Origin of the sequence: Proteus sp. CA142267 (genome assembly GCF_003336825.1) — a bacterium.
Taxonomy (GTDB): domain Bacteria; phylum Pseudomonadota; class Gammaproteobacteria; order Enterobacterales; family Enterobacteriaceae; genus Proteus; species Proteus terrae.
Genome location: NZ_QPMG01000001.1, coordinates 922743 through 1038085, shown reverse-complemented (window position 1 = coordinate 1038085; position 115343 = coordinate 922743). Strand labels below are relative to the sequence as shown.

Annotated in this window: 98 protein-coding genes, 1 tRNA gene, 1 other RNA gene and 1 pseudogene (1 of these 101 only partly in view); 70 read left to right on the top strand and 31 right to left on the bottom strand. The window is 37.6% G+C overall.

Features of this window, described 5'->3' with window-relative positions:
• The 16 genes from mraZ to lpxC all read left to right on the top strand — a co-directional run.
• Positions 1-184 carry the final stretch of a division/cell wall cluster transcriptional repressor MraZ gene (gene mraZ / locus C0T34_RS04835; protein ID WP_075670769.1) on the top strand. 275 nt of this gene lie to the left of the window's left edge, so only the last 184 of its 459 coding nucleotides appear in the window; the start codon falls outside the window, past its left edge; the stop codon is at positions 182-184.
• Positions 185-187: 3 nt separating this feature from the next.
• Entirely contained in the window at positions 188-1135 is a 948-nt protein-coding gene (gene rsmH, locus C0T34_RS04830) for a 16S rRNA (cytosine(1402)-N(4))-methyltransferase RsmH (RefSeq protein ID WP_098942181.1), read from the top strand.
• Positions 1136-1453: a cell division protein FtsL gene (ftsL, locus tag C0T34_RS04825; protein ID WP_023581490.1), complete on the top strand. Its 318-nt coding sequence runs from the start codon at positions 1136-1138 to the stop codon at positions 1451-1453. It abuts the gene before it with no gap.
• An 11-nt stretch (positions 1454-1464) separates the two neighbouring features.
• Positions 1465-3261, top strand: coding sequence for a peptidoglycan glycosyltransferase FtsI (ftsI, locus tag C0T34_RS04820; RefSeq protein ID WP_098942182.1), 1797 nt, complete (start codon positions 1465-1467; stop codon positions 3259-3261).
• Positions 3248-4735 (top strand): UDP-N-acetylmuramoyl-L-alanyl-D-glutamate--2,6-diaminopimelate ligase, encoded by a 1488-nt coding sequence (gene murE / locus C0T34_RS04815; RefSeq protein ID WP_109849768.1) that lies wholly within the window; start codon positions 3248-3250, stop codon positions 4733-4735. The genes ftsI and murE overlap by 14 nt, the downstream gene beginning before the upstream one ends.
• A complete protein-coding gene (murF, locus tag C0T34_RS04810; RefSeq protein ID WP_109849767.1) occupies positions 4732-6114 on the top strand; it encodes a UDP-N-acetylmuramoyl-tripeptide--D-alanyl-D-alanine ligase in 1383 nt (460 codons plus the stop codon). The genes murE and murF overlap by 4 nt, the downstream gene beginning before the upstream one ends.
• A complete protein-coding gene (gene mraY / locus C0T34_RS04805) occupies positions 6108-7190 on the top strand; it encodes a phospho-N-acetylmuramoyl-pentapeptide-transferase (RefSeq protein ID WP_023581493.1) in 1083 nt (360 codons plus the stop codon). Before murF ends, mraY begins: the two co-directional genes overlap by 7 nt.
• 1 nt (position 7191) lies before the next feature.
• Positions 7192-8502 (top strand): UDP-N-acetylmuramoyl-L-alanine--D-glutamate ligase, encoded by a 1311-nt coding sequence (gene murD, locus C0T34_RS04800; protein WP_098942185.1) that lies wholly within the window; start codon positions 7192-7194, stop codon positions 8500-8502.
• Positions 8502-9695, top strand: a complete 1194-nt coding sequence (gene ftsW, locus C0T34_RS04795) for a cell division protein FtsW (RefSeq protein ID WP_098942186.1) — start codon at positions 8502-8504, stop codon at positions 9693-9695. The genes murD and ftsW overlap by 1 nt, the downstream gene beginning before the upstream one ends.
• A complete protein-coding gene (gene murG, locus C0T34_RS04790; protein ID WP_109849766.1) occupies positions 9692-10774 on the top strand; it encodes an undecaprenyldiphospho-muramoylpentapeptide beta-N-acetylglucosaminyltransferase in 1083 nt (360 codons plus the stop codon). Before ftsW ends, murG begins: the two co-directional genes overlap by 4 nt.
• Before the next feature lie 41 nt (positions 10775-10815).
• Positions 10816-12279 carry a UDP-N-acetylmuramate--L-alanine ligase gene (gene murC, locus C0T34_RS04785; protein ID WP_098942188.1) on the top strand — a complete coding sequence of 488 codons (1464 nt, stop codon included), beginning with the start codon at positions 10816-10818 and terminating at the stop codon, positions 12277-12279.
• 5 nt (positions 12280-12284) lie between these two features.
• Positions 12285-12641 carry a hypothetical protein gene (locus tag C0T34_RS04780; RefSeq protein WP_098942189.1) on the top strand — a complete coding sequence of 119 codons (357 nt, stop codon included), beginning with the start codon at positions 12285-12287 and terminating at the stop codon, positions 12639-12641.
• A gap of 1 nt (position 12642) precedes the next feature.
• On the top strand, positions 12643-13428 hold the full coding sequence (gene ftsQ, locus C0T34_RS04775; RefSeq protein ID WP_088494926.1) for a cell division protein FtsQ: 786 nt from the start codon (positions 12643-12645) through the stop codon (positions 13426-13428).
• A 45-nt stretch (positions 13429-13473) separates the two neighbouring features.
• Positions 13474-14730 carry a cell division protein FtsA gene (gene ftsA / locus C0T34_RS04770; protein ID WP_098942190.1) on the top strand — a complete coding sequence of 419 codons (1257 nt, stop codon included), beginning with the start codon at positions 13474-13476 and terminating at the stop codon, positions 14728-14730.
• A gap of 70 nt (positions 14731-14800) precedes the next feature.
• Entirely contained in the window at positions 14801-15967 is a 1167-nt protein-coding gene (gene ftsZ / locus C0T34_RS04765; protein ID WP_023581499.1) for a cell division protein FtsZ, read from the top strand.
• A gap of 98 nt (positions 15968-16065) precedes the next feature.
• Positions 16066-16983, top strand: a complete 918-nt coding sequence (gene lpxC, locus C0T34_RS04760; protein WP_036913397.1) for a UDP-3-O-acyl-N-acetylglucosamine deacetylase — start codon at positions 16066-16068, stop codon at positions 16981-16983.
• Between the two features lie 34 nt (positions 16984-17017).
• Here lpxC and C0T34_RS04755 read toward each other — a convergent pair whose 3' ends face one another.
• Entirely contained in the window at positions 17018-17533 is a 516-nt protein-coding gene (locus C0T34_RS04755) for a DciA family protein (protein WP_098942191.1), read from the bottom strand.
• Between the two features lie 45 nt (positions 17534-17578).
• On the opposite strand from C0T34_RS04755, the gene secM reads away from it, so the two are divergent.
• Both secM and secA read left to right on the top strand, forming a co-directional pair.
• Positions 17579-18106 carry a secA translation cis-regulator SecM gene (gene secM, locus C0T34_RS04750; RefSeq protein ID WP_109849765.1) on the top strand — a complete coding sequence of 176 codons (528 nt, stop codon included), beginning with the start codon at positions 17579-17581 and terminating at the stop codon, positions 18104-18106.
• A gap of 98 nt (positions 18107-18204) precedes the next feature.
• Positions 18205-20913: a preprotein translocase subunit SecA gene (gene secA, locus C0T34_RS04745; RefSeq protein ID WP_088494930.1), complete on the top strand. Its 2709-nt coding sequence runs from the start codon at positions 18205-18207 to the stop codon at positions 20911-20913.
• A gap of 162 nt (positions 20914-21075) precedes the next feature.
• Here the strand turns inward: secA and hpmA are convergent, their stop codons facing one another.
• On the bottom strand, positions 21076-25809 hold the full coding sequence (hpmA, locus tag C0T34_RS04740) for a calcium-independent hemolysin HpmA (protein WP_109849764.1): 4734 nt from the start codon (positions 25807-25809) through the stop codon (positions 21076-21078).
• Positions 25810-25842: 33 nt separating this feature from the next.
• The gene (locus tag C0T34_RS04735; RefSeq protein ID WP_109849763.1) at positions 25843-27528 is read right to left on the bottom strand and encodes a ShlB/FhaC/HecB family hemolysin secretion/activation protein; all 1686 of its coding nucleotides are present in this window, start codon (positions 27526-27528) and stop codon (positions 25843-25845) included.
• A gap of 1047 nt (positions 27529-28575) precedes the next feature.
• Here C0T34_RS04735 and C0T34_RS04725 point away from each other — a divergent pair.
• From C0T34_RS04725 to mutT, 3 genes are all read left to right on the top strand, one after another.
• Complete coding sequence (locus C0T34_RS04725) at positions 28576-29979, top strand: tryptophanase (protein WP_023581506.1); 1404 nt, start codon at positions 28576-28578, stop codon at positions 29977-29979.
• Between the two features lie 72 nt (positions 29980-30051).
• Positions 30052-31302: an aromatic amino acid transporter gene (locus C0T34_RS04720; RefSeq protein WP_098942196.1), complete on the top strand. Its 1251-nt coding sequence runs from the start codon at positions 30052-30054 to the stop codon at positions 31300-31302.
• Between the two features lie 106 nt (positions 31303-31408).
• A complete protein-coding gene (gene mutT, locus C0T34_RS04715) occupies positions 31409-31801 on the top strand; it encodes an 8-oxo-dGTP diphosphatase MutT (protein ID WP_192940920.1) in 393 nt (130 codons plus the stop codon).
• An 86-nt stretch (positions 31802-31887) separates the two neighbouring features.
• Here mutT and yacG read toward each other — a convergent pair whose 3' ends face one another.
• The 6 genes from yacG to ppdD all read right to left on the bottom strand — a co-directional run bounded on the left by yacG (position 31888) and on the right by ppdD (position 36599).
• Positions 31888-32100, bottom strand: coding sequence for a DNA gyrase inhibitor YacG (gene yacG / locus C0T34_RS04710; protein WP_088494938.1), 213 nt, complete (start codon positions 32098-32100; stop codon positions 31888-31890).
• A gap of 54 nt (positions 32101-32154) precedes the next feature.
• Positions 32155-32907, bottom strand: coding sequence for a cell division protein ZapD (gene zapD / locus C0T34_RS04705; RefSeq protein WP_098942198.1), 753 nt, complete (start codon positions 32905-32907; stop codon positions 32155-32157).
• A complete protein-coding gene (gene coaE / locus C0T34_RS04700; RefSeq protein WP_098942199.1) occupies positions 32900-33523 on the bottom strand; it encodes a dephospho-CoA kinase in 624 nt (207 codons plus the stop codon). Before coaE ends, zapD begins: the two co-directional genes overlap by 8 nt.
• A 234-nt stretch (positions 33524-33757) precedes the next feature.
• Complete coding sequence (locus tag C0T34_RS04695) at positions 33758-34957, bottom strand: type II secretion system F family protein (protein ID WP_109849762.1); 1200 nt, start codon at positions 34955-34957, stop codon at positions 33758-33760.
• Positions 34954-36054 (bottom strand): ATPase, T2SS/T4P/T4SS family, encoded by a 1101-nt coding sequence (locus C0T34_RS04690; RefSeq protein WP_098942201.1) that lies wholly within the window; start codon positions 36052-36054, stop codon positions 34954-34956. The genes C0T34_RS04695 and C0T34_RS04690 overlap by 4 nt, the downstream gene beginning before the upstream one ends.
• 101 nt (positions 36055-36155) lie before the next feature.
• Complete coding sequence (gene ppdD, locus C0T34_RS04685; protein ID WP_098942202.1) at positions 36156-36599, bottom strand: prepilin peptidase-dependent pilin; 444 nt, start codon at positions 36597-36599, stop codon at positions 36156-36158.
• 211 nt (positions 36600-36810) lie between these two features.
• On the opposite strand from ppdD, the gene ampD reads away from it, so the two are divergent.
• From ampD to C0T34_RS04630, 11 genes are all read left to right on the top strand, one after another.
• A complete protein-coding gene (gene ampD, locus C0T34_RS04680) occupies positions 36811-37353 on the top strand; it encodes a 1,6-anhydro-N-acetylmuramyl-L-alanine amidase AmpD (RefSeq protein WP_098942203.1) in 543 nt (180 codons plus the stop codon).
• 325 nt (positions 37354-37678) lie between these two features.
• On the top strand, positions 37679-38449 hold the full coding sequence (pdhR, locus tag C0T34_RS04675) for a pyruvate dehydrogenase complex transcriptional repressor PdhR (protein ID WP_098944053.1): 771 nt from the start codon (positions 37679-37681) through the stop codon (positions 38447-38449).
• Between the two features lie 163 nt (positions 38450-38612).
• On the top strand, positions 38613-41279 hold the full coding sequence (aceE, locus tag C0T34_RS04670) for a pyruvate dehydrogenase (acetyl-transferring), homodimeric type (RefSeq protein ID WP_098942204.1): 2667 nt from the start codon (positions 38613-38615) through the stop codon (positions 41277-41279).
• A gap of 12 nt (positions 41280-41291) precedes the next feature.
• Complete coding sequence (aceF, locus tag C0T34_RS04665) at positions 41292-43157, top strand: pyruvate dehydrogenase complex dihydrolipoyllysine-residue acetyltransferase (RefSeq protein ID WP_109849761.1); 1866 nt, start codon at positions 41292-41294, stop codon at positions 43155-43157.
• 200 nt (positions 43158-43357) lie between these two features.
• Complete coding sequence (lpdA, locus tag C0T34_RS04660; RefSeq protein WP_075670832.1) at positions 43358-44785, top strand: dihydrolipoyl dehydrogenase; 1428 nt, start codon at positions 43358-43360, stop codon at positions 44783-44785.
• A 519-nt stretch (positions 44786-45304) separates the two neighbouring features.
• The gene (gene acnB / locus C0T34_RS04655; protein WP_098942206.1) at positions 45305-47902 is read left to right on the top strand and encodes a bifunctional aconitate hydratase 2/2-methylisocitrate dehydratase; all 2598 of its coding nucleotides are present in this window, start codon (positions 45305-45307) and stop codon (positions 47900-47902) included.
• A 137-nt stretch (positions 47903-48039) separates the two neighbouring features.
• Positions 48040-48411: a YacL family protein gene (locus C0T34_RS04650; RefSeq protein WP_098942207.1), complete on the top strand. Its 372-nt coding sequence runs from the start codon at positions 48040-48042 to the stop codon at positions 48409-48411.
• A gap of 92 nt (positions 48412-48503) precedes the next feature.
• Positions 48504-49364: a small-conductance mechanosensitive channel MscS gene (gene mscS / locus C0T34_RS04645; RefSeq protein ID WP_098942208.1), complete on the top strand. Its 861-nt coding sequence runs from the start codon at positions 48504-48506 to the stop codon at positions 49362-49364.
• 111 nt (positions 49365-49475) lie between these two features.
• Positions 49476-49700 carry a hypothetical protein gene (locus C0T34_RS04640; protein WP_098942209.1) on the top strand — a complete coding sequence of 75 codons (225 nt, stop codon included), beginning with the start codon at positions 49476-49478 and terminating at the stop codon, positions 49698-49700.
• A 139-nt stretch (positions 49701-49839) separates the two neighbouring features.
• Positions 49840-50463: an arginine exporter ArgO gene (gene argO, locus C0T34_RS04635; protein WP_098942210.1), complete on the top strand. Its 624-nt coding sequence runs from the start codon at positions 49840-49842 to the stop codon at positions 50461-50463.
• Positions 50464-50548: 85 nt separating this feature from the next.
• Positions 50549-51283 (top strand): oxidative stress defense protein, encoded by a 735-nt coding sequence (locus tag C0T34_RS04630; RefSeq protein WP_098942211.1) that lies wholly within the window; start codon positions 50549-50551, stop codon positions 51281-51283.
• 74 nt (positions 51284-51357) lie between these two features.
• Here C0T34_RS04630 and C0T34_RS04625 read toward each other — a convergent pair whose 3' ends face one another.
• Positions 51358-52257, bottom strand: a complete 900-nt coding sequence (locus C0T34_RS04625) for a LysR family transcriptional regulator ArgP (RefSeq protein ID WP_069367724.1) — start codon at positions 52255-52257, stop codon at positions 51358-51360.
• Positions 52258-52418: 161 nt separating this feature from the next.
• Between C0T34_RS04625 and rpiA the strand changes: the two genes are divergently transcribed.
• Both rpiA and serA read left to right on the top strand, forming a co-directional pair.
• Positions 52419-53075 (top strand): ribose-5-phosphate isomerase RpiA, encoded by a 657-nt coding sequence (rpiA, locus tag C0T34_RS04620; RefSeq protein WP_072069239.1) that lies wholly within the window; start codon positions 52419-52421, stop codon positions 53073-53075.
• A gap of 273 nt (positions 53076-53348) precedes the next feature.
• Complete coding sequence (gene serA, locus C0T34_RS04615) at positions 53349-54599, top strand: phosphoglycerate dehydrogenase (protein ID WP_098942212.1); 1251 nt, start codon at positions 53349-53351, stop codon at positions 54597-54599.
• Between the two features lie 74 nt (positions 54600-54673).
• Here the strand turns inward: serA and C0T34_RS04610 are convergent, their stop codons facing one another.
• From C0T34_RS04610 to zapA, 6 genes are all read right to left on the bottom strand, one after another.
• On the bottom strand, positions 54674-56791 hold the full coding sequence (locus tag C0T34_RS04610; RefSeq protein ID WP_233063799.1) for a type I secretion system permease/ATPase: 2118 nt from the start codon (positions 56789-56791) through the stop codon (positions 54674-54676).
• A gap of 13 nt (positions 56792-56804) precedes the next feature.
• Positions 56805-58166 carry an HlyD family type I secretion periplasmic adaptor subunit gene (locus tag C0T34_RS04605; RefSeq protein ID WP_098942213.1) on the bottom strand — a complete coding sequence of 454 codons (1362 nt, stop codon included), beginning with the start codon at positions 58164-58166 and terminating at the stop codon, positions 56805-56807.
• Positions 58167-58168: 2 nt separating this feature from the next.
• Positions 58169-60220, bottom strand: a complete 2052-nt coding sequence (locus C0T34_RS04600; protein ID WP_109849758.1) for an ABC transporter transmembrane domain-containing protein — start codon at positions 60218-60220, stop codon at positions 58169-58171.
• A 110-nt stretch (positions 60221-60330) separates the two neighbouring features.
• Positions 60331-60924: a 5-formyltetrahydrofolate cyclo-ligase gene (locus tag C0T34_RS04595; RefSeq protein WP_098942215.1), complete on the bottom strand. Its 594-nt coding sequence runs from the start codon at positions 60922-60924 to the stop codon at positions 60331-60333.
• Positions 60925-61095: 171 nt separating this feature from the next.
• Positions 61096-61279: non-coding RNA, 6S RNA (gene ssrS / locus C0T34_RS04590), on the bottom strand.
• A gap of 109 nt (positions 61280-61388) precedes the next feature.
• Positions 61389-61718: a cell division protein ZapA gene (zapA, locus tag C0T34_RS04585; RefSeq protein ID WP_023581530.1), complete on the bottom strand. Its 330-nt coding sequence runs from the start codon at positions 61716-61718 to the stop codon at positions 61389-61391.
• A 176-nt stretch (positions 61719-61894) separates the two neighbouring features.
• On the opposite strand from zapA, the gene C0T34_RS04580 reads away from it, so the two are divergent.
• The 7 genes from C0T34_RS04580 to gcvP all read left to right on the top strand — a co-directional run bounded on the left by C0T34_RS04580 (position 61895) and on the right by gcvP (position 71257).
• The gene (locus tag C0T34_RS04580) at positions 61895-62473 is read left to right on the top strand and encodes a YecA family protein (protein ID WP_109849757.1); all 579 of its coding nucleotides are present in this window, start codon (positions 61895-61897) and stop codon (positions 62471-62473) included.
• Positions 62474-62524: 51 nt separating this feature from the next.
• Entirely contained in the window at positions 62525-63835 is a 1311-nt protein-coding gene (gene pepP, locus C0T34_RS04575) for a Xaa-Pro aminopeptidase (protein ID WP_098942217.1), read from the top strand.
• Positions 63836-63848: 13 nt separating this feature from the next.
• Positions 63849-65021, top strand: a complete 1173-nt coding sequence (gene ubiH, locus C0T34_RS04570) for a 2-octaprenyl-6-methoxyphenyl hydroxylase (RefSeq protein ID WP_109849756.1) — start codon at positions 63849-63851, stop codon at positions 65019-65021.
• 55 nt (positions 65022-65076) lie between these two features.
• Positions 65077-66312: an FAD-dependent 2-octaprenylphenol hydroxylase gene (gene ubiI / locus C0T34_RS04565; protein WP_098942219.1), complete on the top strand. Its 1236-nt coding sequence runs from the start codon at positions 65077-65079 to the stop codon at positions 66310-66312.
• Positions 66313-66725: 413 nt separating this feature from the next.
• Positions 66726-67820, top strand: coding sequence for a glycine cleavage system aminomethyltransferase GcvT (gcvT, locus tag C0T34_RS04560; RefSeq protein WP_109849755.1), 1095 nt, complete (start codon positions 66726-66728; stop codon positions 67818-67820).
• A 34-nt stretch (positions 67821-67854) separates the two neighbouring features.
• Entirely contained in the window at positions 67855-68247 is a 393-nt protein-coding gene (gcvH, locus tag C0T34_RS04555; RefSeq protein ID WP_098942221.1) for a glycine cleavage system protein GcvH, read from the top strand.
• 133 nt (positions 68248-68380) lie between these two features.
• Positions 68381-71257, top strand: coding sequence for an aminomethyl-transferring glycine dehydrogenase (gene gcvP / locus C0T34_RS04550; RefSeq protein WP_109849754.1), 2877 nt, complete (start codon positions 68381-68383; stop codon positions 71255-71257).
• Positions 71258-71346: 89 nt separating this feature from the next.
• Here gcvP and C0T34_RS04545 read toward each other — a convergent pair whose 3' ends face one another.
• Positions 71347-71949, bottom strand: a complete 603-nt coding sequence (locus tag C0T34_RS04545) for an HD domain-containing protein (RefSeq protein WP_098942223.1) — start codon at positions 71947-71949, stop codon at positions 71347-71349.
• 30 nt (positions 71950-71979) lie between these two features.
• Positions 71980-72966 (bottom strand): tRNA-modifying protein YgfZ, encoded by a 987-nt coding sequence (ygfZ, locus tag C0T34_RS04540; RefSeq protein ID WP_109849753.1) that lies wholly within the window; start codon positions 72964-72966, stop codon positions 71980-71982.
• Between the two features lie 264 nt (positions 72967-73230).
• Between ygfZ and sdhE the strand changes: the two genes are divergently transcribed.
• Positions 73231-73506, top strand: coding sequence for an FAD assembly factor SdhE (gene sdhE / locus C0T34_RS04535; protein ID WP_075670946.1), 276 nt, complete (start codon positions 73231-73233; stop codon positions 73504-73506).
• Between the two features lie 479 nt (positions 73507-73985).
• Positions 73986-74393 carry a protein YgfX gene (locus tag C0T34_RS04530; protein WP_109849752.1) on the top strand — a complete coding sequence of 136 codons (408 nt, stop codon included), beginning with the start codon at positions 73986-73988 and terminating at the stop codon, positions 74391-74393.
• A gap of 16 nt (positions 74394-74409) precedes the next feature.
• On the opposite strand, the gene fldB is transcribed toward C0T34_RS04530, so the two are convergent.
• Entirely contained in the window at positions 74410-74928 is a 519-nt protein-coding gene (gene fldB, locus C0T34_RS04525) for a flavodoxin FldB (RefSeq protein WP_098944055.1), read from the bottom strand.
• A 108-nt stretch (positions 74929-75036) separates the two neighbouring features.
• On the opposite strand from fldB, the gene xerD reads away from it, so the two are divergent.
• The 9 genes and pseudogenes from xerD (at position 75037) to C0T34_RS04480 (ending at position 84586) form a co-directional block, all read left to right on the top strand.
• Entirely contained in the window at positions 75037-75975 is a 939-nt protein-coding gene (gene xerD, locus C0T34_RS04520; protein ID WP_098942226.1) for a site-specific tyrosine recombinase XerD, read from the top strand.
• Positions 75976-76007: 32 nt separating this feature from the next.
• Positions 76008-76715: a bifunctional protein-disulfide isomerase/oxidoreductase DsbC gene (dsbC, locus tag C0T34_RS04515; protein ID WP_098942227.1), complete on the top strand. Its 708-nt coding sequence runs from the start codon at positions 76008-76010 to the stop codon at positions 76713-76715.
• A 9-nt stretch (positions 76716-76724) separates the two neighbouring features.
• On the top strand, positions 76725-78458 hold the full coding sequence (gene recJ, locus C0T34_RS04510) for a single-stranded-DNA-specific exonuclease RecJ (RefSeq protein WP_109849751.1): 1734 nt from the start codon (positions 76725-76727) through the stop codon (positions 78456-78458).
• Positions 78459-78628: 170 nt separating this feature from the next.
• Positions 78629-79727, top strand: a protein-coding gene (prfB, locus tag C0T34_RS04505; protein WP_098942229.1) for a peptide chain release factor 2 whose coding sequence is annotated in 2 segments (ribosomal slippage) — positions 78629-78703 and positions 78705-79727 — 1098 coding nt in all. Because the reading frame shifts where the segments join, the coding sequence is not laid out codon by codon here.
• An 8-nt stretch (positions 79728-79735) separates the two neighbouring features.
• Entirely contained in the window at positions 79736-81250 is a 1515-nt protein-coding gene (gene lysS, locus C0T34_RS04500) for a lysine--tRNA ligase (protein ID WP_098942230.1), read from the top strand.
• Positions 81251-81441: 191 nt separating this feature from the next.
• Positions 81442-81515, top strand: a tRNA-Gly gene (locus C0T34_RS04495).
• Positions 81516-81796: 281 nt separating this feature from the next.
• On the top strand, positions 81797-82279 hold the full coding sequence (locus tag C0T34_RS04490) for a GNAT family protein (protein WP_098942231.1): 483 nt from the start codon (positions 81797-81799) through the stop codon (positions 82277-82279).
• Between the two features lie 79 nt (positions 82280-82358).
• Positions 82359-82712 carry an SH3 domain-containing protein gene (locus C0T34_RS04485; protein WP_098942232.1) on the top strand — a complete coding sequence of 118 codons (354 nt, stop codon included), beginning with the start codon at positions 82359-82361 and terminating at the stop codon, positions 82710-82712.
• A 323-nt stretch (positions 82713-83035) separates the two neighbouring features.
• Positions 83036-84586 (top strand): annotated as a pseudogene (locus C0T34_RS04480) (methyl-accepting chemotaxis protein).
• A 404-nt stretch (positions 84587-84990) separates the two neighbouring features.
• On the opposite strand, the gene C0T34_RS04475 reads toward C0T34_RS04480, so the two are convergent.
• The 3 genes from C0T34_RS04475 to C0T34_RS04465 all read right to left on the bottom strand — a co-directional run bounded on the left by C0T34_RS04475 (position 84991) and on the right by C0T34_RS04465 (position 86763).
• Positions 84991-85194 (bottom strand): hypothetical protein, encoded by a 204-nt coding sequence (locus C0T34_RS04475; protein WP_109849750.1) that lies wholly within the window; start codon positions 85192-85194, stop codon positions 84991-84993.
• A gap of 304 nt (positions 85195-85498) precedes the next feature.
• On the bottom strand, positions 85499-85708 hold the full coding sequence (locus C0T34_RS04470; RefSeq protein WP_098942235.1) for a sigma-S stabilization anti-adapter protein IraP: 210 nt from the start codon (positions 85706-85708) through the stop codon (positions 85499-85501).
• Positions 85709-86214: 506 nt separating this feature from the next.
• Positions 86215-86763, bottom strand: a complete 549-nt coding sequence (locus C0T34_RS04465) for an NAD(P)H-dependent oxidoreductase (RefSeq protein WP_098942236.1) — start codon at positions 86761-86763, stop codon at positions 86215-86217.
• 438 nt (positions 86764-87201) lie between these two features.
• On the opposite strand from C0T34_RS04465, the gene C0T34_RS04460 reads away from it, so the two are divergent.
• Positions 87202-87693, top strand: a complete 492-nt coding sequence (locus C0T34_RS04460; RefSeq protein WP_226892273.1) for a hypothetical protein — start codon at positions 87202-87204, stop codon at positions 87691-87693.
• A gap of 5 nt (positions 87694-87698) precedes the next feature.
• Positions 87699-90398 carry a sugar transporter gene (locus C0T34_RS04455; protein WP_098942238.1) on the top strand — a complete coding sequence of 900 codons (2700 nt, stop codon included), beginning with the start codon at positions 87699-87701 and terminating at the stop codon, positions 90396-90398.
• Positions 90399-90463: 65 nt separating this feature from the next.
• Here the strand turns inward: C0T34_RS04455 and C0T34_RS04450 are convergent, their stop codons facing one another.
• Complete coding sequence (locus C0T34_RS04450; protein WP_226892274.1) at positions 90464-91339, bottom strand: T3SS regulon anti-activator ExsD domain-containing protein; 876 nt, start codon at positions 91337-91339, stop codon at positions 90464-90466.
• 84 nt (positions 91340-91423) lie between these two features.
• Entirely contained in the window at positions 91424-92260 is an 837-nt protein-coding gene (locus C0T34_RS04445; protein WP_098942240.1) for an AraC family transcriptional regulator, read from the bottom strand.
• 1188 nt (positions 92261-93448) lie between these two features.
• Between C0T34_RS04445 and C0T34_RS04440 the strand changes: the two genes are divergently transcribed.
• Both C0T34_RS04440 and C0T34_RS04435 read left to right on the top strand, forming a co-directional pair.
• Positions 93449-93964: a polymer-forming cytoskeletal protein gene (locus C0T34_RS04440; RefSeq protein ID WP_226892275.1), complete on the top strand. Its 516-nt coding sequence runs from the start codon at positions 93449-93451 to the stop codon at positions 93962-93964.
• An 81-nt stretch (positions 93965-94045) separates the two neighbouring features.
• The gene (locus C0T34_RS04435; RefSeq protein WP_109849749.1) at positions 94046-94603 is read left to right on the top strand and encodes a GNAT family N-acetyltransferase; all 558 of its coding nucleotides are present in this window, start codon (positions 94046-94048) and stop codon (positions 94601-94603) included.
• On the opposite strand, the gene C0T34_RS04430 is transcribed toward C0T34_RS04435, so the two are convergent.
• Positions 94581-94931 carry a nitrous oxide-stimulated promoter family protein gene (locus C0T34_RS04430; protein WP_098942243.1) on the bottom strand — a complete coding sequence of 117 codons (351 nt, stop codon included), beginning with the start codon at positions 94929-94931 and terminating at the stop codon, positions 94581-94583. The two genes, C0T34_RS04435 and C0T34_RS04430, sit on opposite strands and share 23 nt — an antisense overlap.
• 179 nt (positions 94932-95110) lie before the next feature.
• Between C0T34_RS04430 and C0T34_RS04425 the strand changes: the two genes are divergently transcribed.
• Complete coding sequence (locus tag C0T34_RS04425) at positions 95111-95356, top strand: DinI-like family protein (RefSeq protein WP_036934877.1); 246 nt, start codon at positions 95111-95113, stop codon at positions 95354-95356.
• A gap of 131 nt (positions 95357-95487) precedes the next feature.
• Here the strand turns inward: C0T34_RS04425 and C0T34_RS04420 are convergent, their stop codons facing one another.
• Positions 95488-95727: a YecH family metal-binding protein gene (locus C0T34_RS04420; protein ID WP_023581559.1), complete on the bottom strand. Its 240-nt coding sequence runs from the start codon at positions 95725-95727 to the stop codon at positions 95488-95490.
• A 111-nt stretch (positions 95728-95838) separates the two neighbouring features.
• Positions 95839-96054: a DUF465 domain-containing protein gene (locus C0T34_RS04415; RefSeq protein ID WP_006533649.1), complete on the bottom strand. Its 216-nt coding sequence runs from the start codon at positions 96052-96054 to the stop codon at positions 95839-95841.
• A gap of 264 nt (positions 96055-96318) precedes the next feature.
• Between C0T34_RS04415 and eco the strand changes: the two genes are divergently transcribed.
• A complete protein-coding gene (eco, locus tag C0T34_RS04410) occupies positions 96319-96798 on the top strand; it encodes a serine protease inhibitor ecotin (RefSeq protein ID WP_036912483.1) in 480 nt (159 codons plus the stop codon).
• A 78-nt stretch (positions 96799-96876) separates the two neighbouring features.
• Here eco and C0T34_RS04405 read toward each other — a convergent pair whose 3' ends face one another.
• A complete protein-coding gene (locus tag C0T34_RS04405) occupies positions 96877-97314 on the bottom strand; it encodes a universal stress protein (RefSeq protein ID WP_036934874.1) in 438 nt (145 codons plus the stop codon).
• 536 nt (positions 97315-97850) lie between these two features.
• Between C0T34_RS04405 and C0T34_RS04400 the strand changes: the two genes are divergently transcribed.
• Positions 97851-98765, top strand: a complete 915-nt coding sequence (locus tag C0T34_RS04400; protein WP_098944056.1) for a cation diffusion facilitator family transporter — start codon at positions 97851-97853, stop codon at positions 98763-98765.
• Between the two features lie 82 nt (positions 98766-98847).
• On the opposite strand, the gene ghrB is transcribed toward C0T34_RS04400, so the two are convergent.
• Complete coding sequence (gene ghrB / locus C0T34_RS04395; RefSeq protein WP_109849748.1) at positions 98848-99807, bottom strand: glyoxylate/hydroxypyruvate reductase GhrB; 960 nt, start codon at positions 99805-99807, stop codon at positions 98848-98850.
• A gap of 1 nt (position 99808) precedes the next feature.
• Here ghrB and C0T34_RS18110 point away from each other — a divergent pair, with 1 nt between their 5' ends.
• The 11 genes from C0T34_RS18110 (at position 99809) to C0T34_RS04345 (ending at position 113723) form a co-directional block, all read left to right on the top strand.
• Complete coding sequence (locus tag C0T34_RS18110; protein ID WP_162556814.1) at positions 99809-99958, top strand: hypothetical protein; 150 nt, start codon at positions 99809-99811, stop codon at positions 99956-99958.
• A gap of 496 nt (positions 99959-100454) precedes the next feature.
• Positions 100455-101471: a UDP-glucose 4-epimerase GalE gene (gene galE, locus C0T34_RS04390; RefSeq protein WP_109849747.1), complete on the top strand. Its 1017-nt coding sequence runs from the start codon at positions 100455-100457 to the stop codon at positions 101469-101471.
• A gap of 45 nt (positions 101472-101516) precedes the next feature.
• Entirely contained in the window at positions 101517-102572 is a 1056-nt protein-coding gene (locus tag C0T34_RS04385; RefSeq protein WP_098942246.1) for a UDP-glucose--hexose-1-phosphate uridylyltransferase, read from the top strand.
• Between the two features lie 132 nt (positions 102573-102704).
• Positions 102705-103865 (top strand): galactokinase, encoded by a 1161-nt coding sequence (gene galK, locus C0T34_RS04380; protein WP_109849746.1) that lies wholly within the window; start codon positions 102705-102707, stop codon positions 103863-103865.
• Positions 103865-104935, top strand: coding sequence for a galactose-1-epimerase (gene galM / locus C0T34_RS04375; protein ID WP_098942248.1), 1071 nt, complete (start codon positions 103865-103867; stop codon positions 104933-104935). Before galK ends, galM begins: the two co-directional genes overlap by 1 nt.
• Before the next feature lie 183 nt (positions 104936-105118).
• Positions 105119-106129, top strand: coding sequence for a substrate-binding domain-containing protein (locus tag C0T34_RS04370; RefSeq protein WP_098942249.1), 1011 nt, complete (start codon positions 105119-105121; stop codon positions 106127-106129).
• A gap of 331 nt (positions 106130-106460) precedes the next feature.
• Positions 106461-108095, top strand: a complete 1635-nt coding sequence (locus C0T34_RS04365) for a sodium/sugar symporter (RefSeq protein ID WP_109849745.1) — start codon at positions 106461-106463, stop codon at positions 108093-108095.
• Positions 108096-108352: 257 nt separating this feature from the next.
• A complete protein-coding gene (locus C0T34_RS04360; protein ID WP_098942251.1) occupies positions 108353-110389 on the top strand; it encodes an IreA family TonB-dependent siderophore receptor in 2037 nt (678 codons plus the stop codon).
• A gap of 115 nt (positions 110390-110504) precedes the next feature.
• Positions 110505-111362, top strand: coding sequence for an alpha/beta hydrolase-fold protein (locus C0T34_RS04355; protein ID WP_226892276.1), 858 nt, complete (start codon positions 110505-110507; stop codon positions 111360-111362).
• Between the two features lie 398 nt (positions 111363-111760).
• Positions 111761-112927 (top strand): MFS transporter, encoded by a 1167-nt coding sequence (locus tag C0T34_RS04350; protein ID WP_098942253.1) that lies wholly within the window; start codon positions 111761-111763, stop codon positions 112925-112927.
• A gap of 217 nt (positions 112928-113144) precedes the next feature.
• Positions 113145-113723: a DUF1287 domain-containing protein gene (locus C0T34_RS04345; protein WP_109849744.1), complete on the top strand. Its 579-nt coding sequence runs from the start codon at positions 113145-113147 to the stop codon at positions 113721-113723.
• A gap of 477 nt (positions 113724-114200) precedes the next feature.
• Here C0T34_RS04345 and C0T34_RS04335 read toward each other — a convergent pair whose 3' ends face one another.
• Positions 114201-114584 (bottom strand): YkgJ family cysteine cluster protein, encoded by a 384-nt coding sequence (locus C0T34_RS04335; RefSeq protein WP_098942256.1) that lies wholly within the window; start codon positions 114582-114584, stop codon positions 114201-114203.
• 407 nt (positions 114585-114991) lie between these two features.
• A complete protein-coding gene (locus C0T34_RS04330; RefSeq protein ID WP_098942257.1) occupies positions 114992-115336 on the bottom strand; it encodes a DMT family protein in 345 nt (114 codons plus the stop codon).
• Positions 115337-115343 lie beyond the last annotated feature (7 nt).

The window sequence follows — 115343 nt, the reverse complement described above, 5'->3', positions numbered from 1 at the left end:
TTTGTTAGCTAGCACGCTAAGACAGCATGCAGGGCTAACAAAAGAGGTCATGTTAGTTGGTCAATTCAATAAATTTGAATTGTGGGATGAACAGGTCTGGTACAAACAGATCGAAAAAGACATTGTAGCCGAGCAAACCTCACAGGAACCGTTATCGACACGACTATTGGATTTATCACTTTAAATAATGACAACAAATAATTTTAGTCATACCAGTGTATTACTGGATGAAGCAGTGAATGGCCTGAATATTAAACCTTCAGGTATCTATATCGACGGAACATTTGGTCGCGGAGGTCACTCTCGTCTAATTTTATCGCAATTGGGTGAACAAGGTCGCTTGATAGCGATAGACAGAGATCCGCAAGCCATCGCAGTTGCTAATGAAATTGATGATGCTCGATTTTCTATTGTTCATGGGCCTTTTTCAAATATTGAACAGTATGTTAATGAGCTCGATTTAGCTGGAAAAATTGACGGCGTATTATTGGATTTAGGTGTTTCTTCTCCTCAACTTGATGATCCTGAACGTGGTTTCTCATTTATGCGTGATGGGCCTCTTGATATGCGTATGGACCCAACATCAGGGCAATCAGCTGCACAATGGCTGATGACAGCAGAAGAAGACGATATTACATGGGTATTGAAAACATTTGGTGAAGAACGCTTTGCTAAACGTATTGCTCGCGCCATTGTTGCTCGTAACAAAACAGAAGAGCCTTTGACTCGAACCAAGCAATTGGCGGATTTAATTAGCGATGCAAGCCCAGTAAAAGAGCGACATAAGCACCCAGCAACACGCAGTTTTCAGGCAATTCGCATCTATATCAATAGCGAGTTAGATGAAATTGAAAAAGCACTAAAAGGTGCCGTTTCTGTTTTAGCACCAGAAGGGCGTTTGTCGGTAATTAGTTTCCATTCGTTGGAAGACCGATTAGTGAAGCGTTTTATTAGAGATGAGAGCAAAGGGCCTGTTGTCCCTGCTGGTATTCCTCTCACTGAAGCGCAGATAAAAGAGTTAGGAAGTGCTCGCTTATCGAGTATTCACAAGATGAAACCGACTGGCGTGGAAGTTGAAGAAAATCCACGCGCACGAAGCTCTGTATTGCGTGTAGCACAACGTATTGAGGAATAAATGTCTACTGAACGACACTCACTACCGGGAGTTATAGGGCAGGATTTACTGCGTCACGGCAAATTACCTGTATGTTTACTAATTGCTGTGATTATTTCTGCGGTGTATGTCGTGACGACAGCACATAAGACACGTTTATTGACAGCAGAGAAAGAGCGCTTAGTGCTGGAAAAAAACGTATTGGAGATCGAATGGCGCAATCTCATTCTTGAAGAAAATGCTCTAGCAGACCATAGCCGAGTAGAGCGTTTTTCAAGTGATAGTTTGGGCATGATCCATGTCGACCCAACAAAAGAGAACATCGTGGTTACTAAATAATTAAGGCAAGTATGAAATTTTCACGTTCGGCAAAAGCGAAAGCAAAGACAAAGTCAAATGCCAAACTACGCAAGCCTGAAGAAAAAACAGGATTTGTGAGTTGGCGTTTTGCGTTGCTTTGCGGTGGTATTGGTATCGCTTTAGCCGCGCTATTAATCCGTGTTGCCTATTTACAGGTTATTAATCCCGATCCCCTTATTCGTGAAGGGGATATGCGTTCTCTACGTGTGCAAAAAGTACCAACGGCAAGAGGCATGATCAGCGATAGAATGGGGCGACCTCTTGCTGTCAGTGTGCCTGTTTATGCTATTTGGGCTGATCCTAAAGTTGTATTAGATGCAAATCCTGATATGACGGACTCTCGTTGGTTAGCACTTGCTGATGCACTGAAAATGCCAGTGAATCAAATTGAGCAAAAAATTGTCACAACGCCTTCTGCTCGCTTTATCTATTTGGCTCGCCAAGTGAATCCTGAAATTAGTGATTACATTAGCAAACTAAAAATCACTGGGATTAATATGCGTCAAGAATCAAAACGCTATTATCCGTCAGGTGAAGTCACAGCTCACATCATCGGCGTAACAAATATTGATGGTGATGGCATTGAAGGTGTTGAAAAAAGCTTTAATCAGTGGCTGACAGGTGCTCCCGGTGAGCGTGTTGTTCGCAAAGATGGTTTTAACCGAGTTATCGAGAACATCGCTCAAACAGATAGCCAAGCTGCTCATAATCTGATGTTGAGCATTGATGAACGTTTACAATCTGTGGTTTATCGTGAATTAACTAATGCGGTTATTAAGAATAAAGCAGAGTCAGGAACTGCTGTTTTAGTTGATGTAAATACCGGTGAAGTGTTGGCGATGGCAAACAGCCCATCGTATAACCCAAATAATTTAACAGGTACACCTAAAGACGCGATGCGCAATCGTGCTATCACCGATATTTTTGAACCAGGTTCTACCGTAAAACCAATGGTTGTGATGAGTGCACTTCACAATCATATCATTAAAGAAAATAGTGTTATTAATACTGTTCCTTATCGTATTAGCGGGCATCAAATAAAGGATGTGGCGTTATATCATGAGCTTTCGATAACAGGAATATTACAGAAATCGAGTAACGTTGGTGTTTCAAGACTGGCGTTAGCGATGCCTGCATCTGAACTTGTGGATGTTTATTCACGATTTGGATTCGGGAAGCCAACTAACTTGGGGCTAGTTGGCGAAAGTAGTGGCATATTTCCAATAAAAAAACAACGGTGGTCCGATCTTGAAAGGGCCACCTTCTCATTCGGATATGGGCTAATGGTAACGCCGTTACAGTTAGCGCGTGTCTACGCAACGATTGGTAGTTTTGGTATTTATCGTCCTCTCTCTATTACGAAAGTTGATCCTCCTGTACCAGGAACACGAGTCTTCCCAGAATCTGTGATGAAAACTGTCGTGCATATGATGGAAAGCGTAGCATTGCCCGGTGGCGGTGGTGTGAGTGCGGCAATTAAAGGTTATCGTGTTGCGATTAAAACAGGGACAGCGAAAAAAGTAGGGCCTGACGGAAAATATATCAATCAATATATCTCTTATGCGGCGGGTGTTGCACCTGCAAGTCGTCCTCGCTTTGCGTTGGTTGTGATAATCAATGAACCTAAAGCAGGTAAGTACTATGGGGGCGCAGTATCCGCACCGGTGTTTGGCACAATTATGGGCGCAGTTTTACGCACAATGAACGTAGAACCTGATGCATTGACGCCAGACGATAAAAGTGAATTTGTAATTAAAAAAGAAGAGGATACAAGTGGCCGATCCTAACTTAAGTGACCTATTAGGGGCACTCGGGATACAAGCACCGTCATTGATGCTCAAAGACATGACACTCGACAGCCGAAAAGCGGCGAGCGGTGATCTTTTTATCGCCATTAAAGGTCATGAAACTGATGGTAGACGCTATATTCCTCAAGCAATTGCTCAAGGTGTTTCTGCGGTATTAGCGGAAGCGCAAGATGTTGCAACGCATGGTGAAATCCGTGAAAGTCACGGTATTCCAGTTATTTATATTAATAATCTTAATGCAGAGTTATCAAAATTAGCTGGGCATTTTTATCATCAGCCTGCGGAAAAACTGAAACTGATTGGTGTTACTGGGACTAACGGAAAAACGACAACAACACAATTGTTAGCACAGTGGGCACAAGGTTTGGGTGAAACCAGTGCTGTGATGGGAACAGTAGGTAACGGGCTTTTAGGTCATGTTGTTCCTGCGATGAACACCACAGGATCAGCGGTTGATATTCAATTAGAGTTACAACAATTATTAAATCAAGGCGCGACATTAACGGCTATGGAAGTTTCTTCTCATGGTTTAGTTCAAGGTCGTGTCAGTGCGTTGCCTTTTGTGGCGAGTATATTTACGAATTTAAGCCGAGATCATCTTGATTATCATGGTGATATGGCAAATTACGAAGAAGCAAAATGGTTACTGTTTTCCACGCATCAAAGTGGTGAGAAAATCATCAATGCAGACGATGCTGTTGGTCTAAAATGGCTGTCTCGTTTACCTGATGCTGTTGCATTAACAATGGAAAATAAATTGCCACAAAATTGGCAAGGCCGTTTTGTTAAAACAACCCATATTAATTATCACGACGCAGGCGCAACCATTCACTTTAGTTCTAGCTGGGGTGATGGTGAAATTGAAAGCCCACTAATGGGTGCTTTTAATGTCAGTAACCTCTTGTGTGCTTTAGCGACATTATTGGCATTAGGATACCCATTAAGTGCTGTGATTAATGCTTCATCTGCACTCACACCTGTTTGTGGTCGCATGGAAGTGTTTAGCGCGGATAATCGTCCTACAGTTATTGTCGATTATGCTCATACTCCAGATGCTTTAGAGAAGGCACTTCAAGCTGCTCGTTTACACTGCACAGGTAAACTTTGGTGTGTATTTGGTTGTGGCGGAGATAGAGATAAAGGTAAGCGCCCACTAATGGGTGCGATCGCAGAAGAGCTGGCTGATAAAGTTGTCATCACTGATGACAACCCGCGTAGCGAAGAGCCTCAAGCGATTATCCAAGATATTCTTTCAGGTTTAATGGATCCGGGGCGTGCGATTGCTATTGAAGGCCGTGCTGAAGCAGTCACTAACGTGATTATGCAAGCAGATGCCAATGATATGATTTTAGTCGCAGGTAAAGGGCATGAAGATTATCAGTTGGTTGGCTCTCGTCGCCTTGATTATTCAGATAGATTAACCGTTGCTCGGTTATTGGGGGTGATGGCATGATCCCTCTATCTTTAGAAAATATTGCACAAGTTACCAAAGGCACATTGAGTCATATCGCTCAAAGCCAAGTGGATCAACTTATCATCAAATCGATTTCAACGGATAGCCGTAAAATTGATGGAGATTGTCTGTTTATTGCATTAGCGGGTGAGCGTTTTGATGCTCATGATTTTATTGCTGATGTAAAAGAAAAGGGCGCTGTCGCAGTTTTAGTTAATCGTGAGATTGATGTTGATTGCCCGCAAATCATTGTGAAAGATACCCATCTCGCAATGGGGGAAATAGCAGCACATATTCGCTCGCTAAGTCATGCTAAGATTGTTGCGCTGACAGGCTCTTCTGGAAAAACTTCCGTTAAAGAGATGACCGCTTCTATTTTGCGTCACTGCGGTGAAACCTTATATACGCATGGCAATTTAAATAACGATATTGGCGTACCTTTAACGCTTTTTCGTTTAACACCTGAACACCGTTTTGCAGTTATCGAATTGGGTGCAAACCATATCGGTGAAATCGCCTATACCGTAAATATGGTAAAACCAGATGCTGCATTGGTAAACAACCTCTTTTCTGCACATATTGAAGGTTTCGGCTCACTGGAAGGTATTGCTCAAGCTAAAGGCGAAATCTTTTCGCACTTAAAAGAGCAAGGTACAGCCATTATTAATCTTGATAGTAATGACTTACCTCTGTGGCAACATCATTTAAATGCGCGCCAAACACAATGGTCGTTCTCTTTATCCGCACAAAGCGACGCAGATTTTTATCCGACGGATATCGTTGTTAAGCAATTCATTACAAATTTCACCTTACACACACCAGAAGGTTGTGTTGATGTCACTCTTCCATTGCCGGGACGTCATAATATTGCGAATGCTTTAGCTGCAAGTGCACTTGCACTATCTGCTGGGGCAACGCTTGAAGATATTCGCCTTGGTTTATCGACATTAAAAGCGGTACCGGGAAGACTGTATCCTGTTGAGTTAACTTCAGGAAAGATGGTGTTAGATGACACTTACAATGCGAACGATGGTTCGATGATTGCGGGCTTACAAGTGCTCTCTCAATTACCGGGATATAAAATTTTTGTCGCTGGGGATATGGCTGAATTAGGTAAAGATTCAGAAAAATGCCACCGCGATGTTGGTCGTTTTGCTCACAGTGCTGGTATTGATAGTGTCTTCACTGTTGGGCATTACAGTCATTTTATTAGTGATGAAAATCAAGGTGGTCAGCATTTTGCATTTAAAGCCGACTTACTTGCTCAATTAATTCCATTATTACAGCAGCATGATGTTGTTTCAGTTTTAGTAAAAGGTTCACGAAGCTCCGCGATGGAAGATATCGTGAACGCATTAAAGGAGTGCTTTGAATGTTAGTTTGGCTAGCCGAATATTTGGTTAAATACCATACATTTTTTAATGTGTTTTCTTATCTGACATTCAGGGCGATTGTTGGTTTATTGACGGCATTAATTATTGCTTTGTGGATGGGGCCTCATCTCATCGCATGGTTACAAAAAATGCAAATTGGACAAGTGGTTCGTAGTGAAGGACCTGAGTCGCACTTTAGTAAACGTGGTACACCAACAATGGGCGGGATTATGATCCTGTTCTCTATCTCCATCTCTACACTGTTATGGGCAAGATTAGATAACCCTTACGTTTGGTGTGTATTGCTGGTTTTAATTGGCTACGGCGTAATTGGGTTTGTTGATGATTATCGCAAAGTTGTTCGTAAAGATACCAAAGGCTTAATCGCACGTTGGAAATATTTCTGGCAATCCGTATTAGCACTTGTTGTGGCATTTAGTATGTATGCCATTGGCAAAGATACGCCAGCAACACAGTTAGTCGTTCCATTCTTTAAAGATGTCATGCCTCAATTAGGCATGCTTTATATTTTATTGGCTTATTTCGTCATTGTGGGAACAAGTAACGCCGTTAACTTAACGGATGGTTTAGATGGTTTAGCCATTATGCCAACTGTTTTTGTTGCCGCTGGTTTTGCATTAGTTGCGTGGGCGACAGGTAACGTTAATTTTGCAAGCTACTTAAAAATTCCTTACTTGATGCATGCGGGTGAATTAGTGATTGTCTGTACCGCTATCGTTGGTGCGGGCTTAGGCTTCCTTTGGTTTAATACTTACCCAGCTCAAGTATTTATGGGTGATGTAGGTTCTCTTGCATTAGGTGGTGCATTAGGAACGATTGCGGTGTTATTACGCCAAGAATTCTTATTAGTCATTATGGGGGGGGTGTTTGTAGTTGAAACACTCTCCGTTATTTTACAAGTCGGCTCATTTAAGTTGCGTGGTCAACGTATTTTCCGTATGGCTCCAATTCATCACCATTATGAATTAAAAGGCTGGCCTGAACCTCGTGTTATTGTTCGCTTCTGGATCATCTCACTGATGTTAGTGCTTATTGGTCTGGCGACATTAAAGGTACGTTAAGATGGCAAATTATCAGGGAAAAAAAGTGGTTGTTGTTGGGCTTGGAATTACAGGCCTTTCCTGCGTTGACTTTTTTATCCGCCAAGGTGTTACACCTAAGGTTATTGATACACGCCAAAAACCAGGAGGCTTAGATAAGCTTCCTGCTGACGTCGAATATCATACAGGTAGTTTTCATCAAGCATGGCTCAACGATGCTGATTTAATTATCTCAAGCCCAGGTATTGCACTTTCAACACCTGAGCTTGTTGAAGCGGCAAATCATGGTGTTGAAATTGTTGGTGATATCGAACTGTTTTGCCGTGAAGCCAAAGCACCTATTGTCGCGATTACTGGCTCTAACGGTAAAAGCACTGTGACAACGCTAGTGGGTGAAATGGCAAGCGCGGATGGTATTCGCGTTGGGGTTGGTGGCAATATTGGCGTTCCAGCTCTGACCTTATTAACGGAGCCTCATGATTTATATGTATTAGAACTATCAAGCTTTCAGTTGGAAACGACTTATAGCTTACAAGCCTCGGCTGCAACGGTATTAAATATTAGCGAAGATCATATGAATCGCTATCCGTTGGGATTAGAGCAATACCGTGAAGCAAAACTGCGTATCTACGATAATGCTAAAACCTGCGTTTATAACGAAGATGATGCATTAACGTTACCTTTAGCAGGTAAAGATAATCGTTGTGTTAGTTTTGGTGTTGGGCAAGGTGATTACCAGCTTGATAACACAAATCGCATTTTAAAAGTGAAAGGTGAGAAAGTCCTTTCAATGGCTGAGATGTATCTGTCAGGACAACATAACTATACTAATGCATTAGCGGCATTAGCACTTGCTGACGCAGTGGGTATTTCTCGTAAAGCAGCAACTGAGGTACTGAAAACGTATCACGGTCTTGCTCATCGTTTTCAATTAGTTTATTCACATCAAAATGTACGTTGGATAAATGACTCGAAAGCGACCAATGTGGGAAGCACCGAAGCGGCATTACGAGGGCTTGAAGTTGAAGGTACATTACACCTTTTATTAGGTGGTGACGGGAAATCGGCTGACTTCTCTTCTTTATTGCCTTATATCAGCGGTGACAATATTCGTCTGTACTGTTTTGGACAAGATGGACAAGCATTGGCAAATCTACGACCCGATGTCTCTTTATTAACAGTGACAATGGAAGAAGCCATGCGAGCCTTAGCACCGACTGTAAAATCAGGAGATATGGTGTTGCTCTCTCCTGCATGTGCAAGCTTAGATCAGTTTAAATGTTTTGAGCAGCGTGGTGATGAATTTGCACGTTTAGCAAGGGAGCTTGGCTGATGAGCATATTCGCAATACGAAGATTAAAACAGTGGCTAGTGGGCAGTTATCAAACTGAGAATACGGCATTTGTGCCGTATGATCGCACTTTGCTCTGGTTTACTTTCGGATTAGCGGTTGTCGGCTTTGTTATGGTGACATCGGCTTCAATGCCGGTAGGTCAACGTCTTGCAGAAGATCCTTTCTTATTTGCGAAACGTGATGGTATCTATATCGTTGTCGCATTTTGTATTGCGTTAGTCACCATGCGTATTCCTATGGCAATTTGGCAACGTTATAGCAGCTTAATGCTATTTGGATCGATACTCCTTTTATTGGTGGTATTAGGTGTCGGAAGTTCGGTTAATGGGGCTTCACGCTGGATTGCTGTGGGGCCATTAAATTTCCAGCCTGCTGAATTATCAAAACTTGCACTGTTTTGTTATCTATCGAGTTATTTAGTTCGAAAAGTTGAAGAAGTAAGAAACAACTTTTGGGGTTTCTGTAAGCCGATGGGTGTGATGTTAATACTGGCTGTTTTATTGTTATTACAGCCAGACTTAGGAACGGTTGTGGTTTTATTCGTAACAACATTAGCGTTGTTATTTTTAGCGGGTGCTAAAATTTGGCAATTCTTAGCTATTATCGGCTCAGGAATTGCGGCTGTTGTTATGTTGATTATCGTTGAACCTTACCGTGTTCGACGTATTACTTCTTTCTTAGAGCCTTGGGAAGATCCATTTGGTAGCGGTTATCAACTTACACAATCTCTAATGGCTTTTGGCCGTGGGGATTTACTAGGACAAGGTTTAGGAAATTCAGTACAAAAATTAGAATATTTACCTGAAGCGCATACCGACTTTATTTTCTCTATTCTTGCTGAAGAACTTGGTTATATCGGTGTGGTTTTGGTGCTTTTAATGGTATTCTTCATCGCTTTTCGTGCGATGCAAATTGGGCGACGTGCACTGATCCTCGATCAACGTTTCTCAGGTTTTTTAGCTTGCTCTATCGGGATATGGTTTACATTCCAATCATTGGTCAATGTAGGCGCAGCAGCAGGCATGTTGCCAACAAAGGGATTAACCCTTCCTCTTATTAGTTACGGTGGTTCGAGCTTGATTATTATGTCAACTGCCATCGTGATGTTATTACGAATTGATTATGAAACACGTCTAGCACAAGCTCAGGCGTTTGTAAGGAGCCCGAAATGAGCGAGCGTAGACGCCGTTTAATGGTTATGGCTGGTGGTACTGGGGGGCATGTATTCCCGGGACTGGCTGTTGCTCATTATCTACAATCCCAAGGTTGGGAAATCCGATGGTTAGGAACGGCGGACAGAATGGAAGCCGATTTAGTACCTAAACATGGTATCGAAATTGAATTTATTCGTATTTCAGGCTTACGTGGCAAAGGGATTAAAGCGTTAATCACAGCACCTATTCGTATTATTAAAGCGATTTTCCAAGCTCATGCCATTATGAAGCGCTATCAGCCAGATGCTGTACTTGGTATGGGTGGCTATGTTTCAGGTCCGGGGGGTGTTGCTGCTTGGATGTGTGGGATACCTGTTATTTTGCATGAGCAAAATGGTATCGCTGGATTAACCAATCGTTGGTTATCTAAAATTGCGAAGCGTGTATTGCAGGCTTTTCCGGGGGCATTTCCTAAAGCACCTGTTGTAGGAAATCCTGTTCGTGAAGATGTATTGGCACTTGAAGCACCTTCAGTACGATTAAAAGAGAGAACAGGGCCTGTCCGTGTACTGATTATTGGTGGTAGCCAAGGCGCTAGAATTTTAAATCACACCTTACCTGTAGTTGCAGGTTTGCTAGGTGAACATGTTACAATCTGGCATCAAGCAGGAAAAGGTGGCGAAAGTGATACAAAAACACGCTATCAGAACGAATTAGCAAAAAATTCAGTTAAATCTGAATATAAAGTTACTGAATTTATTGATGATATAGCGCAAGCTTACCAATGGGCCGATGTTGTGGTGTGTCGTTCAGGCGCATTAACAGTCAGTGAAATTGCCGCAGCGGGATTACCCGCTATTTTTGTTCCTTTCCAGCACAAAGATAGACAGCAATATTGGAATGCACTACCGCTAGAAAAAGCGGGTGCCGCGCGAATTATCGAGCAAAATGATTTAACTCCAGAAGTCATTGCACAAACCCTGAAAAATTGGGATAGAGAAACTTTGTTAGCGATGGCAGAGAAAGCAAAAAGTGTTGCGATTACGGATGCCACAGAGCGCGTAGCAAATGTGATAATCGAAGTGGCAAAAAAATAAACGTAACTTGTAACCATTAACTTAGAGTGAAGAAGTAAATAGTGAATACACAACAACTGGCAAAATTAAGATCGTTTGTGCCTGAAATGAGAAAAGTTAAGCATATTCACTTTATCGGCATCGGTGGTGCGGGTATGGGTGGAATTGCTGAAGTGCTGGCTAACGAAGGTTATGAAATCAGCGGTTCTGATTTAGCACCAAATGTAGTCACACAACAGCTCGTTGCCTTAGGCGCAACAGTCTATTTTAATCATCGCCCTGAAAATATTCGTGGCGCAAGTGTTGTTGTGGTTTCGACAGCAATCAGTGCTGAAAATCCTGAGATTATTGCAGCGAGAGAAGCGCGTATTCCTGTTATTCGTCGTGCTGAAATGCTGGCTGAATTAATGCGTTATCGTCATGGTGTTGCGATTGCCGGAACACATGGTAAAACCACGACAACAGCGATGATTTCAAATATTTATGCGCAAGCGGGTTTGGATCCTACGTTTGTTAATGGTGGGCTTGTTAAGTCGGCAGGCACCCATGCTCGTTTAGGGTGCAGTCGTTATTTAATTGCTGAAGCTGATGAAAGTGATGCATCATTTTTACATTTACAACCAATGGTTGCTGTTGTTACGAATATCGAAGCAGACCATATGGACACATATCACGGTAATTTTGACAATCTAAAAGAGACATTTATTACCTTTTTGCACAATTTACCATTCTATGGTCGTGCTGTGATGTGTCTGGATGACGATGTGATCCGTTCGATTATTCCTAAAGTGGGTCGTTACATTACGACTTATGGCTTTAGTGAAGATGCGGATGTTCGTATTACGCATTATGAACAAAAAGGTGCTCAGGGCTTTTTCACTATTTCTCGTGAAGGTATGCCAGATTTACAAGTTGTCTTAAACGCACCTGGTCGCCATAACGCATTGAATGCGACGGCAGCGGTTGCTGTAGCCACAGAAGAAGGTATTGCTGACGAACATATTTTAGCCGCATTACTTAACTTCCAAGGTACTGGACGTCGTTTCGACTTCTTAGGTAACTATGGTCTTGAGCATGTTAATGGCCAAGAAGGTGAAGTCATGCTAGTGGATGATTATGGTCATCATCCAACAGAAGTTGATGCAACGATTAAAGCAGCGAGAGCAGGATGGCCAGACAAACGTCTAGTGATGATTTTCCAACCTCATCGCTATACACGTACTCGTGATTTATATGAAGACTTTGCCACTGTTCTCAATCAAGTTGATATTTTATTATTAACAGATGTTTATTCTGCTGGGGAAGCGCCTATTGCTGGTGCCGACAGTCGCTCACTTTGTCGAACAATTCGCCAACGTGGGAAGCTAGATCCTATCTGGGTTTCTGATGTGGCTAAAATTTCATCAATATTAGCGGGTGTATTAACAGATAATGATCTTGTTTTAGTTCAAGGTGCTGGAAATATTGGTAAAATAGCGCGTCGCTTAGCAGATACGAAATTACAGCCATCATTCAGCGAGGATTAAGGCGGATGTTTGAGCAAGTGAACATCATTTATGGTGAAATAGTTAATAAACTAACTGTAATGATGGGGTGTTATGAAGAAAGTAACACTGAATTGGCGAAAAAAATGATCGAGAATTCGCTTGCTCAAATCTGTGTTGAGAAAAAATTTCAGTTAAAAAGTAAGAAAAATGCAGAAAAATTCGCTATTTCTTCTTTTAAAGTAAATAATTCTCAACAGATTGAACAATTTAGTGATTTAATTATCAAATCTAAAAGTGTTCATAAAGTATATATATGTAGGAAAAGTATTAATCGCTGGAATATCGGACAAAAGGATGGGCGATTCTCTTGTTTAAACGTTGCTCAGGAGTTAGTGGGTTAATATGTCACAAGCAGCGCTAAATATAAAAGAGCATAAAGAGAAGCAACATTCTGACAGACCGAGTAATGGTACTTATTTATCAGGATTAATCTTTTTCTTATGTGTGATTGCCACCATCGTTTGGGGTGGAATACAAGTGGTTAACTGGATGAAAGACGCAAATCGTCTGCCAATCTCAAAACTTGTATTAACAGGCGAGCGGCATTACACAACGAATGATGATGTGCGTCAGGCCATTTTGTCTTTAGGACAGCCAGGTACATTTATGACACAGGATGTGAATATCATTCAGCAACAAATTGAACGTATGCCATGGATTAGGCAAGTCACTGTGCGTAAACAGTGGCCTGATGAACTTAAAATCCATCTGGTAGAGTATGTTCCCTTTACCCGTTGGAATGATACTTACTTTCTTGATAAAGAAGGGCGTGTTTTCAGTCTACCAACGCAGTTGGAAACCAAAGGAAGTTATCCTTTGCTATATGGCCCACAAGGAAGCGAAAAAATGGTGTTGTCAGGTTATGTTGCAATGAGAGATCAGCTTCTTGCAAGTAACCTGAATTTAAAAGCAGCGTCAATGTCTGCCCGTCAAGGATGGCAATTAGTTTTAGACAATGATGTCCGATTGGAGTTAGGTCGTAAGGATAACGAAAAACGGATCGCTCGCTTTATTGAGTTGTATCCGATACTGCAACAACAAACGGATAAACGAGTTGATTACGTGGATCTGCGTTATGACAGTGGTGGTGCAGTCGGATGGGCTCCTTTATTACTTGAGAATGAATAAACAAGACGTGGCAGATGACACGATGAAGGCGAAGGCAGAACAATAATGATCAAAGCGACGGACAGAAAATTAGTAGTTGGTCTTGAGATTGGTACGGCCAAAGTAGCCACCCTTGTCGGTGAGATCCTGCCTGATGGCGTAGTGAATATTATCGGGGTGGGAAGTTGTCCATCTCGGGGCATGGATAAAGGTGGCGTTAACGATCTCGAATCCGTCGTAAAATGTGTACAACGGGCGGTAGATCAGGCTGAATTAATGGCTGACTGTCAAATATCTTCAGTATATTTGGCGTTATCAGGCAAGCATATCAGTTGCCAAAATGAGATTGGTATGGTGCCAATTTCAGAAGAAGAAGTAACTCAAGATGATGTTGATAGCGTGGTACATACCGCGAAATCCGTCAAAGTAAAAGATGAACACCGTGTTTTACACGTTATACCGCAAGAGTATGCCATTGATTATCAAGAAGGGATCAAAAACCCAGTTGGATTATCGGGCGTGCGTATGCAGGCTAAAGTTCATTTAATTACCTGCCATAACGATATGGCAAAGAATATTGTAAAAGCAGTTGAACGCTGTGGGTTAAAAGTGGATCAACTGATTTTTGCGGGACTCGCTTCAAGTTTCGCTGTATTAACAGAAGATGAACGTGAATTAGGTGTGTGTGTTGTTGATATTGGTGGCGGCACAATGGATATCGCTATTTATACCGGTGGAGCATTAAGACATACCCGCGTTATTCCTTATGCAGGCAATGTTGTAACCAGCGATATCGCTTACGCTTTTGGCACACCGCCAAATGATGCAGAAGCTATCAAAGTTCGCCATGGTTGTGCATTAGGTTCTTTAGTTGGTAAAGATGAAAATGTCGAGGTTCCAAGTGTCGGAGGCAGACCACCAAGAAGTCTGCAACGACAAACTCTTGCTGAGGTGATTGAGCCTCGTTATACCGAATTGCTCAATCTTGTTAATGAAGAGATTTTAAAAGTTCAAGAACAGTTACGTCAGCAAGGGATTAAGCATCATTTAGCCGCAGGTATCGTGCTAACAGGTGGTGCTGCACAGATTGATGGACTTGTTGAATGTGCTCAACGTGTTTTCCACACGCAAGTACGGATCGGTAAACCGTTAAATATTACCGGGCTAACAGATTATGCGCAGGACCCCTACTACTCAACAGCGGTTGGGCTCTTGCATTACGGTAAAGAATCTCACTTTGGTGAGGAAACTGAAACCGAGAAACGCTCTGCTGTCGGTGGTTTATTTAAGAAACTCACTGGTTGGCTAAAAAGAGAGTTTTAATAATCAGACAAATTTAAAAAGAGGTCGTTTGAGCAAGCGGCCCTGAGAAGGCACAAAACGGAGAGAAATTATGTTTGAACCTATGGAATTAACCAACGATGCGGTGATCAAAGTCATCGGCGTTGGCGGCGGCGGCGGTAATGCGGTTGAGCACATGGTTCGTGAACGTATTGAAGGCGTAGATTTCTTTGCAGTCAATACGGATGCTCAAGCGCTACGTAAAACAGCGGTCGGACAGACTATCCAGATTGGTAATGCCATTACGAAAGGCTTAGGTGCAGGTGCAAATCCTGAAGTGGGCCGTAATGCTGCTGAGGAAGACCGCGAAGGGTTACGTGCAGCACTTGAAGGTGCCGATATGGTCTTTATCGCAGCAGGTATGGGCGGTGGTACTGGTACTGGTGCTGCGCCTGTTGTTGCAGAAGTGGCTAAAGAATTAGGCATTTTGACCGTTGCTGTAGTAACTAAGCCTTTTAATTTTGAAGGCAAAAAACGTATGGCATTTGCGGAACAAGGTATTACTGAGTTATCAAAACATGTTGACTCATTAATCACGATTCCAAATGACAAATTATTAAAAGTACTTGGTCGTGGAATTTCATTATTAGATGCATTTGGTGCAGCTAATGATGTATTAAAAGGTGCAGTTCAAGGTATCGCTGAGCTAATTACTCGCCCAGGTTTAATGAACGTTGACTTTGCTGACGTAAGAACTGTGATGTCTGAAATGGGTTATGCCATGATGGGATCTGGTGCTGCGAAAGGCGAAGATCGTGCTGAAGAAGCAGCAGAAATGGCGATTTCAAGTCCCTTATTGGAAGACATCGACTTATCTGGCGCTCGTGGTGTGTTAGTCAACATTACAGCAGGCTTTGACTTACGTCTTGATGAATTTGAAACAGTGGGTAATACCATTCGTGCATTTGCATCAGATAATGCGACTGTGGTTATCGGTACATCCCTTGACCCAGAAATGAATGATGAATTACGTGTGACTGTGGTTGCAACAGGTATTGGTATGGACAAACGTCCAGAGATTACGCTGGTAACTAATAAACAGAATCAGCAAAGCGCAATGGAGAATCGTTACCAGCAAATGCAAAATAGCATGTCTTCTTTCTCTGCCGTAGAAGAAAGCAAGCCAGCTGCAAAAGCCGTTAACGAACAATCTACTCAGGCAAACAAAGAACCGGATTATTTAGATATCCCTGCGTTCCTGAGAAAACAGGCTGATTAATCGCCAAAAAGATTGGCATCTCCGCTTTTTGTGCTAAACTGTCCTGCCAATTATAAGTATAATGATTGGTAGGACGGATAACATTGCGAGATAAAATGATGATCAAACAACGGACATTAAAACGAATTGTACAAGCAACTGGTGTGGGACTTCACACGGGTAAAAAAGTTACGCTTACAATGCGTCCGGCGCCAGCAAACACTGGGGTCATCTACCGTCGTACTGACTTAAATCCACCGGTGGATTTTCCAGCAGACGCAAAATCAGTTCGTGACACTATGTTATGTACTTGCTTAGTTAACGAAGACGATGTGCGTATATCAACCGTTGAGCATTTAAACGCAGCACTGGCTGGTTTAGGCATTGATAATATCGTAATTGAAGTGAATGCACCTGAAATTCCAATTATGGATGGAAGTGCAGCACCTTTTGTTTTCTTGTTACTTGATGCAGGCATCGAAGAACTTCGTACTGCGAAGAAATTCATTCGCATCAAAGAAACAGTACGCGTAGAAGATGGCGACAAATGGGCAGAAATGCGTCCATACAACGGGTTTAAATTAGATTTTACTATCGATTTTAATCACCCTGCCATTGATGCAAGTACACAACGTTATAAATTAGATTTCTCCGCTGAGTCTTTTATGAGCCAAATTAGTCGTGCTCGTACTTTCGGATTTATGCGTGATATCGAATACCTGCAATCTAAAGGATTGTGTTTAGGCGGAAGCTTCGATTGTGCAATCGTAGTTGATGACTATCGTGTTCTCAACGACGATGGCCTGCGTTTTGAAGATGAATTCGTTCGTCACAAAATGTTAGATGCAATCGGTGATTTATTTATGTGTGGCTATAACATTATTGGTGAATTCACCGCGTTTAAATCAGGTCACGCACTGAACAATAAATTGCTCCAAGCTGTATTAGCAAAAGAATCTGCGTGGGAATTCGTCACATTTGAAGACGAAGCGCAAATGCCAGTGGCATTCAAAGCTCCCTCAATGGTCTTTGCTTAATTCCTGCGAAGGAAAGCACGTTAATTATCTCTAATTAACGTTCATCTTTGGCTGTACTTGTACTCTCTCCGGCAAGTGCAGCCAACCGTTCTAATCTCTCTTTTAATTTCTTCGGGCTTTTCTCTGCCAAATACTTCAATGATTGTGCGCTTTCTAAACTTAAGTGACGTCTCTTTATAGGCTCTTGCTCTTTTAATGATGATATTAAAGATCTTTTTTCCTGTTTTATTCCCAAAGACGGATTTATTTTGATGTCTATTGAGGATAAGGATGGTAAAATTTCTTGTCTCAATGCAGAAAGTAATGATGGAGTTTCATAACGTAAACGAGTTAACCAACTTGCGTTTGCAACTTCAATAATTAAAATAGCACTGCGATAATTTGCGACACGGCACTTATCTCGTAAAGGAACAGGTAAAAGAGCCATGACGGCGCGATTTAATTTTAGTAAAATCGTTGCACGCTGTTGTATAAGTTGTAATGTACTCTTATTGGAACCTTCAAGTTCAATGAAGATTTTTTCCAATGATTGTGGGTAACTATCCCGCATAGATTTTGACTCCACAAAATAAAGATTAATGAGCAACGAAGGTTAATGAGCATTATAAGTTTTTGGCGACAGTTTGGCAGGCGATATTTTTGGTCGCATCTGCTTTTAGGGGTGGTAGCAGCAGGTATTGGAATACCTTCGCTGTTGTCTGCTCATGCCGAAAACCCACAGCAAACTGATACCCCTTTATCTCAAAACCGCCAAAGTCAGGCACTTATTGCGTTTGATAACTTATTTTTACGTCAAAGTGTACAGAATCCTGCTTCATCCTTCACCTTTAATTACTGGCAACAACACGCAGTAAAAAATGTGATTAAACAGCTCTCTTTTGCATTCACCATTAATTCACCTGAATTGATGGTTAAAGTCAAAGATGAACCGTTACCTGTTTCTAATGTTGCAGAGGTTATGCTTGATACTCTGTATGCCTTATTAACAGAGACTCCATCATCGGTACTAAGCAACTTTCCTCTTTCTGGCTATGTTTTAGTACAGAATACAAACTCCTATCATACCGGATTATGGCTTGCACAAACCCGCGGTATTCGCGCAGGGCCTTACCTAACAGCTTAATGAGTCACTTAATCTAATAAGATTATGATTATCTCTGTTTATTGATAGATACAGAGGCTGTTTTCGGCGTTTGACGCCATAAATGAGAATAAAGATTTATGTTAGGTAAAATTGTAACCAAAATTTTTGGTAGTCGTAATGATCGTTCAATCCGCCGTATGCGCAAAGTTGTTGTTGAAATTAATAAATTAGAACCAGAATTTGAAAAGCTGACTGATGATGAGCTAAAAGCGAAAACAAATGAATTTCGTGAGCGTTTAAAAAATGGTGAAAAAGAAGAGGATATTTTACCTGAAGCGTTTGCAACTGTACGTGAAGCAAGTAAGCGTGTCTTTGGTATGCGTCACTTCGATGTGCAGTTAATCGGTGGTATGGTGCTAAATGAACGTTGTATTGCTGAGATGCGTACAGGTGAAGGTAAAACATTAACTGCAACATTACCGGCATATTTAAATGCGTTATCAGGTAAAGGGGTTCACGTTGTTACCGTCAATGACTATCTTGCACAACGTGACGCCGAAAATAACCGACCTCTGTTTGAATTCTTGGGTTTAAGCGTTGGTATCAACTTGCCAAATATGGCGCCACCAGTAAAACGCGAAGCCTATAATGCTGATATCACTTACGGTACGAACAACGAATTTGGTTTCGACTACCTGCGTGACAACATGGCATTTAGCCCACAAGAACGTGTTCAACGTAAATTACACTATGCATTAGTGGATGAGGTTGACTCAATCTTAATCGATGAAGCGCGTACTCCGCTGATCATCTCAGGTCCAGCAGAAGATAGTTCTGAGCTTTATATTCAAATGAATAAAGTGATCCCTCACTTGATTTCTCAAGAAAAAGAAGACTCAGATACTTTCCAAGGTGAAGGCGATTACTCTGTTGATGAAAAAACGCGTCAAGTGAACATCACAGAACGCGGTTTGGTTAAAATCGAAGGGTTATTAGCAGATGCTGGCATGATGAAAGAAGGAGAGTCTTTATACTCACCTGCTAACATTATGTTAATGCACCATGTAACAGCAGCATTACGTGCTCACGCGCTATTTACCAAAGACGTTGACTACATTGTTAAAGATGGCGAAGTTATCATTGTTGACGAACACACGGGTCGTACAATGCAAGGTCGTCGTTGGTCTGATGGTTTACACCAAGCGGTTGAAGCAAAAGAAGGTGTGAAGATCCAAAATGAGAACCAAACATTAGCGTCAATCACATTCCAAAACTATTTCCGTTTATACGAAAAATTAGCAGGGATGACCGGTACTGCGGATACTGAAGCGTTTGAATTTAACTCTATCTATCGCTTAGAAACCATTGTTATCCCAACTAACCGCCCAATGGTACGTAAAGATCTACCTGACTTAGTCTATATGAATGAGCAAGGTAAATTTGCAGCCATTATTGAAGATATTCGTGAACGTACTCAAAATGGTCAGCCTGTTCTTGTGGGTACCATTTCAATTGAAAAATCAGAAGAAATTTCTAAAGCGCTGACTAAAGCGAATGTTCACCATAACGTGCTGAATGCGAAATTCCACGCAATGGAAGCGGACATCATTGCTAACGCAGGTTTACCTTCAGCGGTAACTATTGCAACTAACATGGCAGGCCGTGGTACTGATATCGTGTTAGGAGGTAGCTGGCAAACTGAAGTGGCTAAACTTGAAGAGCCAACTGAAGAGCAAATCGAAGAAATCAAAGCTAAATGGAAAGAGCGCCATGATGCAGTATTAGCATCAGGCGGTTTACATATCATTGGTACTGAGCGTCACGAATCTCGTCGTATTGATAATCAGTTACGTGGTCGTGCGGGTCGTCAAGGTGATGAAGGTTCTTCTCGTTTCTATTTATCTATGGAAGACTCCTTAATGCGTATTTTTGCTTCAGACAAAGTGTCTGGCATGATGCGTAAATTAGGTATGAATGAAACCGAAGCGATTGAGCACCCTTGGGTAACCAAAGCGATTGCAAACGCACAGCGTAAAGTAGAGAACCGCAACTTTGATATTCGTAAGCAACTGCTTGAATATGATGACGTAGCAAATGACCAACGTCGTGCAATCTATACTCAGCGTAACGAATTACTGGATGTGGCAGACGTAAGCGAAACTATTGATAGTATTCGTCAAGACGTCTTCACTTCAATGATTGATAACTATATTCCACCCCAATCATTGGAAGAAATGTGGGATATTGAAGGTTTAACGGCATGTCTACAAAAAGACTTTGATTTAAATTTACCAATCAAAGAGTGGTTAGATAAAGAGCCTGAATTACACGAAGAAACATTACGTGAGCGTATTTTAGAAAAATCTATCGAAGTCTATAAAGCGAAAGAAGAGATCGTTAGCGCTGAAATGATGCGTAACTTTGAAAAAGGCGTGATGTTACAAACGCTGGATTCACTGTGGAAAGAGCACTTGGCTGCAATGGATTATTTACGTCAAGGTATCCACTTACGTGGTTATGCACAAAAAGATCCAAAACAAGAGTACAAACGTGAATCGTTCGCGATGTTTGCTAATATGTTGGAATCACTGAAATATGAAGTGATCAGCACGCTAAGCAAAGTACAAGTTCGTTTACCAGAAGAAGTTGAAGAGTTAGAACGTCGCCGTCGTGAAGAAGCTGAACGTTTAGCTAAACAACAGCAATTAAGCCATGAAGTGACAAAAGAGTCTCAAATGTCAGCAGTAGATGGTCAAGTTGCTGCAGGTAAAAAAGTGGGTCGTAACGAACCATGCCCTTGTGGATCGGGTAAGAAATTTAAGCATTGCCATGGTCAATTAGGTTAATTAACTATTTGATAATAAGATGTAAATATGAAGCCACTTAGTAATAAGTGGCTTTTTTTGGTATTAAATTGATTAAGCGTTTAAATAAAAAACCCGCTTATTATGATAACAAGCGGGTTTGGCTTACAAAAGAATAGGCATTACTCTTTTATGGGATATCTATTATTTTTCAGAAATAGACGATTTTGTGTTTACTGTTTCATTAACTTTAACAGGTGATTTTAATGATAAGTCACCACCTGCAAGTTGTTTCACTAAATCAACAGCAGATGATTTCAGATCAAGATCTGCACCTGCTTCATATTGATGACCTTCAATATTATTTAATTGAACGTTGCTACCACCTAAATCAACCTGACCTTGCTCACTTTTAATTTCAGCACCTGTAAGCTTAGTTGTACCACTTACATTTAATGAAATATCATTTTTGCTAGTTAAGGTTGTAGTTTGAGTCACCGCATCATTATCAATATGAGAAACTTTGATATCCGCATTGGCTGTATGACCTTCAGCACCGGTTACAATATTTTTGATACCGTTACCCACTGTGCCAACGCCTTTATCAATTTTGGCTTTTGTTTCGCCACTGATACCCGCTTTATCTGCGATAGTTGAAGAGAGTGAATTATATTTATCAGAGATAACATCTGTTGCAGATTTAATACCTGAATCAATGGTCTCTTTGATAGTGTCTTCTAATAGTGATCCACCTGCTTTAGCCGTTTTATCAACTTGGCTAGATTTAGGATCATTGTTGTGGTTATAACCGACATTTACATCAACATTAACGTGACGATCGCTATCTTTTTGGCTAGTCACTGTAAAGTCACCGCCCACATTACCCGTTACATTATCTGCAGAAATATTTGCACCAGAAAGAGTGAGGTTTTTGTCACTATTTATAGTTAATGTGCCTGTTTCTACTGAGGCATTTTGGTGTGTGGACTTTTGTTGATCTTCAACATTCACTAAAACTTTGCCACCAATATCATGGATAGAGGTGGCTGGGTTTTCTTCAGTCACTTCTTTTGGCGTTGTATTGGTTTGCTTGCCATTTAAAGAGATATCAGTACCCCAGTTATTTTTGTAATCAGTTGATTGTGCTGATGTCAGCGTGGTATCACCAGATTGAGAAGTTAATTGTGTATCTTTGCTATTAATTTTAGTACCTTGAAGATTAACAGAGCTACCATTAACGGTTAAATTACCTTGGTTAGCAATGGTTCCACCTTCACGAGAAACACTCTTCTCATCTTGCTTACCAATAGCAAATTCAGCACCGCCTAAGCCATTGACAGAAGATGATTTATCACCTGTTTTTTGACCGAAGCCCGCTTGTAATCCACCCGATAAGTTCTTACCTGTTTCAGTACGTTGAGATTCTGTTGCTTGGAAATCAACTTTGTTAGTTGCAGTCAGAGCAACATCATTTTCGCTGGTTAAATGAGTGCCTTGTAAAGTCAGATTATGGCCTGAGTTTAACTCAATACCTTGAGAGCCATTCACTGAACCCGCTTTTGCTGTTGTCTGATCTTTTTGATGATTTGCACCACCTGCGTTAAAGCCACCACCGTAATCTTTACTATCTGGTGTTGTACCGACTTTCAGGTTTGCACTGCCATTCACGTTATGTTGGCTTTCAGTGTGGGTATCTGCTGCTTGTGCAAGTGTTAAATCACCGCCAGCATTAATGACAGTTTTTCCATCTTGAGCATCAAATTTAGCGCCTTCATAATGTGCGTCTTCACGTACATTAATATTGATATTACTGGCTGAATTAAACTGGCTACCTTCAGCTTTGGTTGTGGTTAGGTTTGTGTCAGTGGTTTTACCTTCACCTTTAATCGCTACGGTAATATCACTACCTGTTTTGGTGCTGACACCTACTTGACCGCCACCTGTTGTTTCATGGAAGGACTCTTGGTGTTTGTTTTGAGTCGCTTCACTGGTATGAGTGTTAGCTGTTAGCGCAATATCACCTTGGGTAGATTGATAATGAGTACCTTGGTCATGTAGCGTTTTATTGCTGTCAGTATTAATTTTACCCGCAGTAATTGATGTTGAAACCGCTTGGCTATCACTTTGTGATTTCTGGCTACCGCCACCTTTAATACCAACTTCAACACCCACATTAGGTGCTTCTAAATTACTTAAGTTAGCAAGATTGCTAATAGCATCTTTAAAGGTAACCTTCTTATCCATATCGGTATTGTTACCCGGTTTTGTGGTATCAATTCCGTCTTCTACTGCTTTTTTAATCGGTTTAGTCACACCGCTATAATCAAGATTAACACCCACATCGACACCGATATTTAAGGTATCTGTTTTCGATGTTGCACTGTCATTTGCCGCAAGGTGATTGATATTTTCACCTGATTCTTTATACGCACCATCAACTTTGTGTGATGCACCTTGATGCGTCACATCATTGTTTGCCGTAATGGTTAAATCACCTGCAACTTGAGTTTCGCTACCTTTATTTTTGGTGAGTTCAGTTGTTGTATGCTGTTTGTCATATTGGAAATCAGCTTTACTACCAATCTTATCAACACCACCGGTATAGCTAAAGCCACCTGAAATAGTTCTATCTGTACTGTCAGTCTCTTTTTTGTTTTCTGTTGAAACAAAAGCAACATTGTCACCAGAAACAGTGGCATTACCTGCGGTTGTTTTTAAATCAGAGCCAGCAAAAGTGACATCTTTATCCGCTTGAACTTTAACACTGCCACCACTGAGAGTAGATCCTACTTGTTCCGTTTCAGTGCTATTGTTTTTGTTGGATGTATGAGTGATATGAAAACCGGCGCTATATTGCTTGTCTTCAACTTCTTTGGCATGACCGGTGATCTCTAATGATGTTTTTTCATCATTGATTTTCGTGGTTTGCTGTGCAGATCTAACGTTGATATCACCTAAAGATCTAATGCCTAACTCATCAGCGCTTTTAATTAAGCTACCAATTACATTGACATCTTTGCCACTGACTACAGTTAACTCTGCATCAGAAACTAATTCACTACCCGTTGAATGCTGTTGGTTAGTTTCATTCTTGTGGGAGTTTTTAGTAATGTTAAATGCAGTACCTGTACGTTCATCTGTTTTAGTGATGGTTTCACTAATCGCATTATCAATAACAACGTCACCTTGAGTCGTTTTAACAAAGGTGCCTTGATTGCCTTTGACTTGACTACCTGTGATTTTGACACTGTTATCTGCTGCAAGTAACAGTTGTCCGTCAGCCGTTAATTGTGTTGAATGGCTGACTTCTTGTTTATTGTTATTGTTCTTATTATTACCACCGCCGATACCACCCCAAACGACATGATTGTCAGTTACTGTTTTATCATTGTTGGTATTTTGAACATTAAGATTGATGTTCTCTTTAGCATTAACAATAACATTCTCATTAGAATGTAATTTTGCACCTTGAGCAGTAACAGAGCCTTCAGCATTTAAACCTAGTGTTTTACCCGCAGTCAACTCACTGCCTTTTAAGGTTTCTGTTTGATGGCTATTGCTCCAGCTACCGGTTTCTAAGCGGGAAGTATGGTTACGCTTGTAGCCATTTTCACTGCGATTTTCTTTCTCAACTAATCCGTTGATATTAATATCTTGATTAGCATTAATTGCCAGTGTGTTACCCGCATTAATTTTGGCACCTTCAAGTGTTACATCACCTTTAGTTGCTGTTAATGTCGCACTGTTTTTGGCATCAATATGGCTACCAACTTGCTGTACTAGCTCTTTTTCTTTAGTCACATCATATTGCCAAGAATAGAACCAACGATTGTCAGTATCGGTATCTTTTTGCTGTAACTGTTTGCCATCAACTGTTAAATGAGCGCCTTGTAATAAAATATCATCACCTATTAAATCAGAGGCTTTGATTTGGTTTTTATTATCAGCAACTAATGTGATGTTTTTACCTTTTAACTCTGTTTTTGTCAGAGTCTGGCTTGAACCACTGTTATTAACAGCAATACCGCCACGGTAATTTTGATAGTTTTCACTACCCTCTTTATCGTAGCTGTCATAGCGAACTTGGCTATCCGTTTGAATATTGTCCGCTCTAACACTTAATTCGTTATCAGCAACAAATTTACCTGTTAATTTAACACCACTACCTTCTGCAGTATTAATAATACGGATACGACCAGATTGCATACTACCAAAGAAATAGCTATCTAAGGCAGAAGCGGGTTTTTGTGATGAAAGAATATCAAAGCGTTGAGAGAACGTATTTTGACCTGTTAATGCAGAAATTTCTGCTGCAGTTATTTTGCCTCGGCTATCAATACGAGGTGCAATTAAATCTAAAAGGCCGGGAGCGTGTAATCCGTTTTTACCAATAGAAAGTAAATTCGTATTGTTAAGCGTGCTATAACCTTTTAACTCACCATTTTCAAATAGTGGGTTACCGACAACCAGAGAAGAGCGGCTGGTATTGATAAAACCGCATCCATCACAGGTAATACCATTTGGGTTAGAAAGTACATATTCCGCAGCGATACCAAAAACTTCTTGCTGACCTAATAAGAACGAAGGATTTCGGCTAACAACTTCATTTAAAATTAAAGAAGCCGCTTGTCCATTTAAATTGCTGTTGGCATTTAATTGTCCTGCAAGTTGTGATTGTCCCGCCTCTAAGGAGTTGTTAAAAACAGCGCCTGGTTTACCTACATTAAAATCTTGATATTGGTTATGAGAGATACCTTCGTTATTTGGTGTAACGATATTAATGACTTGAGTGCCACCATTGACTGATGAAACATTCGGTCCTTGATTGCCCGCATCAGGAACAATACCGCCAGCATATGCATTTAGTGATACGAAAATAATCGCTAAAGATGCAGCAAGCCTACCCGAAGGAGAGAGCTTGAAGTTTTTTGATTTCATAGAGTTTTCTCCGTTTATTGCTATGAGTGTGAATCAAAATAAATATGAAAATCTAACTAACACTTGAGTAGGGTCTTTGGTTTTATTGGAATTCGTTTGGTTGTAAAGCAAATACCCCTTGGCGACTTCAATATCGAATTGTGTTTTTTGATATTGGAGATTTAAGCCTGAACTTAGCCCATAGCCACTACGCCATCCTTCATAGTTACCATGTTGTTGAACTCGGCCAGCATCGAGGCCAATTCGAGGGGTGAGTGAAAATGTGTTTATCCGATAAGGATAAGAAAGCGTATTACGTAAATAGCCGCCGTTATCACCAGAAAGTGTACTTTGGTCAAAACCACGGATTGCGTTTTTATCCGTTAAACTAAGCCATTCCACACCCGGTAAGGTGTCAGGGCTATATTGACCAAAGAAGGCGCTATTGAATAAAAATGTAGAGTTCGATAAGGCAAAACGATGTTGCCAATTGGCAAAAAGCTTAACTTTTGTAAAGCGATAGTCATTACCATTATCATTAGCAACACGAGGTGATTCATCTGCACCAAACCAACTAATGGCTTTCTCTGCACTTAAATTAACGCTGATGACACCATTTGGAACAATATGTAAATGGTTGATACCTAACTCTACCGTTGTAAGTGCAGGGCTACTGAGATCAAGGCGGATTTGGCTGAAATAGTTACGTATTCGCTTATGTGTTATCTGCATGTTTAAGGTATCAATCTGTTTTTGACTACGATAAAAAGCGTAATCTCCCCTTAAACCAACTTGTGTCGTATCGCCAGATAAACGTACGGTACGTGTTTGTAATGCTTGATGAAATTCATACTCTGAATAGCTACCAAAAGTACTGAATGTCAATGCCCCATAAGGCAAAGAATAGAGTAGAGTGTAAGCACGATTAAAGCGTGTATTAGGATTATCAGTGGTAATACTGGCATTTAAGCTGACAAAGTCAGATAGCCCTAATGGACTGTCTAAGCTTGCATTGGTTCGAACTAACCAGCGCCCTGAGTTTTTTTGTCCATAGTTATCACTTGAAATATTTAGATGCCACGGTGCTTGTTGCTGATTGGTAAGCTGAATAATCGAGCCACCTAATTGCGTACCAGGCAATATATCGAGTTTAACTTTATTCGACTGTAAGCGGTTTGCTTGATCAAGCCCTTGATCCAGTTTTGAAAGCTTAAGAGGTTCTCCTTCAACATGAGGGAAAAGTAGTGCTGTGTTAACGCCTCGATCACCGCCTTCAATTTTTTCAATAAAGCCTTCAATAACATACAACCCAAGTTGTTGCTCTTGATTTGGGCGTAAAAATTGAACCCTGGCAGTGATATAACCATGTTGAAGATAGCGTTGGGTTAACTCTTTGACTAAACGGTTAACGTCAGCACTTTTTATACATTGCTCTGGTAATGGTGTTAAGGAATCAAGATCTTTTTCATTAAGTAAAGTAATTCCTTGAACATATACACCATTAATAGGCAAACAATGTTCTGATTCAGTAATAAGTGCGGGGGTAGGTGAAACCTCTAATGCATTTTCTTGAAGTTGTTGATAGCGATTTTGTTCAATAAGTTGGTTTATTTCACGTTGGCTATCTTGTAATGCGCGCCGCGATTCTCCCATCGAGCCTAAATAGCTGGCGTCATTTGCTGTTAATCCACAGGTTGAAAATCCACTTAATAGTGTTAATAAAATAACTTTTTTTCTCATTTTACCTCAATATAAAGGTATTAATTCAAATATAAATAATATTGCTTAAATATATAAAGATAATAATTAATGTTTTTATATTATCGTTAATTTTAGAATAATAAATACCGGGTACTCTCAATATGAAAAGAAATTAAAAATCGATGAAATAAAGATAAATTTCCATCTCTTTCGATATTAAATAGCGACATAACTAAAATGATTGATATCTCAAATAGCATTATTTAAACAAATGATTCATTTAAGTGGATTGTATTGTGTTGATTTTCATGGTTATAATCTTCCGCGTTATTTTTTTCTTGCTTAAATTACCATCGATTCCGCTATGTTAATTGAAACTTTTTCATTTTTTATAAAGAGAAGATAAATAATGAGAAGGGATTCGAAGATATGAAAAAGAAGCAGGTTAATTAACTTTTCATTTGTTATTTATAAGTTTATTAATGTTGTGTTCTGGAATAAATATTTCATGAATTATTATTTCATTTTAATGAATAAAACGATCGGTAGAAAAGTAAAGAGATTAGGGGGTTGTTGTTAAATTATTATTCATGGTAAAAAGTAGGGTTATTTAAATACAGCTTTCATTTTGTGAAAATGCAATATAAATACATGTATTACCACTTAGTGTTATCAATAAAAATTTAAATTATAAAAAATATTTAATTAAAAATTAAAGTAAGTGATAATGATCACGTTAATATATTATTTATTATAAATAGTGTGATTTTTGTCCAAAATATACTATTGTTATATTACTAATCGTGTTTAACTGTTATATAAATTAGCATGTAAATTGTACTATTTCCTGACTATAAGGGTTAAAGTATGTTCTCATCATTTAATGTTTTGATAATATTAAGAGGTTTCTTCAGATTGAAGAAATGGTTTAATATTGATTCTGAACTCGCCTTCTACTTTCCTGAAAAATAATCCTTTTTTATATCCATTCAAAATAATTTAATACTCTTTTTCCGTTTAATTTAAATGGGAAGATTATTTTATTTATTCTAATTTTATTATTTAATTTATATTAAAGGTATTATCATGGCTAAAAGAATCGTAGAACCATTCCGTATTAAAATGGTAGAAAAAATCCGTGTTCCTTCAAGAGAAGAACGTGAAGCTGCATTAAAAGAAGCAGGATATAACCCATTCCTATTACCAAGTCATGCTGTTTATATTGATTTATTAACAGACTCTGGTACTAACGCAATGAGTGATCACCAGTGGGCAGCAATGATAACTGGTGATGAAGCTTATGCTGGTTCAAGAAACTATTATGATTTAAAAGATAAAGCCAAAGAGTTATTTAACTACGATTATATTATTCCTGCTCACCAAGGTCGTGGTGCTGAAAATATTCTTTTCCCAGTATTATTAAAATATAAACAAAAAGATGGAAAAGCGAAAAATCCTGTATTTATTTCTAACTTCCATTTCGATACAACAGCAGCACACGTTGAATTAAATGGCTGTAAAGCAATTAATATTGTTACTGAGAAAGCGTTTGATTCAGAAACCTATGATGATTGGAAGGGCAATTTTGATATTGCTAAATTAAAAGAAAATATTGCCAAACATGGTGCTGATAATGTTGTTGCCATTGTTTCAACAGTGACCTGTAATAGTGCTGGTGGTCAGCCTGTTTCAATGGACAATTTAAGAGAAGTTTACGAAATCGCAAAACAACACGGTATTTTTGTTGTTATGGACTCAGCGCGTTATTGTGAAAATGCGTATTTCATTAAACAACGTGATCCTAAATATAAAAATGCGACCATTAAAGAAATTATTTTAGATATGTATAAATATGCTGACGCATTAACAATGTCAGCGAAAAAAGATCCACTGTTAAATATTGGTGGTTTAGTCTCAATTCGTGATAATGAAGAAGTATTCACACTAGCAAGACAACGCTGTGTACCAATGGAGGGTTTTGTTACCTATGGTGGCTTAGCTGGCCGTGATATGGCTGCAATGGTACAAGGTTTAGAAGAAGGTACTGAGGAAGAATACCTGCACTATCGTATTGGTCAGGTTCAATATCTGGGTGACCGTTTACGTGAAGCGGGCATTCCGATTCAATATCCTACTGGCGGACATGCTGTTTTTGTTGACTGTAAAAAACTGGTACCACATATCCCGGGCGATCAATTCCCAGCGCAAGCTGTCATTAACGCACTTTACTTAGAGTCTGGTGTTCGTGCTGTTGAAATCGGTTCGTTCTTATTAGGTCGTGATCCTGCAACAGGCGAGCAAAAACATGCAGATATGGAATTTATGCGTTTAACCATTGCACGTCGTGTCTACACCAACGACCATATGGATTATATTGCTGACGCACTTATCGGCTTAAAAGATAAGTTTAAAACGCTTAAAGGTCTTGAGTTCGAATATGAACCGCCTGTATTAAGACACTTTACTGCTAGATTAAAACCTATCAAATAAATAATACTCCACAATAATAATGGCTCTCGTGCAATGCGAGAGCCCTATCCTTATTTCAGTAAGGACTAAAAAATGGAAAATAAGTCGGTAAATAAAGAACCCTCAATTATTGTAGGGGGATTTGTGTTGGGTGGCGCCATGATCGGTGCGGGAATGTTTAGCCTACCAACAATAATGTCAGGTGCTTGGTTTATTAACTCACTCTTTATATTATTTATTGTCTGTTTCTTTATGTTTCATTCTGGAATTTATATTCTTGAATGTATATCTAAATATGGCGCAGGAACTAACTACTTTCATATATCGAAAGAGTTATTACCTAAATGGGCGTGTTATCTTGCGAATGCGTCTTTGATATTTGTATTGTATATATTAATTTATGCTTATATCTCTGCTGCAGGTTCGGTCATTTATGAAGCTTCGTCTTTATATGGTCTTAATTTAAACCTTAGAGTGATATTCTTTGTATTTACTATAGTGCTCGGAGCAACAATATGGTGGGGAGGCGCTTGCGCCAGCCGTTTAACCTCAATATTTTTATTTATTAAGATTGTTCTATTCGTGTTGGCATTCTCGGGATTATTCTTTAAAGCGAGAGGTGATTTATTATTTACTGCAACCTTTGAAGGTAAAAGCCAATTATATCTTTATCCTTTTATTTTTATCATTATTCCTTATGCTATCACCTCTTTTGGTTATCATGGTAATGTTTGTAGCCTTTATAAGCTCTATCATGAAAATGAAAAAAAGGTTGTAAAAAGTTGTGTTATTGGTTGTGTTTTAGCTCTGGTAATTTATTTACTTTGGATGATTGGCACGATGGGAAATTTACCTCGTGAGCAATTTATTACAATTATCCAAAAGGGTGGTAACTTAGATGCCTTTATTGATTCTTTATATACTGTATTAAATAGTAAATATATTGAAGGATTTTTATTATGGTTTTCTATTAGTGCCGTATTCTGTTCATTTTTAGGGGTAGCGATTGGTCTGTTCGACTATATTTTAGCATCACTAAAATTTGAAGATAACAAAACAGGGCGCTTAAAATCTGGCGTTTTATGTTTTACGCCGCCGTTACTATTATGTTTACTTTTCCCTAATGGATTCTTAATTGCGATTGCTTATGCAGGAACCGCCGCGTGTGTATGGGCAATTATTTGTCCTGCGGTTATGGCACTGAAAGCACGCGAGAAATTTCCAAACTCAGGTTTCAAAGTGTGGGGTGGCAAAGGGTTAATTTATGCTGTTATCACTTTTGGTGCAGTAGGGATTATTTGCCAAACATTAGCACAGTTCGGTTTCTTACCTATTTATCGTTAATTAATCGAGATAGTCAGGGAAAGAAAACCAGAGTAGCGCCGTTGGATATACGTTATAATATCGTTAAGTTGTTATAATAACGTGACTATTCAATAGGTTGTCTATGATGGATAAAAAGAAGCTACATATTGCTGCGGGTATTATTTGTGATCAACACAATAATGTCTTTATCACCCAACGCCCTTTAAAATCGCATATGGGGGGGTTTTGGGAATTTCCGGGAGGGAAATTAGAAGATAAAGAGACTCCAGAGCAGGCGCTAGTACGAGAGTTACAAGAAGAAATCGGTATTGATGTAACGCAATGCTCACTTTTTGAAACAGTAGAGCATGATTTTCCAGATAGACACATTACCTTATCCTTTTTCTTAGTCACACAATGGGATAGTGAGCCCTATGGTAAAGAGGGACAAGAATTCAAGTGGACATCGATTGGATCGTTAAATGCTGATGATTTCCCGCCTGCTAACCGTACTATTGTGGCGTTATTGCAAAAGTAAGCAAAAGTAGAATAGTGCTAAATAAGCACCTATAAATAAAATAGCCACTCAGTCGAGTGGCTATTTTTATGTTCAGGATTAGCACATTAAAAGTCTTTAGGCTCTTGCTGTGGCGCTTCACTCCAATCATCGCTGTCATTAATATCGCTTTGGCTTGGAATGCGTTTTGATTCATCAGCCCATTCGCCTAAATCAATAAGTTGGCAACGCTTACTACAAAAAGGGCGATAAGGGCTACTTTCATTCCAAACAACTTCTGTTTGACAGGTTGGACATTTTACAATTAATTCTTCGCTCATTATCTCTCCTAGATCTTATGGGTGCTATTTATGCTCATATCTATAAACATAATGTTAGCAACAAGCGATCTCAAAAGGTAGCTCTAGAGGTACGGTTCCATTTTCACTATCAAGTGGTAAAAAGCGGATCGCATAGCGATTTTTATGCCCTGAAACTTGAGGATAGATTTGGTGATCAATGGCTATCTTAAGACGTAGCAATTCACCTTCTTCAGCGCTGTCTTGGTAAAAACCACGGTGACTAAGAGCGGGCTTAAATGTATCCGATTGGCGAATAAGCATGAGCAAACTATTTAATGCATTTTGTAATGGCAATAAACCTGCCAGCCAGCTGTGTAATCTTTCATCACGAGTTGCTTGAGGTAAACTTAACCATAGATGTAATGCTGGTACATCAAAATTACAGCATCCACCAGGAATACTTAGACGTTGCTTGACTAAACTAATGACTTTATCTTGTTTCAAATGCTGACCTATTCGAGGGGCTTTACTTAATACGGCTGCATTCTCAGCTAATTCATCAATAATCTGAGTGACAATCGCTTTATCAACATTAGGAAATGAAAGCCATTGCTGTAATTTTTTTTGTCTTTTTTCTAATTCTTTAAGTAATTCAGCACGGATTTCACCACGATCAAGGACTTCAATAAATTCTGATATCGCACGAAAAAACGAGAGTGCTGTGGGTAATGAATCAATTGCACGAAAACTGTTAATTTGAATCAATGAGTTTTCAATTCTAAGCCATGAACGCATTTTTTCATTAAGGGGATGTTCGAAGATGATTGTTGTGATGTCATCACTCATGGCAATTGTCCTGTAACGCTTGTTGAGCTAATTCTAAGTAATGCTGATGGAGTTGCTTAACTTTTTCAATCATATTTTGGCTATTATCGTGATTTTCAATAATATCATCAGCGACGGCTAATCGTTCCTGTCTTTGAGCTTGAGCTTTTAAAATATTGAGAACTTGCTCTCGACTTACGCCATCTCGTTTTATGGTTCTTTCTATTTGCTCTTCTTGTGTGACATCGACAACAAGAACACGAGAGGCGAGATGCGTTAATTTATTTTCGACTAATAATGGAACAACCCAAATAAAGTAGGGTGCTTTAATTTGCTGTATTTGTCTTTGAGTCTCTTGTTGTATCAATGGGTGAAGAAGATTGTTAACCCAAGTTTTTTCTTCATTATTTTCAAAAATAATCTGGCGCAGCTGTGTTCGGTTTAATGAACCATCGGGTAGCAAAATGCAGTCACCAAAATGCTGATGTAATGCATTTAATCCTAAAGATTGAGGCTCTACCACTAATCGAGCAATAACATCAGCATCGACAAGTGGTACACCTAATGAGGCAAAAGCATTAGCAACGGTAGTTTTACCACTGCCTATTCCGCCTGTAAGAGCAACCGTATAAGCCATTTGTATTTATCTGTTTTTAATGAATTAAAATTTACTATTAGTCTAGACATTCTAAAGCCTAATTTTGTTTTTATCACAAGATAATAACCGCAATATTTGGGTTTTATTCGGTTATTATGATAGATGATTTTCTGCTACCCTGACATCCTACCTCATAATGCGTAATAGAATTACCATCAATCAATAAGTTAGTGCTACACATAGTAACAGCATGTTACTCATAAAATTTGTGATTTACTGTATAGTATCACCTAACTGTAATATAGGAAGATACATAGCAATGATTAATGTGCCAATAATCAAGGCTATGACCGTCATCAGTATTGGCTCTAACCAAGCACTAATGGTATTTAATTGCTCATCGAGTTGATGATAAAACCAATCACTTAATTGCTGACAAAAATAGAGCAACTGCCCCGAGTTTTCTGCACAACTGATAAATTGATAACAAATAGGCGTAAAAAGAGGTTCATTTTTCATAAATAAGCTCAACGATTTACCTTGCATAATGTGATCGCTCATTTGAGAAATTACTTGCTTATAAATAGGGTGTGTAAGTTGTTCTATTCCTATTTTTAAACCTTGTAATAAAGGCAATCCAGCTTGTTGTGTAATACTTATTATCTGAAAAATAAGGTGTAATTGCTGATACTTCAAAAGCTTACCTACATAAGGAATATGAAGAAATAAAGTTTGTTCAACAAAATGAAATAGTGAAAAAGAGTATCGAATTAAGCGATAAGCAACTATTAATCCTATAAGGATAAACACTATTATACTGATATAATCAGTAAGCCATTGCGAAAAAGTAATTAAGGCGAGTGTTAAAATAGGAAGTTCTGTATTAAAGGCACTGTATAAAGACTGATATTCAGGTAAAACATAGAGCAACATAATACTGGTAATAAAAGTTAATACAGTGAGTAAAAAGGTTGGGTATTTAAAGGCTTTTTTGATTTTTTTAACAATTTCTCGATGTTTCTTTAATTGTATTATTTGAAGCGTAATAACTTCATCTAACTTTCCACTTTCTTCACCAATAAAAATAAAGCGACTCAGTGCAATTGGGAAATAAAGTGGATAACGAGTTAATTGTTTAGAAAAAGAACCTCCTTGCATTAAGTTGAAAATGATATCTTCTAATACGCATTGCCAATGTGAGTAACGGCATTCGTCTTTTAATAGTGTTAATGCAGGAAGAAGCGCTAAACCTGAATGAAGTAATAGAGCTAATTGTTCGAATAATTGAATTCGATATTGCTGATCAGTATCTTGAAATAAAATAATTTTGAATAAACGTATTTTTATGGGGAGTTTTTGTTGTTGTGTTAGTTTAATAAATGCCTCGTTATTAGAGGATGCCAGTATATTTCCAGTACACCATTCTCCTTGATAAGTTAATGCATCATAGCGATAAATTAGCTGTAATCTCATTCAATATCTCCTAGTGTTTGATAAACCTCCTCAAGTGTCGTTATTCCTTGTTTAATTAATGAAATGCCGGAATAGAGTAAGTGATAAGGGGATGAGTGTGTTTGTTTTAAGGGGACAAAGCAGTCATAAATAGCCGTTCTTCCGTTATAGCCTGAATAGCATTGCTGGCAACCAATAGCTTGCCAATTAGGTAGTTCGACTATTTCTTTGTTTATATTTATATGCTGTTTATTGGGTAGGCATATTTTGCAGTGTGGACATAAACAACGAACTAATCGTTGTGAAATAATTAAGCTAACACAGGAGTGAATAAGATCTTTTTCAATTCCTAAGTTATATAGACGCATTAATGTGGATGAAGCTGAATTAGTATGTAAGGTTGATAATACAAGATGCCCTGTTTGTGCTGCTTTTATTGCCATTTCAGCAGTCGATTGATCACGTATCTCACCTACCATAATAATGTCAGGATCTTGGCGTAGTAGTGCCCGTAATATTGTTGTGAATGAGATCCCTGATTTTTCGGAAATTTGGATCTGATTAATACCCTTTAGAGGTAATTCAACCGGATCTTCAACACTATTTATATTTAGGTTTTCTTTATTTAAATAACGTAAACAACTATATAGTGTGAGCGTTTTTCCGCTTCCCGTAGGCCCTGTAACTAAAATCATTCCTTGCGGTAAATTTAAATATTTCTTTAATAGCGTTAAATGTGAGGGTTGAAAGCCTAGGTGATTTAATTCCGGTTGTTGTAAATTATTGATAAGCCGTAAAACTACTTTTTCGCCATATAATGTGGGAAGTGTCGCAATTCGTATTGAATAGTTTTTTTCATGATAAGACCAATTAAACTGCCCATCTTGAGGTAACCGCTTTTCTGCAATATTTAAGTTAGCGAGTACCTTTAAGCGAGTCACTATTTCTTCAGAAAATTCATTTGGAGGTGGCGAAAATAGATATAAATGATTATCTATTCTGGCTCGGATTCTTACACTGATTTGCTGTGGCTCTATATGTAAATCAGAGACACGCTTTAAAATACTTGTACGCAATAGATGCTCAATAAATTCTGTTGCAGAGTGTGTGATATCCATTCTTCACCTCTTTAATACTTTTTGACTTATCTGTGTTGTCTTCAATGTTTAAAGTGCACAATAGGAACACTCGATACGAGTGCTCCCTTTATATAAGAGCATTAATATGATTTTAAAATCTCACTACACTGTTTTTGCAACGTAAGATTTGTTGTAGAACATTGTGTTTTCCATATCGGAACGAGATCGTTAACTCCTTTCTCTGACGACATTGTGATTGTCAGACCATCAAGCTGAGTTTTTCCTGTTGCACTAATCACACCGTGTAACACATTTATATCGGATAAATATCGACTACGAAATTGTTGCGGCATAAAAGAGGAATCAGAATTACAGTGTTGAGGTTCATTTTCATAACGGCATAATTCTACCGCAGAACGATAGGGAGACAGTGTTTGTAAGACATCGGTTAATGCGGCTTTTTGGATATAACCTTGATAGGCGGGAATAGCCACTGAGCTTAAAATTGAAATGATAGCAATCACAATCATAAGCTCCATAAGGGTAAAACCATTTTCATTAGAGTGATAATTAAGTACATTCATCTAGCGTCCTCCTTGAGTAATAGACACTAGAAGTATGAAAAAAAAAGACTTTATTAGCGAATAGATAAGATAAAGTTTGAGTAAAATATCGAAAAGAAAAAGGAGATATACATATTTAACTTTTATTATTGAGGGAAAGTTCGCATTTATTGATGAGTATGAGTTAATAAAGTTATTGATAATGACTAAAACAAAATAAAAGAGGGTTGATGTGAAAATTAAACAAGGTTGGCTAATCGATGCTAGACAGGTTCCTTCACCTAATCATGATAAGAGACCTGAAGGTGAGATCCCTTCTTTATTAATTGTTCATAATATCAGTTTACCTCCTGGTGAATTTGGTGGGCCTTATATTGACCAACTTTTCACCAATACATTATCAGAGCAAGATCATCCTTTTTTTAGTGAGATTGTTAGCTTAAGAGTATCGGCTCATTGTTTGATTCGGCGTGATGGAGAAATTGTGCAATATGTGCCTTTTACTGAAAGAGCATGGCATGCTGGCGTTTCTTTATATAAAGGCAGAGAAAAATGTAATGATTTTTCAATCGGTATTGAGCTTGAAGGCACTGATGAGTGCGATTTTACCCAGCAGCAATATCAACAATTAGTGAAGATAACTCAATCTCTTATTGTTCTTTATCCAGCCATTAAAGAGAACATTACTGGGCATAGTGATGTTGCACCAAATAGAAAGACCGATCCGGGGCCTCACTTTGATTGGGCCTATTACCGCAATTTGTTAACAAAATAACCACTAAAATTGTATTTTAATTCACTTAATTAGAATTTAAATTCAAAATAGCATTGCTGTCACGCTTCAGTTTGACTGTTTATGTGTTTAAAAAACGTTAAAAAATTTATTTTTAACGTTTCTAGATAATGCGATCTAGTTATCACTTTTGATGAATTTTTAAAATAATTTGTTAAAATTTGCAGGTTTTTATGATTTCGCTCAACAACTGTATGGACAGTTAGTGAATACTTTGTTACTTTATTATCCGTTATATTAAATTGGTATTACCAATTGACAACTCAATCACTAAGGTAATAGTTATCCAATAATGGTTTCCAGCAATATGGCTTATACAAAAATCCGCCAACCTAAGCTTTCTGATGTTATTGAGCAACAGCTTGAGCATCTGATTTTAGAAGGTACTCTGCGTCCGGGAGAAAAACTCTTACCTGAGCGTGAGCTGGCGAAGCAATTTGATGTATCTCGTCCTTCATTGCGTGAAGCTATCCAAAAATTAGAAGCTAAAGGCTTTTTACTCCGTCGCCAAGGCGGTGGTACTTTTGTTCAGCACAATCTCTGGCAAAGTTTTAGCGATCCTTTAGCTCAACTGCTTAGCGGACATCCCGAATCTCAATTTGATCTTTTAGAAACTCGTCATGCACTTGAAGGTATTGCCGCATATTACGCTGCATTACGTGGTACTGATGAAGATCTTGAACGTATCAAAGCTAGCCATGATTGCATTTTGAAAGCCCATGAAAAGGGTGATTTAGCCGCTGAGTCTGAAGCTGTATTGCAATATCAATTAATTGTCACGGAAGCTGCTCATAATGTCGTTTTATTGCATCTATTACGATGCATGGTGCCAATGCTTGAGCAAAATATCCGCCAGAATTTTGAGTTTCTTTACACTCGTAAAGAGATGTTAACTGCAGTAAGTGAGCATCGTCGTCAGATTTATCAGGCTATTATTAATAGAGAGCCAGAAGCTGCGCGTGAAGCATCACATCGCCATTTGGCCTTTATTGAAGATGTTTTGTTGGATATGAGTCGTGAACATACTCGCCGTGAGCGCTCTCTGCGCCGGCTACAACAACATCCTGATTTATTTTAGTAGCACAGATCCTGACCGCTGAGTCTGTACTACCTATCGCCCTGTGATTTTCAGGGGAAGCGGTAATAACAGCAGGGCCTATCTTCCCGTCATATCAGATGGGTATAACGGGAAGATAGGCTCCCATAACCATTAAAAACAGATAACAGATAAGGAATACACCATGTCAGATATGCTGAAAAATGACGTGGATCCGATCGAAACTCGCGACTGGTTACAAGCGATCGACTCGGTCATCCGTGAAGAAGGTGTTGAGCGTGCACAGTTCCTGATTGATCAGGTATTAAAACAAGCCCGTAATGGTGGTCTTAATATCGCTTTAGGCGGTTCTGTACACAGTGATTATATCAATACCATTCCTGCTGAAGATGAACCCGCTTACCCTGGCAATCTGGAATTAGAGCGTCGTATTCGTTCTGCTATTCGCTGGAACGCAGTAATGATGGTTCTGCGTGCATCCAAAAAAGATTTGGAACTCGGCGGACACATGGCGTCATTCCAATCTTCTGCAACTTTATATGAAGTGTGCTTTAACCACTTCTTCCGTGCGCAAAATGAAACTGATGGCGGTGACTTAGTTTACTTCCAAGGCCATATCTCCCCAGGTATCTACGCTCGTGCATTCTTAGAAGGTCGTTTAACTGAAGATCAATTAAATAACTTCCGTCAAGAGATTGGTGGTAAAGGTTTATCTTCTTATCCGCACCCTAAATTAATGCCTGAATTCTGGCAGTTCCCAACAGTTTCTATGGGTCTGGGACCACTATCTGCAATTTACCAAGCTAAATTCCTGAAATATTTGAATCACCGTGGCTTAAAAGATACGACTAAACAAACTGTTTATGCGTTCTTAGGCGATGGCGAGATGGACGAGCCAGAATCTAAAGGTGCTATCACCATCGCAGTTCGCGAAAAATTAGACAACCTGTGCTTCGTGATTAACTGTAACTTACAGCGTCTTGATGGCCCAGTTACAGGTAACGGCAAAATTGTTAACGAATTAGAAGGTATCTTCGCGGGTGCTGGCTGGAACGTTATCAAAGTAATGTGGGGCGATCGTTGGGATGAGCTTCTGCGTAAAGACACTTCAGGTAAACTCATTCAATTAATGAATGAAACTCTGGATGGTGACTACCAGACATTTAAATCTCGTGACGGCGCTTATGTTCGTGAGCACTTCTTCAATCGTTACCCAGAAACAGCTGCATTAGTTAAAGATATGACTGATGATGAAATCTGGGCATTAAACCGTGGTGGTCACGATCCGAAGAAAGTCTTTGCTGCATTCCAAAAAGCAAAAGACACTCAAAATCAACCAACTGTTATTTTAGCTCAAACCATCAAAGGTTATGGTATGGGTGAAACGGCAGAAGGTAAAAACATTGCTCACCAAGTTAAGAAAATGAACATGGATGGCGTTCACCATTTCCGTGATCGTTTCAATATTCCGATTGCTGATGAGCAAATCAAAGACCTGCCTTATATTACTTTTGATAAAGACTCAGAAGAATACAAATATCTGCATGCACGTCGTCAGGATTTAGGTGGTTATCTGCCAGCTCGTCGTCCACGTTTTGAAGAAAAACTGGATATCCCAGCACTGGAAGATTTCAGCCAATTACTGGAAGAACAATCTAAAGAGATTTCAACAACTATCGCATTCGTTCGTGCTCTGAACGTAATGTTGAAAAACAAATCTATCAAAGATCGTTTAGTTCCAATTATTGCGGACGAAGCACGTACTTTCGGTATGGAAGGTCTGTTCCGTCAAATCGGTATTTATAGCCCGAATGGCCAACAATATACGCCTCAAGACCGTGAGCAAGTTGCTTACTATAAAGAAGACGTTAAAGGTCAAATTCTACAAGAAGGTATCAACGAACTGGGTGCTGGCGCATCTTGGTTAGCAGCTGCAACATCTTACAGCACTAACAATCTGCCAATGATCCCATTCTATATCTACTACTCAATGTTTGGTTTCCAACGTATTGGCGACTTATGCTGGGCTGCAGGCGACCAACAAGCTCGTGGTTTCTTAGTAGGTGGTACTTCAGGTCGTACAACACTTAACGGTGAAGGTTTACAGCACGAAGATGGTCATAGCCATATTCAATCACTGACTATTCCTAACTGTATCTCTTATGATCCAGCATTCGCTTATGAAGTAGCTGTTATCATGCAAGACGGTTTAGAGCGTATGTATGGTGATAAACAAGAAAACGTTTATTACTACATCACTACACTGAACGAAAACTACCATATGCCAGCAATGCCAGCCGGTGTTGAAGAAGGTATCCGTAAAGGTATCTACAAACTGGAATCACTGGAAGGCGCGAAAGGTAAAGTTCAGTTACTGGGTTCTGGTTCTATTCTACGTCACGTTCGTGAAGCAGCACAAATCCTGTCTGCTGAATACGGCATTGGTTCTGATGTTTATAGCGTAACTTCATTCACTGAATTGGCTCGTGATGGTCAAGATTGTGAACGTTGGAATATGCTACATCCATCTGAAGCACCGCGTGTACCTTACATCGCTCAAATTATGAATGATGCACCAGCTGTTGCCTCTACTGACTACATGAAACTGTTCGCTGAACAAGTTCGTACTTATGTACCGGCAGATGATTACCGCGTGTTAGGTACAGATGGTTTCGGGCGTTCTGATAGCCGTGAAAACCTGCGTCACCACTTCGAAGTTGATACTTCTTATGTGATTGTTGCTGCATTAGGTGAATTAGCTAAACGTGGTGAGATTGATGTGAAGGTTGTTGAAGAAGCAATCAAAAAATACAACATCAACCCTGAAAAAGTAAACCCACGTCTGGCGTAAGAGGTAAAGTGAATGTCTATTGAAATTAAAGTCCCAGATATCGGTGCTGATGAAGTTGAAGTCACCGAAGTGATGGTGAAAGTGGGCGACCGCATTGAGGAAGAACAATCCTTAATCACCGTAGAAGGCGATAAAGCTTCTATGGAAGTTCCATCACCACAAGCGGGTGTGGTTAAAGAGATCAAAATTGCCGTGGGCGACAAAGTCCAAACAGGTTCTCTTATCATGATTTTTGAAGCAGAAGGTGCCGCGCAAGCAGCACCAGCTCAAGCCGCAGCACCTGCACCAGTAGCAGCGCCTGCAACAGCTGCATTGAAAGAAGTTCACGTTCCAGATATCGGCGGTGACGAAGTTGAAGTTACTGAAGTAATGGTAAAAGTGGGCGATAGCGTTGCTGAAGAACAATCACTGATTACTGTTGAAGGCGATAAAGCTTCAATGGAAGTTCCAGCACCATTTGCTGGCGTAGTGAAAGAAATTAAAATTGCAACCGGTGATAAAGTGAGCACAGGCTCTCTGATCATGGTATTTGAAGTTGCAGGTAGCGCACCTGTTGCTCAAGCAGCACCAGCACCAGTTGCATCTGCACCTGCAGCATCTGCTGTGAAAGAAGTGAATGTTCCTGATATCGGTGGTGACGAAGTTGAAGTTACTGAAGTGATGGTGAAAGTAGGTGATTCCATCTCTGAAGAACAATCACTGATCACTGTTGAAGGTGACAAAGCTTCTATGGAAGTTCCAGCTCCATTTGCTGGTGTGGTTAAAGAGATCAAAATTGCAGTGGGCGACAAAGTGAAAACGGGCTCACTGATCATGACTTTCGAAGTTGCCGGTGCAGCACCTGTTGCTCAAGCACCAGTGGCAGCAACGCCAGCGCCAGCAAGTTCTGCTCCGGTAGCACCTGCTAAAGCACAAGCGACTGCGCCAACAGCGAAAGAAGAGTTTGTTGAAAATGACGCTTACGTTCATGCAACACCCGTTATTCGTCGCTTAGCGCGCGAATTCGGTGTGAATTTAGCGAAAGTGAAAGGTACTGGTCGTAAAGGTCGTATCTTACGTGAAGACGTTCAGTCTTACGTGAAAGAGTTAATTAAACGTGCTGAATCTGCACCAGCAAATGCAGGTGGTGGATTACCAGGCATGTTACCTTGGCCAAAAGTTGACTTCAGCAAGTTTGGTGAAATTGAAGAAGTTGAATTAAGCCGTATCCAGAAAATATCTGGTGCTAACTTAAGCCGTAACTGGGTGATGATCCCTCACGTAAATCTGTTTGATGAAGCAGATATCACTGAGGTTGAAGAATTCCGTAAACAGCAAAATAAAGAAGCAGAGAAGAAAAAACTGGATGTTAAGATCACTCCGTTAGTCTTCGTAATGAAAGCAGCAGCGAAAGCACTGGCAGATATGCCACGCTTTAACAGCTCTATCTCTGAAGATGGACAGAAACTGATCCTGAAAAAATACATCAATATCGGTATTGCTGTAGATACACCGAACGGTCTTGTTGTTCCTGTTTTCAAAGATGTTAACAAAAAAGGCATTATCGAACTGTCTTATGAGTTAGCTGAAGTTTCTAAGAAAGCACGTGCAGGTAAACTGACAGCAGCAGATATGCAAGGCGGATGCTTCACTATTTCTAGCCTTGGTGGTATCGGTACTACCGGTTTTGCACCAATCGTTAACGCACCAGAAGTTGCGATTATGGGACTTTCCCGTTCTTCTATGAAACCAGTATGGAACGGCAAAGAATTCGTACCACGCTTGATTTTACCAATGTCATTATCTTTCGATCACCGTGTGATCGATGGTGCTGATGGTGCTCGATTCATCACTCTGATTAATCAGTACATGAGTGATTTACGTCGTTTGGTAATGTAATTTTAAAACCGGTGCTTAGCGCCGGTTTCTCTGATTACAGTGATGGATTTTACAGTCATACATCTTAGGTTGTGAGATCCGTCATGTTAGAGCGCTTTTCAGTTTATTAACATTTCTGTAAACTGCATGCGGTATGTAAGTCTCGGTGTTAAATATGGATTATCGTCTGACTCGCCGGACAAATAAATAATGAGGTCACGATGAGTACTGAAATTAAAGCACAGGTAGTGGTTCTCGGTGCAGGCCCTGCGGGTTATTCCGCGGCGTTCCGTTGCGCTGACTTAGGTTTAGAAACAGTTTTAGTAGAACGTCACTCTACTTTAGGTGGTGTTTGTCTGAACGTGGGTTGTATCCCTTCTAAAGCGTTACTCCACGTTGCTAAAGTTATCGAAGAAGCGAAAGCATTATCTGAACACGGTGTTGTATTTGACGCACCAAAAACAGATATCGACAAAATTCGCATCTGGAAAGATAAAGTTATTTCTCAGTTAACGGGTGGCTTAGCTGGCATGGCTAAAGGCCGTAAAGTTACTGTCGTTAATGGCGAAGCACGATTCACAGGTTCTCATACATTGTCTGTTGAAGGTGCTGAAGGTACAACTACCATCACTTTTGATAATGCAATCGTTGCTGCCGGCTCACGTCCAATCGAATTACCATTCATTCCACATGAAGACCCACGTGTATGGGACTCAACAGATGCGTTGCAACTGAAAACTGTACCAGAGCGTTTACTGGTTATGGGTGGCGGTATCATCGGTCTGGAAATGGGTACGGTTTATCACTCTCTGGGTTCTCAGATTGACGTAGTTGAAATGTTTGATCAGGTTATTCCTGCTGCTGATAAAGACGTGGTTAAAGTATTTACCAAACGTATCAGCAAGAAATTTAACCTGATGCTAGAAACCAAAGTAACTGCAGTTGAAGCAAAAGAAGATGGCATCTACGTAACAATGGAAGGCAAAAAAGCCCCAGCAGAACCACAACGTTACGATGCAGTATTAGTTGCTATCGGTCGTGTACCTAACGGTAAACTATTAGACGCAGGTAAAGCAGGTATCGAAGTTGATGATCGTGGCTTTATCCATGTTGATAAACAAATGCGTACTAATGTACCTCACATCTTTGCTATCGGTGACATCGTTGGTCAACCAATGCTGGCTCACAAAGGTGTGCACGAAGGTCACGTTGCAGCAGAAGTTATTTCTGGTAAGAAACATTACTTCGATCCTAAAGTTATTCCATCAATCGCTTATACTGAACCAGAAGTTGCATGGGTTGGTATGACTGAAAAAGAAGCGAAAGAGAAAGGCGTTAGCTATGAAGTGGCTTCTTTCCCTTGGGCAGCATCAGGCCGTGCAATCGCATCAGATTGTGCAGATGGTATGACTAAACTGATTTTCGACAAAGAAACTAACCGTGTTATCGGTGGTGCAATTGTTGGTTCTAACGGTGGTGAACTGTTAGGTGAAATCGGTCTGGCAATTGAAATGGGTTGTGATGCTGAAGATATCGCATTAACTATCCACGCTCACCCAACGTTATACGAGTCAATCGGTATGGCTGCGGAAGTATTTGAAGGTAGTATCACTGACCTGCCAAATCCAAAAGCGAAAAAGAAAAAATAAGCAACTTGTTTACTGAAAACAGCTTTACTGAAAATAGTTTTGCTGAAAACAGTTTGCTAAAGTAGTTTAAATGATAAGGGCTAAGTTCTTTATAGAACTTGGCTCTTTTTTTATGTCTTTTTGTTGAAGCTAGCGTTGCTTAATGAAGAGGAATATTAGCGATTAGGCATTTTTGTCGTTTATTTAACCGCTAATTTGGCTTTAGTTCTAATTTGAGGATGAAAAAAACTATAAAAAGTGTGGTTATTAACCAAAATCTTGGTTAAAAGTCCCTGTTATATATTTTGTTTAAGTGTTTTAATCTGAATAAGTGGATATTTGAATCTGATTAATGTTACTTTTATGTGAACGAATTAACATCGTGTTGAAGATTTGCTATGCTGATAGCCCTTAGCTGGGCATAATTTTACAACCTCTTATGTTTTATGCGAGCAAAAGATCCTCTGACCTGGCATCCTTCAACAGACAGGGTGCAGACAGCCGGGTTATACAAAATGACAAAGAAGCGAGGAGACAGTCGTGCTAGAAGAATACCGTAAGCACGTAGCAGAGCGTGCAGCTGAAGGTGTCGTTCCAAAACCTCTCGATGCCACACAAACAGCCGCACTTGTTGAGCTATTAAAAAATCCCCCTAAAGGTGAAGAAGAATTTCTTCTTGATTTAATTGTTAACCGCGTTCCACCCGGAGTTGATGAAGCTGCCTATGTTAAGGCGGGTTTTTTAACTGCCCTCGCGAAAGGCGAAACCACATCACCTCTTATCACACCAGAAAAAGCAGTCGAATTATTAGGCACCATGCAAGGTGGCTATAATATCCATGCTTTAATTGACGCTCTGGACAACGATAAATTAGCTCCAATTGCAGCTAAAGCGCTTTCTCACACATTACTGATGTTTGATAACTTCTATGATGTTGAAGAAAAAGCGAAAGCAGGCAACGTCTATGCTAAGCAAATCATGCAATCTTGGGCTGATGCACAGTGGTTTACTGAGCGCCCTGAATTAGCAGAAAAAATTACTGTTACCGTATTTAAAGTCACTGGTGAAACCAATACCGATGACTTATCTCCAGCACCTGATGCTTGGTCTCGTCCTGATATCCCATTGCATGCTTTAGCAATGCTGAAAAATGCGCGTGAAGGCATTGAACCAGATCAACCAGGTAGTGTAGGCCCTATCAAACAAATCGAAGCGTTAAATAAAAAAGGCTTCCCTTTGGCTTATGTTGGTGACGTTGTAGGTACTGGCTCATCACGTAAATCAGCAACTAACTCTGTGCTTTGGTTTATGGGAGACGATATTCCTTTCGTTCCTAATAAACGCGGTGGTGGTGTTGTTCTTGGTGGCAAAATCGCGCCTATCTTCTTTAATACTATGGAAGATGCAGGTGCACTACCTATCGAAGTTGATGTTTCTAAATTAAATATGGGTGATGTCATTGATATTTACCCATACAAAGGTGAAATTCGTAACCATGAAACGAATGAGTTACTGGAAACCTTTGAACTGAAAACTGAAGTATTAATTGATGAAGTTCGTGCAGGTGGTCGTATTCCATTGATTATTGGTCGTGGATTAACGTCGAAAGCGCGTGAATCACTAGGTTTACCTGTTAGCACACTGTTCCGTCACGCTAAACCTGTTGCAGAAAGCAATCGTGGTTTCTCGCTAGCTCAGAAAATGGTAGGTCGTGCTTGTGGCCGTACAGGTATTCGCCCAGGCGAATATTGCGAGCCAAAAATGACTTCAGTAGGTTCACAAGATACAACAGGCCCAATGACTCGTGATGAGCTAAAAGACTTAGCGTGCCTTGGTTTCTCTGCTGATTTAGTAATGCAATCATTTTGTCATACCGCGGCTTATCCAAAACCGGTAGACGTTACAACTCATCACACTTTGCCTGACTTTATTATGAACCGTGGTGGTGTTTCACTGCGTCCGGGCGATGGTATTATCCACTCATGGTTAAACCGTATGTTACTACCTGATACTGTCGGTACAGGTGGTGACTCGCATACTCGTTTCCCTATTGGTATCTCATTCCCTGCCGGTTCAGGCCTGGTGGCTTTTGCTGCGGCAACTGGGGTAATGCCATTAGATATGCCAGAATCTGTTCTGGTACGTTTTAAAGGCGAAATGCAACCGGGTGTGACGCTGCGTGATTTAGTTCATGCTATTCCCTATTATGCAATTCAAGATGGTTTACTGACAGTTGAGAAAAAAGGTAAGAAGAATATTTTCTCTGGTCGTATTCTTGAAATTGAAGGCTTACCAGAACTGAAAGTAGAACAAGCATTTGAGCTTGCCGATGCATCAGCAGAACGTTCAGCGGCGGGTTGTACTATTAAATTGGATAAAGCACCAATTATTGAGTATCTGCAATCTAATATCATCTTGCTGAAATGGATGATTGCTGAAGGTTATGGCGATCGTCGTACTATTGAACGTCGTATCACTTCAATGGAAAATTGGTTGAAAGATCCGCAATTACTTGAAGCTGATGCAGATGCAGAATATGCAGCAGTGATCGAAATTGATTTAAATGAGATCAAAGAGCCAATTCTATGTGCGCCTAACGATCCAGATGATGCTCGCTTATTATCCGAAGTGGCAAACAGCAAAATTGATGAAGTGTTCATTGGTTCTTGTATGACCAATATTGGTCACTTCCGTGCTGCAGGTAAACTGCTTGATCAACACAAAGGTCAATTACCAACACGTTTATGGGTTGCTCCACCAACAAAAATGGATGCGGCGCAATTAACGGAAGAGGGCTATTATAGCGTCTTTGGTAAGAGCGGAGCTCGTATCGAAGTGCCGGGTTGTTCACTATGTATGGGTAACCAAGCGCGTGTTGCTGATGGCGCAACAGTCGTTTCAACCTCGACACGTAACTTTCCTAACCGTTTAGGTACAGGTGCTAATGTGTATCTTGCTTCTGCGGAACTTGCAGCAGTCGCTTCATTACTAGGTCGTTTACCAGAGCCTCAAGAGTATCTGGATTTCATGAATAAAGTGGATGAAACCGCAGAAGATACTTATCGCTATCTAAACTTTGACCAACTAGAGCAATATACCGATAAAGCAGACCAAGTTATTTTCCAAACAACGGTATAACAGTTAATTTATTGCTTTAAAGTATTTAATATGAACAAACGGGAGGCAAATGCCTCCCGTTTTTTGTTATTTTTGTCATAATAAGAATAAGATATTTTTTTATTAAAAAAGCAAGAGCTTTATAAGGGGCGTACACCATGGATTATGAATTTCAGCGAGATCTCACTGGCGGTATACTAGCCCGTTTTTCGATGGATCATGAAGCAATAGGCTATTGGCTGAATGATGAAATTCAGGGCGACATTAGTCTTATCGATCAAATTCTTGAAGAAATGGAAGGTATTAAAGGTAGTGAAAGACAGTGGGAACTTATCGGTAAAGAATACAGTCTTTCTATTGATGATGAAGAAGTGATGGTAAGAGCTAATACCTTGCATTTTGAAACAGATGAAATGGAAGAAGGGATGAGCTATTACGATAACGAAAGCATCTCTTTTTGTGGTTTAGATGATTTTGCTACCATGTTACAAAAATATCGGTTATTTATTCTGGAAAATAGAGGAAATTAACAATTCCTATATATTTTTTGAATAAATCTGCCACAATATACTATTGAATTACTATTCTTTTCATTACGTTTTTAAGTTTAAAAGGTGGTCTAATGAATGAATTACCCGCTAGTTTAGATGAAGCAACAGGTTGGTTTGTGGCAAATCAGGATCTCTTTATTCAATATGCTGTGAATATTGTAGCTGCATTCTTGATCCTGTTTATTGGTCTTTTTGTCGCAAAAATGATTGGTAAAGGTGTCGCAAGAGTTCTTACATTGCGCCATATTGATGCTACGGTTGTGACATTTTTATCTGTTTTAGTTCGTTACACTGTTGTTGCTTTTACCTTAATTGCGGTATTAGGACGATTAGGGGTTCAAACAGCATCTGTTATTGCGGTATTAGGTGCTGCCGGTTTAGCTGTTGGCTTGGCCTTACAAGGATCACTGTCTAACTTTGCTGCGGGTGTATTAATTGTTATCTTCCGTCCGATCCGTACAGATGAATATGTGATGATTGGCTCTGTAGAAGGTACGGTAAAAGATGTACAGATTTTCTCTACAACATTACGCTCAGCCGATGACAGAATTATCGTTATTCCAAATAGTAAAATTATCAGCAGTGAAGTGATAAACTTAAGTCGTGAGCCTAATCGCCGTACACAAATTATTGTTGGTGTGGCTTATGATGCTGATATTGATAAAGTTAAACAAGTCTTAGGTGATGTTGTTGCGAAAGACAAACGCATTCAACACGATAAAGGCGTAACTATCCGTTTACATGAAATGGCACCGTCTTCATTAAACTTTGTGGTGCGTGTTTGGACAACTAATGGCGATGCATGGCCTGTTTATTGGGATTTAATGGAAGATTTTAAACGCGCATTAGATGCGAATAATATCGGTATTCCATTCCCACAAATGGATGTTTATATGCATCAAACACCAAGTGCGGCAGCGAAAGCAGAATAGTCTCACAAGAATAGATGACATAAAGCCACGTTAATAACGTGGCTTTTTTGTATGATAAGACAAGAGAAATAATAAGATAACACAGACTATAAAAGGGATTGGATACTAAAGATGGAGATAATATTAAGGAGTTTCTTTTTTGTTTTGCATTACGTTGATAGTTATATTGTGTTTGTTTTGGCGCTCTTATTATTGTGGTATTTCCATAAAGCAGAGAAAAAACGAGCACGTATTATCTTATTTATTACTGCACTAATTGTGGTAACACCTCATGTCACAATTTGGTCTAATTTTATTTTTATGCTATTAGTGAGTATGGCTATTTCATCCTATTAATCTTATTAGCACTTCATTTTTTCCTATTTTATCACTATTAGTTTTTCTTATTCTCAATAAGAATGATTCATTTCCTCTAATATCAAAATCCCTCTATTATTCATCTAAGATAAAATGAATAACTATTAAGGTATTTTGCATGTTCACAACTTTTTTTCAGGGGTTCTTATTAAGTGCAGCAATGATCCTACCAATTGGTGCGCAGAATGCCTTTGTTTTACAGCAAGGAAGTAAAAAGCAGTTTCACTTAATGAGTGCATTTTTATGCGCTTTAAGTGATGTTATTTTAATTACGGCGGGTGTCTTTGGTGGAAGTGCTCTACTCAGTCAATCAGAAATACTTTTATTATTGATCACATGGGGAGGTGTGGCGTTTTTACTATGGTATGGCTGGAATGCATTTAGAACTGCGTTTTCAAAAGATATTGAATTATCACAAAGTGAAAATCAGGTAAAAAGCCGTTGGCGCGTGATTGTGACATTAGTTGCCGTGACTTGGCTTAATCCTCATGTTTACTTAGATACATTTGTTGTGATAGGTAGCATTGGCGGGCAATTAACATCAGAATTACGCCCTTGGTTTACATTTGGTGCGGTATTTGCCTCTATAAGCTGGTTTTTTGCGTTATCACTACTTGCGGCTTGGTTTTCTCCAATATTAAGCAAAGCGCACTCTCAACGTATTATTAATCTATTTGTAGGATGTGTAATGTGGTTTATTGCTGTTCAATTAGCAGCACAAGGATGGAAAACTCTCTTTTAATCTTAAAGAACTTTACATCAGATATGCTAAGGTTCTTCTTAGCTATAAAAAGATGGTCTTAAAATTTATTATGTCGGGGGTTTTTGTGAAATTAAAAGCAATTGTATTAGCATCCGTGTTTACGCTGGGATTACCTTCATTTGCATTAGCTGCTTCTGAGCCAGAAGGACCACATATTACAACATCGGGTAATGCGACAATTAAAGCCGCTCCTGATATGGCGACATTATATATTCAGGTTAGTGAAAGAGCGAAAGATGCCGCTCTTGCTAAGAAGCAAGCCGATGAACGAGTCGCAAAATATTTTGCTTTCTTAAAAGAAAATGGTGTTGTGAAAGAAGATATTGATGCTGCTAATATCCGTACTCAACCAAACTATGAGTATGATAAAAAAGCAGAGCGTTCAGTAATTAATGGTTATACTGCAACACGAACTGTGAATGTCAAAATTAAGAAACTAGAGCAGCTTAATACACTACTTGATGGTGCATTGGCGGCTGGTTTGAATGAGATTAATAACGTTGAGTTTGGCGTAAATAATCCAGAACAATACAAATCAAAAGCACGAGAAGTTGCGATTAAAAATGCCATTGATCAAGCAACGTCAGTCGCAAAAGGTTTTGGTGCTGATTTAGGTGCTGTTTATAGTGTGAGCTATCGTGCTCCAGAAGCCACACCTTATACTATTGGGCAAGTTCGTATGGATTCAATGGCATTAAAAGCGCAAGCACCTGCTGCTGTGCAAGAAACCTATGAACAGCAAAGTATCGAGTTTAAAGATTATGTTGATGTGGTTTTTGAATTAAAACGCACTAAATAATCATGCTGTGATGAAATTAAAATAGGCTTCAATATGAAGCCTATTTTTTTGAGTTAATAAGATGAAAGAGCATATTACTCTTCATCCTGTTTTAAAACTTTACGACCAAAATCAATGAGTGCGTCTGTCACTTTTCTCATGGTTCTACTTTCTGGCGCAAATCGGTGCCAATAAAGCATACGTCGTTGGCAAAGCCCCGGTGTCAAATCAACCAATTCTCCACTTTTTAGTTCATTAGCAATTTGCAGATGAGGGATCATACAACAGGTTGAACCTTGTTTAGCTAATTGCACAAAGGCTTCAGAGGAGTTCACGATATGGCACGGTACACTGCCCGGAGATAAACCGAAGTTTTGTTGTAAAAATGCCTGATGCATATCATCAAGATGGTCGAATGCCACTGCCGGTGCTTTTAATAATGAAGATTTTGTTACGCCGTTTGCAAAGTAGCGTTGAGCAAAATCAGGAGAAGCAACAAATAGATAATCGAGAGCACCTAATTGATCGACAAGACAACTTGGTAGTGCTTGTGGCTGAATACTGATTGCACCAACGACTTCACCTCGTCTTAATCGTTCTTGAGTGCGAGTTTCATCTTCAACTTGAATATTGAGACGAATAGGCAGTTGCGTTAATACAGGATGTAACGCGGGCAATAGCCATGTTGCTAAACTGTCCGCATTCACTGCCAAAGAGAGTAAAAGGGGGGTGGAACCGCTGTTTTCATCACCCAACCATTGTTCTTCAAGTAATTCTACTTGATGCAATAGTGCTAATAATTTTTGCCCTTGTTCTGTAGGTTGAGGCGGAACAGTTCTGACTAATAGCGGTTGTCCAAATAAATTTTCTAACTGTTTGATACGCTGAGAAACGGCAGATTGTGTAATACATAACTTTTGCGCAGCTCGTTCAAAGCCACGTTCTCGAATGACGGCATCAAGGGCTTGTAATGCTCGATAATCAGGGCGTTTCATTAACAGACTCTCTTTGATTTTATATTCTATTGCTTACTATGCCATATTTTTCGTTGTAATGAGTTAAAATGTTGCTTCTCAGTTTTTGATGTGTCTCGTGCTAGTTTTGAATGCAATATGCTATTCTTAGTCCATTAACGTAATAAATAAGGTTTTTTTAAATGACTCAGGATGAATTGAAAAAAGCAGTAGGTTGGGCAGCGCTTGAATATGTAAAACCAGGCACGATTGTTGGTGTCGGTACTGGCTCTACGGCTTCTCACTTTATTGATGCATTAGCAACAATGAAAGGTCAAATCGAAGGCACAGTTTCAAGTTCAGAAGCATCCACAGCAAAATTAAAGAGTTACGGTATTCCTGTTTTCGACTGTAACGAAGTTGATTCTTTAGATATCTATGTTGATGGTGCTGATGAAATTAACCATCAAATGCAAATGATCAAAGGTGGTGGTGCTGCATTAACGCGTGAAAAAATCATTGCAGGTGTAGCGAAAACATTTATCTGTATCGTTGATGAATCTAAACAAGTCGATGTGCTAGGTAAATTTCCATTACCAGTAGAAGTTATTCCAATGGCGCGCTCTTATGTTGCACGTGAACTCGTTAAACTGGGTGGTTTACCAGAATATCGTGAAAATGTGGTAACTGATAACGGTAATGTTATTTTAGACGTTCATAATTTAACAATTCTTAATCCTATTGAGCTGGAAAACAAAATTAACAGTATTCCGGGTGTTGTAACTGTAGGATTATTTGCTAACCGTGGCGCGAATGTTGTTTTAATGGGCACCTCTGAAGGTGTGAAAACCATTAAATAATTCTTTTTAAGATAGGTAGCTATGGCTACCTATTTTTTTAAATTATTTTAGAAACTGCAAATTCAGTGATATATATCACACGATAGTTATATTTCTCTTTAAAATCCTGCCATTTTCAAAGTCAAAATCATTTTACTCGGTAGAAAATCACTTTATTTACCGCTTATTCTGTCATCACTGCAATCGGTTGTATTGCCACAAAATCTATTTTTGTTATGTTGATGAGACAGGATTTTGTTTTTCATTAAATGTAATAACGATAGGGCAGGGTAAATGGTCAAAGTATCTTTGGAAAAAGAAAAGATAAAGTTTCTACTCCTTGAAGGTGTGCACCAAAGTGCAGTAGAAAATTTAAGAGCGGCGGGTTATACCAATATTGAATATCACAAAGGCGCATTATCGGACGAAGAATTAAAAGAAGCTATCCGTGATGCACGTTTTGTTGGTCTTCGTTCTCGCACTCACTTAACAGAAGAAATTTTTGCAGCCGCTGAAAAATTAGTTGCTGTGGGATGCTTCTGTATCGGCACTAATCAGGTTGATTTAGATGCCGCTGCTCGTCGCGGTATTCCTGTATTTAACGCTCCTTTCTCAAACACCCGTTCCGTGGCAGAGATGGTGCTTGGTGAATTACTGTTATTACTGCGTCGTATTCCTGAAGCAAATGCGAAAGCGCATCGTGGGATTTGGGATAAACAAGCTAAAGGCTGTTTTGAAGCGCGTGGTAAAAAACTGGGTATTATTGGTTATGGTCACATTGGTACACAGTTAGGTATTTTGGCAGAAAGCGTGGGTTTAGATGTCTATTTTTACGATATTGAAAACAAACTGCCATTAGGTAATGCAACACAAATTCGTCATCTTTCTGAACTGTTGAATATGTGTGACATTGTCAGCTTACATGTGCCAGAAACACCATCAACCAAGAATATGATTGGGCATGAAGAAATTCAGCGCATGAAACCTGGCTCAATTCTTATCAATGCTTCTCGTGGTACTGTGGTTGATATTCCTGCGTTATCACAAGCACTAGAATCTAAGCATTTGTCAGGTGCAGCAGTTGACGTATTCCCATCAGAGCCAGGTGCGAATAACGATCCTAACGATCCGTTTATTTCTGAACTTATCAAGTTTGACAATGTGATATTAACACCGCATATCGGTGGTTCAACCCAAGAAGCACAAGAAAACATCGGTTATGAAGTTGCGGGCAAGTTAGCGAAATATTCAGATAACGGCTCTACATTATCTGCTGTTAACTTCCCAGAAGTATCACTGCCAAGCCACGGTGATGATGTAAACCGTTTACTGCATATTCATGAAAACCGTCCAGGTATGATGAACAGCATCAACAAAGTGTTTACTGAAGAAAACATCAACGTAGCCGCACAGTATTTACGTACATCAGGTAACGTAGGTTATGTTGTGATTGATATTACAACACAAACGAAAGCTCAAGCTGAATTAGTGTTACAAAAAATCAAAGCATTACCGGGAACAATCCGTGCTCGTATGCTTTACTAATTATTGATACATTATCGGTAATATATTGAAGGCTCGAAATATCGAGCCTTTTTTTTGTATTTATCAAATTTTAATTATTGAATTTGTTGCTTCCATAATTGGTAATAGAGTGCTCGATTTTCTATTAAATGAGCATGTGTTCCTTCTTCTAATACCCTACCTTTATCTATTACATAGATATAATCTGAATGTACTAATGTATTTAGACGATGTGCAATGCTAATTACAGTTCTGTTTTTACAAATCTGAGGCAAATTCGCTAAAATTTGTGCTTCTGATCTGTAATCTAATGCTGAAGTTGCTTCATCTAAAATAAGAATACGCGGATCAGTTAATAAAGCTCTAGCAAGCGCAATACGTTGACGTTGTCCTCCAGATAAATTGCGACCTCTTTCTCCAACTTGGGTATTAAAACCTAAAGGAAGTTGCTCAATAAAATCTAAAGCCCCTGCAAGTTGAGAAGCTTCTATTATCTCTCTTTCACTCGCGTTGGGTTTTGATAAACGAATATTTTCAAGGATCGAGCCACTAAATAAAAAACTCTCTTGTAAAACAAGACTAATACTTTGGCGTAAAGAGAGTGGATCGGCGATAGCGAGATCCATTCCATCAATATAAATTTGCCCTTGTTGAGGCGTATAAAGACGTTGGATCAAACGTGTAAGAGTACTCTTTCCTGAACCAGAACGCCCCGTAATACCGATAAACTTACCAGCAGGAATAGATAATGAGAGAGCTTCAATGACATCTGGTGTGTTATTAGCGTAACGGAAATAGACATTTGAAAAAATAATGCTCCCTGTGATTTTAGGAACGGTTGCAGTTCCATAAGGATGATGTTCGGTAGGGGTATTTAAAATATCGCCAATACGACGCAAAGAAATGGTTGCTTGCTGAAAATCTTGCCAGCATTGCGCTAAGCGTAAAATAGGTTGTGTAATATGCGCAGCAAAAAGATTAAAAGCAATAAGCTCACCCACACTCATTTGTGCCTTGATAATTAAATTAACACCTTGCCATAAAATAATGGCTGTCGCGATTTTATGAATGATAGAGATAAGTTGTTGTGCAAATAACGCTTTTTTAGCTCCAGAAAATCGTTTGTTAATATGATCTGTAAGTTTGTATTGCCAGCTTTCTATAAATTTATTTTCTGTTGCTGTGATTTTTATTGTTTCGATACCATTTATTGCTTCTGTTAGTAGACTGGTATTATCCGCATTGGCCTGATATTCCTGCTCAACCCAATAACGAATAAAAGGGCCACAAATAAGCCAAAGTAGAAAGTAGAGTGTTAATGCACCTAAGGTTATCCATGTTAAAAGTGACGAATACATGAACATGACAGAGATAAATACGATGATAAAAACCAGATCTAGTATTCGCATAAAAGCAGAGTTAGTAATAAATTGCCGAATATGTGAAAGCTCTTGAATACGGGTAATAATCTGCCCTGATTGGCGTTGATTAAAAAAATGGCTAGGTAAGCCGATAAGATGTTGAAATACCTTTCCTGAAAATTCAGCGCCTAACTGACAAGAAATAAAAATATATAACTTATCGCGCAAATAAAGATAGAGGGGTTCTGTGACAGCAATCAGTATCAATAAATAACCAAAAAGGTGTAGGTTAGATAAATTTCTTCCTGTTAGTACTTTATCAATCATAATTTCGAAAATTAAAGGACCGACTAACGCAAACAGTTGACAGCAACAAGCCAAAATAAAGATAAAAAGTAATGCATTTTTTTGTCTTAACAGGGAAGGAATAAACCAGCGAAAATCAAATTTAGCTGATAATGGTGAAGGCTCTTTAGTAATAAGTAATAGTGTATTGAGCTTCTTTTTTTTATCAATAATAAACTCACTTTTAATACTATTTCTAGGTTCTAAAATAGTAAGCTTTTCCTTTTTTATATCTTTTAAAATATACCAATGCTTATCTATTTCAATAAGGGTATTAATTATAGTTTTTTTCTCTTTATCATAATCAAAGGTATCAAATTGACATTTTAAATTTAGTAATTGAGCGGTTTCAAAAATATTCCATTTGTTAAGATGATTATCACAACCAAGAAAATGAATGATCTGTTCTTTTTTTATATTTCCTCTGCCTTTTTTAGAAAAATAAAGTAATCCATCAATAATAGAGTGGTGATATTGGTTTTCTTCCATGTTAATTATATTATCCATAATATGAGGGATCTTATTTTTCAGTAAGTGCGTTATGGCGATAAGCTTCTATTGGACTTAAAATATAATCAATGACACGACGTTGTTCAGTGATTATTTCGGCAGTTAAAGACATACCAGGGATAAGACGATATTCTCGTTGGTTATTTTTAATTGTTTGTCTGTTTAATTTAATAATTATTGGATAAATTGAGCCTAATTGATCGTGCTGAACCGCATCTTTAGCAATATTAATAATTTCGCCTTCCATGGTGCCATAGAGTGTATAAGGAAAAGCATCTATTTTTATCATTGCTTTTTGCCCTAAATGAACAAAACCAATATCTTTATTGAGCAAATTAACTTCAGCAATGTTCTCTTGGTTATCAGGTACTATGACCATCACACCTTGTGATGGTTGTAATATACTGCCTAGTGTATGAGTTGAAATTTGTTGAACTGTACCTGTTATTGGAGAACGTACTTTTTTCAGTTGCTGTTTTTTTTGAATATGGTTAAGGTTTTGATTGTAAATGATCAATTCGCTTTCATACTGTTTATATTTATCATGCCATTCTAGATGCTTTTGTTTTTCTAATTGATTTAGATTTTGCTTTTTCTGTTCTTTTTGGCTTTTTAGTAGGTTATATTCTGAATCTTTCGTTTTTATCAGTCTGTTTATTTCTAGTAACTCTTTTTTATTTTCCAGATATTCTATCTTACTAATAAATTTTTTTATATACAGTGTTTGTTTTAATGTAAATCGTTGCTCAATGTTTTCTTTTAATTCTTTTAATGATAATAAATCATTGTAAGTCATTAATTGATTTTTATTATTTACTTCAATCTCTTTCTCGATTACTTTTATATTACTATCAAATTCTTCCTTTTCTTTTTTATAGCTAGTTAAAATATTTCTTTTTGCTTTTTTATCTAACGTATTAAAATGGTAAAGATTTTGAGGGGATATATCTTGGCTTAATGCTTGATAGCGTATTTTAAGCTGTAAGATATTATCTATCTTCTTTTTTATTCCTATTATTTCTTCATCAATACCTAATATATCAAGTGTTAATAATATATCGCCTTGATTGACTTTTTGTCCTTCCTTTACATGAAGTGTTGCTAATCGACTATGTTCATATATTTGAACAAGTTGAGAATGCCCAATAGCAATAAGTTTACCTGTTGCAGGGGATTGTATATTTAATTTACCGAAATAAGCCCATAGAAGAAAGGCAATAACATGTAATGAAATAAGTATCGCAATATAACGACTATAAGGAGTGATGGGTTTTTCGATAAGAGCAATATGGTTAGGGTAAAAATCGTAATTGTTTGCTTTATTTTTACGCTGAAAAAGAGTGAGAAAAATAGAGGATATATTTAGTTTCATTCTTAACATCCTTGTTGAAGTTGCCAAAGTTTTTTGTAGTAGCCACTGTTTGCAATTAATTCTTCATGGTTTCCATCTTCAATAATTTGCCCTTTATTTAACACAATAATACGAGAACAATTTCGAATAGTTGAAAGGCGATGAGCAATGATAATAACGGTTTTATCTTTAGCAATAAGAGGGAGGTTGTTTTGAATTATGGCTTGGGAGTTATCATCTAAAGCGCTGGTGGCTTCATCGAAAATTAAAATTTTGGGTGAGGGTAATAAGGCTCTGGCAATCGCAATACGTTGGCGTTGACCTCCTGATAATGATGTTCCTCCTTCTGTAATAAGTGTGTCATATCCTAAGGGAAGTTTTAAAATAAACTCATGAGCACCCGCCATTTTTGCAACGTGAATAACTTCCTCTAAAGAAGCATGTTGATGAGTTAATCGAATATTATCAAAGACACTTAAATGAAATAAAAAATTCTCTTGTAACACAAAACCGATTTGCTGGCGTAGATTAGTTAAATTAAATTGTGTAAGTGAAATATTGTCAATTTTTATACAGCCTGATTGTGGAATATAAAGACCTAAAATCATTCTCACTAAGGTACTTTTACCCGATCCTGAAGTACCAACAATACCAATAACTTCATGTTTTTTAATATGTAATGAAATATTATTTAAAATAGCAGGAGTATTGTTTTGATAATAAAAACTCACCTTATTAAAGACAATTTCACCTTTGATATTGGATTGTCGTGTTGCAGTATCCTGCTCTTTAGGAAGATTAAGAATATCTTGTAAGTTATAGATAGCCGTTTTTGTTCTGATATATTTACCCCAAACATCGATTGCCGTCGCAAAGGGTTGTAAACAGAATCTAAGGAGTATCATGAACGCAACAAGTTGACCTATTGTCATCGAGAGAGAAATGACTTCATAGGCACCTCGCCATAACAGTAATGCTATTGTTGTTTTATTAAGAAATAACACAATAAAGCGCGAGAAATTATCAATATTTTGAAGTGCTAAGCTTTTAGAGGTGACCTGATGAATTTGTGTATACCACTGTTGTGTAAATCGAGGTTCAAGCGAAAGGCTTTTAATTGTTTCAATCCCCCCTAAACTTTCGGTAAGAAATCCAGTATTAATTGCCGCTTTTTGATAAAGCTGTTGAACAGAAAGCTCTATTTTAGGTGCGAGAAATTTAGCTAAAATAAAATAAAAAGGGATCGTGGTAATGAAAAACAAAGTTAGCTTTAACGAAAACATTACCATTGCAAAGATAAATATAAAGATAAAAGAAAAATCGACAATTAACATTAATAACGTATTAGTAATAAATTCTCTAATAATGTCTAATTCTTTTACTCGAGTGACAATGGCACCAGTTTGTCGAGATTTAAAATAACTAATCGGTAATCTAAACAAGTGTTCAGTAAGTTTTAAGCTTAAGGCGATATCGATTTTATTTGCTGTATGGTGATAGATGTACTCTCTAATCCCTTTTAGTACTCCTTCATAAATAGCAATAAAAGCCAAAGTAATAACTAATACATCAAGTGTTAATTGTGCTTGATGAACAATGACTTTATCCATAATAATCTGTGTAACTAAAGGCGTTGCCAATAGTAATAATTGCAAAACTAATGAATAAAATAAGATACTATAAAAAGTAGTTTTATATTTTTTAAATACAGGAAAAAACCAAGCAATACTGAATTCATCATTTGATTTAAAATCAAGATAATAGGCGGATTTTATTTTAAATAAGTCATCTCTACTGATAGTTTCTGTTTTATTTTTTTGAGTGTTGTAAATAAGAACATTGTTGTTATTGTTTTTTAGTAAAATAAATAAATTGTCATTATTATCTATAAGAATTAATTTATGATTAATTTGTTTTTTTAATAAGCTGTATGCTTTTATTTTCTTTAATTTAAAACCATGCTCTTTTTCTAATGAATTTACAGTGTGATTGTGTTCTGTTTTTACTTCTTTATTTTTAATTAGGTTGATAATAATGTTAATGCATTTAATTAAATGAATATCTTTTTCATTCATTAGGATAAATACCTTTTGAGTAGGGAAATGTAAAAGGTATTTAAGAATGTTTTTTTTATAAAAAATATAAAAAAACACAGATAATTATTGATGCTAAAAAATAGAATAGTTTAAAAATGCCACTTTTTTTCAGGAGTAATAATTTCAGGTAATGGAACATCCCAATTAGTGGTAGGAAGATAATCAACTTGTTGGCAAGTATGAGCAAGACCCATTGGGTAAAATGATTTTTGTTGCCAGTTTTCTAACGTTCTATCGTAAAAACCACCTCCCATACCTAATCGTTGGCCTTGTGCATCAAAAGCCACTAAGGGTGTAAAAATAATATCAATATCAGCGATGGGAATAACCATGTTCACATTTAAAGGAGGTTCAGAAATATTAAAACGATTTTTTACTAACACTGTAGAAGGTGTGTAACGTAAGAAAAGGAGATGATGGCGATGAAATGGGTGTAATACAGGTAAACAAACTTGTTTATCTAATGCCCATAACTGGGAGATCAGCGGTGATGTATCAATTTCACCGTCAAAAGAAAGAAATAGTGCAATAGTTTGTGCTTGTTTGATTTTAGGATGAGTAAGAACTTGTTCACATAATTTATCAGCTGCTTGTTGTTGTTCTTCTAATGTGAGTAAACGACGTTTTTGGCGAATAGCTTTGCGGATCTCATCTCTTTGTTGAAAAAGTGAAGTGTATGTCATTCATCAATCCATCAATAAGCGGTTGGTATTAAGTGTAAACCATCATTTTAATCAATTTATCACATTTTAGAGGTAAGAAAGCGAAGAAGTTGAAGATATGAGAATGAAGGCATAAAAAAAGTTCTAAACATTAAGTAGTTATAAAATACTTAGTGTTTAGAACTTTAGTAGGAGGTCTCCAAGATGCCGCCGCAAGCTGTAACCCTTGAACCCATGGTCCAAGGTGAACATAGTGTTGCTACCATTAGGCTGCCTGAACGAATCAGGTATGCTCACAAGCAACAGATCACCACGTTCTATGTGTTTCGAATATCGGCTCAGGGGACTGGCCCGCTGGCAAACATCTCAGAGAAATTTGGTGGGTGCGCTAAGCACCTTATCTATGAACTATTGTATTATTTTAATTGTAGAAAGCAACCTATTATCTGTGAATTTCGTGGTGTACGCATGCTTTCTGAACAAATCTACTTCGCAGTTGAAAAAGTGCGATCATGGTGCTTGCCTTGATCGTGTAAAGCTTGTTCAATGGATTGTTGTAGCATTTTTATTTTCTCTTCCATGTTGTAGGCATAGTCTCTGGTTTTTAACTTTTCTTCTGCCAACTCATGACTCATATTTAATGCCACGATAAAAATTAAGTGCTCTGTATTGGAAACACCACTGCGCTCTTTGAGATCCTGTAATCGTTGTTCCAGTTCAGCAGCAGAAGCCAGTAAAGCATCTCTTTGTTCTGGTGGGCAATTGACACGTAATGAGCGCCCAAAAATTTGAAGATCAACGGGTTGTGCGGACATGATTCCTTCCTGACATAAAATCTGTGCTACGTGTTTAGTAGTGTATACGGTTATAACGCTGTATTAAACGCTATTACTGCAAAAATTCCAATGATTAACATGGCTTAACTGGTACAGCGACTTCTATTGATGGTAGCATATCTTGAACTATTCCCCTAAATGCGACGTTTATTCTTATGTCAAAACAGAACACATTACCGAATTATCAAACTATTGATGCATTATTACAGCAACATACAGTACCTTTAACCGCGGCTGAAATGCATGGTTTGATCACGGGATTTATTTGCGGTGCAGTGCGTGATAGCAGTTGGAAAACCTTATTACACGATCTGACCAATGAAGGCTTAGCTTTTCCTAAAACGCTATCAGAGCCACTTGAAGAGCTTTATCACATCACCTTCGAACAACTCGATGACAGTGTGTTCAATTTTTCGATGTTAGTACCTGACGAATCTGAATCCGTTTTTCCAAGAGCCGATGCCCTTGCAGGTTGGGTTAATCATTTTCTTTTAGGTCTGGGGGTTGCTCAACCTAAGTTGTCTGATCATAAAGAATTGACCGAAGTGATTACTGATTTACGTAATATTGGTGCGCTAGGTTATGAAGAAGACGAAAACCAAGAAGAACTTGAAGATGCACTTGAAGAAGTCAGTGAATATGTAAAAGTATCCGTTCAACTTTGTTATATCACTTTTGTCGCACCAAAAGACAAAAGAAATGACGAACAAAATGAGCAACGTATACTACATTAATTGCATCATTAATTAGATAACCATAAAGATAAATGAAAGACAGGAGTGGGTATGAATAAGCAAGAATTTTTATCCCGTCGTCAGGCATTATTAGCACAAATGAAGCCTGCGAGTGCAGCTATCTTTTTTGCCGCACCACCAGCGCAACGTAATGCCGATAGTGAGTATCCTTATCGCCAACATAGTGATTTCCTTTATCTAACTGGTTTCAGCGAGCCTGAAGCTATTCTTGTGCTGATTAAAAGTGATGAGACACATAACCATAGTGTACTTTTTAATCGCGTTAGAGATTTAACTGCTGAAATTTGGTTTGGTCGTCGCCTTGGACAAGAAGCTGCACCTGAAAAACTAGGGGTTGATAAGGCGCTACCTTATGAAGATGTGGGTGAACAACTTTACCAATTATTAAACGGGTTAGATGTTGTTTATCATGCTCAAGGTGAATACACGTTTGCTGATGAGATAGTCTTTAGTGCATTAGAAACTTTAAGAAAAGGCTCTCGCCGTAACTTAAAAGCACCACAAACTATTATTGATTGGCGTCCAATGGTTCATGAGCAACGTCTATTTAAATCTGATTTTGAACTTGAATTGCTGCGTAAAGCCGGAAAAATTACAGCATTAGCACATACGCGTGCGATGCAAAAATGTCAGCCAGGTATGTACGAATATCAACTTCAAGGTGAGATTGAACATGAGTTTGTTTCTCATGGTGCACGTTTCCCTTCTTATAACAGTATTGTCGGCAGTGGTGAAAATGGTTGTATTCTTCATTACACCGAAAATGAAACCAAAATGCGCGATGGAGATTTAGTTCTCATTGATGCAGGCTGTGAATATGAAGGTTATGCTGGTGATATCACCCGTACTTTTCCTGTTAATGGCAAATTTAGCCGTCAACAACGCGAAATTTATGACATCGTCTTAAAATCCATCAATGTTTCTTTGGAATTGTACAAACCTGGTACAAGTATCAAAGAAGTCACAGAGCATGTCGTGTATATCATGGTCGAAGGGCTGGTTAAACTGGGCATTATGCACGGTGAAATCGATCATCTTATTGAAACAAAAGCCTATCAGCGTTTCTTTATGCATAGCTTAAGCCACTGGTTAGGTCTTGATGTTCATGATGTTGGACATTATGGCACTGAGCGTGACCGTATTTTAGAACCGGGTATGGTACTGACCATTGAACCGGGACTTTACATTGCACCAGATGCAGATGTGCCACAAGAGTATCGCGGTATCGGTATTCGTATTGAGGATGACATTGTTATCACGGAAACAGGCAATGAGAATTTAACGGCATCTGTCGTTAAAGATCCTGATGAAATTGAAGCTCTGATGGCAGGAAAAATTTAAGGCTAAAATCAGCATGAATGTGATTATTGTGGGTGGTGGGATGGCAGGTGCGACATTAGCACTTGCACTTTCTGCATTAAATAAAGGTAAGATTTCAATATCGTTAATTGAAGCAAGAGAGCCTGACAATGGGCATCCTGGGTTTGATGCAAGAGCGATTGCATTAGCACATGGAACAGCGAAACGGTTAGAGCAAATCGGGCTTTGGTCAATATTAAAACCTTTTGTTACCCCTATTAATCACGTTCATGTCTCTGATAGAGGGCATTGTGGTTTTGTTAATATTCATGCACAAGACTATGATATCTCAGCACTGGGTTACGTTATTGAATTGCATGATTCCGGACGTCAGCTTTTTGCAAAGTTGAAAAAACAATCTAATATCACGCTTCATTGCCCTGCTAAAGTTGAACAAGTTCAGCGTAATATCGATTCTGTTGAGGTAACACTTGATGATGGTACGCAATTATCGGGTGACTTACTGATTGCCGCTGATGGTACGAATTCACATATTGGCCACCAATGCCATATTCAATGGCAACGAGAGCCTTATAACCAAGTGGCTGTGATCGCTAATGTTAAAACGCAAATCGATCCTCAAGGTAAAGCTTTTGAGCGCTTTACAGAATTTGGTCCATTAGCCATGTTACCGATGAGTGAAGGGCGTAGCTCATTAGTGTGGTGTCATCCTATTGAAAAGCTGGATGAAGTTTCACAGTGGGATGATGAAACTACTATTGCACATTTACAACGTGATTTTGGCTGGCGTTTAGGAAAGATAGAGCATATTGGTAAGCGAAATTGTTACCCTTTAGCACTACAAAAAGCCAATCAAATTATTGGTCATCGTTTAGCGTTAGTTGGAAATGCCTCGCAAACACTTCATCCTATTGCAGGACAAGGTTTTAACCTCGGTTTACGTGATGTTATGGCGCTCGCTAATACGGTCACTCAAGCGATTAATGCCAATGCGGATATTGGTAGTTATCGAGTACTCTCTCAATATCAACAACTTCGCCAGCAAGATAGAGAAAAAACAATCTCTATTACTGATGGGTTGGTGAAAGTGTTTGCAAATCGTTGTGTGCCGCTGATTGTTTCTCGCAATTTAGGGTTAATGACGATGGAATTGTTCCCAATGATGAGAGATAAATTGGCGTATCAAACATTGGGCTGGACAGACTAGACAAGCAGAAAGAACAGTGCGCTCTAAAATAGTCGCTTTTTAGGATACTTTTATTATGAAATCATTTGATGTTGTTATTGCTGGTGGTGGAATGGTTGGGCTTGCATTAGCCAGCGGATTACACGGGTGTGGATTACGTATAGCGATAATAGAAAATCACCCAGTAACGAAGCTTTTTCACCCACAGGATGATTTTTCATTACGGGTATCTGCTATTAATACAGCCAGTGAGATGTTGCTGAAAAAATTAGGTGTTTGGGAAAACTTACAAGCACTACGAACCGCACCTTATCAAGGCATGGACGTTTGGGATCAAGATAGTTTTGGTCGTATTGAGTTTTCAGCACAAAAAGAAGGGTTCAGCCACTTAGGCTCTATTATCGAAAATAACCTTATTCGTGAAGTTCTTTGGCAAAAATGTGAAAGCCACAGTGATATTACCTTCTATTCATCAACGCAGATTGAGCGTGTGGCGTGGGGGGAGAATGATGCATTTATAACTCTGAATGATGGTGAGATGTTGACGGCAAGATTAGTTGTCGGAGCTGATGGCGCTAATTCGTGGTTACGTAAACACGCAGATATTCCCCTGACTTTTTGGGATTATGAACATCATGCCTTAGTTGCTACTATTCGTACTGAACAGCCTCATGATAATGTTGCGCGTCAAGTATTTCATGGTGAAGGTATTTTGGCATTTCTACCTCTTTCTGATCCTCATACTTGTTCTATTGTTTGGTCTTTACCAAGTAACCTCGCTGAAAGTTATAAAAACGCAGAAAAAAACTTATTTGAACGCACATTAGGTGTGACCTTTGATATGCGTTTAGGTAAATGTGAATTGATGAGTGATCGCATGACCATACCATTAACAGGTCGTTATGCTCGCCAATTTGCCGCTCCTCGTTTAGCACTATTAGGTGATGCTGCACATACAATCCATCCTTTAGCTGGACAAGGCGTTAACCTCGGTTTTATGGATGTTGCAGAGTTAATCGGTGAGATCCGTCGCTTAAAAGCAGAAGGTAAAGATTTTGGTGAATATCTCTATTTGAGACGATTCGAGCGTCGTCGCAAACATGCAGCAGCCGTAATGCTGGCAAGTATGCAAGGATTCCGTGAACTTTTTGCTGGCAACAATCCAGTTAAAAAGCTGGTTCGAGATATCGGTCTTTCGTTAGCAGATAGTTTACCGGGGGTAAAACCTAAGTTACTTGAGCAAGCAATGGGGCTTTCTGATTTACCTGAATGGTTAAGTGATAAAAATTTCACTTCAGTTGAAAAAATCTAATTCCTCGCTTATTTCACATTACTTTTATTTATATTTGACTGAAGAAATAGAACTAAAAAAATCTATTTTTTCAGTCTATTCTTTGTACTAATTCCTTTTTTTCAGTAATTCCTCGCTAAAAATGAGCGCTGATACGCATAATTGCAATCATTAGTTCTGCATACCCATATGTCTACATTATGATTAAGAGACGCTATACCCTATTTTAACTTATGGTTTATTTTTTCTCACAATGCTAAGTTCAAGGGGATGGTATCGTTTGCGTTGTACGTTAATTGCTCGTATTTGTTAAATCTATGTTTAAAAATAAACTTAAACTTGAGATTAACACTATGATTTTAAATCAAATTTAATTTTATATTTAACAAATGCGTTCTCTGAATAATCTAAAGTAAAAGTAGAAAGAGGGAAGAATGGCAAAACAGACTCCGTTGTATGATGAGCATGTAGCCTGCGGTGCTCGTATGGTCGATTTTCATGGTTGGATGATGCCTTTGCACTATGGCTCCCAAATAGATGAACATCATATTGTACGTCGTGATGCAGGTATGTTTGATGTTTCTCATATGACCATTGTTGACTTACATGGCTCACAAGTTAAAGATTTTCTACGTTATTTATTAGCGAATGATATCGCTAAACTCACCGAAAAAGGTAAGGCGCTTTATACCGGTATGCTAAACGCATCAGCTGGTGTAATTGATGATCTTATCGTCTATTACTTTGATGACTCTTTCTATCGTCTCGTTGTGAACTCCGCTACTCGTGAGAAAGATCTGGCATGGATTGAACAACATGCTTCAGATTATGTTGTGGATATCACTGTTCGTGACGATTTGGCATTAATCGCTGTTCAAGGTCCTCATGCACAAGAGAAAGTACAACGCTTATTAACTGAAGCGCAACGCCAAGTTGTTTCTGCTATGAAGCCTTTCTATGGTGTAGAACTTGGAGACCTATTTGTTGCAACAACAGGCTATACCGGTGAAGCCGGTTATGAAATCGCAATGCCAAAAGAGCAAGCTGTCGATTTTTGGAAAAAATTATTAGCTGTAGGTGTTAAACCTGCAGGATTAGGTGCGAGAGACACATTACGTTTAGAAGCCGGAATGAACCTCTATAGCCAAGAGATGGATGAAACTATTAATCCACTTGAAGCGAATATGGGATGGACGATTGCATGGGCACCGGAAGATCGTCAATTTATTGGTCGAGAAGCATTAGAAAAATTACGCGCAACAGGCACAGATAAACTTGTTGGTCTTGTAATGCGAGAGAAAGGTGTGTTGCGTGCAGGTACTGCCGTACACTTTACTGATGATGTAGGTGAATTAAGAGAAGGTATTATTACAAGTGGTACTTTTTCGCCTACATTAGGCTTTAGTATTGCATTAGCAAGAGTTCCCGCAGGTATAAAAGATAGCGCAATTGTATTAATGCGTAATCGTGAGATGCCAGTAGAAGTGGTAAAACCTGGTTTTGTTCGTTCAGGTAAAGCATTGGTATAACACGCACAATTATTTTAAATGGAGAGTAAGGTCAATGAGTCAAATACCTAGTGAATTAAAATACGCACAATCTCATGAGTGGATACGTTCAGAAGGCAATGGTGAATACACTATTGGTATTACTGAACATGCACAGGAATTATTAGGTGATATGGTGTTTGTTGATCTACCAGAAGTAGGTAGAGAAGTCGCAATCGGTGATGATTGTGCCGTAGCGGAATCAGTAAAAGCTGCATCAGATATTTACGCACCATTATCGGGTGAAATTATCGCAGTAAATGAAGGGTTAAATGACTCTCCAGAGCTTGTGAACAGTGCACCTTACGGAGAAGGTTGGTTATTTCGCATTAAAGCAAATAATGAAAGCGAATTAGATGACTTACTTGATGCCGCAGGTTATCAAGAACTGGTAGATAGCGAAGAGTAAAACGAAGCGCCCCGTCAAATCAATGCCGGGGCGTTTTTATTTGTTAGCTTGTTATCGTAATGCTATCTCAACGCGCTTTAAGCCGTGTGCTATTTACCTATCCATTCATAGTGAATTCAGGAAATTACTTGCAATGACACAGACTTTAAATCAGTTAGAGTATCGTGATGAATTTATTCGTCGCCATATTGGTTCATCACCAGAACAGATTAAAGAGATGCTCAGTGCTGTTGGCGTCTCCTCATTAAATGAATTAACTCAAAAAATTGTTCCAGATAATATTCAATTAGAGACACCACCGAATGTGGGTGCAGGAGCAACAGAGCAAGAAGCCTTGGCTGAACTAAAAGCGATTGCTAGCCAAAATAAACGTTTTACTTCTTACATTGGAATGGGGTACGCGCCTTCTGTATTACCTCCTGTGATTTTGCGTAATTTATTAGAAAATCCGGGTTGGTATACTGCTTATACACCGTATCAACCAGAAGTTTCTCAAGGTCGTCTAGAATCACTACTGAATTTCCAACAGGTTACAATTGATTACACAGGAATGGATCTCGCCTCTGCATCGCTGCTAGATGAAGCAACGGCAGCAGCTGAAGCAATGGCAATGGCAAAACGTGTAAGCAAATTAAAAAATGCGGATCGTTTCTTTGTTGCTGATGATATTCACCCTCAAACTTTAGATGTTGTCAGAACTCGCGCTGATACCTTTGGTTTTGAAGTGATTGTTGATAAGGCTGAAAAAGTATTAGAGCTTGAAGGTGTCTTTGGTGTGCTATTACAACAAGTCGGCACAACGGGTGAAGTTCATGATCACAGTAAGTTATTAGCAGCACTAAAAGAACGCAAAATTATTACCAGTGTTGCCGCTGATTTAATGGCGCTGGTGGTACTCACAGCACCAGGTCATCAAGGTGCTGATATCGTATTAGGCTCAGCGCAACGTTTTGGTGTTCCAATGGGTTACGGTGGACCACATGCGGCATTCTTTGCTTGTCGTGATGAATATAAACGTGCGATGCCGGGACGTATTATTGGTGTTTCTCGTGATGCTGCGGGTAATCGTGCATTACGTATGGCGATGCAAACGCGTGAGCAACATATTCGTCGTGAAAAAGCGAACTCCAATATTTGTACATCCCAAGTTTTACTTGCCAATATTGCGGCGATGTATGCGGTTTATCATGGGCCTGAAGGATTAAAAACTATCGCTCAACGTATTCATCGTTTAACGGATATTTTAGCCGCAGGTTTACAACAAAACGGTATGGTATTACGCCATAAAACTTGGTTTGATACCTTAACGATTGATACCGCAGATAAAGCGACTGTATTACAACGTGCTAAAGATGCTGAAATTAACTTACGTACTGATATTGTGGGGGCCGTGGGTGTAACGCTAAGCGAAATTACAACACGTGAAGATGTATTAAAGCTTGTTGAAATTATCAGTGGTAAAGCATTTTCCGGTGATATTGATGCACTCGATAAACAAGTGGCATCTGAATCAGCATCAATCCCTGCTTCTATGCAACGTAAAGACACTGTGCTGACGCATGAAAACTTTCATCATTATCACAGTGAAACAGAAATGATGCGCTATATGCATCGTTTAGAAAATAAAGACTTAGCATTGAATCAAGCGATGATCCCATTAGGCTCATGCACAATGAAACTTAATGCTGCCGCTGAAATGATCCCGATCACATGGCCTGAATTTACAGAGCTACATCCATTCTGCCCAGCTTATCAAGCGAAGGGCTATCAAATGATGATTGGGCAACTCTCCAGTTGGCTTGCTGCATTAACAGGTTATGATGCGATGTGTATGCAACCAAACTCGGGTGCCCAAGGTGAATATGCTGGTTTATTAGCTATTCGTCGTTATCACCAAAGTCGTGGAGAAGGTGCACGACATATCTGCTTGATCCCAAGTTCAGCACACGGTACTAACCCAGCGTCTGCCCATATGGCAGGAATGACAGTGGTTGTTGTCGGTTGTGATGATAACGGTAATATCGATATTGCGGACTTAAAAGCCAAAGCAGAAAAACATCAAGCTGAACTCTCTTGTGTGATGGTGACATATCCATCAACGCATGGTGTTTATGAAGAAGGTATTCGTGAAGTTTGTGAAATCATTCATCAATATGGCGGACAAGTTTATCTTGATGGTGCCAATATGAATGCGCAAGTGGGGATCACCACACCGGGCTTTATTGGCTCTGATGTTTCGCACTTAAACTTACATAAAACCTTCTGTATTCCTCATGGCGGTGGTGGCCCAGGTATGGGACCTATTGGTGTGAAATCACACTTAGCACCATTTGTACCGGGACATTCTGTTGTTGAAATGGAGAATGTCACTACACAAGGCGCGGTTTCTGCGGCTCAATTTGGTAGCGCTTCAATACTACCAATTAGTTGGATGTATATTCGTATGATGGGCGCACAAGGGCTTAAACAAGCCAGCCAAGTGGCGATCTTAAATGCGAACTATATCGCACAACGTCTGAAAAATGACTATGACATTCTTTATGCTGGCGCTGATGGTTATGTCGCACATGAATGTATTATCGATATTCGCCCATTAAAAGCGAATTACGGTATCAGTGAAATGGATGTAGCTAAGCGTCTAATTGACTATGGATTCCATGCTCCAACCATGTCATTCCCTGTTGCAGGTACATTAATGATTGAGCCTACAGAATCCGAAAGTAAAGTTGAAATTGATCGCTTTATTGAGGCTCTGCTGTCTATTCGTGCTGAAATTGCACAGGTAGATAAAGGCGTATGGCCAATTGACGATAACCCATTAGTTAATGCGCCTCATACACAATATGAATTAGTGCAAGAGTGGCCACATAGTTATAGCCGTGAATGTGCGGTGTTCCCAAGTGAAGCAACGAAACAAAACAAATATTGGCCAGCGGTTAAACGTCTTGATGATGTATATGGCGACCGCCATTTACATTGTTCATGCGCACCAATTAGTGATTATGAATAAGCTTTAATCTAGCAATATTCCTAAATAAAATACCGATGGTTAAGTTAGCCATCGGTATTTTTTTATTAATAAATTCAGCATTGAATATATTACTTCAGCCAGCCTTTTTTCTGCGCCTCTAATAATTGAGGGTAGAGATATTGCCAAAATTCCGGCCACTGTTTTTCAATAAACAGATTACGCGCCAATACTTGCTCTAAGCGGATATTATTCTCAACCCAACTTTGGCCTTCATTATGCAAATTCATCAGCATTGGCATGGTACGATCAAGAATATTGGCAAACTGAGATTCTGGTGTTTCAGCCGCATCATATTCCAACCATAAATTGAGAAAATATTCGCTTTGTGGAGAAGGTAATAAAGCAAAAATACGTTTTGCGGCTTTTTGCTCGTGCTCTTTAATCGCTTCACGAGCGGCAACATCATAAACCATCACATCGCCAGCATCTATTTCAACGATATCGTGAACAAGCGCTAACTGAATAGCGCGCCCCATATCAATATCACCCGCGTAGGGCTGAAAACTCATTGCCGCAACGGCAAAGTGCCAGCTATGTTCTGCAGTATTTTCAGAACGACTATTATCTAATACATTATTTTTACGATAAACACGTTTTAGTTTATCTAACTCCATAATAAAGTTAATCGTATCAGAGAAGGGGCCAAATACCCCTTTAGGTAATTGTGTCATAAAAATCCGTATTTGTATGATAAATAAAAATTACTCTTCTTCTAAAGAATAAGGCAGTGGTTTAATGGATAGACGGCTGATGTTATCGCCTTGAACTCTAAATACACTATCGAGTTCCATATCGTTATTCATAACAACTTCAGCCAAAATAGTATTATCAGCCATACGTACAGTACTTAATACTGTTCCTGTTTTACGCCATTTATCTTCGCCTAATTGCCATTCAACGCTACCGCCAATCTCAGGTAATTCAGTACCACCACCTGATAATAGGTACATTGCACGTTTGTTGGCACCCCTGAATTTTGCGCGAGATACCATTTCTTGTCCGGTATAACAGCCTTTTTTAAAGCAGATGCTCAGTGGTAATGCTTGCAGATTTGTTGCTTGAGGTAAGAATTGCTCAATATTTGGAGTATCAATAATAGGATATCCAGCCTCGATATCTAAGGCTAACCATTGCTCGCTATTACTGGTTTCTGCTTGTAATGTTGTTGCAAGATTTTTTGCTGTTTCTTCATCTGTTACGATTAAAAAGCGTTCAGTAGGTAAAGGTAGCTGAAGAATATAAGTATTATGGTGATTAACAACTTCATTTGCTTTACGAGGGATATTTGGAAAGTAATCGGCCAATGCAAGAGCAGCACCTTGACCGGCTAACCCTAATAAAACGCTATTTGTATTTTCAGCTAAAGTTACTTTTGAAAATACGGCATATTTTTTTAATTCAGCAAGTTGTTTTTGCGCGACATTTTTACGCAGAATATAAGCAAAACCTTCTTGCTGGTGGAATAAGCGAAGCGTACTCCACATTTTACCTTTTGCTTCACAGTGTGCAGACAATGTATGTGTCGTTGTTGGAAGGGCTGCAATATCCGTAGTTAGTTGACCTTGTAGATATTTTTCACTGTCAGCACCTGTTGCTGTTATCAGTGACCATTCATCTAAAGAAACCAGTGTTAATGGCAAATTGATTGCTGCATGAGGGCGTTTAGCCTGAGTAGAATTTTGAGTCATGATGTCACCAGCTATTAAATTAATCAGATACATCAGTTATGGTAAAAGAGTGACAAGACAATGCAAGTCATTATTATTTTTAACGCACAGAAAATGAACCTGATAAATAACAAATGAAAGCGTGTTCAATAGGTTGTCTATGAGACTAAACCTGCAAACTGTGATCATTTTGATGTTAAAAATTTTGCGATAAGACTATCATCAGGGCTAGGAAGAAATAGTGGTATTTCTTGATTTGAACAATGTAAAGAGCAGAGTATGACTATCGATATAGAGAATAAAGCACGAATTAACTGGGCATGTCGTCGTGGAATGCGTGAACTAGATATTTCTATCATGCCTTTTTTCGAGAATGAGTACGATACGCTATCTGATAACGATAAAGCGCTTTTTGTTCGTTTACTAGAGTGTGCAGATCCTGATTTATTTAACTGGTTAATGAATCATGGACGCCCTGATGATGATGCGCTCTATTATATGGTGAAATTAATCCAAGAGCGTAATAAAGCGAGAATGGCGGAGATCGTTGATAAATATTAATAAAATAGATTATCAAATCAGCGATAGATCAAATAGTAATTAAGATTGATTAAAAATGACGCTTTTATTTTCTCATCAAATAAAGGCGTTTTTATTTTTTTATAAAAATTTAATAATACTAATAACACTCTAAAATTTACTGAACTAACAAATGTAGTTACGTTAAATTTGCGCACTATCTCTAAAAATGATGGCTTAAATCGCCTTTTTTCAATGTTTTTCGTTTTATACTGAATAAATCAGGTATGCTGAATTTATTAAAACAACGATTAAAAAAGAATATGAATTATGTATTTATTATTAAGTTATATTTTTTGAACACATATTAAATAGAAAGGGTAGCCATAAATAATTGAGCTAAAATGTAAGATAAATTATTTGCAAGGTTAAGAAAGAAGTTACATTATAAATAGGTTGGTCTTTATTATCTTTAACTTATTTATATCCGTATAGAATTACAGCTGGAGTTAATATAACTCGTGATTTTATGGAAATCGCACCTCACAGTATCATGGTTCACTCAACTCTTCTCAACGGTTGCTTATGTTGCCTTTGTGATAGGCTTACTGTTGTATCCGTGGCCTCTTGATTTTATTTATGTTTGGGTGCCATTGTTACTTTTCCTGATCGGCAGTTGGTATTTCACACAAAAGAATATTAGTCGTATCAAAGGAGATTTTGTTTTACTGAATGGTAATCGAATTCAATGGAAACAGCATGAGTGGCAAATAACAAAACATCCTTGGATTAGCCGTTTTGGTACTCGAATAACGTTGACTTCTATTCTAAATAAAAAGCAAATCACGTTATGGGTCGCTTTTGATAGTATGACTGAAAATGAGTGGCGTAACTTCTCTCAGCTATTAATGCAATATCCAGATATTTAATACCTGGATATTAAATTTATAAGTTTTCTTCTATTTCACGTAGAATTTGCATACACCATTGTGATAAACGTTCATCAGTTTCTTCAAACTGGTTAACGTCATCTAATGCAAGACCAACAAAATGCTTACCATCATCCGATAAAGGTTTTGGGCTGACAAATTCATACCCATCAACAGGCCAGAATCCAATAAACTTAACACCACTTGGTAATAAATGATGGTAGAGCATACCCAGCGCATCAAGAAACCATTCGCTGTAATCAACTTGATCGCCCATTCCATACATTGCAATAAGTTTATTTTTTAAATTTAATGTCGGCAATGTATCCCAAATATTGAGCCAATCTTCTTGGATCTCACCAAAATCCCAAGTTGGAATACCTAAAATAAGGATGTCATATTGCTCCATAAGCGTGATATCACACTCTTGAACATTATGAAGATCAACAAACTCTTCACCGAGAATATCGCGAATTTTTTCTGCTGCCATTTCGGTGTAACAGGTGCTAGAACCGTAAAATAGACCAATTTTCATAAAGGTTTTTAGGATATTTTTGCCAATAAAGGTCACTATTGTACCAGAAAATTTTTTTTATAAGGCATAATGTAAAGCCGATAAGCTAAAGAGAGGGAGAGTAAGACCGTGTCACAAACCAAATTATCGACAAAAAAGACAACTCATACCAATGAAGATACTGATATTATCATTGAACAATTTCTCGACAATATTTGGTTAGAGCAAGGCTTATCCGCTAATACACTTAGCTCTTATCGTTTAGATTTACAAGCACTAGGGCAATGGCTTGCACATCACCAATTAGATTGGTTATCAGCCACTACTTTGGATTTGCAATCTTTTCTCGCGACACGTTTAGATGAAGGCTATAAAGCCAGCAGTGCCGCTCGATTGCTGAGTACAATGCGTCGATTATTCCAATATTTATATCGTGAAAAATTACGTTTAGATGATCCTAGTGCATTACTTTCAACCCCTAAGCTTCCCCAACGTTTACCAAAAGATTTAAGTGAGCGACAAGTTGATGATTTACTCAATGCACCTTGTATTGATGAGCCACTTGAATTGCGCGATAAAGCAATGCTTGAAGTTCTTTATGCGTGTGGACTTCGTGTTTCTGAATTAGTGGGATTATCCCTCTCTGATATCAGCTTACGACAAGGCGTGCTACGTGTTATTGGTAAAGGTGATAAAGAACGATTAGTTCCTTTAGGTGAAGAAGCTATTTACTGGCTAGAGCAATATCTGCAATATGGAAGACCCACTTTAATGCAAGGGAAAACGGACGATATTGTTTTTCCTAGTTTAAGAGGGCAAAAAATGACACGACAAACGTTCTGGCATCGGATAAAACATTATGCCGTGATAGCAGGGATCGATACTGAAAAACTATCACCCCATGTGTTGCGTCATGCATTTGCGACACATCTCTTAAATCATGGAGCAGACTTGCGTGTTGTACAGATGTTATTGGGGCACAGTGACCTCTCTACAACACAGATTTATACCCATGTTGCAACAGAGCGCTTGAAGGCGCTTCATCAGCAACATCATCCAAGGGGATAGCCACTAATAGCTGGCGTTAAATAGGAATTCAAATGAAAAAGAAATTATTCTGGTTGCCAATATTATTAAGTATGGTGTCAATGCCAGTGCTTGCTGACAATACTTCTATTGAAGCGCAATTGGCTAAAATGCAAATTAAAGCAGAGAGTATTCAACCAACCCCGATTGTTGGATTAAATGCAGTGTTATCAGATAAAGGCATTTTTTATATTACAGATGATGGTAAATATCTGACTGCAGGGCCTATTTATAATATTAGTAGTGGTGAGCCAGTTAGTATTGCTAATCAAGTTATCATGAAAAAAATAGACTCACTTAAAAATGAAATGATTGTTTATAAAGCGCGTAACGAGCGCCATATGATCACCATTTTTACTGATATCAGTTGCCCTTATTGCCAAAAACTTCATCAAGAAGTGCCTGAACTGAATAAACAGGGTGTAACAGTGCGTTATTTGGCATTTCCTCGTAACGGTGTTGGCAATAATATTGTGAGTAAAGAAATGAATGCCGTGTGGTGTAGTGGTTTTCCTAATAAATCATTAGATAGTGCATTTAAAGGTGACAAAATTATCCCTATTGATGAATGTGCAAAAATCAATATCAATGAACACTTTAAATTAGGCACCATGATGGGTATTCAAGGCACTCCCGCTATTGTATTACCTAATGCCAGTATTTATGGTGGATATATTTCTGCTCAAAACCTTGTTGAATTATTAGATAAAAAAGAGAAGTAATTACGTTTTATGGTCACTATTGAACCGACACTGCGTCGTCGAATTGCACAGGCAACTCAATTACCGGATAACTTAGATCCCTTATTACGACAAATTTATGCTAATCGTGGAATAACATCTGAAGTTCAACTAGAACGATCGTTAAAAGGCTTACTTCATTATCAAGCATTAACAGGAATAGAAACAGCAATTTCATTACTGATTGAGGCGTTAAAGCAACAATCTCATATTGTTATTGTCGGCGATTTTGATGCTGATGGCGCAACAAGCACTGCACTTGCGATTAAAGCATTACGCCAAATGGGATTTAAGCAAGTTAGCTATCATATTCCTAATCGTTTTGATGATGGCTATGGTTTAAGCCCTCAAGTAGTTCATGACGTTGCTAAAAAGGGGGGGGATCTCATTATCACCGTTGATAATGGGATCTCATCTTTTGAAGGTGTGGATACAGCTCATGAATATGGTATTCGTGTCCTCGTTACCGATCACCATTTACCTGGACAAACCTTACCCGCTGCTGACGCGATTATTAATCCTAACCTGACAGATTGTTCTTTTTTATCTAAATCATTAGCTGGTGTTGGCGTTACTTTTTATTTAATGACGGCATTAAGAGCTGAATTAGAAAAACAAGGTTGGTTTGAGCAACAAAACTTAGCTCGCCCCAATATGGCGGATTTTCTTGATTTAGTTGCATTAGGCACAGTGGCAGACGTTGTTCCTCTTGATGAAAATAATCGTATTTTTGTTTATGAAGGATTACGCCGAATTAGAGCTGGTCGTTGTTGTGTAGGAATAAAAGCGCTAACAGAAGTCTCTCGAAAAGAACTCGCTCAACTAGTCAGTAGCGATTTGGGTTTCTCTTTAGGGCCTCGCTTAAACGCAGCCGGGCGTCTTGATGATATGTCTGTGGGGGTTGCTTTACTTTTAACCGACAATATTGGTTCTGCGCGTGAAATTGCTAATGAACTTGATGGATTAAATCAAACTCGGCGTGAAATTGAAGCGAGTATGCAAGAAGAAGCTTCAACCATTTTCCGTCAATTTATGGGAACACAACATGATTTACCAAATGGTTTAGCGATCTATCATCCTGAGTGGCATCAAGGTGTGGTGGGTATTTTAGCTTCTCGTATTAAAGAAAAATTGCATCGCCCTGTTATTGCTTTTGCCCCTAGCGGTGATGGCCTGTTAAAAGGCTCTGGTCGTTCAATAAGTGGTGTACATCTTCGAGATGCATTAGAACGATTAAATACGTTAAATCCGGGTTTGATGGTGAAATTCGGTGGCCATGCAATGGCCGCTGGGCTTTCACTTGAAGAAGATAAATTCCCACTGTTTCAGCGTCATTTTTCGTCTTTGATGGCTGAGTTGGTTTCCGATGAACAGTTACAAGGCGTAATTTTATCGGATGGTGAACTAACCGATAATCAACTTTCATTGCCTATCGCCGAAATGCTAAGAGAAGCTGGGCCTTGGGGACAGGCTTTTCCTGAACCTCTATTTGACGGTAAATTTACGCTGTTACAACAACGGATTGTAGGTAGTAAGCATTTAAAAATGATGCTTCAGCCAGTAAATAGCCATCTAATGATTGATGCAATTGCATTCAATGTTGATATCAATATGTGGCCGGATAACAGCATTAAAACGGTAGAGTTAGCCTATCGATTAGATGTAAATGAGTTTAGAGGACAACGTAGTGCACAACTGCTTGTTGAGCACATTTGGCCTTGTTAACGCGAATAATTAAACAATTTATCGTGATATAAAAGATAACGCTGTTATGGTAACAACTATCTGGAAGACAATTGTATATAAATGCTATAAACCCGCTGATATATCCGTTACAATATGCGGTTCAAAATTTATTCCAATTGTTTTTGAAAACAACATAAAGACGAAAAAGTATGTTTGAAATCAACCCCGTAAAACACCAAATAGAAGAAGTCTCTGAAAGAACAAATGTTCTCAGGGGGTATCTTTGACTATGATGCCAAGAAAGAGCGTTTAGAAGAAGTTAACGCTGAATTAGAACAACCTGATGTATGGAATGAGCCAGAAAGGGCTCAAGCATTAGGCAAAGAGCGTTCATCTCTTGAGGCTATCGTAGAAACAATCGACCAGTTAGATCAAGGACTAGAAGATGTTTCTGGTTTACTTGAATTAGCAGTTGAAGCTGATGACGAAGAAACATTTAACGAAGCTATTGCTGAATTAGATGGGTTAAATAAAAAGCTTGAGCAATTAGAATTCCGTCGCATGTTCTCTGGCGAATATGACAGCGCGGATTGCTACCTTGATTTACAAGCAGGCTCTGGTGGTACAGAAGCGCAAGATTGGGCAAGTATGCTGATGCGCATGTACTTACGTTGGGCTGAATCAAGAGGCTTTAAAACAGAAATTATTGAAGAATCTGACGGTGATGTTGCAGGATTAAAATCAGCGACTATCAAAATTATTGGTGAGTACGCTTATGGTTGGTTACGTACAGAAACAGGTGTTCATCGCTTAGTTCGTAAAAGTCCATTTGACTCAGGTGGCCGTCGCCATACCTCATTTAGCTCTGCCTTTATTTACCCTGAAGTTGATGACAATATTGATATTGAAATCAACCCAGCTGATTTACGTATTGATGTTTATCGTGCTTCAGGTGCGGGTGGACAGCACGTTAACAAAACAGAATCTGCGGTGCGTATTACCCACGTTCCAACAGGTCTTGTTACTCAATGCCAAAATGATCGCTCTCAGCATAAGAACAAAGATCAGGCAATGAAGCAGATGAAAGCGAAATTATACGAGCTGGAAATGCAGAAGAAAAATGCAGACAAGCAAGTAATGGAAGATAACAAGTCCGATATTGGCTGGGGTAGTCAAATTCGTTCTTATGTTCTTGATGATTCACGTATTAAAGATTTACGTACTGGTGTGGAAACACGTAATACGCAAGCAGTATTAGACGGTGATCTTGATAAATTTATTGAAGCTAGCTTAAAAGCGGGCCTGTGAGGAAAAACATGTCGCAACAGCAACAAGGTGCGGAGCAGGCACCTGATTTAAATAACGAACTGCAAACACGCCGCGAAAAATTATCCGCTTTACGCGATAATGGTAACGCATTCCCAAATGATTTCCGCAGAGACGCTCTGTCTGATGAATTACATCAAAAGTATGATGCAATGAGTGCAGAAGAGTTAGAAGCAGCGAATGTGGAAGTTTCTATTGCAGGTCGTATGATGACTCGCCGTATTATGGGCAAGGCATCTTTCGCTACATTGCAAGACATGGGGGGCCGTATTCAGCTTTATGTTTCTCGTGATGATTTACCAGAAGGTATTTATAACGAGCAATTTAAAAAATGGGATCTGGGCGATATTTTAGGTGCTCGCGGCCGTGTTTTCAAAACGAAAACGGGTGAATTAAGTGTTCACTGTACAGAAGTGCGTTTATTAACTAAAGCACTGCGCCCGTTACCGGATAAATTCCACGGTTTAGCTGACCAAGAAATGCGTTATCGTCAGCGTTATCTAGATCTGATTTCTAACGAAGAATCGCGCAAAACTTTCCAAATTCGTTCACAAGTTATGGCGGGTATCCGTCAATTTATGGTGAACAAAGGCTTTATGGAAGTTGAAACGCCGATGATGCAAACTATCCCTGGCGGAGCAAGTGCGCGTCCGTTTATTACTCACCATAATGCGTTAGATATCGATATGTATCTGCGTATTGCGCCTGAGTTATATTTAAAACGTTTAGTTGTCGGTGGCTTTGATCGCGTATTCGAAATCAACCGTAACTTCCGTAACGAAGGTGTATCACCACGTCATAATCCTGAGTTCACCATGATGGAACTCTATATGGCGTATGCAGATTATCGTGACCTGATTGAATTAACTGAGGAGTTATTCCGTACATTAACTGAAAATGTACTGGGTTCTTCATTAGTGAAATATGGTGATCAAGAGTTTGATTTTGGTAAACCATTTGCCAAATTAACCATGAAAGAAGCTATCTGCAAATATCGTCCAGAAACCATAATGGCTGATCTTGATGATATGGATAAAGCGGTTGCTATTGCTCAGTCTATCGGTATTAAGATTGAGAAAAGCTGGGGCTTAGGTCGTGTTCAATGTGAAATTTTTGAAGAAGTTGCAGAAAGCCACTTAATTCAGCCAACGTTCATCATTGAATATCCAGCAGAAGTTTCTCCACTGGCTCGTCGTAACGATGATAATCCATTTATCACTGATCGCTTTGAATTCTTTATTGGCGGTCGTGAAATTGGTAATGGCTTCTCAGAGCTTAATGATGCTCAAGACCAAGCAGAGCGTTTTGAAGATCAAGTTCGCCAAAAAGAAGCGGGTGATGCAGAAGCGATGTTCTTTGACCATGACTACATCACGGCATTAGAACACGGTTTACCACCAACAGCTGGTTTAGGTATTGGTATTGACCGTATGGTGATGTTATTTACTGACAGCCATACCATTCGTGATGTTATTTTATTCCCGGCAATGCGCCCTAATAAATAATTGTTATTTTAAATAAATCCTTAATTTAACAATAGCATTAACGAAGAACAATCTAGTTATAAGGCCACCGAAAGGTGGCTTTTTTGTTTTTAAAAACAGTTGGTTATCTTTTTTGCGATGATTAAATAATCATTTGAATAAGAAGGGGATTGTCGTTCAATTAGGGAAGCGTATAATCAGGAAAATCAATTGCGGGCGTAGTTCAATGGTAGAACGAGAGCTTCCCAAGCTCTATACGAGGGTTCGATTCCCTTCGCCCGCTCCAAACAAACCTCAAACTCATCTCTAATCTCTCAACTTCTTGTAAATCAACTAGTTTATTAACTCATCATCTTCAAAATTTGTGACTGCTTTGGAAATTTATATAATTCACTACTTAGTATTTTTTATGCCATTTAGTCTATACAATAAATTGATTTACATGGATTTATTTTTAGAAGTAGGATTGAAAATATAATAAGATGATATGATTTAGTGAGTTTTAATAAGTATTACCTTAGAGTATTGATATTCACACTTAACATATTATGTAATTTAGGAAATTATATGCATTTAGAGTTCAAAAAACTCTCACAGATAGATCCTTTACATATTGTAGAACTTAACAATCATCCTGCGGTTTTACGACAAATGCCTTTGGGCAGTCCTGATTTCGATATCGAAAAAAGTATTTTATGGGCAAAAGATAAAGACTCTCAATGGGATGACAATGGGTATGGTCCTTGGGCATTTGTTATTGATGGTGTGTTTGCTGGATGGGGCGGACTTCAAAAAGAAGGGGATGATGCAGATCTTGCATTAGTTCTTCATCCCAATTATTGGGGAGTAGGTAAAGTAATTTATGCTGAGATTATTCGTAGAGCATTTGATGAAATGAATATTGAAAGCATCACAATTTTACTTCCTCACTCAAGGAAGGTAACAAAAACAGTTTCTCGTTATGGATTTAAACCTGATGGGGAAGTTTGTTTTGACAATATTAGTTTTCAGCGATTCAGATTATTTGCAGATAAAAATAGAACCATTTAATTGGTTAATATCAATAGGTGAGTCAGATGATGGCAGATCCTTATATCAAAACTTATTTTGTAAATGGTCCTTATAACCGATGAAATTGAGAGTCATAAAACAACATAGAACAGAGTATCCCAATCCCATTACCTTTACGAAAGGCACACGGCTCACTGTCGGTGAAAAATATAAAGGGGAAGAAGATTGGGATAACTGGTTTTTTTGTACCACACTTTCTCATTCCGGTGGTTGGGTACCTATGCAGTGTATTCAGTTAGATATGAATTCCAATCAAGGAATTGCGATAAAAGACTACACGGCAAGAGAGCTGAATGTTGATATTGGCAATGAGCTTTTGGGTACAGAAGTGTTAAATGGTTGGGTTTGGTGCATCAGAATAGCAGATAATCAAAGTGGTTGGGTGCCATTGAGTCATCTATCACGAGTCTAAATACCTCGCTTTAAAAGATTAAGAACACCTTAAAATCTATTTTCTCTTTAAATATTCTTTCTTTAACTATCCTTATTTATTTTTATCGCAATCATTATGTCAATATTATGATTTTAAATGGCTTTTTGTTTTTTATTTAAGATTATAAAAAATGATATATAAGTAACATTTTTGCTTATTTCATCTAACTCTTTTTATGTATAGAAAATTAAAAACCAATTTATAAAAAACTTTAGTAAAAAATTAAAATAAATTGAAAAAGTGTCGATAAGAGTACATTACGCCCTATTGGGCTTACTTTATCTTGTTAGTTGAGAAATTCGATGCAGAAACTTCGTAACATTACTATTCGTCTGATGATGATAATCATTCTGGGGACATTATGTGTGTTATTTGGCAGTGTTAGTCTTTATAGCGCATGGTCACTATCACAAATATCTGAAGGCAATCAATCTGATAATCAAATAATAAAGCAAATGGCTGCACTCAGTCAGGGAAATGATCAGTATTTTCGATTCACTTCTCGATTAAATCGTCTCGTTGAGGAGAAGGCTGAAGGCAAAGAAGTCGATTTTACACAAGCACAACTGGCGATGGAAAATATGGAAAAACAGATTACGTATATGAAATCTGTTTCTCCAGGGCCGATGGATGCAAAAGTATCAAAAGAGTTAATGGATGTATGGCAAGCTCTTTTTGAGCAAGGAGTAAAAAAGCAGATGGAATTAGCGCTCAATGGCACCATTGAGCAATATGAACATCACGCAAAAAATGTAACACCTGCGTTGAGTCGTGAATTAGGCAATGTAAGTGAAAACTTTAATAATGCTGCAAATATAAAAATTGATAGCACTATTGAAGAAGTGGATGAGCTTATTGAAGTGACACAAATTGTTATTATTATTAGTGCTATTTTAGGGGGGGTTATTCTGATCCTCACTGACCGTTATTTAGTGGCAATGTTACAAAAGCCACTTGAAAGTATTCGCCAACATTTTGTAAAAATTACAGAAGGTGATCTGAGTCAGTCCCTCGAGCCTTTTGGTAATAATTGTGCTGGGCGGTTAATACCGTTATGAAATGATATGCAAAACAGTTTGCATGAAGCGGTAAGCACTATCCGTACGGGAAGTGAAAGCATCTATCGCGGTGCATCTGAAATTGCCAAAGGGAATAACGATTTGGCTTCTCGTACAGAAGAGCAAGCCACGGCATTAGAGCAAACAGCTGCAAGTATGGAAGAGATAACTGCTGCTGTTAACCAGAACATGGAACATGCTTATCAGGCGAGAGAATTAGCTGAAGTTGCATCAGTGACTGTTGAAAAAGGCAATGAATTAGCTGAATCTGTTGTTACAACAATGGATGGGATCTCTGATAGCTCAAGTAAAATTGCAGATATCATCAATGTCATTAATAACATTGCGTTTCAAACGAATATACTTGCTTTAAATGCATCAGTGGAAGCAGCAAGGGCTGGATCTTATGGGCGAGGATTTATGGTCGTCGCTAATGAAGTGCGTAATTTAGCAGGAGATAGTGCCAAAGCCGCTAAAGAGATTGAAGTGCTTATTGCTGACTCCACTACGAGAGTAAGAAAAGGTGCAAGCTTAGTCAGTGATATGGAAAAAACGATGGAAGACATTTTGACGGGAGTTAAACAGGTAACGTCAATAATGAAAGAAATCACTATTGCATCTGAAGAGCAAAGTAAAGGTATTGGTCAAGTGAGTGTGGCTATTACTCAAATGGATGGGGTAACGCAACAGAATTCCTCTTTAGTTGAACAAGTTTCAGCAGCAGCCATTTCATTAGAAAGACAAACCGAGGAATTACAGCTATCGGTACAAAAATTCAATCTAGCTCATCGTTGATATAGAAAAATTTATAAAGTATGTGTCTAATGTGGTAAGTTTTTACTCGTTAGACGCAAAAATATAATAAATCTAAAGGTTAAATTTTTATTATTCTTGTTGTTATTTAACAGTATAAATGAGTTTAACTTGCTCATTGATTGAGTATTAAAGTGATCATGATTTATGATTTTTATCATGTAAAATAGAAAATTATCATCCAAATTAAACGATCTATAAATAACAATGTTATTTTATTTATACTCAATCAATTAAAAAGTACTTTCCATTTTAATTTTCATAATCAATCAATCAGTGATTATGTTAAAACTTGAAGCGATTTAATTTTTTAAAGATGTAGATATAAATCCTCTCTAATATAAATAATAATAAAGAGAGGGTGATGAAGAATAGTGCCTCAATGCTTAGAGCATTTTTTTTATATATTGTTCTGTCTTGCTTATAACATCTTGGTATTGAGGATGATCGATATAAGCATCATTGATGGTCTTATTTACATCCTGGATCACTATTTCTTTTTGTTTATCTGTCAAAGTCAATAACAAGGCTTTCAAAACTACTTTTACTGCCGCAATTTCATACTCTATATTGACAACTTTTTTTTCCATAAGATCCTCAAAAGAACGACAATTTATTGCTGTGTGATAAATTATTTTTCATATTAATTAATTGTTTAATTAAATCCAAGAAAAAATTAAATTGATAAAAGAATATACGATTTTATCGTGTTTTTTCATGAAAAAAGTAAATGTGAGGATATTTTAGATGTGGGAAATAGACACTCAGTAAATTTAACTTAGTGTTGTATTAATGAAAGAAAAATCACGGTATATCCTATATAAAATAATCAATAGGATGCTATTAGCACCCTATAAAATTAGGGTTTAAGCTTAATTGCAAATGTCGTTTTCGTTAGGCTTGAGTAAGTTTCTTCACATATTGCTCAGTTAAGTTAATAACTTCATTGAGCTGAGGGTATTTGTTTGATGTGTCCTCAAGCACTATAGATATATTGCCCAACATATCCCTTCGTTGTTTATCACTTAGCGTGGAAAGTAAAGATTTGATAACAATTTTTAGAGCAGCAATTTCGCATTCAATTTCTTTTAAATTTTTATCCATGATTTACCTGCCAGTATTTAATGGATGAGTAATATAGGTAATTTTTTTGTTTATCACAATTATAGAAGCATATTATTTAGATATGTATCGCACATTATGGCTAATGTTTTAGTCTAATATAAAATATTAAAAATATTTATCAAATTGTAAATTTCATATGTGCAGTAAGTTGAAGTCTTATTGATATTCTCTAACTTTAGGGCTAATAAGATAAATGATTAAAATTGATCTCAGATCTGGTTCTATTTAAATTTCTTTATTTTTGATTATATAACAAACAATCTTAATGGTGATAATAAGAAACATATCTTTTAAAGATAATCTATTTTTGTCTTGTGTTATTTAATAGCGAAGTGAACAAGAATATTGTTACTTTTTATCTATGAAATACTAAAATTTTTATTTGTCAGTAGAGATATTATAACCAAATAAATTACATTAACTTTGATGATAAAAAAGAAAAAGAGCTTATGTTTTTTACATGAAGCTCTTTTTAGCGTGTTTGATTATTGATTATTTTGCTTCACAAAAGCAACGTAGGCATCAACCCAGTTTTGCATAAAAGTTGCTGTTTTCTCTGAAAACTGCCCATTTTCAACCATTCCGTCATACCATTTTAGATAACATTCTGGTTGATTTAGGGTTGGCATATTCAAGAAGGCTAACGAATTACGTAAATGCTGTTGAGCTATTGCTGTACTAATATTACCCGTTGAAACCCCAATAATACCTGCTGGAATTTTATCCCAAGCATTTGTTCCATAAGGGCGAGAGGCTTGGTCAATAGCATTTTTAAGCACCCCAGGTATTGAACGGTTATATTCAGGGGTGATAAAGATAATGCCTTGACATGCTTTTATTTGTTGTTTGAAATCGACAACAGAAGAGGGGGTATGACTGTCATCGTCTTGGTTATAGAGAGGGAGAGTACTAATATCGATAAACTGACAGGTAAATTCTTGAGGAAATAACTTAATTAAGGCATGTGCTGTTTGTTTATTAAACGAATCTTTTCTTAAACTACCGACAACGATACCAATTTTAAAATGACTCATCTTAGTTCTCCTATTTTGAAGGATAAAATGAATATCAAAGCCTATATTAGATATTCACTTTTTGATTTTATCTCGGTATTAAAAAACAGCAACAAAATATAAGAGTATTTTGTACACGTAAATTACGTAAATAAATGATAAAATTAGTATTATTATTTTTATTATTATCTGGTATTATTCCATCAATATAAAAAACGATCAGTTTATATGACAACATTTTTACTAAATAAATCCGATATTCAAGATTTGATGCATTTAGTGTGATGTAAGTAGTATTTTAAGAAAAAATAAATGAAATGATAGGAACACTCATTGCAACCAAGGGTGTTAGCCTATTTATTTAGTATGCAGTAGGTAATAGAAAATTATAATAAAATGGCTTAAAATGCGACAACTCATATGCTCTTATTTAAGTCTGATCGGAATTAAGGAAAAATGATGTCCTTATTACAAAATAAAAAGAATGTCCTCGCTGTATTTATGGCAACCAGCGTCCTCGCCCTATCAGGGTGTGCGTGGACTGATCACTCTCGTCCAATTGAAACGCCAGCGCCAGCACAAACCACACAGCCTGTAGCAACTACTCAACCAGTGGCTGTTGCGCAACCACTTTCTATGGCACCAGCTACAGAGCCTGCTGATAGTGGCGTAGATGCAAGAAAATTGGGACTGGCACCGCAAAGTGCTTGTATCAAACAACTTGATTCTTTGAAAACTTTTTCTCCATCTGATTATCAATCCATGATGAGCTCATTTAAAGAAATTAGCGAAATCAATGCGATGTACCGTAGTGTTCAAGGTACAGCAAGTAAAGATAGTTTAGATTTATTAAAAATGAGTATTGAATCAAAAACAGAAGTTTTATGTGCAAAAGTTCGCTATTTGTCGATTATGTCAGTTAATTCGACATTAAAAAAATTAGGTGAATAATTACTATGAAATTAAAGCAGAGTGTTTGTCTCGCTTTTATGCTGTTTCCAACACTATCGTTTGCCAATAATGAGTTTAATTCTGTTATTGAAGATTTTGACCGTTATTTTGAAACACAAAAGCCAATTAAAATTGAGCCTAAAACATCTGCTACAATTTCATCGTCAACGAGAACCGACCAGGCTAATCGTGGAGTAAACCGCACCACAGCGACTCAACAAACAAAACCAGAGCAACGAGTTAAACTTTCTACGCCAGCTAAAACAGATAATCAGGCAGTCGAACCTGTTAAAACTCCTGATATCACGCTGGCAGAAAATTGCCCTGTGTTACCTGCTGATTATTCAAAATTAAAGAGTGACTATACTCGTTATTTAACACCGTTGCTTTCATTTATTCCGGTTAAACCGCAATTTACACCAGAGGATCTTAATCGTTATAGCTACAGAAATAATGCAACGGTTTATAACCCATTAGCTCTGTATTCAAAAGAGAGTTATGCTAGGCCTCAACGTAATGACAATTTCTTGTTAGATATTATTCCAGGAACATTTTATTCTGTTACGGCCATTCCTTTCCACTTTGTATATCAGTTCAATCGCTCTGTGCTCGATCATAAACAACCTCTTTTTAATAAAGAGCTATTAAATCGTTTAGCAGATACGAGAAATAAATACCAAACGTTATATCAAAAATACACTGAGCAGGCAGCTATAACAAAAGAGCATTTAGAAAAACTTCAAAATGCAAATAGCCAAATTAAACAACTCGAATTAACGCTGGCTGAAACAGAAGAAAAATTAGCGACGGCGAACAACTTGCTTACTGATGACACGTTAAAACAGACTGTTACCAAGCTACAGAGTGATTTAGAAACGATAAAAAAAGAACGTGACTTATTAGTTAAGCAACTAGCCGAAAAAGAGAATGTATTACAGGCAACCACAGTAAAAAATACAGAGTTAGCAAAACAGCAACAAGATTTTGAACAACAAGCGGGAATACTTAAAACCTTAGAGGCAAAATATACTCAGCTTGAGCAAGAAAAAGAGCAATTACAATTTCAGTATCAACAGGCTCAAGCTCTGTTAAAAGATGATAGTGCTAAAAAAGAGATTGATAAATTACAAAGTTCACTTGAGAGCATAAAAGTAGAGCAAGAAAAGCTAATTAGTCAGTTGAATGAAAAACAGATACTGCTTGCTAAAATTGAACAAGAAAAAGAAGCCATACAAGCTCAGTATATCGAATCTCAGCAATTGCTAAATGGTAATAATAAGCAAAAAGAACAAGAATTAACTAAATTAGAAGCAGAAAAAAATAAAGAAATAGCAGTGCTAGAAAAGTCATTATCAACAATAACGGCCGAGCAAGAAAAATTAACCAAACAACTTTCAGATGTACAAAATCAATTAGCAACGATAAAGAAAGAAAAAGAAGATGTGCAGACTCAGTTTGCACAGGCTCAACTATTGCTAAAAGATGACTCTGCGAAAAAAGAGATAGATAAATTACAAAGCACATTATTGAAGATCACATCAGAACGTGAAGATTTATCTAAAGAGCTTGCATTAAAAGTCGCAGAAGCAGAAAAGCAACAAGATGCAAATAGCAAACTTGTTGAGGATCAACGCAAAGAAATAGCACAACTAAAAACACAAGTTGAAAAAAGCAATCAGGAACAAACTCAACTTAATAAATCGCTTTTAGCTGTTCAACAGCAAAAAGAGCAAGTAGATGAAAAATTAAAAGCGATCCCAGAATTAAAAGCACAGTTAGATAACAAGGTCACGGAACTCGCTGACTTGAAGAAGAGTTTATCTGCTGGCGAAAAAGCCGTTGATAATTTAATTACTGATAAAAATAATCTGATAGCTAAATTAGAGAAAGCGCAAAGTGAGCTATCGAATAAATATCAAACATTAGATGCACAATTTAAAGAGAATAATATTGCACTAGCTCAAGTCACCACGAGCAAAACAGAGAGTGAAAAAACTTTAGCATTGTTAGAAAAGCAACTCACTGAAAAGCAAAATACAACGGATAAATTGAGTGCTCAATTAGCTGAAGCAAAAGTACAATTAGAAAAACAAAATACAGAAAATGCACAGCAAGTTAGTACGTTAAAGCAACAACAAACAGAATCTATTGCTAAATTAAATGAGCAAATTAAAGCAAAAGATGCTGAATTAGCGAAAGTTAACACAGACACTAGTAATATTTTAAAAGAGAATAAAACGCTAAAAGAGCAGCTTGAGAAAATGGCAGGTGAAGGGCAAATGATTGCAGGGCAACTTGCTTATGCTTATTCAATTATTGGAAAAGATAACGCCCAGCGTAATAAATCCATTTTATCTGAGATCCAAAAACAGAATTACGTACAATATGACGATAATACCTACTTTAAAATATTAAAACAGGGTAAGCCTGTGGTTTCAATTGCAGGTAAAACCGTTGTATTTACAATGCATGAAGAGTTAACTGATGGCACTGTAACGCTTAATTATGATAAAGCTAAGCCACTTATTTTACCTTACCGACAATTGCCATTACCACTGAATACCTTTATTGCAAAAGCAGGTATCAATGGTAAAGCCAAAATTTATATAAAACCAGGTGGCGGTTATGGGAAGAATGGTGTACCAGGACAAGTGCCACCAGAATCCATGTCCATCGTAACAATTGAGATCTTAGATATTAAATAGAATAATTAATAAGTAATAGATAATATCAGCTCTTCTCTTTTATTCAGAGAAGAGCTGATATTTTATTATCGCCATAAAAATTCATCGTTTTTTAAACAAAGTTCTCTTTCTAGTAGCCAATCTTTTAATTTCTGGCAGTTTTCAGGACATTCTGGAATGCTATTTAAAATCGTCCATAATGGTTTTATTAATTCAGAATTTGGCGTTATTTTTTGGATGTAATCTAGAGTGTTATTAATTTCAATATTAAAGATAGGTTCATTTTTCCAATTATCGAGCAGTAATTGGATATCTTTCTGTAATAAGTCATTGATAACAATTAGTCTGACTTTATCCGCATTAAGCTTAATATTGATATCATCTAAAGATAAAAAAGGATCACTTTTATTTGATAGTTGTTTTTCTTCAAATGACTTAATATTTTCACACTGTTTAATTTGAAGTTCGAGCTCTCTTTTAGTTTCATAAAGTGTAAAAAGCTGGGGAGTAATGTGTTGAGCCCACCAAATAAAAAGCGGTTTTATTACGGCTTGAATTAAGCGCATATGTTCATTGATATTGACTGTTGCTCTTAATGATTTATCCCAATCTGCTGGTGTTATTGTTGGATGCGACTGTTCTGCATGAAATAAATGTGCAAAATTAATAACATCACGTACTTCTTCTTTAGATATAACAACAAAACAGTATTTTTTTCGTAAAAACCAAGTGGACTGTAATAAACTGTCTAAGCTTTCACGGCACAAAACACGGGATAGTATTTTTATTTGTTGCTCATTAACATCATATGCAGTAACAATATTTTCATTAGAATGAAAAGAAAACTGTAGATTAAACAAGTTATCTACAGTTTCTTCATTGTTGGGTGCCATTATTTTTTTCAGTAAGGCTAAATAGTCATAATAATGGGCTTTGGTGCTATATGTATTTTCTTTTATCACGATATACAACTCACTCATAAGAACAAATTTTAAGTATTCTAACTATGAATGACTTTTAGATATTATGATATTCAGTCGGATTTTTTATAATTTTGATTTGATATTTCTCGCTTTACTTGGTGTCATATTAAAACGACGATGATAGCTTTGTGTAAAGTAAGACTGACTTGAAAAGCCAGATTCCATTGAAATATCAACAATACTCATTTCAGTGGTTAGTAGCAGTTGGTGTGCATAGATAATGCGTCTTTCACAAATCCATGTTCTTGGTGAAGTACCATAAACATGATTAAAAAGCTCTTTAAATGTAGTTAATCCCATTCCAAATTCACGAGCAAATTGTTTAAGCTTCCAATTTTTTAAATGATTTTTTTCCATAAAAATCTTTAAGCGATCAACTTGACGATGGCTAAGTTGGCGCAATAACGCCATTAAGTCAGAACCTTGATCAGTTGAAAGTAATAGAATTAAAAGCTCTTCAATGCGTAATTGTATGAAGGCTTCAGGACAAGATTGAACAGTAAGATATTCAAAGCCATTACTACAAAATTGAATAAGAGGTGAATTTTGAAAACAAATAAAGGCACTTGAAAACTCTTCGTCTCTTTCTATTTGGCACAAGATCTCATTATACTTAGACATGAAATCTCTTAAAAAATCATCAGAGAGTGGGATACAAACAATATCGGTAGGCTCTGTACCTTGTGTTTTTATTGTATAGTTACCTTGTTGTAGAAAAAGAACTTGGTTATCACTCACCGTCACTGTATCAGTGCAATTTTGCAATATGAGTGCATTTTTTCTGATAAGAAAAAGCGCTTTTTGTTCATTTTCTAGTATTTGGTATTGTGGATAAAAATAAGATTTTTTCTGAATAGCACAATCATATCGATTGTTTTTTTCATATTGTATTGTATTCATGGTTCGCCCAAAATTATTATATAAGTATCACTGTATTTTTATAAAAATAAATAGAAGAATATTTATAAAAATACCTCTTTATTATTGAGTGCTATTAAAAATAAAAAAGAGACTATTTTCTTCAATTTGATGCGGTTTTTTTTTAGATATTAGGCATTACATTTCGTTTTGATAATTTAAGATAAGTCACCTTGTTAATTTAAAGATATTCCTTATAAATTGCAAAAAGAAATTAAATACGAATAAATTCTTTTTCAAGATGTTAGCTAATAGCATATGTTCGAATGTAATTAATAATTTACATTTTGTATTCATTTAAATAAAGTTATTATATTACAATTGGTTATTATCAACCCTTTACTTTACAGTGTAAAAAAACTATAAGTGCATTTTAAATGTTAATTTTATTATAAAGCGTTTTATGTAACTTTTATGAAAATTAATTGTTATGAAAACATTAAAAAAATAGAGTGTAAAATATAAATAAAAAGAAGATTAAAATTGAATGATAAGTTGATTTCTATGGTGATATTAACTTAAGTTATCATGACAATGTTTTTCTTTTATATGGAGTAGGCAATAAATTATAAAATAAAAAATGAAATATAAAAAAAATCACTATTTACTTTTTGTTTTAATTTTATTTTTATTGGTGTTGTGATGATGTTATCGTTTTTTTTATCAAGATTTAGATTGAATTATATTTTGAATGTTGAATTTTTTTGAATGATTTTTTATAAAAAAATGGAATAGAATATGAAATGTTAATTTTTTAATAAAAAATATTTATCTAAGTAGACTAGTAGTTATCACGATTTATTCACATCGAATGTAAATTATTAAAATAGTGATTTTATCACTTAATTTAATTAAATCTTATTTCGGTCAAGGAACAAATCAAAAAACTAAAAGGTAATAATAGCCTTATTGCTGGCATTATGCTTGTCATCTATTTATTAGAATGGTGAATGCATAAGTGTATTTATTGTCAGGGAGGTAAGGATATAGCTAATTATGGAGAATAAGCGAACACTGCGAAATATTATATTCAGCGGGATATGGATCATTTGGACTCTTGCCTTAATTGCCTTTTGGCGTTATCAGATGGCAGGCGAGTTTTTGATTATTCTAATCCTAATTTTTAGCATTATTATTTATTCTATGACGTTGAGGTTAAAAAAAGCCACTATGTTTAGTCGTAAAACTGAAACACCAAAAGCAGCAGAGCCTGTTGCACCAGTAATAACAGAAGAGAAAAAACCGATGCCAGAGCAAAAACTATACACGATTATTGCAAAAGGAACGGTATTCCAAGGCGATATTAATGTTGAAGGTGATATCCAAATTTGGGGTAAAGTAGCCGGCAATATTAATGTCAAAGATGGCGTTATTCGTGTTATGCATGCGGGACAGGTTGAAGGTGAATTAACAGCACCTGATATTATTATTGATGGTTTTGTAAAAGGCATCTGTGCTGCAAATAATTTAGATATCTTAGAACACGGTGAATTACGTGGTACTAGTCGTTGTGGCAGTATGTCTATTAAGCGTGGTGGTATTTTTACTGGGCAATCAGAGCAAGTTGAACATCAAGCAAAATCAGTTGCTCAACAACGTGTTGTTTCAATAAAAGAAAGCTCTAATGCAAATAAAGACAAAGTTGTTGCTCCAGTAGAAAACCAACTAAAAGAAAACAAAAAATAAAGTACCATTTTTCTTTTCATTGTTCGTTGCTTATCCTATTTTATCGCTATTGTCTTAATTTTATATAAATAGAGAATAACGATGAATTTAGATACTCCCAGACTACACCTAAGAGAATGGCGTGAGAGTGATAAAGCGCCATTTTTTTCTGAAATCAACTCTTCACCTGAAGTGATGCGCTACTTTCCTTGCACTTTATCTCAACTAGAAAGTGATAATATGGTTGAGACTATCCGAGAAAAATTTATTCAGCAAAATGGATGGGGAATGTGGGCTGTTGAATTAAAAGAAACTCAAGAATTTATTGGTTTTGTGGGGTTAAATATTCCAGCAGCATCTTTGCCATTTTATCCCTGCGTAGAAATTGGTTGGCGGATTGCGCAAAAATTTTGGCGAAAAGGCTATACCTATGAAGCAGCTTTAGCTGTATTTAAATGTGCGTTTGAAACGTTGGGATTAGAAGAGGTTGTCGCTTTTACCGCAGTTTCAAACCTTCCATCTCAAGGAGTAATGCAAAAACTAGGTATGCATCAATCTAATAATTTCTTTCATCCAGCATTAGATAAAGCACATCCTCTCGCTGAGCATGTTTTATATCGTCTGAAGAAGTCTGATTTTACTTTTCAGTCGAACGAATAGTCCGTTTTTTTTCAGGAAGAGGGGGAACGGGTTTTTTATCATCAATAAGATGACGTATTGCTAAGATTGGATGATAAATCAACATTCGTGGACCAGCCCAGCGCATGATCTGTTTCATTGTTTCTCGTTTGGCTGGCTGATAACAATGAATAGGACATTGTTTACAGGCCGGTTTATCTTCACCATAGCGACATTTATCTAATCGGTTATAGGAATAATTGATTAATTGTTGATAATAATCTGAGTCAGCTTCAGGATGCGAATGAGCATAAAGGTGAACCATTTTTTGAATAGTTTTTTTCTCACGATTTATTCTTTTTCCTGACATACCTTTCTCTCTTAGTAATATGTTGCATTTATTATACATCTTATCATTAAGCCTATAGAGACGCTAAAATATTATTTAATGCGTAATCATAAAAAATTTTGTCAAAAAGACTTTTCTTTTTTCTTAGAATATAATACTGTATTTATATACAGTTTATTTGCCTTTAAATGGTGAAACCAATGCGTGTGGAAATTTTATTTAATAAACAATCTAAGATAACTGACTCATTATTTCCGCTCTTAGAACACGAACTGAGAAAAAAGATCATTCCAGAATATCCAGATATGCAGTTTCGTATTGCCTTTAGTAGCATGAACTCAATTCAAGTCACAGGCATAAAAGATGAAACTAAGCATGAACACATAATGGAACTTATTCAAAGCGTTTGGGAAGATGATGGTTGGTTGCAAACAGACGATGAATAAAGTGCAGTAAAATTTAGCAAATAAAGTAATTACGATTGTCAGAATGAATTGGCTTTTTACTTGTTTATATAAAAAGCCAATAACATAGAAAAGGAAATCACTGACAATCGGGCTTTAAAACTGTATATCTATCAATGATGACAAATCTTATTTTCACTCGTTGTAAATCCACCCTCTGCTGGAATAAATTTACCTTTCCTTTCTAAGAAATCAACTAATTCAGTTGCTGTCATATTTTCAGCTGAGCACGTATGAAAACGTGAGTCATTACCGAATTGTTTATGGATAGCATCAATTAGCGATGTTTTAGTAAATGCAGTCTCTGAAGAAAGGATCATTTGTAAAACTTCATGACCATGTATTGATGACATATTGAGTACCCTAAAAAATAAAAGATACATTAATTATGCATCTTTATAAGAGGGTATCTTTGTTTTTAATCATAAAAAGCGATGACATTATATCATCGCTTAAAAAGAATCTTATTTTTCACTTCGCTGAAGTATTTTTTGCATTTCATCTTTGAGATGAAGCTTTTCTTTTTTTAGTTTGGCAACTTCGTCGTTATAGCCAGCTCCGTTTGGGCCTTCTAGTTTAGCAATTTCTTGATCGAGTCGATGATGTTTATCGTAGAGCGCTTCAAAGCGGGGATCACTATTTCTTAATTGAGAAACAAGGGATTGTTGATCTGAGAACATATAACCTCCTATGAAAAGAAATTGGGTCTCTATTTCAGTATAATCATAGATTGGTTATCTGCATGGTAGAGCATCACAAATTTACATTTCATGAAAAAACGTGATTTTTCTTTTTAAAACATTCGGAATTATCCACTCATAGTATTATTTACTAAGATGTTAGCATTCAAACACTAAAAATATTAGTATTCGGATAACGAGTAATAAAAACATCTGAATAATTTTGTTAGCGGCGAAGTGTTCGCTGTAAATATGGAGAGAGTGATGAACAAAGTAATATTATCTTTAGTAGCAGCAATGTCTTTATCTGCGTGTGCACAAGCTACCGACAGTTTAGATAAAGTTGCACCTTATCCTAAGGCTCAAGAAAATCAAGTTCGTCATGTTATCGAGTTAGAGAAAAAAGATAATGAAAGCAATTACCAAGTTGAATTAATTATTGGTAAAGAACTGAAAGTAGATTGCAACCATCAGTGGTTTGGTGCGGATCTAGATGAAAAGAATTTAGAAGGTTGGGGTTATAGCTATTATGTTGTTGGCGATTTAAATGGCCCAATGTCAACAATGATGGGATGTGCTGACAATACGAAAAAAGATGCCTTTGTACAAGCAAATATGGGATCAGATGCCTTTATTCGTTATAACAGCAAATTACCTATTGTTGTTTATGCACCAAAAGATGTTGATGTGAAGTATCGTATTTGGTCAGCAGCTGAGACGACTCAAGATTCAGTTAAAAAATAACGACCAACTTTATTTAGTGTTTACTAAAAAGCCCTTTGTTGTTGAGACAAAGGGCTTTGTTGTTATTTTAGCTAGATATTAGCGAATAACTAAAACTGACATTTTGGCATGGCGTACAATTGATGACGCTGTTGAGCCTAATAAATAAGAAGAAACATTAGGTCTATGTGACGCAATCGCAATTAAATCAGCATCAATGTGACGGGCATATTCTAAAATTTCATCTTTTGCGTTACCAACGCCAACATTACATACAATTTGCTCATCAGGAATTTTTGCATCTTTAATCATTTCTTGTAGTGCAACAAAAGCAAGACGAGTACGTTCTGACGAATCTTTGAATTTTTCAGGAATTGCAGCAAACTCGATACCAAAGAAAAGTTCAGCATTAGGAATAACGGTGAGGAAGTGGATCTCAGGTTTACCCACCTTTGCTATTTGTTCAATGTGAGCGATTAGTTCCTGAGAAAGTTCATCTTCTAAAATATCAATGGGAACTAGGATTTTCTTATACATTACAAACCTCACTTAGCGTTAGTTTAAAATATTTACCATTATCGCTTAATAGTAAAAAATAGCTGTGATCTGTGTTTTAAATAAGAGTGAGAATGATTATTTACTGCTTTACATTATTAAGCATTAAAAATTAAAAACAGACTGAAATAATATTAACAATATAATGAAAAATAAGTTATATACCTTAACTTGTTGACAGAAAAGCACATTAATAATGTCGCATTAAAAATAAATTTCTCTTTTTTTCATTAAAAATAGAAAATGCATAAAAGAATGATTATCAATTATATTATTGTTTTGTATCTATAAGATTTTATTGATAAAAATAAGAGACAGAAAGATTTAAATATGGCATATTAATAGGCAATGGCATCTCAATATGATGTCTGGACAGCAATCTTAGTCCCTAAACTGGATTGTTATTCAGAGTCGTCCTTTATCCTCACCAATGAGTTATGGAACCTGAAATAACCTATGGAACTCTATTTATCTATGGCAATAGAGTAGGCTATTTAAAACCAAATAAGATTATTATTATGACACATAATCACATTGATGATATTGAGTTGGATCGGGCTGATAATAAACAGTCTGAAAAATTTAAGGCAGCTAAAAAAAGCACGTTAGTGAGTGTTTTTGTCAATATCGTTTTATCCATTTGGCAAATTACAGTGGGCTTTTTTTCACACTCTCAAGGTTTAATTGCTGATGGTATTCACTCGCTTTCTGATCTTATTGCTGATTTTGTTGTTTTAATTGCCAATAAAGGTAGTCAGAAACAACCTGATGCTGATCACCCTTATGGGCACTTTCGTTATGAAAATGCGGCATCACTTATTCTTGGGACTATTTTATTAATTGTTGGTTTAGGAATGGTATTTTCTGCCATTCATAAAATTTTAGATCCATCTACTATCCCTGAAGTTCATAGTGTTGCTTTATATGTGGCTTTACTTGCATTAGCTGCTAAAGAAGGATTATTCCGCTATATGCTTGCGGTTGCAAAAAAAGTGGACTCAAATATGTTAGTCGCAAATGCTTGGCATGCGCGTTCTGACGCAGCTTCTTCATTAGTTGTTGCAATTGGTATTATCGGAAGTTTGGCGGGATTTAAATTTTTTGACCCATTAGCAGCATTAATTGTCGGACTATTTGTCGGTCGTATGGGATGGCGTTTTACTTATCAAGCTCTGCAAGATTTAATGGACAGAGGGGCAGATGAAGAAACGCTAGAAGAAATTAAACAGATGCTGGTTTCAACACCGGGCGTGCAAGGCGTTCATGATTTAAAGACTCGTCGTTCAGGTGATTATTTACTTGTAGATGTTCACCTTGAAATCAAAGGTGACCTCACTGTTAGTGAAAGTCATGAGATTGTTGTAAATGCACGTAATAAGGTTTTGCAAAATAAACAGATCCTGAGTGTGATGGCGCACGTTGATCCCGCTTAAACTTATTTGAGTACCTAATAAAAAAGGTAATGATAGATTTTCATTACCTTTTTTTGTATCTCAAAAAGCGCTATTTACCACTTTAGAAATTGATGCAGTTTTCTTTTATATTATTACTCAGTGCCGCAATTAGATTATCTACTGCACATTCAGCCATCGCATAGCGAGTCTCTTTTGTTGCAGAGCCAATATGTGGAACAGCGACGACATTCTTCATCATTAATAAAGGTGAAGATGAAGATAGAGGTTCTTTTTCAAAAACATCCAGTCCAGCACCAGCGATCTCTTTTTGTTCTAATGCTCTGATGAGTGCCAATTCGTCCACCACAGCTCCACGCCCTGCATTAATTAAATAAGCATCAGGTTTCATCATAGAAAATTGTTTTTGACCCATTAAATGATGCGTTTCTGGTGTTAATGGTAACGTGATACATACGAAATCAGATTGCTGTAATAAGTCTTCTAAAGAGCAATGCTTTGCAGAAAACTTATCATTCACATCTGTATATTCTGTACGTGAGTGATAAAGAATATTCATATTAAAACCAAAATGTGCACGTTGTGCCAAAGCCTTTCCTATTCGACCCATACCAATAATACCCATAGTTTTATGATGAACATCAGTACCATACCAATCAGGTGTGATACCTTTAACCCATAAACCTTGTTTAATATTATCAGCAAGTTCAGGAATACGTCTTGCTACGGCAAGTACTAATGCCATCATGGTATCTGCAACGGTATCTGTTAACACGGTTGGAGTATGCATTAGTTTGATATTACGTTTGGTGAGTGCATTAACATCAACATTATCATAGCCAACAGAAACTGTTGAAACGGCTTTTAAATGAGGTGCTAGGTTAATAAAGTTTTCATCAATATTGCCACCAGCACCTAGTAGTCCAGTAGCATTGGCAAGTACGGAACGAAAATCATCAGATTCTAAAGAGAGCGTTTTAAATTGTTTGATATCAGCAAAATCAGATAGTTTTTTGTACAGCTTTTCAGGAAGATCTTGGTAGAGCAAGACAATCGGTTTCATTATGTTCTCCATTCGATACTCGTCATTCTTCGATACTCGTCATACTTCAAGCCACAGCGTTGTTGGCTACGTTCATTCTGCATTAGTCACATACTTCGATACTCGTCATACTTCAAGCCACAGCGTTGTTGGCTACGTTCATTCGCACTAGTCACATACTAATGTATGCTCCTAGCGACTCATTCACTTGCCGCCTAGCTGTGACTTGAATTATTTAGAGTATCTATGCAATAAAACACTTATTAAGTTATTCAATAAAACACTTATTAAACTGTAAGCATTTTATTGAGAGTGTTCTTACCCCGCTTAAACATATTAGCAGGGAAGTTAATAAGGTATGATAAAGCGTATTGAATGTCAGTTTTATCATGTAATTAAGTAATTGATTAGGATGTAATCGTTTACTTTTAACGGGTGTTATTTTTAGTGATGAAGAGGTGGGGAGTATTACGTATTTTATTAACGTACTGTAATACAATTCTAAACTAAGATTTTTATAAAATTTAAGTGCGTGCGAAAAGCGTGTAAACGTTTACACTAAATGTCGGTTTGATCACGAAATGATTCGATTGATCTTGCTAAACTCTGTGTCAGTGAACAGAAACCGTCTTGCGCTTTTCCTTTGAATTGAATCAAAAGAGGTGAATGTGGAAATATTAGTGACAGGTGGTATGGGATATATCGGTAGTCATACTTGCGTACAAATGATTGAAGCAGGCATGACACCAATTATTTTAGATAACCTTAGCAATGCGAATGAAGAAGTACTTAACCGTGTTGAAGCCCTAACAGGTAAACTCCCTCTGTTTTATAACGGTGATATTCGTGATGACCAGCTATTGGCATCAATTTTTGCTAAGCATTCTATTGAGTCTGTTATTCATTTTGCGGGATTGAAAGCAGTTGGTGAATCTGTTCAGAAGCCAATTGAATATTACGACAACAATGTTAATGGCACATTGGTGCTAGTGCGTTGTATGCGTGATGCGGGCGTAAAAAGCATTATCTTTAGCTCATCTGCAACAGTTTATGGTGATCCTCAAGTTGTTCCTATTACTGAAGATTCGCCAGTAGGGGGCACAACTAACCCTTATGGCACCAGTAAATATATGGTTGAGCGCATTTTATCTGATTTATTTGTTGCGGATGAAAGTTGGTCTATTAGTTTGCTACGTTACTTTAACCCAGTAGGGGCGCATCCATCAGGTACGATGGGGGAAGATCCTAAAGGTATTCCTAATAATTTAACCCCTTATATTTCTCAAGTGGCAATTGGTCGTCGTGAACAAGTGGCTGTTTTTGGCGATGATTACCCAACAAAAGACGGTACAGGTGTTCGTGATTATATCCACGTTATGGATCTGGCTGATGGTCATATAGCAGCATTAAATGCGTTAGGTAAAAAAGCGGGCTTACATATTTATAATCTGGGAACAGGTAACGGTACTAGTGTGATTGAAATGATTGAAGCATTTCGTAAAGCTAGCGGTAAACCTATCCCTTATCAATTACAAGCTCGTCGTCCTGGTGATATTGCAGAATGTTGGTCAAGCCCTGCAAAAGCAGAGAAAGATTTGCACTGGAAAGCTATTCGTTCAATTGATGATATGGCCGCAGATGCGTGGCGTTGGCAGTTACAAAATCCAAATGGTTATCTGAAATAAGATTTTAAGTATTCAGATAATCTTGAATAAATAAGAGAGAAGGTTATGTCGAAACTGATTTTTGATCCTGTTGAACATCCTCATCGTCGTTATAATCCGCTAACTGGCCAGTGGATTTTAGTTTCACCACATAGAGCGAAACGACCTTGGAATGGTAAAGATGAAAAGCCTCAGATTGCGACACTTCCCTCTTATGATCCTCACTGCTATTTGTGTCCGAATAACACCCGAGTCTCTGGTGATAAAAATCCAGATTACACCGGAACGTATGTCTTTAATAATGACCACTCTGCGTTGTTACAAGATGAATATTATGTTGAGCCTTCATCAAATCCTTTATTTCAAACTCAAGCAGTAAGAGGAATTAGTCGAGTCGTCTGTTTCTCTCCTGATCATGGAAAAACTATTCCTGAATTACCCGTCAGTAGTTTACGTAAAATTGTTGATACTTGGGATAATCAAATAGAAGAGCTCAGCAAAGAATATCTTTGGGTTCAAGTATTTGAGAATAAAGGCGAAACGATGGGGTGCTCTCAACCTCATCCTCATGGACAAATTTGGGCGAGTGATTTCTTACCTAATGAGTTAGCGCGAAAAGATACACAATTAAAAGCTTATTTTGAACAATACGGACGTAATTTATTAATTGATTATGTTGAGGCTGAATGTAAAGACGCGAGTCGTACTGTCGTTGAAACAGAGCATTGGTTGGCGGTAGTACCTTATTGGGCTTCTTGGCCTTATGAAACGATGTTATTACCTAAAGTACATATTCGCAGAATGAGTGAGTTAAATAGTGCTCAGCGAGATGATCTTGCTATTGCAATGAAAAAATTAACAAGCCGTTATGATAATTTATTCCACTGTTCTTTCCCTTACTCCATGGGATGGCATTTTGCGCCTTCTTTTAAAGATGATAGAAATATCGATCATTGGCAATTACATGCGCTTTACTATCCGCCATTATTACGTTCCGCCACTGTGCGTAAATTTATGGTGGGATATGAAATGTTGGCGGAATCGCAAAGAGATCTAACGCCAGAACAAGCTGCGAATAATTTACGTCAATCAAGTGACATTCATTATAAAGAGCAACGTTAATGACCTGAAATATGGCAAGGTATTTTAATTAATCTGCTTTTTGCGCACGAAATAAATTAAATCAAACATCTCATTATTTACATAATGTTGTGGTGGGATTCTTATTACTTAATTTTAAGCTAAGGATTTATTATGCAGGCACTTATTAATAATGTGACTCATTCATTTTCATCTATTTTTGGTTACGCACCTACACATTTTATTCAAGCGCCTGGTAGGGTAAATATTATTGGTGAACACACTGATTATAATGATGGGTTTGTTTTACCTTGTGCCATTAATTATCAAATGGTTGTTGCCGCAGCAAAACGAGAAGATAATATTATTCGTGTTATTGCGGTTGATTACCAAAACGAAGTTGATGAATTTAACCTCGATAACAGTATTGAGTTTTTACCTAATAAAATGTGGGCTAACTATGTTCGTGGTGTTATTCATTTTCTACAAAAAGATAACTACTCTTTTCATGGTATGGATATCGCGATATCTGGAAATGTTCCTCAAGGTGCAGGGTTAAGTTCTTCTGCTGCGTTAGAAGTTGCCATTGGTCAAACGCTTAAAACACTTTATCAATTACCTATTAGCCAAAAAGAGATCGCCTTAAATGGACAAAAAGCAGAAAACCAATTTGTTGGTTGTAACTGTGGCATTATGGATCAGCTTATTTCGGCTTGTGGTGAAGAAAATCATGCACTATTAATCGATTGTCGTTCATTAGAAACGTCAGCCGTAACGATGCCTGAAAATATGGTTGTGATGATTATCAATACCAATAAAAAGCGTGGCTTAGTTGATAGTGAGTACAATACCCGTCGCCAACAGTGTGAAGAAGCTGCTCATATTTTAAATGTGACTGCATTAAGAGATGCCACACTAGAGGATCTGCTCGCTAAAAAAGCATTAATGAGTGAAGTGGTTTATCGTCGGGCACGCCATGTTATTACTGAAAACAGCCGTACATTAGATGCTGCAGAAGCCTTACGCCGTGGTGATTTAACCACATTGAGTCAGCTAATGATGCAATCACATCACTCAATGCGTGATGATTTTGAAATCACAGTCAAAGAGGTTGATTCATTGGTTGAAATCGTGAAATCGGTGATTGGTGATCGTGGTGGTGTGAGAATGACTGGTGGTGGATTTGGTGGTTGTGTCGTAGCATTAGTAACACCAGATTTAGTGAATAAAGTCGTTGACTCTGTTAAAGCACAATACGAAGCTAAAACAGGATTAAAAGAAACTATCTATGTCTGCTCTGCAAGCCAAGGAGCGGGCTATTCGGAGGCAAAATAATGGCGACTAATGAGCTTCGTTTTCTTGAACCTGAGCAAATGACAGCACAACCTGCATCAGATGGAAAACCTGCACAAATAGTGGTGCTTAAAAATCGTTTTGGTATGTCTATCTCTTTAATGGATATTGGCGCAACTTGGTTAACTTGTATTGTATCGGTTAATGGATATCGTCGAGATGTGTTATTAGGCTCTGCGGATATGAATGCCCATAAACAACAAACTGCGTATTTAGGCGCAACGGTTGGGCGTTTTGCTAATCGCATTGCAGGGGCTAAGTTTGTAGTAGAAGGTCAAGAATATAAAATTAGTGCGAATGAAGGCAAAAATACCTTACATGGTGGTAAGCAAAACTTTAGCCATCTTCGCTGGGGGATCACTGCGCAATCTTCTCAATCTGTCACTTTTTCACTGATTTCTAATGACGGTGACCAAGGTTTTCCCGGTACTGTGAAAGTCAGTGTAACCTATACACTGACAGATAATAATGAAGTATGCATTGATTATCAGGCGATGAGTGATAAAACTACACCATTAAGCTTAACTAACCATGCTTATTTCAATCTTGCGGGTGAACATACTGAGCGAACAGCACTTGAACATGATTTAAGAATTTGTGCGACTCATTATTTGAAAAATGGTGAAGGCAATATTCCCACAGGCGAGTTTGCAAGCGTAATAGGAACAGGGTTTGATTTTCGTAAATTAAAACGTATTGGCCTCGATTTTATGGCTGATGAGTGCCAAAAAGACGCAAATGGCTACGATCATGCGTTTATTTTAGATAAGAAAGTGATTGAAGATAAAACGCCTGTCGCAACCGTCATTGCACCTGAAGGTGAACTCAAAATGGATGTCTTTACAACCATGCCTTCTGTCCAATTCTATACAGGCAACTTTTTAGTGGGAACAAGAGGAAAGAGTCGTCATTACGGCAATTATTCAGGCTTAGCATTAGAAACACAATATTTCCCAGATGGTCCTAATCATCCAGAATGGCATGAAAACCAAGGTGTTTTACCTGCAAATACAGCGTGGAATAGCCAAACAATCTATAAGTTTTACTCGTAACAATAAAAGGAAAGTGTAAACGCTTTCCTTTTCACTATTTATTTGATCTTTTTACTTTTTAAATTCCACTTCTTCGCTGATAATCAAGCCACTTAAATTCTATTACTCCCTTTTTTCTTTGTTTGTAGATTAACGGCTCGTTATTTCTTAACCATGAATAAAGGTGATCCATAAGGGGTGGATATGGCGACTATCAAAGATGTAGCAAAAGAAGCCGGTGTTTCTGTTGCGACTGTGTCTAGAGTCATTAATAACTCGCCGAAAGCAAGCCGAGCATCTATAGAAACCGTTAATGCAGCGATGCAAAAATTAGGTTATCGACCTAATGCGGCAGCAAGGGCTTTGGTTAGCCAAAGTACGCAAACCTTGGGGGTTTTAGTGCATGATGTTTCCGATCCCTTTTTTGGCACACTAGTAAAAGCGGTTGATAACGTTGCAAGACAATCAGGAAAACACATCTTGGTCTGTAATGGTTATCATGATGCTCAAGATGAACGCCAATCTATCGAGCTATTGATTAATAGTCGTTGTGATGGTCTGGTGATCCACTCAAAAGCACTCTCTGATGAAGAATTGCTAGCTTATGCTCATGAAGTTAAAAGCATGGTGTTGATTAACCGCTTTATTCCTGAAATTGCTGAACGTTGTGTTGCTTTAGATAATTATAAAGGGGCATGGATGGCAACCGAGCATCTGATCCGTCAAGGTCATACCAAAATTGCTTATATTTCATCTACTCATCATATTGAAGATACAACCCAGCGTCTTGCAGGTTATAAAGCTGCATTAGAAGCCAATAACATCAAGTTACCTGAAAGCTATATCGAGTATGGTGAGCCAGAAGGTGAAGGGGGTGAAAAGGCAATGATGCATCTGTTAACCAAATCAATCGATTTTACAGCCGTAGTGACTTACAACGATTTTATGGCAGCAGGGGCTCTATCTGTTCTTGATGAAAATGAAATTCCTGTTCCTGAAAAAATTTCCGTTATTGGCTTTGATGACGTATTAATTGCACGCTATATTCACCCTCGTTTAACCACGGTGCGTTATCCTGTACAAATGATGGCAGAACAAGCCGCAACACTGGCTATCAGGCTTTCTAAAGGTGAAATACTCGAACAAAAACAACGTATTTTCTCACCAACATTAGTTCAGCGTAATTCTGTTTTTAATCTTAGCCACCTCTCTTAATCTTAATTACCTCATTTATTATTCAACCTAGTCGATCCTCTTAATGGGCTTAATAAAATTAAGAGGTTATTCTTACTTAATTTGTGTAATCGTTCTCATTTTTTGAGGCTTTTTAACGATTATTTAGATCTCTGAAATTTATTAAATAAAATCGTTATCGTGTTTTAGGCGTAAACTTGGCTTTACTCATCATGGTAATCGTTTGTTTTCCTACTTTATGATCCATTTACGTAACATAATCGATAAAATTGTGAACAGAGTAACGGAAAAAGACTGTGAAAACGTTTACATTAAAATCCTATTCTCTCTATGGGTCTGAAAGGAAAATATTATGCATACAGAAGGTGTTGGGTTAAGCACAATAGACTATGCAATTTTTGCCCTCTATGTCGTGATTATTATTAGTCTAGGATTATGGGTTTCTCGTTCTAAGGATGGTGAAAAAAAAGGAACAAAGGATTATTTTCTTGCGGGTAAAACCCTTCCTTGGTGGGCAATTGGTTCTTCGCTTATTGCAGCTAATATTTCAGCAGAACAATTCATTGGTATGTCTGGTTCTGGTTTCTCCATTGGTCTTGCTATCGCATCTTATGAATGGATGGCAGCACTGACATTAATTATTGTTGCTAAATACTTTTTACCTGTTTTTATCGAAAAAGGTATTTATACCATTCCTGAATTTGTTGAGAATCGTTTTAAAAGTCGTAACTTAAAAACCATTCTTGCGGTGTTCTGGTTAGCATTATTTATCTTTGTTAACTTAACATCGGTACTTTATTTAGGTTCATTGGCATTAGAAACCATCCTTGGTGTACCAATGATGTATGCCATTATTGGTTTAGCATTATTTGCGGTTATCTATTCACTTTATGGCGGACTCTCTGCTGTTGCGTGGACAGACGTGGTGCAAGTGTTCTTCCTTATCCTTGGTGGTCTATTTACCACAGTATTAGCCGTCAGCTATATCGGCGGAGATGGTGGGATCATGGAAGGTTTGAGTAAAATGACACAAGCCGCGCCAGATCACTTTAAAATGATCTTAGAGAAAGATAACCCGCAATTTATGAACTTACCGGGTATCGCTGTACTGATTGGTGGTTTATGGGTTGCTAATCTCTATTATTGGGGCTTTAACCAATACATTATCCAACGTGCTTTAGCCGCCAAATCTATCAATGAAGCACAAAAAGGGCTCGTGTTTGCTGCATTCTTAAAACTGATTGTGCCTGTTCTGGTCGTTGTGCCGGGTATTGCTGCATTCGTTATTACCACTAACCCTGAATTAATGGCAGGTTTAGGGACAATGGCACAAGAGCATATTCCAACGTTATCACAAGCTGATAAAGCCTATCCTTGGTTAACTCAGTTCTTGCCAGTAGGTGCAAAAGGTGTTGTTTTTGCTGCACTTGCCGCTGCAATCGTTTCATCTTTGGCATCTATGCTAAACTCTATCGCGACTATTTTCACGATGGATATCTATAAAGAATATATTGGACCAAAAGCTTCTGAAACACGGTTAGTGAATGTGGGCCGTATTAGTGCCGTAGTTGCTTTAATTATTGCTTGCTTTATTGCGCCATTATTAGGTGGCATCGATCAGGCATTCCAATATATTCAGGAATATACAGGTTTGGTGAGCCCAGGAATTTTAGCGGTATTCCTATTAGGTTTGTTCTGGAAAAAAACGAATGCAAAAGGTGCAATCATTGGTGTGGTTTTATCTATACCGTTTGCGTTGTTCCTAAAATTAATGCCATTGGGTATGCCATTCCTTGATCAAATGATGTACACCTTTATGTTTACTACGGTTGTAATTGGTTTAGTCAGTTTAACTTCGACTAAAGCGGATGACAGCGTAGGGGCGATTGCATTAACAGATAAAACCTTTAAAACACAAAGCGGATTCAATATTGCTTCCTATGCCATTATGATCATCTTATGTGTGCTTTACGCGGTATTCTGGTAATAACAAAATTGTGATTGGTTAATTTTCTAAATCTAAAAATACTCTACAAAACGATAAAAAGCAGATGGTTATGCCATCTGCTTTTTTTGTGTCCGAGATTTGCTATTTCTGTACTTAATCTGAATGGCTCTCATTTGCTTTGATACAGGTTAAAAAAAAACACTAAATATGAAAAGAAAATCATTCTCATTATTATTTTATTAAGATAATATTAATCACTCTCATTATTATAAATGTTATTAATTCAGGGGATCTTTATGAACTTTAAAATGGGCGTATTAACAGCCTGTATTTTATCTGCCTCTTACCCGCTGTATGCACAAGAAAACAAAGAAGAAAAACTTGTTGTATCGGCATCAGGGTTTGCTCAACAAATTACAGATGCACCAGCAAGTATCACCGTGATCAGCAAAGAACAACTGGCGAAGAAACCGGTTCATGATTTAGCGGATGCTGTAAAAGGTGTTGAAGGCGTTAGCATTAATGGTAATGCCAATAAACAAGAAATCACGATGCGTGGTTTACCAGGCGAATACACTCTTATTCTTGTTGATGGCCGTCGCCAAAATAGCCGTGAGTCACGTCCGAACGGGAGTGGGGGTTATGAAGGCGGTTTTATTCCACCAGCAGATGCGATTGAACGTATAGAAGTTATTCGTGGACCAATGTCATCTCTGTATGGTTCAGATGCAATGGGCGGTGTTATCAATATCATCACGAAACCAGTAACAAAAGAGTGGCATGGCTCTGTTGCACTTGGCGGTACACTACAACACAACCGTGATGCAGGTGACTCTATTAATGGTGATTTTTATCTTTCAGGGCCTTTAATTGAAGATAAATTAGGCTTACAGCTTTACGGTAGTAGTTACTTACGTGCAGAAGATAAAATCACTTATGGTCAAGGTCGTAATGACAATAAAAACATTACGGCGAAATTGGCATTCACACCAACTGATAATCAAACCATTTTATTAGAAGCGGGTCGTAATACGTTACAGCGTACAACGACTCCGGGTAAATCTATGAGTGAATTTACCAATCGTGGTGGGCGCCTTGATAAAAATAAAATGCTAGAAACTAATAATGACCGTAATCATTGGGCATTAACTTATAAAAATCAATTTGATATTCTGCATTCTGAATTAAGTGTCTACCAAGAACAGACTAAGCGTATTCAAAAAACAGAAGCGGTTGATAAGGCAACTGGGAATAGCTATAAATATTACGAAGCACGTCGCCCTGAAATTACCAATACTGTTTTTGATGCGAAATTTACCGCATTCCTACCTGATAACGTGATGACTTTTGGCGGTCAATATCAATATTCACGTTTAAAAGATGAATCATCTACAGGTTCTGGTATTAAACAATCCACTATTACCGCAGATCAAAAAGCGTTATTCCTTGAAGATGAATATAGCGTAACAGACAACCTTGCGTTAACTGGCGGTGTGCGTCTTGATGATCACGAATATTACGGTAATCACTGGAGCCCAAGGGCGTATGCTGTTTATCATTTAACGGATGAATTCACTTTAAAAGGGGGTGTGGCGAAAGCCTTTAAAGCTCCAAGTTTACGTGAAATTAGCCCTGAATACGGTACTTCAACTGAAAAAGGCCGTGCAATTATGTACGGTAATCGTGATTTAAAACCTGAAACATCAGTTAGCCAAGAAATTGGTATTGGTTATGATAATGGAGATGGCATTACTGCGAGTGTGACTTTCTTTAATACTGATTTTAAAGATAAATTAACGAACTATGACACTGGCGAAATAGATCCAATTACAGGTTTAAAACTGTATCAATTCGATAATGTGGGTAAAGCCAATATTAAAGGGATTGAAACGGCGGTTGGTTTTCCAATTACGGAAAGCTGGCATGTCAATGCTAACTACACTTATATTGATTCAGAACGTAAAAGTGATGATGAAAAGTTAGCTTCTGGTGAATCCTTAAAAGGCTATCCATTAGATTTAACACCAAAACACAGCGCTAATGCGCGAGTTGATTGGCAGTTTGATGAGGCAACCAGTTTTTATGCCAATACCGCTTATACCGGAAAACAAATCTGGGCAGCGCAACGTAATGGTTACACAGGAGCGCGTTATCGTAGTGGGTACACAACCTTTGATTTAGGAATGACCTACAACTTTAATAAAAATACCATGTTTAACTTTGCGGTATTAAATATTACAGATGAAACAGGCCCTGCTGTAAACGATAAAGGCGGTAACTGGGTTGTCGATGAAGGTCGTCGTTATTGGGCGAACATTAAATATAGCTTCTAATCGAGCCTAAATTAGCATAAACCCCGTATTAAATATGGGGTTTATTTTTTTATGCCTCTCTATTATTTTCATCTTAATGGTTCATTTTTTTAATTACCGACAGAGTATCTGATTTATGCGAATACTAATGTTATGTGGAATGATTATGTTATCTACGGTTGCTCAAGCTAGGCCTAACCAAGAGGTTCCTGAAATTGAGTCTCAGGCTCACTCTTATTATCAAATTACAAATAAAGAAGTGGTATATGAAGGAAAACAATATCGCCTCTTTCTTGCTATTCCTAAAAACACAACTAAAACAGCGTTAATTTATAGTGTCGATGGAAATGCGCAGTTTCCGTTGATGATAAACGAAGCCATAAAGCAGAAAAATAAACCACTGCCTGCCATTATCAGTGTGGGATATGTAGGTGATACAGCTTACTTTATTACAGAAAGAACGCATGACTATACACCAAGCGTAAAAGGTGAAGCATTTAGCCGAGGCGGAAATGCAGAGAATTTTTATCAATTTTTTTTAACGCAAGTCAGGCCTTATGCGTTAGAGCAGCTTGCCAAAGAACAAGTCTCTATTACTCAGCAATCTCTGTTTGGTCACTCTTTTGGCGGTGTATTTACCCTCTATGTTTTATTCAATCATCCAGAAACATTTCAACGTTATATCGCAGCAAGTCCATCATTATGGTGGGGAAATGGCGAATGGATAAAAAAAGAGCAATGGCAAACTATTCCTGATGATATCTCTATTGCAATAACTCTGGGTGAAAAAGAAGAAAATCCAGATTTAAGTCGATTAAGTGAAGAGCAACAGAAAAATTATCAAGAGCGTAGTAGTTGGTTAACGCAACGTCAGCTATGCCAATATCTATCAGAAGCAGGAAAACAGTGTGAGTTTTATCTGTTTGAAGGTAAAAGTCATGGGGGTTCAATTCCTGATGCGATTAATATTGCTTTAGAAAAAAGCGTAGAATAAACAAAAGCATCTCTTTATTTTTAGCTATCCTATCAAGTAACGATAGGATAGTAATAAATATTTATTATTTTGATTTTATTTGATACGAATTTGTTCGTAATTTTCTTAATAAAAAATACTTATCTTTTAATAAAAATAAATATCAGATTAGAGCTATTTCTTTTTGGTAGAAAAAGACGATAATCATGATTGATATAAATAAAATTGTTTTTTGGTATTAGATTTTATAATTTTATTTATCATCATTTAAACGCTATATTCGCGTCTCCTGAACTTAGGGACGCCATCCACTGTTTTCACCTTTGTTTCTTTTATCTTTCCTAGATAAAAGAACAGCCTCTATCAGGCATCGAGAAAACAGCGCATCATCAACCGTTTTGATTGTGGAGACGAGGGTAGTGAAACAGAACACTACTTTGGTACGCAAAGGCGACAGTACATTAGTACCTGTGGCTGGGTTAACGGTATTTGCTATCGCGTCAGGCTATTTAATGAGTTTAATTCCACTGTCTATGAGCAGTTTTGGAATGGATACGCTCTATGCCAGTTGGTTAGCAAGTATTTATTTTATTGGATTATTAATAGGTTCAGTCATGATAGAGCCTATTATTGCAAGAATAGGGCATCGTCTTTCTTTCGTTGTATTTTTATTATTGCTGGCAGTGACTGTCGGTGTATTGCCTTTAATGCCTTATTTATCAATATGGATGGTTTTCCGTTTTATTGGTGGTATGGCGGTTGCAGGTATATTTGTTGTTGTCGAATCATGGCTATTAATTGGCGATAATCCTAAAGAGCGAGCTAAACGCTTAGGTTTTTATATGACCTCGCTTTACGGTGGCACAACATTAGGACAATTGGCGATTGGTGCAATTGGTACACAGGGCGCTATCCCATTTATGGCGATATTAGTTTTGCTATTAATCGCCGTATTACCGCCTCTGCTTTTTAAGCAAGGGCAACCACAAGGGCATGATCATAAAAGTTTGTCACTTAAGCAGATGAGCCGATTAAATAAAGCAGCTTTAGTAGGCTGTATGGTGTCTGGCGTTGTGATGGGCAGTATTTATGGCATGATGCCATTGGCTTTAAATCAAGGGCAATTTACAACAGACCAAATAGGTGTGTTGATGGCAGCGATTATTTTAGGCGGTATGGTGGTTCAGCCTATTATTAGCAAATTGTCTGTGATGATAAGCAAAACATTGTTATTAGCGATGATGTGTTTAGTGGGTGTGTTTGCTATGGGACTGACATATCTTTCTAGCGATTATATGGTGCTTATTATTGCACTGGCGCTATTGGGAATGTCTTCTTTTGCACTTTATCCTATCGCTATTACATTAGCGTGTGATCATGTGAATGCGAGCTATATTGTCGCTATTACACAAGTAATGCTATTAAGTTATAGCATTGGTTCTGCAATCGGGCCTTTAGGAGCTGGTATGTTTATGGCGCAAGCCAATAACGGCATTATGAATTTCTTCTTTGTGGTGCTATTAGTGACGGCAATTTACATGCTCTTTGCAAGTTTACGTCGTAAAAGCCATATTGTGTTGAACTAAACCGTTTTTTCTTACTTGTTCTCTTTCTTACTCTCTTTCTCTTATTTATCAGCCGAGCTTACCGTAAAGGTGGCTCGGTTTTTTTATATCTACTCTAAAAACGAATTAAGACTTCCCTTATATTTTTATGCTGTGCTTTATCAGTATAAACAGATAATGTCGTTCCTTTCGTAAATAATGGATTTAACTTTTTCATGGAGAACACACAGTGAATATAATGAAAATTAGCGTTTTACTCTTACTCACTATGCCTTTTTCAAATGCTCAAGCAATAACCTCAGAACAAAATAAAAAGCTGGTGGAGTATGCTGCTGATTTACCAAGAGCCGTATTTTACGACTCAGATTATCGTAAAATAGATTACCCAATGGGAGATGTACCAGCCTATAAAGGGGTATGTAGTGATGTGATCATTCGTAGCTATCGTGGCATTGATATCGATTTACAAAAATTATTACATGAAGATATTAAAGCAAATTTTTCAGCTTACCCAAGTAAACGGATGTGGGGATTAAATAAACCTGATACAAATATAGATCACCGTAGAGTTCCTAATTTAGAAGTCTTTTTTACACGAAAAGGAAAAGTAAAACCGATTACAAAAAATGCAGAAAATTATGTACCAGGCGATATTGTTAGCTGGCGTTTAGATAATGGACGGCCTCATATTGGGATTGTAGTAAATAAGAAAAGCGGGGATAACCAACGCTATCTAGTTATGCATAATATCGGGTTTGGTCAAGTCGCTGAAGACGTTTTATTTTCATGGAAAATAACGGGTCATTTTACCTACTAAATAGGTGAATGAGGAAAAATTGAAGCGTTTAGTCTTTTGTAGAAAATAAAATAGAAGTAACAGCAGTAAAATAAATCTGAAATTTAAACAATAAGTAAAATAATGCCCATACCGATTTTATCTAAAGTATGGGCATTATTTCTGGGGGAGAATATTTTCATCAGAAATATTCATAATTATTCCTCTAAGCCACCGAGTAACATACTAACGACAGCAGTAGAACAGATAAAAGAAAGGAAAAGGATAAAAAAAGAGCTACTGATCATAATGCCCTCCAAATTTATTGTTATTTTTAAATAAAAAACCTCACTAAATACACGTTATTAATTCATTACCTTATATACTAGGTCATTTAAAAATAAAGTCAAACTAACGTATTATTTAATAATGATTTTTTGTTTTTTAATTTTATTTTTATAAAAATAAATATATTGGATGGTATTAAATGATCAGGAGGGGCTTAACCCCTCTGATGTCTTACGCTGTGTGAGGCAAGATGGTGTGAGTTAATGGAGGTAAACCATAAGCTGCTCTTGCACGATCACAAGCTTCATTAGGAATGCCATTTACCCAAGATTGTTGAAACTCACGACAAGGAGAAGGGCGTTGTTCGTAGATAGAACAGCTTACACACTCTCCAATTTCACCAATCAGTTTGTCACAACGAGGTTTTTTAGAGTTGGTTCCTTTCATGCAAGAGAGAAAAGGCGTTAACGGTTCTGTTAATTCATCAGGAACCACACCTCCACCACTTACCATTTCTGCCCAATAGAACGAAACTCTAAAATAGGCGCAACAAGCACCACAATGCATACAGGGATTATCCTGCATATAAATAAAATCGTTAGAATGTTTGCTCATACCAGATACCATTTTATCTGACGTTAAAGGGATAGAACGCACGTTTTAAGGGTGCGGTAGCTTAAGAGAAGCCAAAAAAGACAGAGAAACGATGCTTCTCTTTGAGTAATCATTATGCGCCGAATGAAAAATATTTTTCAAGAGAAATATTTCTGTATATAGAATATATTTATTACAAAACAGACTATTATTTTGGAAAATCTATCTATATAGACTATATGACTTAATGGTAAGCGGTGGTGCTATTTAATCCTCTGTAAAAACCACAGTATAAATAGTATTAAAAATAATCAAAATATTAGGATTTAGATAAAGAAAAGCCTTATCAATTTTGATAAGGCGATAATAAAAGAAGCGTAGATGAGACGCTGAAAAAACGAGTTAACGATATCTACTAATAGGTTTTTCTAAAAGGGACCTTTAAAAATAAATAAGGCACCAGCACCAATTAAAAGAAAACCAATAAAATGATTTAAGGTGAAGTTTTCTCCCAAGTAAGTGACCGAAAAAATAGCGAAAATAGTTAATGTGATCACTTCTTGTATAGTTTTTAATTCTGCCGCACTGTAGTAATTATGACCAATACGATTTGCGGGTACAGCAAAACAATATTCAACAAATGCAATCAACCAGCTTAAAATAATGACAACAATAAGAGGTTTATTACCATATTTTAGATGACCATACCAAGCGAACGTCATAAAAATGTTGGAAATAATTAGAAGGATAATAGGCGTAAATTTGTAGAACATATTGGTG

Excerpts from the sequence above, each read along its gene's own strand:
- rsmH (WP_098942181.1), top strand. The coding sequence starts at position 188 with ATGACAACAAATAATTTTAGTCATACCAGTGTATTACTGGATGAAGCA.
- ftsL (WP_023581490.1), top strand. The coding sequence starts at position 1,136 with ATGTCTACTGAACGACACTCACTACCGGGAGTTATAGGGCAGGATTTA.
- ftsI (WP_098942182.1), top strand. The coding sequence starts at position 1,465 with ATGAAATTTTCACGTTCGGCAAAAGCGAAAGCAAAGACAAAGTCAAAT.
- murF (WP_109849767.1), top strand. The coding sequence starts at position 4,732 with ATGATCCCTCTATCTTTAGAAAATATTGCACAAGTTACCAAAGGCACA.
- mraY (WP_023581493.1), top strand. The coding sequence starts at position 6,108 with ATGTTAGTTTGGCTAGCCGAATATTTGGTTAAATACCATACATTTTTT.
- murD (WP_098942185.1), top strand. The coding sequence starts at position 7,192 with ATGGCAAATTATCAGGGAAAAAAAGTGGTTGTTGTTGGGCTTGGAATT.
- ftsW (WP_098942186.1), top strand. The coding sequence starts at position 8,502 with ATGAGCATATTCGCAATACGAAGATTAAAACAGTGGCTAGTGGGCAGT.
- murG (WP_109849766.1), top strand. The coding sequence starts at position 9,692 with ATGAGCGAGCGTAGACGCCGTTTAATGGTTATGGCTGGTGGTACTGGG.
- C0T34_RS04780 (WP_098942189.1), top strand. The coding sequence starts at position 12,285 with ATGTTTGAGCAAGTGAACATCATTTATGGTGAAATAGTTAATAAACTA.
- ftsQ (WP_088494926.1), top strand. The coding sequence starts at position 12,643 with ATGTCACAAGCAGCGCTAAATATAAAAGAGCATAAAGAGAAGCAACAT.
- ftsA (WP_098942190.1), top strand. The coding sequence starts at position 13,474 with ATGATCAAAGCGACGGACAGAAAATTAGTAGTTGGTCTTGAGATTGGT.
- ftsZ (WP_023581499.1), top strand. The coding sequence starts at position 14,801 with ATGTTTGAACCTATGGAATTAACCAACGATGCGGTGATCAAAGTCATC.
- lpxC (WP_036913397.1), top strand. The coding sequence starts at position 16,066 with ATGATCAAACAACGGACATTAAAACGAATTGTACAAGCAACTGGTGTG.
- C0T34_RS04755 (WP_098942191.1), bottom strand. The coding sequence starts at position 17,533 with ATGCGGGATAGTTACCCACAATCATTGGAAAAAATCTTCATTGAACTT.
- secM (WP_109849765.1), top strand. The coding sequence starts at position 17,579 with ATGAGCATTATAAGTTTTTGGCGACAGTTTGGCAGGCGATATTTTTGG.
- secA (WP_088494930.1), top strand. The coding sequence starts at position 18,205 with ATGTTAGGTAAAATTGTAACCAAAATTTTTGGTAGTCGTAATGATCGT.
- hpmA (WP_109849764.1), bottom strand. The coding sequence starts at position 25,809 with ATGAAATCAAAAAACTTCAAGCTCTCTCCTTCGGGTAGGCTTGCTGCA.
- C0T34_RS04735 (WP_109849763.1), bottom strand. The coding sequence starts at position 27,528 with ATGAGAAAAAAAGTTATTTTATTAACACTATTAAGTGGATTTTCAACC.
- C0T34_RS04725 (WP_023581506.1), top strand. The coding sequence starts at position 28,576 with ATGGCTAAAAGAATCGTAGAACCATTCCGTATTAAAATGGTAGAAAAA.
- C0T34_RS04720 (WP_098942196.1), top strand. The coding sequence starts at position 30,052 with ATGGAAAATAAGTCGGTAAATAAAGAACCCTCAATTATTGTAGGGGGA.
- mutT (WP_192940920.1), top strand. The coding sequence starts at position 31,409 with ATGGATAAAAAGAAGCTACATATTGCTGCGGGTATTATTTGTGATCAA.
- yacG (WP_088494938.1), bottom strand. The coding sequence starts at position 32,100 with ATGAGCGAAGAATTAATTGTAAAATGTCCAACCTGTCAAACAGAAGTT.
- zapD (WP_098942198.1), bottom strand. The coding sequence starts at position 32,907 with ATGAGTGATGACATCACAACAATCATCTTCGAACATCCCCTTAATGAA.
- coaE (WP_098942199.1), bottom strand. The coding sequence starts at position 33,523 with ATGGCTTATACGGTTGCTCTTACAGGCGGAATAGGCAGTGGTAAAACT.
- C0T34_RS04695 (WP_109849762.1), bottom strand. The coding sequence starts at position 34,957 with ATGAGATTACAGCTAATTTATCGCTATGATGCATTAACTTATCAAGGA.
- C0T34_RS04690 (WP_098942201.1), bottom strand. The coding sequence starts at position 36,054 with ATGGATATCACACACTCTGCAACAGAATTTATTGAGCATCTATTGCGT.
- ppdD (WP_098942202.1), bottom strand. The coding sequence starts at position 36,599 with ATGAATGTACTTAATTATCACTCTAATGAAAATGGTTTTACCCTTATG.
- pdhR (WP_098944053.1), top strand. The coding sequence starts at position 37,679 with ATGGCTTATACAAAAATCCGCCAACCTAAGCTTTCTGATGTTATTGAG.
- aceE (WP_098942204.1), top strand. The coding sequence starts at position 38,613 with ATGTCAGATATGCTGAAAAATGACGTGGATCCGATCGAAACTCGCGAC.
- aceF (WP_109849761.1), top strand. The coding sequence starts at position 41,292 with ATGTCTATTGAAATTAAAGTCCCAGATATCGGTGCTGATGAAGTTGAA.
- lpdA (WP_075670832.1), top strand. The coding sequence starts at position 43,358 with ATGAGTACTGAAATTAAAGCACAGGTAGTGGTTCTCGGTGCAGGCCCT.
- C0T34_RS04650 (WP_098942207.1), top strand. The coding sequence starts at position 48,040 with ATGGATTATGAATTTCAGCGAGATCTCACTGGCGGTATACTAGCCCGT.
- mscS (WP_098942208.1), top strand. The coding sequence starts at position 48,504 with ATGAATGAATTACCCGCTAGTTTAGATGAAGCAACAGGTTGGTTTGTG.
- C0T34_RS04640 (WP_098942209.1), top strand. The coding sequence starts at position 49,476 with ATGGAGATAATATTAAGGAGTTTCTTTTTTGTTTTGCATTACGTTGAT.
- argO (WP_098942210.1), top strand. The coding sequence starts at position 49,840 with ATGTTCACAACTTTTTTTCAGGGGTTCTTATTAAGTGCAGCAATGATC.
- C0T34_RS04625 (WP_069367724.1), bottom strand. The coding sequence starts at position 52,257 with ATGAAACGCCCTGATTATCGAGCATTACAAGCCCTTGATGCCGTCATT.
- rpiA (WP_072069239.1), top strand. The coding sequence starts at position 52,419 with ATGACTCAGGATGAATTGAAAAAAGCAGTAGGTTGGGCAGCGCTTGAA.
- serA (WP_098942212.1), top strand. The coding sequence starts at position 53,349 with ATGGTCAAAGTATCTTTGGAAAAAGAAAAGATAAAGTTTCTACTCCTT.
- C0T34_RS04610 (WP_233063799.1), bottom strand. The coding sequence starts at position 56,791 with ATGGATAATATAATTAACATGGAAGAAAACCAATATCACCACTCTATT.
- C0T34_RS04605 (WP_098942213.1), bottom strand. The coding sequence starts at position 58,166 with ATGAAACTAAATATATCCTCTATTTTTCTCACTCTTTTTCAGCGTAAA.
- C0T34_RS04600 (WP_109849758.1), bottom strand. The coding sequence starts at position 60,220 with ATGAATGAAAAAGATATTCATTTAATTAAATGCATTAACATTATTATC.
- C0T34_RS04595 (WP_098942215.1), bottom strand. The coding sequence starts at position 60,924 with ATGACATACACTTCACTTTTTCAACAAAGAGATGAGATCCGCAAAGCT.
- zapA (WP_023581530.1), bottom strand. The coding sequence starts at position 61,718 with ATGTCCGCACAACCCGTTGATCTTCAAATTTTTGGGCGCTCATTACGT.
- C0T34_RS04580 (WP_109849757.1), top strand. The coding sequence starts at position 61,895 with ATGTCAAAACAGAACACATTACCGAATTATCAAACTATTGATGCATTA.
- pepP (WP_098942217.1), top strand. The coding sequence starts at position 62,525 with ATGAATAAGCAAGAATTTTTATCCCGTCGTCAGGCATTATTAGCACAA.
- ubiH (WP_109849756.1), top strand. The coding sequence starts at position 63,849 with ATGAATGTGATTATTGTGGGTGGTGGGATGGCAGGTGCGACATTAGCA.
- ubiI (WP_098942219.1), top strand. The coding sequence starts at position 65,077 with ATGAAATCATTTGATGTTGTTATTGCTGGTGGTGGAATGGTTGGGCTT.
- gcvT (WP_109849755.1), top strand. The coding sequence starts at position 66,726 with ATGGCAAAACAGACTCCGTTGTATGATGAGCATGTAGCCTGCGGTGCT.
- gcvH (WP_098942221.1), top strand. The coding sequence starts at position 67,855 with ATGAGTCAAATACCTAGTGAATTAAAATACGCACAATCTCATGAGTGG.
- gcvP (WP_109849754.1), top strand. The coding sequence starts at position 68,381 with ATGACACAGACTTTAAATCAGTTAGAGTATCGTGATGAATTTATTCGT.
- C0T34_RS04545 (WP_098942223.1), bottom strand. The coding sequence starts at position 71,949 with ATGACACAATTACCTAAAGGGGTATTTGGCCCCTTCTCTGATACGATT.
- ygfZ (WP_109849753.1), bottom strand. The coding sequence starts at position 72,966 with ATGACTCAAAATTCTACTCAGGCTAAACGCCCTCATGCAGCAATCAAT.
- fldB (WP_098944055.1), bottom strand. The coding sequence starts at position 74,928 with ATGAAAATTGGTCTATTTTACGGTTCTAGCACCTGTTACACCGAAATG.
- dsbC (WP_098942227.1), top strand. The coding sequence starts at position 76,008 with ATGAAAAAGAAATTATTCTGGTTGCCAATATTATTAAGTATGGTGTCA.
- recJ (WP_109849751.1), top strand. The coding sequence starts at position 76,725 with ATGGTCACTATTGAACCGACACTGCGTCGTCGAATTGCACAGGCAACT.
- lysS (WP_098942230.1), top strand. The coding sequence starts at position 79,736 with ATGTCGCAACAGCAACAAGGTGCGGAGCAGGCACCTGATTTAAATAAC.
- C0T34_RS04490 (WP_098942231.1), top strand. The coding sequence starts at position 81,797 with ATGCATTTAGAGTTCAAAAAACTCTCACAGATAGATCCTTTACATATT.
- C0T34_RS04485 (WP_098942232.1), top strand. The coding sequence starts at position 82,359 with ATGAAATTGAGAGTCATAAAACAACATAGAACAGAGTATCCCAATCCC.
- C0T34_RS04475 (WP_109849750.1), bottom strand. The coding sequence starts at position 85,194 with ATGGAAAAAAAAGTTGTCAATATAGAGTATGAAATTGCGGCAGTAAAA.
- C0T34_RS04470 (WP_098942235.1), bottom strand. The coding sequence starts at position 85,708 with ATGGATAAAAATTTAAAAGAAATTGAATGCGAAATTGCTGCTCTAAAA.
- C0T34_RS04465 (WP_098942236.1), bottom strand. The coding sequence starts at position 86,763 with ATGAGTCATTTTAAAATTGGTATCGTTGTCGGTAGTTTAAGAAAAGAT.
- C0T34_RS04460 (WP_226892273.1), top strand. The coding sequence starts at position 87,202 with ATGTCCTTATTACAAAATAAAAAGAATGTCCTCGCTGTATTTATGGCA.
- C0T34_RS04455 (WP_098942238.1), top strand. The coding sequence starts at position 87,699 with ATGAAATTAAAGCAGAGTGTTTGTCTCGCTTTTATGCTGTTTCCAACA.
- C0T34_RS04445 (WP_098942240.1), bottom strand. The coding sequence starts at position 92,260 with ATGAATACAATACAATATGAAAAAAACAATCGATATGATTGTGCTATT.
- C0T34_RS04440 (WP_226892275.1), top strand. The coding sequence starts at position 93,449 with ATGTTTAGTCGTAAAACTGAAACACCAAAAGCAGCAGAGCCTGTTGCA.
- C0T34_RS04435 (WP_109849749.1), top strand. The coding sequence starts at position 94,046 with ATGAATTTAGATACTCCCAGACTACACCTAAGAGAATGGCGTGAGAGT.
- C0T34_RS04430 (WP_098942243.1), bottom strand. The coding sequence starts at position 94,931 with ATGTCAGGAAAAAGAATAAATCGTGAGAAAAAAACTATTCAAAAAATG.
- C0T34_RS04425 (WP_036934877.1), top strand. The coding sequence starts at position 95,111 with ATGCGTGTGGAAATTTTATTTAATAAACAATCTAAGATAACTGACTCA.
- C0T34_RS04420 (WP_023581559.1), bottom strand. The coding sequence starts at position 95,727 with ATGTCATCAATACATGGTCATGAAGTTTTACAAATGATCCTTTCTTCA.
- C0T34_RS04415 (WP_006533649.1), bottom strand. The coding sequence starts at position 96,054 with ATGTTCTCAGATCAACAATCCCTTGTTTCTCAATTAAGAAATAGTGAT.
- eco (WP_036912483.1), top strand. The coding sequence starts at position 96,319 with ATGAACAAAGTAATATTATCTTTAGTAGCAGCAATGTCTTTATCTGCG.
- C0T34_RS04405 (WP_036934874.1), bottom strand. The coding sequence starts at position 97,314 with ATGTATAAGAAAATCCTAGTTCCCATTGATATTTTAGAAGATGAACTT.
- C0T34_RS04400 (WP_098944056.1), top strand. The coding sequence starts at position 97,851 with ATGACACATAATCACATTGATGATATTGAGTTGGATCGGGCTGATAAT.
- ghrB (WP_109849748.1), bottom strand. The coding sequence starts at position 99,807 with ATGAAACCGATTGTCTTGCTCTACCAAGATCTTCCTGAAAAGCTGTAC.
- C0T34_RS18110 (WP_162556814.1), top strand. The coding sequence starts at position 99,809 with ATGTTCTCCATTCGATACTCGTCATTCTTCGATACTCGTCATACTTCA.
- C0T34_RS04385 (WP_098942246.1), top strand. The coding sequence starts at position 101,517 with ATGTCGAAACTGATTTTTGATCCTGTTGAACATCCTCATCGTCGTTAT.
- galK (WP_109849746.1), top strand. The coding sequence starts at position 102,705 with ATGCAGGCACTTATTAATAATGTGACTCATTCATTTTCATCTATTTTT.
- galM (WP_098942248.1), top strand. The coding sequence starts at position 103,865 with ATGGCGACTAATGAGCTTCGTTTTCTTGAACCTGAGCAAATGACAGCA.
- C0T34_RS04370 (WP_098942249.1), top strand. The coding sequence starts at position 105,119 with ATGGCGACTATCAAAGATGTAGCAAAAGAAGCCGGTGTTTCTGTTGCG.
- C0T34_RS04365 (WP_109849745.1), top strand. The coding sequence starts at position 106,461 with ATGCATACAGAAGGTGTTGGGTTAAGCACAATAGACTATGCAATTTTT.
- C0T34_RS04360 (WP_098942251.1), top strand. The coding sequence starts at position 108,353 with ATGAACTTTAAAATGGGCGTATTAACAGCCTGTATTTTATCTGCCTCT.
- C0T34_RS04355 (WP_226892276.1), top strand. The coding sequence starts at position 110,505 with ATGCGAATACTAATGTTATGTGGAATGATTATGTTATCTACGGTTGCT.
- C0T34_RS04345 (WP_109849744.1), top strand. The coding sequence starts at position 113,145 with ATGAAAATTAGCGTTTTACTCTTACTCACTATGCCTTTTTCAAATGCT.
- C0T34_RS04335 (WP_098942256.1), bottom strand. The coding sequence starts at position 114,584 with ATGAGCAAACATTCTAACGATTTTATTTATATGCAGGATAATCCCTGT.
- C0T34_RS04330 (WP_098942257.1), bottom strand. The coding sequence starts at position 115,336 with ATGTTCTACAAATTTACGCCTATTATCCTTCTAATTATTTCCAACATT.